General features: G+C 71.2%; 102 protein-coding genes, 3 tRNA genes and 5 pseudogenes (2 of these 110 only partly in view). 54 read left to right on the top strand and 56 right to left on the bottom strand.

All coding sequences use genetic code 11. The annotated features are described in order from the left end of the window. Together era and OG357_RS26545 are read left to right on the top strand one after the other, a co-directional pair. A protein-coding gene (era, locus tag OG357_RS26540) for a GTPase Era (protein WP_399222362.1) crosses the window boundary here: on the top strand, window positions 1–586 show its 3' portion. 365 nt of this gene lie to the left of the window's left edge; 586 of the gene's 951 nt are visible here — the last part of the coding sequence; its start codon lies beyond the left edge, outside the window; it ends in the stop codon at window positions 584–586. A 39-nt stretch (window positions 587–625) separates the two neighbouring features. Further along, entirely contained in the window at window positions 626–1,972 is a 1,347-nt protein-coding gene (locus OG357_RS26545; RefSeq protein ID WP_329623537.1) for a TerD family protein, read from the top strand. Between the two features lie 3 nt (window positions 1,973–1,975). Here the strand turns inward: OG357_RS26545 and OG357_RS26550 are convergent, their stop codons facing one another. Together OG357_RS26550 and OG357_RS26555 are read right to left on the bottom strand one after the other, a co-directional pair. Continuing rightward, complete coding sequence (locus tag OG357_RS26550; RefSeq protein ID WP_329623538.1) at window positions 1,976–2,227, bottom strand: protealysin inhibitor emfourin; 252 nt, start codon at window positions 2,225–2,227, stop codon at window positions 1,976–1,978. A gap of 20 nt (window positions 2,228–2,247) precedes the next feature. Then, entirely contained in the window at window positions 2,248–3,312 is a 1,065-nt protein-coding gene (locus tag OG357_RS26555) for a M4 family metallopeptidase (RefSeq protein ID WP_329623539.1), read from the bottom strand. Between the two features lie 295 nt (window positions 3,313–3,607). Between OG357_RS26555 and leuA the strand changes: the two genes are divergently transcribed. From leuA to OG357_RS26570, 3 genes are all read left to right on the top strand, one after another. Further along, window positions 3,608–5,380 (top strand): 2-isopropylmalate synthase, encoded by a 1,773-nt coding sequence (gene leuA / locus OG357_RS26560; protein ID WP_329623540.1) that lies wholly within the window; start codon window positions 3,608–3,610, stop codon window positions 5,378–5,380. A gap of 260 nt (window positions 5,381–5,640) precedes the next feature. After that, on the top strand, window positions 5,641–7,050 hold the full coding sequence (locus tag OG357_RS26565; protein WP_329623541.1) for a choice-of-anchor A family protein: 1,410 nt from the start codon (window positions 5,641–5,643) through the stop codon (window positions 7,048–7,050). A gap of 131 nt (window positions 7,051–7,181) precedes the next feature. Continuing rightward, entirely contained in the window at window positions 7,182–7,874 is a 693-nt protein-coding gene (locus tag OG357_RS26570; protein WP_055643543.1) for a TerB family tellurite resistance protein, read from the top strand. An 8-nt stretch (window positions 7,875–7,882) separates the two neighbouring features. Here OG357_RS26570 and OG357_RS26575 read toward each other — a convergent pair whose 3' ends face one another. The 5 genes from OG357_RS26575 to OG357_RS26595 all read right to left on the bottom strand — a co-directional run bounded on the left by OG357_RS26575 (window position 7,883) and on the right by OG357_RS26595 (window position 14,050). Next, window positions 7,883–9,256, bottom strand: a complete 1,374-nt coding sequence (locus OG357_RS26575) for an FAD-binding oxidoreductase (RefSeq protein ID WP_329623542.1) — start codon at window positions 9,254–9,256, stop codon at window positions 7,883–7,885. A 143-nt stretch (window positions 9,257–9,399) separates the two neighbouring features. Further along, a complete protein-coding gene (locus tag OG357_RS26580) occupies window positions 9,400–11,187 on the bottom strand; it encodes a LuxR C-terminal-related transcriptional regulator (protein ID WP_329623543.1) in 1,788 nt (595 codons plus the stop codon). A 60-nt stretch (window positions 11,188–11,247) separates the two neighbouring features. Further along, window positions 11,248–12,618 carry an FAD-dependent oxidoreductase gene (locus tag OG357_RS26585; protein ID WP_329623544.1) on the bottom strand — a complete coding sequence of 457 codons (1,371 nt, stop codon included), beginning with the start codon at window positions 12,616–12,618 and terminating at the stop codon, window positions 11,248–11,250. 146 nt (window positions 12,619–12,764) lie between these two features. Further along, window positions 12,765–13,580, bottom strand: coding sequence for a hypothetical protein (locus OG357_RS26590; protein WP_329623545.1), 816 nt, complete (start codon window positions 13,578–13,580; stop codon window positions 12,765–12,767). Window positions 13,581–13,621: 41 nt separating this feature from the next. Next, entirely contained in the window at window positions 13,622–14,050 is a 429-nt protein-coding gene (locus OG357_RS26595; protein WP_329623546.1) for a tautomerase family protein, read from the bottom strand. A gap of 53 nt (window positions 14,051–14,103) precedes the next feature. Between OG357_RS26595 and OG357_RS26600 the strand changes: the two genes are divergently transcribed. Beyond that, window positions 14,104–14,736, top strand: a complete 633-nt coding sequence (locus OG357_RS26600; protein ID WP_443066737.1) for a TetR/AcrR family transcriptional regulator — start codon at window positions 14,104–14,106, stop codon at window positions 14,734–14,736. A 96-nt stretch (window positions 14,737–14,832) separates the two neighbouring features. On the opposite strand, the gene OG357_RS26605 is transcribed toward OG357_RS26600, so the two are convergent. Further along, window positions 14,833–15,102: a DUF397 domain-containing protein gene (locus OG357_RS26605; protein WP_329623548.1), complete on the bottom strand. Its 270-nt coding sequence runs from the start codon at window positions 15,100–15,102 to the stop codon at window positions 14,833–14,835. After that, window positions 15,084–15,917, bottom strand: coding sequence for a helix-turn-helix domain-containing protein (locus tag OG357_RS26610; protein WP_329623549.1), 834 nt, complete (start codon window positions 15,915–15,917; stop codon window positions 15,084–15,086). Before OG357_RS26610 ends, OG357_RS26605 begins: the two co-directional genes overlap by 19 nt. A gap of 132 nt (window positions 15,918–16,049) precedes the next feature. Between OG357_RS26610 and OG357_RS26615 the strand changes: the two genes are divergently transcribed. Both OG357_RS26615 and OG357_RS26620 read left to right on the top strand, forming a co-directional pair. Further along, window positions 16,050–16,271, top strand: coding sequence for a hypothetical protein (locus OG357_RS26615; protein ID WP_317595023.1), 222 nt, complete (start codon window positions 16,050–16,052; stop codon window positions 16,269–16,271). Continuing rightward, window positions 16,268–16,483, top strand: coding sequence for a hypothetical protein (locus tag OG357_RS26620; protein WP_055643552.1), 216 nt, complete (start codon window positions 16,268–16,270; stop codon window positions 16,481–16,483). Before OG357_RS26615 ends, OG357_RS26620 begins: the two co-directional genes overlap by 4 nt. 50 nt (window positions 16,484–16,533) lie before the next feature. On the opposite strand, the gene OG357_RS26625 is transcribed toward OG357_RS26620, so the two are convergent. Together OG357_RS26625 and OG357_RS26630 are read right to left on the bottom strand one after the other, a co-directional pair. Then, complete coding sequence (locus OG357_RS26625) at window positions 16,534–16,992, bottom strand: MarR family winged helix-turn-helix transcriptional regulator (protein ID WP_329623550.1); 459 nt, start codon at window positions 16,990–16,992, stop codon at window positions 16,534–16,536. Next, a complete protein-coding gene (locus OG357_RS26630; RefSeq protein ID WP_329623551.1) occupies window positions 16,989–17,603 on the bottom strand; it encodes a maleylpyruvate isomerase family mycothiol-dependent enzyme in 615 nt (204 codons plus the stop codon). Before OG357_RS26630 ends, OG357_RS26625 begins: the two co-directional genes overlap by 4 nt. Before the next feature lie 71 nt (window positions 17,604–17,674). Between OG357_RS26630 and OG357_RS26635 the strand changes: the two genes are divergently transcribed. From OG357_RS26635 to OG357_RS26645, 3 genes are read left to right on the top strand one after another with little or no spacing between them, the layout of a single operon-like run. Continuing rightward, a complete protein-coding gene (locus OG357_RS26635; protein WP_329623552.1) occupies window positions 17,675–18,646 on the top strand; it encodes a LysR family transcriptional regulator in 972 nt (323 codons plus the stop codon). Beyond that, window positions 18,643–19,392: a DNA repair protein RecO gene (gene recO / locus OG357_RS26640; RefSeq protein WP_267043532.1), complete on the top strand. Its 750-nt coding sequence runs from the start codon at window positions 18,643–18,645 to the stop codon at window positions 19,390–19,392. Before OG357_RS26635 ends, recO begins: the two co-directional genes overlap by 4 nt. Window positions 19,393–19,409: 17 nt before the next feature. Next, the gene (locus OG357_RS26645; RefSeq protein WP_329623553.1) at window positions 19,410–20,234 is read left to right on the top strand and encodes an isoprenyl transferase; all 825 of its coding nucleotides are present in this window, start codon (window positions 19,410–19,412) and stop codon (window positions 20,232–20,234) included. A gap of 71 nt (window positions 20,235–20,305) precedes the next feature. On the opposite strand, the gene OG357_RS26650 is transcribed toward OG357_RS26645, so the two are convergent. Continuing rightward, complete coding sequence (locus tag OG357_RS26650; protein WP_329623554.1) at window positions 20,306–23,029, bottom strand: M4 family metallopeptidase; 2,724 nt, start codon at window positions 23,027–23,029, stop codon at window positions 20,306–20,308. Between the two features lie 144 nt (window positions 23,030–23,173). Next, window positions 23,174–24,214 carry a helix-turn-helix transcriptional regulator gene (locus OG357_RS26655; protein ID WP_329623555.1) on the bottom strand — a complete coding sequence of 347 codons (1,041 nt, stop codon included), beginning with the start codon at window positions 24,212–24,214 and terminating at the stop codon, window positions 23,174–23,176. A gap of 99 nt (window positions 24,215–24,313) precedes the next feature. Between OG357_RS26655 and OG357_RS26660 the strand changes: the two genes are divergently transcribed. Continuing rightward, on the top strand, window positions 24,314–24,859 hold the full coding sequence (locus OG357_RS26660) for a YcxB family protein (RefSeq protein ID WP_329623556.1): 546 nt from the start codon (window positions 24,314–24,316) through the stop codon (window positions 24,857–24,859). 81 nt (window positions 24,860–24,940) lie between these two features. Here the strand turns inward: OG357_RS26660 and OG357_RS26665 are convergent, their stop codons facing one another. The 4 genes from OG357_RS26665 to OG357_RS26680 form a co-directional block, all read right to left on the bottom strand. Further along, the gene (locus tag OG357_RS26665; protein WP_317595008.1) at window positions 24,941–25,351 is read right to left on the bottom strand and encodes a Fur family transcriptional regulator; all 411 of its coding nucleotides are present in this window, start codon (window positions 25,349–25,351) and stop codon (window positions 24,941–24,943) included. Between the two features lie 72 nt (window positions 25,352–25,423). Then, entirely contained in the window at window positions 25,424–26,317 is an 894-nt protein-coding gene (locus OG357_RS26670; protein WP_329623557.1) for a metal ABC transporter permease, read from the bottom strand. 30 nt (window positions 26,318–26,347) lie between these two features. Next, the gene (locus OG357_RS26675) at window positions 26,348–27,121 is read right to left on the bottom strand and encodes a metal ABC transporter ATP-binding protein (RefSeq protein WP_329623558.1); all 774 of its coding nucleotides are present in this window, start codon (window positions 27,119–27,121) and stop codon (window positions 26,348–26,350) included. 29 nt (window positions 27,122–27,150) lie between these two features. Beyond that, on the bottom strand, window positions 27,151–28,167 hold the full coding sequence (locus OG357_RS26680; RefSeq protein ID WP_329623559.1) for a metal ABC transporter substrate-binding protein: 1,017 nt from the start codon (window positions 28,165–28,167) through the stop codon (window positions 27,151–27,153). Between the two features lie 165 nt (window positions 28,168–28,332). Here OG357_RS26680 and OG357_RS26685 point away from each other — a divergent pair, with 165 nt between their 5' ends. Continuing rightward, the gene (locus OG357_RS26685; protein ID WP_317595001.1) at window positions 28,333–29,712 is read left to right on the top strand and encodes a glycine--tRNA ligase; all 1,380 of its coding nucleotides are present in this window, start codon (window positions 28,333–28,335) and stop codon (window positions 29,710–29,712) included. A gap of 83 nt (window positions 29,713–29,795) precedes the next feature. Here OG357_RS26685 and OG357_RS26690 read toward each other — a convergent pair whose 3' ends face one another. Beyond that, the gene (locus OG357_RS26690; protein ID WP_329623560.1) at window positions 29,796–30,389 is read right to left on the bottom strand and encodes a TetR family transcriptional regulator; all 594 of its coding nucleotides are present in this window, start codon (window positions 30,387–30,389) and stop codon (window positions 29,796–29,798) included. A 16-nt stretch (window positions 30,390–30,405) separates the two neighbouring features. Next, on the bottom strand, window positions 30,406–31,443 hold the full coding sequence (locus OG357_RS26695) for an aldo/keto reductase (protein ID WP_329623561.1): 1,038 nt from the start codon (window positions 31,441–31,443) through the stop codon (window positions 30,406–30,408). A 230-nt stretch (window positions 31,444–31,673) separates the two neighbouring features. On the opposite strand from OG357_RS26695, the gene OG357_RS26700 reads away from it, so the two are divergent. Further along, window positions 31,674–31,886: a DUF6243 family protein gene (locus tag OG357_RS26700; protein ID WP_317594999.1), complete on the top strand. Its 213-nt coding sequence runs from the start codon at window positions 31,674–31,676 to the stop codon at window positions 31,884–31,886. Window positions 31,887–31,935: 49 nt separating this feature from the next. Here OG357_RS26700 and OG357_RS26705 read toward each other — a convergent pair whose 3' ends face one another. Further along, window positions 31,936–33,381 carry an MFS transporter gene (locus tag OG357_RS26705; RefSeq protein WP_443066738.1) on the bottom strand — a complete coding sequence of 482 codons (1,446 nt, stop codon included), beginning with the start codon at window positions 33,379–33,381 and terminating at the stop codon, window positions 31,936–31,938. Between the two features lie 110 nt (window positions 33,382–33,491). Between OG357_RS26705 and OG357_RS26710 the strand changes: the two genes are divergently transcribed. Next, window positions 33,492–34,442, top strand: a complete 951-nt coding sequence (locus tag OG357_RS26710; RefSeq protein WP_329625705.1) for an MmyB family transcriptional regulator — start codon at window positions 33,492–33,494, stop codon at window positions 34,440–34,442. Here the strand turns inward: OG357_RS26710 and OG357_RS26715 are convergent. Then, window positions 34,412–35,854, bottom strand: coding sequence for an MFS transporter (locus OG357_RS26715; RefSeq protein WP_329623562.1), 1,443 nt, complete (start codon window positions 35,852–35,854; stop codon window positions 34,412–34,414). The genes OG357_RS26710 and OG357_RS26715 overlap by 31 nt on opposite strands. A gap of 52 nt (window positions 35,855–35,906) precedes the next feature. Between OG357_RS26715 and dusB the strand changes: the two genes are divergently transcribed. The 3 genes from dusB to OG357_RS26730 all read left to right on the top strand — a co-directional run bounded on the left by dusB (window position 35,907) and on the right by OG357_RS26730 (window position 41,851). Then, window positions 35,907–37,043, top strand: a complete 1,137-nt coding sequence (dusB, locus tag OG357_RS26720) for a tRNA dihydrouridine synthase DusB (protein ID WP_329623563.1) — start codon at window positions 35,907–35,909, stop codon at window positions 37,041–37,043. A 366-nt stretch (window positions 37,044–37,409) separates the two neighbouring features. Further along, a complete protein-coding gene (gene ppdK / locus OG357_RS26725; RefSeq protein WP_329623564.1) occupies window positions 37,410–40,121 on the top strand; it encodes a pyruvate, phosphate dikinase in 2,712 nt (903 codons plus the stop codon). A 677-nt stretch (window positions 40,122–40,798) separates the two neighbouring features. Next, window positions 40,799–41,851, top strand: a complete 1,053-nt coding sequence (locus OG357_RS26730; RefSeq protein WP_329623565.1) for an ArsR/SmtB family transcription factor — start codon at window positions 40,799–40,801, stop codon at window positions 41,849–41,851. Here the strand turns inward: OG357_RS26730 and OG357_RS26735 are convergent. Continuing rightward, window positions 41,821–42,975, bottom strand: coding sequence for an alkaline phosphatase PhoX (locus OG357_RS26735; RefSeq protein ID WP_329623566.1), 1,155 nt, complete (start codon window positions 42,973–42,975; stop codon window positions 41,821–41,823). The two genes, OG357_RS26730 and OG357_RS26735, sit on opposite strands and share 31 nt — an antisense overlap. A 296-nt stretch (window positions 42,976–43,271) precedes the next feature. Here OG357_RS26735 and OG357_RS26740 point away from each other — a divergent pair, with 296 nt between their 5' ends. Both OG357_RS26740 and OG357_RS26745 read left to right on the top strand, forming a co-directional pair. Further along, window positions 43,272–43,721 carry a group III truncated hemoglobin gene (locus tag OG357_RS26740; protein WP_329623567.1) on the top strand — a complete coding sequence of 150 codons (450 nt, stop codon included), beginning with the start codon at window positions 43,272–43,274 and terminating at the stop codon, window positions 43,719–43,721. 112 nt (window positions 43,722–43,833) lie between these two features. Beyond that, the gene (locus tag OG357_RS26745) at window positions 43,834–44,247 is read left to right on the top strand and encodes a VOC family protein (RefSeq protein ID WP_329623568.1); all 414 of its coding nucleotides are present in this window, start codon (window positions 43,834–43,836) and stop codon (window positions 44,245–44,247) included. A 50-nt stretch (window positions 44,248–44,297) separates the two neighbouring features. On the opposite strand, the gene OG357_RS26750 is transcribed toward OG357_RS26745, so the two are convergent. The 7 genes from OG357_RS26750 to OG357_RS26780 all read right to left on the bottom strand — a co-directional run bounded on the left by OG357_RS26750 (window position 44,298) and on the right by OG357_RS26780 (window position 52,400). Beyond that, window positions 44,298–45,068: an SDR family NAD(P)-dependent oxidoreductase gene (locus tag OG357_RS26750; protein ID WP_329623569.1), complete on the bottom strand. Its 771-nt coding sequence runs from the start codon at window positions 45,066–45,068 to the stop codon at window positions 44,298–44,300. 35 nt (window positions 45,069–45,103) lie between these two features. Beyond that, window positions 45,104–46,474, bottom strand: coding sequence for an MFS transporter (locus OG357_RS26755; RefSeq protein ID WP_329623570.1), 1,371 nt, complete (start codon window positions 46,472–46,474; stop codon window positions 45,104–45,106). Window positions 46,475–46,577: 103 nt separating this feature from the next. Continuing rightward, window positions 46,578–47,162: a TetR/AcrR family transcriptional regulator gene (locus OG357_RS26760; protein ID WP_317594980.1), complete on the bottom strand. Its 585-nt coding sequence runs from the start codon at window positions 47,160–47,162 to the stop codon at window positions 46,578–46,580. Window positions 47,163–47,199: 37 nt separating this feature from the next. Continuing rightward, window positions 47,200–47,589 (bottom strand): nitrite reductase small subunit NirD, encoded by a 390-nt coding sequence (gene nirD / locus OG357_RS26765; protein WP_329623571.1) that lies wholly within the window; start codon window positions 47,587–47,589, stop codon window positions 47,200–47,202. Continuing rightward, window positions 47,586–50,156, bottom strand: a complete 2,571-nt coding sequence (gene nirB, locus OG357_RS26770; protein ID WP_329623572.1) for a nitrite reductase large subunit NirB — start codon at window positions 50,154–50,156, stop codon at window positions 47,586–47,588. Before nirB ends, nirD begins: the two co-directional genes overlap by 4 nt. A 1-nt stretch (window position 50,157) precedes the next feature. Then, on the bottom strand, window positions 50,158–51,348 hold the full coding sequence (locus OG357_RS26775; RefSeq protein ID WP_329623573.1) for an NAD(P)/FAD-dependent oxidoreductase: 1,191 nt from the start codon (window positions 51,346–51,348) through the stop codon (window positions 50,158–50,160). A gap of 164 nt (window positions 51,349–51,512) precedes the next feature. Then, entirely contained in the window at window positions 51,513–52,400 is an 888-nt protein-coding gene (locus OG357_RS26780) for a LysR family transcriptional regulator (RefSeq protein WP_329623574.1), read from the bottom strand. A 338-nt stretch (window positions 52,401–52,738) separates the two neighbouring features. Between OG357_RS26780 and OG357_RS26785 the strand changes: the two genes are divergently transcribed. The 6 genes from OG357_RS26785 to OG357_RS26810 all read left to right on the top strand — a co-directional run bounded on the left by OG357_RS26785 (window position 52,739) and on the right by OG357_RS26810 (window position 57,587). Then, window positions 52,739–53,440 (top strand): DUF4386 domain-containing protein, encoded by a 702-nt coding sequence (locus tag OG357_RS26785; RefSeq protein WP_329623575.1) that lies wholly within the window; start codon window positions 52,739–52,741, stop codon window positions 53,438–53,440. Next, window positions 53,437–54,429 carry a hypothetical protein gene (locus tag OG357_RS26790; protein ID WP_329623576.1) on the top strand — a complete coding sequence of 331 codons (993 nt, stop codon included), beginning with the start codon at window positions 53,437–53,439 and terminating at the stop codon, window positions 54,427–54,429. Before OG357_RS26785 ends, OG357_RS26790 begins: the two co-directional genes overlap by 4 nt. Continuing rightward, the gene (locus tag OG357_RS26795) at window positions 54,426–55,010 is read left to right on the top strand and encodes a hypothetical protein (protein WP_329623577.1); all 585 of its coding nucleotides are present in this window, start codon (window positions 54,426–54,428) and stop codon (window positions 55,008–55,010) included. Before OG357_RS26790 ends, OG357_RS26795 begins: the two co-directional genes overlap by 4 nt. Window positions 55,011–55,245: 235 nt before the next feature. Next, window positions 55,246–56,532 (top strand): ferredoxin reductase family protein, encoded by a 1,287-nt coding sequence (locus OG357_RS26800; RefSeq protein ID WP_443066823.1) that lies wholly within the window; start codon window positions 55,246–55,248, stop codon window positions 56,530–56,532. Then, the gene (locus OG357_RS26805; protein ID WP_329623579.1) at window positions 56,525–56,764 is read left to right on the top strand and encodes a hypothetical protein; all 240 of its coding nucleotides are present in this window, start codon (window positions 56,525–56,527) and stop codon (window positions 56,762–56,764) included. Before OG357_RS26800 ends, OG357_RS26805 begins: the two co-directional genes overlap by 8 nt. A 37-nt stretch (window positions 56,765–56,801) precedes the next feature. Then, window positions 56,802–57,587: a TSUP family transporter gene (locus OG357_RS26810; protein WP_329623580.1), complete on the top strand. Its 786-nt coding sequence runs from the start codon at window positions 56,802–56,804 to the stop codon at window positions 57,585–57,587. Between the two features lie 13 nt (window positions 57,588–57,600). Here the strand turns inward: OG357_RS26810 and OG357_RS26815 are convergent, their stop codons facing one another. The 5 genes from OG357_RS26815 to OG357_RS26835 all read right to left on the bottom strand — a co-directional run bounded on the left by OG357_RS26815 (window position 57,601) and on the right by OG357_RS26835 (window position 62,080). Beyond that, a complete protein-coding gene (locus OG357_RS26815; protein WP_329623581.1) occupies window positions 57,601–58,218 on the bottom strand; it encodes a class F sortase in 618 nt (205 codons plus the stop codon). 109 nt (window positions 58,219–58,327) lie between these two features. Next, entirely contained in the window at window positions 58,328–58,849 is a 522-nt protein-coding gene (locus OG357_RS26820) for a hypothetical protein (RefSeq protein WP_329623582.1), read from the bottom strand. A 283-nt stretch (window positions 58,850–59,132) separates the two neighbouring features. Next, window positions 59,133–59,573, bottom strand: coding sequence for a hypothetical protein (locus tag OG357_RS26825; protein WP_329623583.1), 441 nt, complete (start codon window positions 59,571–59,573; stop codon window positions 59,133–59,135). Next, on the bottom strand, window positions 59,570–61,282 hold the full coding sequence (locus tag OG357_RS26830; RefSeq protein ID WP_329623584.1) for a right-handed parallel beta-helix repeat-containing protein: 1,713 nt from the start codon (window positions 61,280–61,282) through the stop codon (window positions 59,570–59,572). The genes OG357_RS26825 and OG357_RS26830 overlap by 4 nt, the downstream gene beginning before the upstream one ends. A gap of 15 nt (window positions 61,283–61,297) precedes the next feature. Then, window positions 61,298–62,080 carry an aminotransferase class IV gene (locus tag OG357_RS26835; RefSeq protein ID WP_329623585.1) on the bottom strand — a complete coding sequence of 261 codons (783 nt, stop codon included), beginning with the start codon at window positions 62,078–62,080 and terminating at the stop codon, window positions 61,298–61,300. A 92-nt stretch (window positions 62,081–62,172) separates the two neighbouring features. On the opposite strand from OG357_RS26835, the gene OG357_RS26840 reads away from it, so the two are divergent. From OG357_RS26840 to OG357_RS26860, 5 genes are read left to right on the top strand one after another with little or no spacing between them, the layout of a single operon-like run. Next, window positions 62,173–62,793 carry an NADPH-dependent FMN reductase gene (locus tag OG357_RS26840; protein WP_329623586.1) on the top strand — a complete coding sequence of 207 codons (621 nt, stop codon included), beginning with the start codon at window positions 62,173–62,175 and terminating at the stop codon, window positions 62,791–62,793. Between the two features lie 12 nt (window positions 62,794–62,805). After that, window positions 62,806–64,599 carry an ABC transporter ATP-binding protein gene (locus tag OG357_RS26845; RefSeq protein WP_329623587.1) on the top strand — a complete coding sequence of 598 codons (1,794 nt, stop codon included), beginning with the start codon at window positions 62,806–62,808 and terminating at the stop codon, window positions 64,597–64,599. Next, entirely contained in the window at window positions 64,596–66,467 is a 1,872-nt protein-coding gene (locus OG357_RS26850) for an ABC transporter ATP-binding protein (protein ID WP_329623588.1), read from the top strand. Before OG357_RS26845 ends, OG357_RS26850 begins: the two co-directional genes overlap by 4 nt. Window positions 66,468–66,487: 20 nt before the next feature. Continuing rightward, window positions 66,488–66,814: a divalent-cation tolerance protein CutA gene (gene cutA / locus OG357_RS26855; protein ID WP_329623589.1), complete on the top strand. Its 327-nt coding sequence runs from the start codon at window positions 66,488–66,490 to the stop codon at window positions 66,812–66,814. Beyond that, entirely contained in the window at window positions 66,811–67,215 is a 405-nt protein-coding gene (locus tag OG357_RS26860) for a gamma-glutamylcyclotransferase family protein (protein ID WP_329623590.1), read from the top strand. Before cutA ends, OG357_RS26860 begins: the two co-directional genes overlap by 4 nt. Here OG357_RS26860 and OG357_RS26865 read toward each other — a convergent pair. From OG357_RS26865 to OG357_RS26875, 3 genes are all read right to left on the bottom strand, one after another. Further along, window positions 67,181–69,262 carry a molybdopterin oxidoreductase family protein gene (locus OG357_RS26865; protein ID WP_329623591.1) on the bottom strand — a complete coding sequence of 694 codons (2,082 nt, stop codon included), beginning with the start codon at window positions 69,260–69,262 and terminating at the stop codon, window positions 67,181–67,183. The two genes, OG357_RS26860 and OG357_RS26865, sit on opposite strands and share 35 nt — an antisense overlap. A gap of 72 nt (window positions 69,263–69,334) precedes the next feature. Beyond that, on the bottom strand, window positions 69,335–70,021 hold the full coding sequence (locus tag OG357_RS26870; RefSeq protein WP_329623592.1) for a SanA/YdcF family protein: 687 nt from the start codon (window positions 70,019–70,021) through the stop codon (window positions 69,335–69,337). A 31-nt stretch (window positions 70,022–70,052) separates the two neighbouring features. Beyond that, window positions 70,053–70,775: an MIP/aquaporin family protein gene (locus OG357_RS26875; protein WP_329623593.1), complete on the bottom strand. Its 723-nt coding sequence runs from the start codon at window positions 70,773–70,775 to the stop codon at window positions 70,053–70,055. A 76-nt stretch (window positions 70,776–70,851) separates the two neighbouring features. Between OG357_RS26875 and OG357_RS26880 the strand changes: the two genes are divergently transcribed. The 6 genes from OG357_RS26880 (at window position 70,852) to OG357_RS26905 (ending at window position 78,281) form a co-directional block, all read left to right on the top strand. Then, window positions 70,852–71,328, top strand: coding sequence for a GNAT family N-acetyltransferase (locus OG357_RS26880; RefSeq protein WP_329623594.1), 477 nt, complete (start codon window positions 70,852–70,854; stop codon window positions 71,326–71,328). Window positions 71,329–71,431: 103 nt separating this feature from the next. Next, complete coding sequence (locus OG357_RS26885) at window positions 71,432–72,322, top strand: sirohydrochlorin chelatase (RefSeq protein WP_329623595.1); 891 nt, start codon at window positions 71,432–71,434, stop codon at window positions 72,320–72,322. A gap of 35 nt (window positions 72,323–72,357) precedes the next feature. Then, window positions 72,358–73,734: a deoxyguanosinetriphosphate triphosphohydrolase gene (locus OG357_RS26890; RefSeq protein ID WP_329623596.1), complete on the top strand. Its 1,377-nt coding sequence runs from the start codon at window positions 72,358–72,360 to the stop codon at window positions 73,732–73,734. 129 nt (window positions 73,735–73,863) lie between these two features. Continuing rightward, window positions 73,864–75,126: an NAD(P)/FAD-dependent oxidoreductase gene (locus OG357_RS26895; protein WP_329623597.1), complete on the top strand. Its 1,263-nt coding sequence runs from the start codon at window positions 73,864–73,866 to the stop codon at window positions 75,124–75,126. A gap of 64 nt (window positions 75,127–75,190) precedes the next feature. Next, a complete protein-coding gene (gene dnaG, locus OG357_RS26900) occupies window positions 75,191–77,080 on the top strand; it encodes a DNA primase (protein WP_329623598.1) in 1,890 nt (629 codons plus the stop codon). Between the two features lie 160 nt (window positions 77,081–77,240). Continuing rightward, on the top strand, window positions 77,241–78,281 hold the full coding sequence (locus OG357_RS26905; protein ID WP_443066739.1) for an RNA polymerase sigma factor: 1,041 nt from the start codon (window positions 77,241–77,243) through the stop codon (window positions 78,279–78,281). Here OG357_RS26905 and OG357_RS26910 read toward each other — a convergent pair. From OG357_RS26910 to OG357_RS26930, 5 genes are all read right to left on the bottom strand, one after another. Next, a complete protein-coding gene (locus tag OG357_RS26910) occupies window positions 78,278–79,048 on the bottom strand; it encodes a hypothetical protein (RefSeq protein WP_329623599.1) in 771 nt (256 codons plus the stop codon). The genes OG357_RS26905 and OG357_RS26910 overlap by 4 nt on opposite strands. 48 nt (window positions 79,049–79,096) lie before the next feature. Then, on the bottom strand, window positions 79,097–81,040 hold the full coding sequence (locus tag OG357_RS26915; RefSeq protein WP_329623600.1) for an ABC transporter ATP-binding protein: 1,944 nt from the start codon (window positions 81,038–81,040) through the stop codon (window positions 79,097–79,099). Then, complete coding sequence (locus tag OG357_RS26920) at window positions 81,040–82,773, bottom strand: ABC transporter ATP-binding protein (RefSeq protein WP_329623601.1); 1,734 nt, start codon at window positions 82,771–82,773, stop codon at window positions 81,040–81,042. Before OG357_RS26920 ends, OG357_RS26915 begins: the two co-directional genes overlap by 1 nt. 101 nt (window positions 82,774–82,874) lie before the next feature. Then, the gene (locus tag OG357_RS26925; RefSeq protein WP_329623602.1) at window positions 82,875–84,314 is read right to left on the bottom strand and encodes an FGGY family carbohydrate kinase; all 1,440 of its coding nucleotides are present in this window, start codon (window positions 84,312–84,314) and stop codon (window positions 82,875–82,877) included. 39 nt (window positions 84,315–84,353) lie between these two features. Continuing rightward, on the bottom strand, window positions 84,354–84,665 hold the full coding sequence (locus tag OG357_RS26930) for a YtxH domain-containing protein (RefSeq protein ID WP_329623603.1): 312 nt from the start codon (window positions 84,663–84,665) through the stop codon (window positions 84,354–84,356). Between the two features lie 136 nt (window positions 84,666–84,801). On the opposite strand from OG357_RS26930, the gene OG357_RS26935 reads away from it, so the two are divergent. From OG357_RS26935 to OG357_RS26945, 3 genes are all read left to right on the top strand, one after another. Continuing rightward, window positions 84,802–84,874 (top strand) — tRNA-Asn (locus OG357_RS26935). A gap of 5 nt (window positions 84,875–84,879) precedes the next feature. Further along, a tRNA-Asn gene (locus OG357_RS26940) sits at window positions 84,880–84,952 on the top strand. A gap of 165 nt (window positions 84,953–85,117) precedes the next feature. Next, window positions 85,118–85,194 (top strand) — tRNA-Ile (locus OG357_RS26945). A gap of 663 nt (window positions 85,195–85,857) precedes the next feature. On the opposite strand, the gene OG357_RS26950 is transcribed toward OG357_RS26945, so the two are convergent. The 3 genes and pseudogenes from OG357_RS26950 to OG357_RS26960 all read right to left on the bottom strand — a co-directional run bounded on the left by OG357_RS26950 (window position 85,858) and on the right by OG357_RS26960 (window position 87,986). Further along, window positions 85,858–86,361: a hypothetical protein gene (locus OG357_RS26950; protein WP_329623604.1), complete on the bottom strand. Its 504-nt coding sequence runs from the start codon at window positions 86,359–86,361 to the stop codon at window positions 85,858–85,860. A 477-nt stretch (window positions 86,362–86,838) separates the two neighbouring features. After that, a pseudogene (locus OG357_RS26955) lies at window positions 86,839–87,009 on the bottom strand (LysR family transcriptional regulator); the annotation flags it as partial. Window positions 87,010–87,095: 86 nt separating this feature from the next. Further along, window positions 87,096–87,986 carry a LysR family transcriptional regulator gene (locus tag OG357_RS26960; RefSeq protein WP_329623605.1) on the bottom strand — a complete coding sequence of 297 codons (891 nt, stop codon included), beginning with the start codon at window positions 87,984–87,986 and terminating at the stop codon, window positions 87,096–87,098. A 98-nt stretch (window positions 87,987–88,084) separates the two neighbouring features. Here OG357_RS26960 and OG357_RS26965 point away from each other — a divergent pair, with 98 nt between their 5' ends. From OG357_RS26965 to OG357_RS26995, 7 genes are all read left to right on the top strand, one after another. After that, complete coding sequence (locus tag OG357_RS26965; protein WP_329623606.1) at window positions 88,085–88,486, top strand: VOC family protein; 402 nt, start codon at window positions 88,085–88,087, stop codon at window positions 88,484–88,486. 19 nt (window positions 88,487–88,505) lie between these two features. Beyond that, entirely contained in the window at window positions 88,506–90,062 is a 1,557-nt protein-coding gene (locus OG357_RS26970; protein ID WP_329623607.1) for an MFS transporter, read from the top strand. 274 nt (window positions 90,063–90,336) lie between these two features. Then, on the top strand, window positions 90,337–91,008 hold the full coding sequence (locus OG357_RS26975; protein ID WP_329623608.1) for a DUF4097 family beta strand repeat-containing protein: 672 nt from the start codon (window positions 90,337–90,339) through the stop codon (window positions 91,006–91,008). 286 nt (window positions 91,009–91,294) lie between these two features. Continuing rightward, window positions 91,295–93,571, top strand: coding sequence for a S9 family peptidase (locus tag OG357_RS26980; RefSeq protein ID WP_329623609.1), 2,277 nt, complete (start codon window positions 91,295–91,297; stop codon window positions 93,569–93,571). A gap of 524 nt (window positions 93,572–94,095) precedes the next feature. Next, the gene (locus OG357_RS26985) at window positions 94,096–94,305 is read left to right on the top strand and encodes a DUF4287 domain-containing protein (protein ID WP_329623610.1); all 210 of its coding nucleotides are present in this window, start codon (window positions 94,096–94,098) and stop codon (window positions 94,303–94,305) included. 288 nt (window positions 94,306–94,593) lie between these two features. After that, complete coding sequence (locus tag OG357_RS26990) at window positions 94,594–95,190, top strand: dihydrofolate reductase family protein (protein WP_329623611.1); 597 nt, start codon at window positions 94,594–94,596, stop codon at window positions 95,188–95,190. Window positions 95,191–95,209: 19 nt separating this feature from the next. Next, window positions 95,210–95,359: a hypothetical protein gene (locus OG357_RS26995; protein WP_329623612.1), complete on the top strand. Its 150-nt coding sequence runs from the start codon at window positions 95,210–95,212 to the stop codon at window positions 95,357–95,359. A gap of 310 nt (window positions 95,360–95,669) precedes the next feature. Here the strand turns inward: OG357_RS26995 and OG357_RS27000 are convergent. From OG357_RS27000 to OG357_RS27010, 3 pseudogenes are all read right to left on the bottom strand, one after another. Then, a pseudogene (locus OG357_RS27000) lies at window positions 95,670–95,870 on the bottom strand (haloalkane dehalogenase); the annotation flags it as partial. A gap of 40 nt (window positions 95,871–95,910) precedes the next feature. Continuing rightward, a pseudogene (locus OG357_RS27005) lies at window positions 95,911–96,297 on the bottom strand (NmrA family transcriptional regulator); the annotation flags it as partial. Continuing rightward, window positions 96,295–96,697: pseudogene (locus OG357_RS27010) on the bottom strand (MFS transporter); the annotation flags it as partial. The pseudogenes OG357_RS27005 and OG357_RS27010, both read right to left, overlap by 3 nt. An 89-nt stretch (window positions 96,698–96,786) precedes the next feature. Between OG357_RS27010 and OG357_RS27015 the strand changes: the two are divergent. Beyond that, entirely contained in the window at window positions 96,787–97,764 is a 978-nt protein-coding gene (locus OG357_RS27015) for a winged helix-turn-helix domain-containing protein (RefSeq protein ID WP_329623613.1), read from the top strand. An 830-nt stretch (window positions 97,765–98,594) separates the two neighbouring features. Here the strand turns inward: OG357_RS27015 and OG357_RS27020 are convergent. The 3 genes from OG357_RS27020 to OG357_RS27030 form a co-directional block, all read right to left on the bottom strand. After that, window positions 98,595–99,119 (bottom strand): hypothetical protein, encoded by a 525-nt coding sequence (locus OG357_RS27020; RefSeq protein WP_329623614.1) that lies wholly within the window; start codon window positions 99,117–99,119, stop codon window positions 98,595–98,597. Further along, window positions 99,116–100,255 (bottom strand): hypothetical protein, encoded by a 1,140-nt coding sequence (locus OG357_RS27025; protein ID WP_329623615.1) that lies wholly within the window; start codon window positions 100,253–100,255, stop codon window positions 99,116–99,118. The genes OG357_RS27020 and OG357_RS27025 overlap by 4 nt, the downstream gene beginning before the upstream one ends. Window positions 100,256–100,609: 354 nt before the next feature. Continuing rightward, window positions 100,610–101,050, bottom strand: coding sequence for a hypothetical protein (locus OG357_RS27030; protein WP_329623616.1), 441 nt, complete (start codon window positions 101,048–101,050; stop codon window positions 100,610–100,612). Between the two features lie 758 nt (window positions 101,051–101,808). Between OG357_RS27030 and OG357_RS27035 the strand changes: the two genes are divergently transcribed. Continuing rightward, window positions 101,809–102,360, top strand: a complete 552-nt coding sequence (locus OG357_RS27035; RefSeq protein ID WP_329623617.1) for a Uma2 family endonuclease — start codon at window positions 101,809–101,811, stop codon at window positions 102,358–102,360. Between the two features lie 119 nt (window positions 102,361–102,479). On the opposite strand, the gene OG357_RS27040 is transcribed toward OG357_RS27035, so the two are convergent. From OG357_RS27040 to OG357_RS27050, 3 genes are all read right to left on the bottom strand, one after another. Further along, window positions 102,480–102,776 (bottom strand): putative quinol monooxygenase, encoded by a 297-nt coding sequence (locus tag OG357_RS27040; RefSeq protein ID WP_329623618.1) that lies wholly within the window; start codon window positions 102,774–102,776, stop codon window positions 102,480–102,482. Window positions 102,777–102,885: 109 nt separating this feature from the next. Then, window positions 102,886–105,441, bottom strand: coding sequence for a GH32 C-terminal domain-containing protein (locus OG357_RS27045; RefSeq protein WP_329623619.1), 2,556 nt, complete (start codon window positions 105,439–105,441; stop codon window positions 102,886–102,888). A 213-nt stretch (window positions 105,442–105,654) separates the two neighbouring features. Continuing rightward, window positions 105,655–106,626, bottom strand: coding sequence for a carbohydrate kinase family protein (locus OG357_RS27050; protein WP_329623620.1), 972 nt, complete (start codon window positions 106,624–106,626; stop codon window positions 105,655–105,657). A 300-nt stretch (window positions 106,627–106,926) separates the two neighbouring features. Between OG357_RS27050 and OG357_RS27055 the strand changes: the two genes are divergently transcribed. From OG357_RS27055 to OG357_RS27075, 5 genes and pseudogenes are all read left to right on the top strand, one after another. After that, entirely contained in the window at window positions 106,927–107,940 is a 1,014-nt protein-coding gene (locus tag OG357_RS27055; protein ID WP_329623621.1) for a sugar ABC transporter substrate-binding protein, read from the top strand. Window positions 107,941–108,169: 229 nt separating this feature from the next. After that, window positions 108,170–109,165, top strand: a complete 996-nt coding sequence (locus OG357_RS27060) for an ABC transporter permease (protein WP_329623622.1) — start codon at window positions 108,170–108,172, stop codon at window positions 109,163–109,165. Next, window positions 109,162–109,995, top strand: a complete 834-nt coding sequence (locus OG357_RS27065) for an ATP-binding cassette domain-containing protein (RefSeq protein ID WP_329623623.1) — start codon at window positions 109,162–109,164, stop codon at window positions 109,993–109,995. The genes OG357_RS27060 and OG357_RS27065 overlap by 4 nt, the downstream gene beginning before the upstream one ends. A 109-nt stretch (window positions 109,996–110,104) precedes the next feature. Continuing rightward, on the top strand, window positions 110,105–111,148 hold the full coding sequence (locus OG357_RS27070; RefSeq protein ID WP_329623624.1) for a LacI family DNA-binding transcriptional regulator: 1,044 nt from the start codon (window positions 110,105–110,107) through the stop codon (window positions 111,146–111,148). A gap of 193 nt (window positions 111,149–111,341) precedes the next feature. Then, window positions 111,342–111,686: pseudogene (locus tag OG357_RS27075) on the top strand (Uma2 family endonuclease); the annotation flags it as partial. A 499-nt stretch (window positions 111,687–112,185) separates the two neighbouring features. Here OG357_RS27075 and OG357_RS27080 read toward each other — a convergent pair. Both OG357_RS27080 and OG357_RS27085 read right to left on the bottom strand, forming a co-directional pair. Continuing rightward, window positions 112,186–112,698 carry a hypothetical protein gene (locus OG357_RS27080; RefSeq protein ID WP_329623625.1) on the bottom strand — a complete coding sequence of 171 codons (513 nt, stop codon included), beginning with the start codon at window positions 112,696–112,698 and terminating at the stop codon, window positions 112,186–112,188. Continuing rightward, window positions 112,695–113,757: the 3' portion of a hypothetical protein gene (locus tag OG357_RS27085; protein ID WP_329623626.1), read on the bottom strand. Its footprint extends 380 nt past the window's final position; 1,063 of the gene's 1,443 nt are visible here — the last part of the coding sequence; its start codon lies off the right edge, out of view; the stop codon is at window positions 112,695–112,697. Before OG357_RS27085 ends, OG357_RS27080 begins: the two co-directional genes overlap by 4 nt.

Here is a 113,757-nt window from a genome sequence, read left to right on the forward strand (position 1 = left end):
CGCGATCAAGAAGACCCCGAAGGTCGCGATCATCACCAAGACCGACCTGGTCGACTCCAAGACGCTCGCCGAGCAGCTCATCGCGATCGACCAGCTCGGCAAGGAGCTGGGCTTCGAGTGGCAGCAGATCGTCCCGGTCTCGGCCGTCGGCGACAAGCAGGTCCAGCTCGTCGCCGACCTGCTCGTCCCGATGCTTCCGGAGTCCCCGCCGCTCTACCCGGAGGGCGACCTCACGGACGAGCCGGAGCAGGTCATGGTCGCGGAGCTGATCCGCGAGGCCGCGCTCGAAGGCGTACGCGACGAGCTGCCGCACTCGATCGCGGTGGTCGTCGAGGAGATGATCCCGCGCGAGAACCGCCCGGCGGACCGGCCGCTGCTCGACATCCACGCGAACGTGTACATCGAGCGCCCCAGCCAGAAGGGCATCATCATCGGCCCGAAGGGCAGCCGCCTCAAGGAGGTCGGCATGAAGTCCCGCAAGCACATCGAGGCGCTCCTCGGCACCCCGGTCTTCCTCGACCTCCACGTGAAGGTCGCGAAGGACTGGCAGCGGGATCCCAAGCAGCTGCGGAAGCTGGGTTTCTAGCCCGTCGACATCCCCAGGGCCGCGTGCCAGCATGGCGCCGTGACAGAGATCGTCAAGGGGGGAAACCTGCCGGTCCCCGGGCAGGCATGGCGGATCGCGGTCGTCCGGCGGGACGCCGGTGACGGAGTACCGGAGGTCGACGCCTCGGCACTGCTGCTCGACGCCTCGGGCAGGGTCAGGGGCGACGGCGACCTGGTCTTCTACAACCAGCCGGTGCACGCGTCCGGCGCGGTGCGCCTGGCCGGGCAGGCGCGGGACGAGGAGCGGCGGGTCGCCGACTGGCTGGAGATCGACACCGAGCGCGTCGAGCCCGCCGTCCAGCGCATCGTGATCACCGCGTCCAGCGAGCACGGGACGTTCGGTCAGGTGCCGGGCCTCCACATCCGGACGGTCAGCGCCACCACCGGCGAGCAGCTCGCGCTGTACGAGGTCGACGACGCGAGCACCGAGACGGCCTTCCTCCTCGGCGAGTTCTACCGGCGCGACGGGGCGTGGAAGTTCCGCGCGGTCGGCCAGGGGTACGCCTCCGGGCTCGTCGGCCTCGCCGAGGACTTCGGCATCGTGGGCAGGGACCCGGAGCCCGCCCCGGATGACGAGCCCGTGCACGACGACGAGCCCGTCCCGGCCGACGAGCCCGTCTCCGGCGACGCCGCCCCGGAGGCCATCCCCGAGGAGCTCCTCGCCAAGGTCCGGCAGGCCGAGGCGGAGGCCGAGGCCGCCCCCGTACGGACACCGCCGCAGGTCCCCGTACAGCGCCCCCCGCAGGCCGGCCCGGGGTCGGACGCCGAGCTCTTCGGAGAGGACTTCCCGGAGTTCGTCCGCAGCGGCGAGGGCAAGGCCGACATCACCGTCGACGTGCCGATCCCGGCCGGTTACGTCGTCGTCGAGTCGACCCGGAAGGGCGACGGCTATTTCGCCGTGCACAGCATCGACGAGAAGGGCGACAGCGACGCCCTGCTCGCGAACACGCTGATGGAGGACCAGGGGGCCCGTCGGGTCCTGCGGTACGACGGCAAGGCCCCGCTGCGCCTGCGCGTGAGTTGCCACGAGCCGTGGACGGTCGCCGTCCGTCCGGTGAGCACCTTGGAGGTCCTCGACGGCGCCGCCGAGGGACGGGGCTCCGACGCGCTGCTGTACACGGGCCCCGCCGGCCTGCTCACCTCCCGGCTCCACACGAGGTTGAGCTTCGAGTGGTTCAACATTCACGGCTACGAGCCGGACGGCCGCGATCACCTGCTCGCCAACGAGGCGAGCAGGCTCCCCCGGGAGACGCGTCCCCTGCCCGCGGGGCCCCTGCTCGTGCAGCTCGTCAGCGCCGACGGGGACTGGACCCTGAAGGTCCGGCCCCCGAAGGAGAACAGATTCTGGCGCCGCACCTCCCGCTAGGACCTACGCGCCCTCCTTGAGGACCCTCGAGACGAGGGTTCTCTGCGCGTCCGTGAGGCTCGGGTCGCAGCAGCGGACAGTGCGCCCGTCGACCGTGATCTCGTACGAGAAGCCGTCCGGGACGCCCCGGACGTCACCGTCGCCCTCCGCGAGGACGGTATTGGCCAGGGACTCCCACTCGGGGTCCGAGACCTCCACCTCCGCCGACCGCTCGATGCCCGCGAAACCGCCCGTGCGCCGCACTCGAATCCGCATGGGACCTGTGTACCAGCGGGTCAGTCGGTGGGCACCCCCACCGCCGCCCAGGCCTTCAGGACGGCCTGGATCTCCTCCCCGTCGCCGTACCGCGCCTTCGCCGCCGCGACCGTGGCCGCGGCGAACTCGGAGAAACGGGTCTCCGGGGTGAGCGTCCCGCCGGTCATCACGTCGTACCAGATCTGCCCGGGCCGCTCCCAGGCGTTCCCGCCGAGCTCGGTCGCCGCCAGGTAGAAGGCGTGGTTGGGGATGCCCGAGTTGATGTGCACCCCGCCGTTGTCCCGGCTCGTGCGGACGTAGTCGTCCATGTGGCCGGGCTGCGGGTCCTTGCCGAGGACGTCGTCGTCGTACGCGGTGCCCGGGGCCTTCATCGAGCGCAGGGCCGTGCCTTCCACGTTCGGGTGGAAGAGCCCCTCGCCGATGAGCCAGTCGGCCTGCTCGGCGCTCTGCCCGAGGGCGTACTGCTTCACGAGGGAGCCGAAGACGTCCGAGACGGACTCGTTGAGGGCGCCGGACTGGCTGAAGTACTCCAGGTTCGCCGTGTGCTGGGTGAAGCCGTGGGCCAGCTCGTGCCCGATGACGTCCACGGGCAGCGTGAAGTCGAGGAAGATCTCGTCGTCGCCGTCGCCGAACACCATCTGCTCGCCGTTCCAGAAGGCGTTGCCGTAGTTCTCGTCGTAGTGGACGGAGGCGAGCAGCGGCAGCCCGGCGCCGTCGATCGAGTCCCGCCCGAACGCGTTCAGGAAGAGGTCGAAGGTGGCGCCGAGGCCCGCGTACGCGCGGTTGACGGTGGCGTCGCCCGTCGCCTCCTCACCCTCGGCGCGGACCCGGACGCCCGGCAGCTCGGTCCCGCGCTCGCAGTCGTACACGGTGCGGTGCGGGCGGCCGACGTCGGCGGGGGCGAGCGTGGGCGCGCTGCCGGGCAGCGGCAGCACCCGGCTCGTACGGGCCGAGGCGTCCGCGATGAGGGTGCGGCGGGCGGCGGCGGCGACGGCCGGGTTCGAGGAGCGCGCCAGGTGCTCCAGGAGGTGCGGGGGGACGATCGAGCAGAAGACCGGGGCGGAGTGATGCGTGTGGGGAGTCATCCTCGCAATGTGGCACCGCGTGACCCCACTGTCACGAGATGCGACGAGGATTGGCGAAATGGAGTGATGCGTCACTGATCGGCCTTGACGCGCGGGCCGTCCCGCATACTGAAACAGGACGTCCGTCTCCGACGTCCCTGAGCTAGGCTGCGGCACATCATGCGTTTCGGGCTGCTTCTCCTTAGCTGCCGCGGCGAGGGCCTGTAGTCGTAGGCCGACCCCCTCCCCGCGGGACCTGGTGTTGCGTTCGACAGTCGGCCGTCCTTCTTGAGCTGGACCCGAGGAGCCCAACGCAATGTCTCAGTCCCCCTTCGTCAGCCGCCCCACGCCCGTCACCAACGCGACGCAGCTGCAGAAGCCGTCCGGGATGCCGATCCACAAGTACGGCCAGTACGAGGCCGTGCAGATCCCCGACCGCACCTGGCCCGAGCAGCGCATCACCAAGGCGCCCCGCTGGCTGTCGACCGACCTGCGCGACGGCAACCAGGCCCTGATCGACCCGATGTCCCCGGCCCGCAAGCGCGAGATGTTCGACCTGCTGGTGCGCATGGGCTACAAGGAGATCGAGGTCGGCTTCCCGTCCTCCGGCGAGACCGACTTCGCGTTCGTGCGCTCCATCATCGAAGAGGGCGCGATCCCGGACGACGTCACCATCTCCGTACTGACCCAGGCCCGCGAGGACCTGATCGAGCGGACCGTGGAGTCCCTGGTCGGCGCGAAGCGCGCCACCGTCCACCTGTACAACGCCACCGCGCCCACCTTCCGCCGGGTCGTCTTCCGCGGCTCGAAGGAGCAGATCAAGCAGATCGCCGTGGACGGCACCCGCCTGGTGATGGAGTACGCGGAGAAGCTGCTCGACGAGCGCACCACCTTCGGCTACCAGTACAGCCCCGAGATCTTCACCGACACCGAGCTGGACTTCGCCCTGGAGGTCTGCGAGGCGGTCTGTGACGTCTGGCAGCCGGGCCCGGGCCGCGAGATCATCCTGAACCTGCCCGCCACCGTGGAGCGTTCGACGCCGTCCACGCACGCGGACCGGTTCGAGTGGATGTCCCGGAACCTGACCCGCCGCGAGCACATCTGCGTGTCCGTCCACCCGCACAACGACCGCGGTACGGCCGTGGCCGCCGCCGAGCTGGCCATCATGGCGGGTGCGGACCGCATCGAGGGCTGCCTGTTCGGGCAGGGCGAGCGCACCGGCAACGTCGACCTGGTCACCCTGGGCATGAACCTGTTCAGCCAGGGCGTCGACCCGCAGATCGACTTCTCGCAGATCGACGAGATCCGGCGCACCAGCGAGTACTGCAACCAGATGGAGGTCCACCCGCGCCACCCCTACGCGGGCGACCTGGTCTACACCGCCTTCTCCGGCTCCCACCAGGACGCCATCAAGAAGGGGTTCGACGCGATGGAGGCCGACGCGGCCGCCAAGGGCGTCACCGTCGACGACATCGAGTGGGCCGTCCCGTACCTGCCGATCGACCCGAAGGACGTCGGCCGCTCCTACGAGGCCGTCATCCGGGTCAACTCGCAGTCCGGCAAGGGCGGCATCGCGTACGTCCTGAAGAACGACCACAAGCTGGACCTGCCCCGCCGGATGCAGATCGAGTTCTCGAAGATCATCCAGCAGAAGACCGACACCGAGGGCGGCGAGGTCACGCCGGCCGCGATCTGGGCCGTCTTCCAGGACGAGTACCTGCCCAACCCGGACAATACTGCGGCTCGTTGGGGTCGTATCCAGCTGCGCTCCGGCCAGACCACCTCCGACACCGACGGCACGGACACGCTGACCGTCGAGGCGGTCGTGGACGGCACCGAGACCGTGCTGTCCGGCTCCGGCAACGGCCCGATCTCGGCCTTCTTCGCCGCGCTGCAGTCGATCGGCGTGGACGCCCGTCTGCTGGACTACCAGGAGCACACGATGAGCGAGGGCGCGTCCGCGCAGGCCGCCTCGTACATCGAGTGCGCCATCGACGGTCAGGTCCTGTGGGGCATCGGCATCGACGCCAACACGACCCGCGCCTCGCTGAAGGCGGTCATCTCGGCGGTCAACCGCTCGGCGCGCTGACCCTCCGATGCGCTGACGCGCTTCACTACTGCTGCCCCGCACCCTTCCTCCCGGAGGGTGCGGGGCAGCTTTGTCTTCGAGCTCCCGTGTGACCTGCGTCACGGTTTCAGGTTCGCTTAAGGAAGATCATGCCGCCATGCCAGATTCGGCGTCATATCAGGTGAGTTGACGGCACATCGGGGAATGGCGGAAGGTCGGCTCGTCCCCTCGGACACTCCCCCCACGCGCCCCCTTCGCACCTCCCTGACCTGGAGTTTCGTATGCGCACGACCGCTGCTGTGGCCGCTGTCCTCGCGGTGACCGGCACCGCCCTCGCCTGGGCCCCCGCCGTCTCCGCCGCCCCTGCCACGTCGTGCGCGACGCATCCGCTCGGCACGGCCGGCCTCTACGCCGAGTTCGTCGAGAAGGACTCCGTCCGCCACTCCGACTCCGAGGGCGCGGTCGCGGTCGGCGGCGACGCCACCTTCGGCGACCCGAAGCAGCCCTCCGGGTTCTCGATCGGCCACAAGCTCACCGGCGCCGACCTCGCGAAACTGCCCGGCGGCCACAGCCTCGTCGTCGGCGGCACGCTGTACGCGAACCAGGTCGTCCTGGACAACGGCACCGGCATCGCCGGCAAGGTCGTCGACCGCTCCACCCCCGGTCAGGGCTTCGGCGTCGACGGCGACAAGGTCAAGGAGGGCGCCTCCCCGACCTCCCCCGTCGACTTCGCGAAGGAGTTCGCGGACCTGCGCGCCCTCTCCACCGGCTGGGCGGGCACCGCGCCCAACGGCACGGTGGCCGGCGACAAGGACGCCCAGGGCCTGTTCCTCACCGGTACGAGCACCGAGCTCAACGTCTTCGCGGTGGACGCCGCCGACCTGGAGAAGGCCCGGGCGATCACGCTCAAGGTCCCGGCCGGCTCCTCCACCCTCGTGAACGTCCTCGGCGCCTCGTACGACATGAGCAAGTCCGCCACCTACGGCGTCTACTACCAGGGCGCGGACGGCACGGCCCCGGTCATCGACGACTACAACCTGGCGAGCGACGAGTTCCGCCAGATCCGCTCCAAGCTGCTGTGGAACTTCCCGCAGGCCGAGAGCGTGAAGAAGAACTACACCTCCTGGCCGGGCACGATCCTCGCGCCGAACGCCGCCGTCGAGATGGGCGGGCAGAACATCGGCCCCGGCCACGTCAACGGCTCCGTCATCGCCGAGTCCCTGAAGACCGTCCCCGGCGCCGAGACCCACCAGATGAACTTCACGGGCTGCCTCCCGAAGGAGACCACCCCCGGCGAGGTCGTCACCCCGGAGCCGCCGACGCCGACCGAGACGGCCGTCCCCACCCCGCCCGCGACCCCCGAGCCGACCCCGAGCGAGGGCGGCGGGACGCCCACGACCCCCGCGACCCCGGAGACCCCGGGCGCCTCCGAGACGCCTGGGACCTCCGCGTCCCCGTCGACGCCCGCCGGCACCCCCGAGACGTCGGAGACCCCGGGCGGCCCCGGAACCCCCGACGAGGCCACCACCGCCCCGGCCACGCCCTCGACGGCGCCGTCCGCCACCCCGGAGGGTGATCTCGCGACGACCGGTTCGGCCATCGGACCCGGCACGATCGGTGCCGCGGCGGCCGCCGTCCTCGTCGGCGGAGGCTTCCTGGCCTTCGCAAAGCGCCGCCGCCGCGCCTCCTGAGGCTTCGCGGACGGTGTCGTGTCTCGGCCATCTCCACGGCGATCTGCTGACGGGGTGCTGACGCCACATCAAGGATGTGGCTAACATCACGCCAACGCCGGCAGTGCAGCCGGGCCGTTGAGGAGGTGCGTGTGCGCTCTGCCCGGAATTCACGTGGTGGGAAAGTGGGCGTCTGCGGAATCCGCACCTCCTGGAACACGGTCGGCGACGGCGAGTTCTTCTGCGAGGAGTGCGGCGGCGACCGGAACTACCGGCGGCGCACCGGCCGCCGCAGGTTCGCCGTCCTGGGCGTCCCCGTCCTGCCCCGGGGCTGTACGGGCCCCGTCGTCGAGTGCGCCGCCTGTCACACGCACTTCGGTACGGAGGTCCTCGACCGTCCGACGACGAGCCGCTTCTCGGCGATGCTGCGGGACGGCGTGCACACCGTCGCCCTGGCCGTGCTCGCGGCCGGCGGCACCGACTCCCGCGCGGTCCTCGACCGGGCCGTGAGCGCGGTCCGGTCCGCCGGCTTCGCCGAGTGCACGGCCGTCCAGCTCGTCGACCTCGTCGAGGCCCTGGAGGCCGACACCGGGCGCTTCATGCCCGAGGTGAACCCCGAGGGCAGCCTCCTCGCGATCGAACTCCACGAGGCCCTGGAGCCGCTCACCCCGCACCTGGCGCCCGCCGGGCGGGAGTCGATCCTGCTCCAGGCCGCCCGGATCGCCCTCGCCGACGGGGTCTACAGCCCGACCGAGATGGAGGTCCTCGGGACCGTCGGGAACGCGCTCGCGCTGGCCCCCGACGACACCGTCCGCCTCCTCGCCTCGGCACGGACGGTGTCGTAGGGCTCCCTTCACGGCTGGATGTTCTGGTTCAGCCGGAACACGTTCTCCGGGTCGTACCGGCGCTTGACCGTACGCAGCCGGTCGAAGTTCTGCCGGTAGTTGACCCGCACCCGGTCCTGGTCGTCGGTGTCCATGAAGTTCACGTACCCGCCCTCCTCGGTGTGCGGGCGCAGCGCCTTGTCGTAGGCGCGGGTCCAGGCGATGTTCGCCTCCGCGTCCGCCGCGCCGGTCGCCCAGGTCGCGCCGATGGAGTGCGAGAAGACGGCGTCCCGGTAGGCGAACGCGGTCTCCTCCGGACCCACCTCGTGGCAGGCCCCGTCGATCGGGAAGATCGCGGTGTCCGACTCCATCGACGGCATCGTCTCGCCGTACGTCATGTGGGCGTCGATCGCGCCGTCCGTGAGCCCGCGGCTGAAGTTGCCCTTCCAGTAGTGGAAGAGCCCCGGCGGCAGCTGCTCGTCGAAGACGGTGTTGATCACCGGGTACGGCATCCGCTCCATGAACCGGCCGACGACCGGGCCGAGCCCGTCCAGACGGGCGAGGACCTTGTCGTCGTCCGCCGCCGGGCCGCTGAAGCAGGTGAACGCGGCGCAGATCGGGCGGCCGTGCCAGCGCTCCGGCAGGAACGGTTCCTCGGGGCCGAGCGCGATCACGAGGATCGAGTTGAGCTCGACCGGCGCGTCCTCGTTCATCCGCTGCCAGGCGCGGGCCACGTCCGGGCCGAGCGGGTAGCAGGTCAGGCCGCCGAAGACGTCCGACACCGGGTGCAGCCGGTACGCGAGCGAGACGGCGATCCCGAAGTTCCCGCCGCCGCCGCGCAACGCCCAGAACAGGTCCGGATGCCGCTCGGCGTCGCAGGAGACGAGCGTGCCCTCGGCGGTCACGACGTCCGCCGCGATCAGGTTGTCGCAGCTCAGCCCGCAGCGGCGGGCCAGGTGGCCCATGCCGCCGCCGAGCGTCAGACCGCCGATGCCGGTCGTGGAGATCACCCCGCCGGTGGTGGCGAGCCCGAAGGCGTGGGTGGCGTGGTTGAAGTCGCCCCAGGTGGCGCCGCCCTCCGCCCGGGCCGTACGGGCCTCCGGGGCGACCCGCACGCCCCGCATCCGGGACAGGTCGACGACGAGGCCGTCGTCCACGGTGCCGAACCCGGCGACCGAGTGGGAACCGCCGCGCACGGCGAGCGGGAGGGAGTGCTCCCGGGCGTACAGCACCGCCGCCATGACATCGCCGGCGTCCACGGCGTGGACGACGACTTCCGGCCGGCGGTCGTGCAGGGCGTTGTAGACCCGGCGGTCGACGTCGTACGTCGGGTCGCCGCGGGTCACGACGGTGCCGCGCACGGCACCGCGGAGCGTGTCCAGGGGGTTGGTCGTGGTGGTCATGGTTCCGGTGTAGCCCGGGGGAACCGGGCGGGGCATCGCCCGAACCGCCCATCCGCCCACCCGACGGGGGATGGGCCGTTCGTACCAGGGCGTCATCTCGTCCGGGGCGTCATCTCGTACCAGGGCGTCATCCTCAGGGCGCGTCAGAGCAGGTCGTGGGCGTACGCGTAGGCCGTCGCCGCCGAGCGGGAGCTCACGTCCAGCTTGGCGAAGATGTTGTTCAGGTGCCGGGAGACCGTGTGCTCGCTGATCACGAGGGCGTGGGCGATGTCCTTGTTCGTCCCGCCCCCGGCGACCAGCCGCAGGACCTCCGCCTCGCGGGCCGTGAGCCCGCCCGGCAGCCGGTGCCGCTTCCCGCCGGTGAGCAGCGCCGCCGCGCGCCGGGCGTCCGGTACGGCTCCGAGCCGCTCGAACACCGCCCGCGCCGCCCCCAGCTCAAGCCGGGCAGCCTCCTCGTCGCCCACCGTCCGGTCGGCCGCCGCGAGCAGCATCCGCACCTGCGCGGCCTCGTACGGGACGCGGAGCTCCAGCCAGCCGGCGAGCGCCGCCCGCAGCAGCCGCAGCGCGGGGCCCGTGCGGGCCTCGGCCAGGGCGACCGCGCCCTGGGCCGTGTCGGCCGTCGCCCGCAGCAGCGGTACGTCCCCGGCCAATGCGCCCAGCTCCGCCGCGGCCCGGGCAGCGCCCGGCACGTCCCGGACGGCCAGGGCCACCTCCGTACGGGCGGCGAGCAGCCGGGCCCTGCCCAGGAGGTCGTGGTGCGGGTCGCTCTGGCAGGCCAGGGCGAGGTCGACGCCCGCGACGGCCGCGTCCGCCCTGCCCTGCGCGAGGCGCAGCAGCGCGAGCCCGGGCTGCGGGATCCGGCCCAGCTCGTGGGCGTGCGCGTACGACGCGGCGGCCTCGTCGAGGCGGCCCTGCCGCCGCTGGACGTCCCCGGCGGCGTAGAACGCGGCGGCGGCCGACTCCAGACAGTCCACCGGCACCTCACGGCAGGCCTGCCGGGCCTCCTCCTCGGCGAGCGCCCAGGTGCCGAGGAGGTCGAGGACCTCGACGCGGTGGGCCCGGCAGACGCCCCGGAAGGGGTTCTCGCCGGAGGCCGGAGCCAGGGCCGGGACGGGGGTCATGGCCGGGGCGGCCGCGGTCGTCGTCTCCGTACCCGCTTCCGGCCCCGGCTCCGCCGGGCGGCCGGTCCACGGGGGCGCGCACCACTCCATCGCCGCGTGCGTCCACTCCACGGCCCGCCCGAAGTCCGCCGCCTCCATGCACTGGGTGAGGGCCAGGCAGTACAGCCAGCCCGTGAACATGCTGCTCAGCTCGCCCGCGGTGACCGAGCACATCGCGTCGTCGAGGAGGGCGAGGGCCTCGGTCCTGCGGCCGTTCGCGAGGAGGACCGCGGACTCGGCCTGGCGGCTGAGGGCGACGAGGTCGGGGCTCGCGGAGCGGAGGGCGAGGCGGGTCATGCGGCGGGCCGCGGCGAGGGCGGCGGCCCGGTCGCCGTGCTGCTCGGCCTCCTCGGCGTCCGTCCAGGCGAGGAAGCACTGCTCGGGGCAGGGCGGCAGGTCCTCCAGGTGGTGCCGGGCCCGGTGGAGCCAGCCGGACGCCGCGGCGGGCCGCCCGAGGCTCTGGTACTCGTAGTGCAGCCACCAGGCGGCGAGCCCGGCGCCCCGGTGGTCCCCGGCCGCGAGGAAGGCGGCGTGGGCGCGGAGGCGGGCGGTGACGGACTCGTCGATGTGCCCCGACCACCAGGCGGCGTCGGCGAGCACGGACAGGTCGTCGGCGGTAAGACCGCGGGAGGGGTGCAGGTCGTGGGCGTGGAGCAGCGCGTACGCCTCGGCCCAGGATTCCCGCCCGGCCGCGTCCCGGGCGCGCTCGACGGCGTCGGCCGTGTCGGCGGTGTCGGACGTCTGCGGCGTGTGGAGCGTGGGTGCGGACATGGCTTCGCCTCTTCCCGGTCCTCTCAGAGTAGGACCGGGAAGAGGCGGAGGCGCGGGTGACTACTGGATGGCGCCGCTCGCGCGCAGCATGTCCTCGCGCTCGACGATCTTCACGCGCTCGCGGCCCTGCGGCTCGCCGAGCGCCTTCTCGGCGGCGTCCAGGGCGTACCAGCCCTCCCACGTCGTGTACGTGATGCCCTTGCCCTCCAGGAAGGACACGACCGCGTCCGTCTCCGGGGTCTCGGGCGTCAGCAGACGGCCGTTCGCGAAGTCGTCCAGGAGGTTCGCCACGGTCTCGTTGGCGTCGCCCTTGGTGTGGCCGATGAGGCCGACGGGGCCACGGCGGATCCAGCCGGTGCAGTACGTGGAGGCCATGTGCTCGCCGGTCTCCTCGATGACCCGGCCGCCCTCGTCCGGCACGGTGCCGCTGGCGACGTCCCAGGGGAGCTTGGGCAGCTCGTCCGAGAGGTAGCCGACGGCGCGGTAGACGGCCGAGACGTCCCAGTCGGTGGTGGCGCCGGTGCCCTTGACGTTGCCGGTGCCGTCGAGCTCGGTGCGCTCGGTGCGGAGACCGACGACCTTGCCGTCCTCGCCGAGGATCTCGACGGGCGACTCGAAGAAGTGCAGGAAGAGCTTGTGCGGGCGGTCGCCGACGTCGCGGATCGCCCAGTTCTCCAGGGTCTTGGCGACCATGTCGGTCTGCTTGTTCTTGCGCCGGTCGGCGATCGAGCCGTCGTCGTAGTCGATGTCCTCGGGGTTGACGATGACCTCGATGGTGGGGGAGTGGTCCAGCTCGCGCAGCTCCATGGGGCTGAACTTGGCCTGGGCCGGGCCGCGACGGCCGAAGACGTGGATCTCGACGGCCTTGTTCACCTTGAGGCCGTCGTAGACGTTCGCCGGGATCTCGGTCGGCAGCAGCTCGTCGCCGGTCTTGGCGAGGATGCGGGCGATGTCGAGGGCCACGTTGCCGACGCCGAGGACGGCGACCTTCTCGGCCTCCAGGGGCCAGGTGCGCGGGACGTCCGGGTGGCCGTCGTACCAGGAGGCGAAGTCGGCGGCGCCGTACGAACCGTCGAGCTCGACGCCGGGGATGCGGAGCTCGCGGTCGGCCATGGCGCCGGTCGAGAAGACCACGGCGTCGTAGAACGAGCGCAGGTCGTCGAGGTGGACGTCCGTGCCGTAGTCGACGTTGCCGAAGAGGCGGACCTGCGGCTTGTCGAGGACCTGGTGAAGGGCGTTGACGATGCCCTTGATCCGCGGGTGGTCGGGGGCGACGCCGTAGCGGATGAGGCCGAAGGGGGCCGGCATCCGCTCGAAGAGATCGATGGACACGCCCGGTTCGGCGGCGGCCTCGGACTTCAGCAGCGCATCGGCGGCGTAGATTCCGGCGGGGCCGGCGCCGACGATCGCGACCCGGAGGGGGCGGGGCATGACGGGTTTCCCTTCGCAAGCGGGTGGCGGCGAAGCCGCCGACACTTAGGTCACCCTAAATAACAACACACGCGAAGTGGTACCCGGGCCCGGTCTATGGACTCATAAGGCGAACTTATGACTTCCATAAGTGAAGATGTCGGGGGTCACAAACCCTCGACGCCGAGGAAGCCGGCGGCGACGAGTGCGATCACTCCGACGGTGAAGAGTAGACCGATGCCGATGCAGCACGCCGCCAGGATGCCGTCGAACTGCAACCAGGGCCGCTTCCTGAGGGTGGTCACCCGTCCGGGGTCCTGTGGATCGTAGGCGACGTCGATGGTCCACGCGGCGGCGGTCGACCTGACATGGCGCCTCAGTCCGGTGGGATCCATGTAGCCGAACCAGCCCGGCTCGCCCGGGATCCGCTCGGCGGCGACCGTGACGCCGTGCTTGCGGATGTGCCACTCCCGGTAGGGGGTGTACGCCACCACCGAGCCGCCCGCCAGGAACCCCAGTCCCATGAATCCGAAGGGGATGATCAGGATGATGAGGCCCGCGTGCCCCGTGACGACCACGAGCACGCACAGGGCGACGATCGCGAGGGTGGCGTAGAGCGACCCTCGCTTGAGCGTGCGCAGGGCGTTCGTGGCGTGCGGGTCGCCGCCCAGACGGTCGCCCTCGATGTGCGTGGAGCCGTCGGCCACCTTGCCCTCGGGGGGCAGGGTCGCGTTCACGGCGTCGGCGAACGCGACGGCGGCGGCCTCGTCCACGTCCTCGAAGCGCTGGACGCACGGCGTGGTCCCGGCCGGGGCGGTCAACTCGACGGCGACGGCCCGCCCCTCGGCGCGGACGCGCTCGATGGCCTTCAGCGGGATGTGCATCTCCTCGCGGGCGCGGCGCAGGATCAGGGTCTGGCCCTCGGCCCGCAGGAAGGTGCCCCCGGGTCCCTGGAGGGCGGGTATCGGTGAAGTGATCGACATGGCGTGATCGTAGAGCCGGGGTGATGGTCGGCGAGGGGGCTTTACGGAGTGGCCTGGGCGCTCGCCAGGGCGGTCAGGTCCGCGTGGCGGACGACGGAGCCCGCCGCGCCCCAGGAGCCCTCGGGCTGCTCGTGCACGAGCACCCAGACCCGCCCGGCGTCACGCCGGGACAGCCCGGCGGCGTTCAGGACGACCTCCGTCACGTCCGCGACGAGCCCGGCCTTGTCGCGGGTCGGCGCCGGCCCCTGCGGCACGGTCACCTCCACGAGGAAACGGGGCTCGTCGTCCTCGGCGGTGCCCTGGGCCCCCTCGGGCAGCTCGATCAGGTAACTCCACGACAGGCCGCGGAAGAAGGCCGTGTCGGGGAACTCCTCCCAGCGGAGCACGGCGGCGGCGAGCTCGCGCCGGACGCTCGCCCGGCCCTCCTCGGTCAGGGAGCCGGTCGGGGCGGTCAGCCGGATCAGGGGCACGGCGGTCCCTCTCGGGTTATGACGACTGTTATAAACCGGTGCCACGCTAGGCTATGACGGTCGATATAGCCAGGGGTGCCGGGACCGAGGGGGACTGCGTCGTGACCGAGTCCAGCCCGCAGGCGCGCGAGCGGATCGTGGCCGGCGCGGCCGACATGATCCGGCGGCGCGGCCTGAACGCGACGAGCATCCGCGAGACGGCCAAGCACGCGAAGGCGCCGCTCGGCTCGACGTACCACTACTTCCCCGGCGGCAAGCAGCAGCTCTCCACCGAGGCCGTCCGGTACGCCGGTGACGTCATCGCCCGCAGCCTGCGCAAGGAGCTGGAGGCGGGCCCGGTCGCCGGACTGCGCGCCCTGCTCGACCTCTGGCGCAAGACGGTCGGGGGCACGGACTTCCACGCGGGCTGCACGGTCCTCGCCGTCGCCATCGAGGAACCCCCGGTCGCCGAGGTCCCGCCCGTCCTCGCGGCCGCCGCCGAGGTCTTCGACCAGTGGGAGGAGCTGCTCGCCGCCTCGCTGCGGGCGCACGGCGCGGAGCCCGAGCGGGCGGCCGAGGTCGCCACGCTCGTCGTCGCGTCCGTGGAGGGCACGGTGGCGATGTGCCGCGCCAAGCGCTCCACGGAGCCGCTGGACCGGGTGGCGCGGCAGCTGGAGGCCGTGGTCGCCGGGGCGATCAGCCCTTGAGTGCCGTGACGACGAGCCAGCCGATGCCGTAGAGCCCGCCGACGGCCCGCCCCACCGCCCCTCCCGCGAAGCGCAGGACGAGGGAGGGAGGTGTCGTCACCTGGCGATGTCGGTGACGAACGCGGACCAGGCGGCGGCGGGCACGATCAGGACGGGTCCGTCCTGGACCTTGCTGTCCCGGACGGGGACGATGCCGGGGACGTCGTCGAGGACCTCGACGCAGCTGCCGCCTTCGCCGTTGCTGTAGCTGCTCTTGCGCCAGGCGGCGCCGGCGAAGTCGTACGAGACTTCGATGCAGTCGCCGCCCTCCCCGTTGCTGTAGGAGCTCTTGAACCAACTGGCGTTGCTCAGGTCGTACTCGCGCATCGTCTGAAGTCCTCCGCCGCCGACTCGATCAGGGCCAGGGACGCCGCCGGCGACAAGGCGGTGACCCTGAGCAGATCGTAGGCGCGCTGTGCGCGCTTCACCACAGCCGGATCGTCGAGCAGCGTCCCCGAAAACGACGTCTCCGTATAGGCCGTTGGTGGCTGGTCCTCGAACTCCATGATCTGGAGCATGCCGTTCATGGAGGCGTGTGCTCCGGCCGAGCGAGGGATCACCGTCACCAGGACCCATCGGTCCCGGATCAGCCTTGCGATGTGGTCGAGCTGCGCCGCCATGACAGCCGGTCCGCCCACTGGGGTGACCACCGCGTTCTCGTGCAGGATCACCCAATACTCGGGCCTTGTAGCGTCCGTGAGGATCCTCGCCCGGTCTATCCGCGAGGTCACCTTCTCCTCGACGTACTCCTCCGTCGCGAAGGGGTTCGCCGCCAGCGTCACCGCCCGTGCGTACTCCGCCGTCTGGAGCAGGCCGGGCACCACCAGCGGCGCGAACTCGCAGATCCTCGTCGCCACCGCCTCCAGCTCCGCCACCTCGTGGAAATAGGAGGCGTACGGCGACTTGTTGATGAGTTTGCGTACCGTCCGTTCGAAAATACCGCCGGTTTGTAGTACCTCGTCGATTCTCTGCGCCACATCCAGCTGGGGCTTTCGAATTCCCTGCTCGAACAGCCCGATGTATCCACCGGACACGAACACGCGTCCGCCCAGTTCGCCCTGTGAGAGCCCCGCCGCCTCGCGGCGCTCCTTGAGGAGCTCCCCGAAGAACTCCCACGTCTCGTCCTGCTTGCCCTTGGCCATGGATTAACTCCCCAACCCTACGCCGCAGTTGTACGGCCTGCGCGTCTGCCGATTCTACGGATCCCGCCCCACCCTGGAGAGGCGAAGCAGGAAATGGATTCAGAAAGGCATACGTTGGTGAAGGAAGACATCATGAAGACGACCGCGGGGGCCATCGAAGCCGCACAAGAGGCAGTGACGGAATTGCGCGAGGCGCTCGCGAGGGCGGGAATCACCCTCCCCTCGCTAGGGCTCGACGTCGTCACCCTCGCCGCCGACCCTCCGAGGCCGCTCGTCGAATTGGGATGCTGCACGGCGGAAACGGCACGGCTCATCGCGGCCGCCCTACTGCCGGGGGAGGAGAGCGGGACATGACACTGCCGATCGGGTCGTACGTCGTGGAGATCCGTACCGGACGGGTCGGGAGAGTGATGGGCCACGAGGGGCCCTACGTCCAGATCCGGCCGCTCGGTGGCGGGCGCGAGTGGGACGTGGAGCCCGAGGGTGTACGCGAGGCGACCTCGTCCGAGCGACTGAGCGCGGCCACGGCTCACGTCAACGCCCGGAGCCGGGGCGAGGTGCCCTGAAGCGGTCCGCGCCCGCGCCCGTGGACGGGGGGCGGGCGCCGCCGCGTCCGTCAGACCGGTGGCACGTCTCCGCCGACGTTGCGGATCATGCGCTGCAGGACATTCAGGGCGATCACGTATTCCTCGTCCGGGATGCCGGCGTGCACGTGTGCCCGGGTGGCCCGCTGCGTCCCGGCGGCGCGCCCGTGCACCGCCCTGCCGTCGTCGGTGATCCGGAGCCGGCCGTCCGCGTCCAGGGTGAGCAGGGCCCGCTCCACCAGGAGGTCGATGTCGGGCGCCAGGCCGGCGCCGACGTCCAGGTTGGCGTGCTGGGCGGTGATCACCTCGTCCCGGGTGGCACCGTCCTCGCCGTGCTGCACCTGGTGCAGGACCCACCACTGGGGCTGGGTGATCCCGATCGCCGCGAGCCGCCCCCTGACGTAAGCCGACACGGTCTTGTTCGCGGCCCACGTCCAGTAGCCGATCGGCTGGTTCGCCAGCTTCTCTTCGTCGTCGTTCCAGTACGTCATGACGCTTCCTTCTCTGTCGGTCGGTGGAGTGTGCGTCCGTAGGCGAGCAGCAGGAGCTCCTGGGCGGGGCGGTTCACCACCCGAGCTCCTGTGCCGTACGACCAGTCCAGGTCCGTGGCCCGCAGCGTGACGCCTTCGAGGTCCGCCTTGAAGAAACGGATCGTCTTCGGGGTGACGGTCTCCAGCAGGATCCGCAGGCGCTTCTCCGGGACCCTGCGTCCGAGGCCGAGCGGGACGGTGATGTCCAGGCCGTGGATCACGTCGTGACCGAGGGCCGTCTCCAGGCCGCCGACCGGCGGCTTCCACGGGTGATGGGCGTTGTCCCGCAGCGCCGCCGCGAGTTCGCGCGGGGTGAGGGCGGCGGCGTCCCGGCGGGCGAGGCGGTCGGTCATCCGGTGCAGGTTGCCGCCGGCGCGGACGAGTTCCAGCGCCGTCCTGCCGAACGAGTACCGGAAGCCCATGCTCATGTGGCCGGCGACCTCCCGCACGCGCCAGCCGCCGCACAGCGACCGCGCGTCCCACTGCTCGTCGGTCAGTCCGTCCAGGACGTCCGCCAGTTCGCGCCGCTCGGCCGCGATCTCCGCCCGCATCTCCGTCGCCGTGGTCTCCATGATCACCAGCGTGCCGACGGGGTCGCCAGAAGTCCAAGAGCGGGTTCTTCTCGTCGCTAGCATTCCTGCTTATGGAGCTTCGCCAGTTGCAGTACTTCCTCGCCGTCGTCGAGGAGGCCAACTTCACCCGGGCCGCCGCCCGGCTCCACCTCGCGCAGCCGGGGGTGAGCGCCCAGATCCGGCAGCTGGAGCGGGAGCTGGGGCAGCCGCTCCTCGACCGCTCCGGCCGGACCGTGACGACGACCGCCGTCGGCGAGGCGGTCCTCCCCTTCGCGCGGGCGGCGCTCGCGGCCGTCGAGGGGATGCGGCTGACCGTGGACGAGTTCGCCGGGCTCGTCCGGGGACAGGTCACCGTCGGACTCGTGTCGGGCGCCGCCGCCGCGGACGAGTTCGACGTCGCCGCCGCCCTGGCCGACTTCCACGACGACCACCCGCACGTGGAGATCTCCCTCACCGACGACACGTCGGAGCGGATGCTCGCCGCTCTGCGCCGCGGCGAACTCGACCTCGCGGTGATCGGCCTCGCCGAGGAGGAGCCCCCGCAGGGCGTCGGCCTCCAGGTCCTCGTCGACGTGCCCCTGGTCGCCGCCATGGCCCCGGACGACCCGCTTCTCACCGCCCTCGAAGGCCGTACGGCCCTCCCGCTCGCCGCGCTCGCCGGCCGTCCCCTCATCAGTCTTCCGCGCGGCACCGGCCTGCGCGGCGTCCTTGAGCGCGCCTGTACGCAGGCGGGCTTCCGGCCGCATGTCGCCTTCGAGGCCGCCGTTCCCCACGTCCTGGCGCGGCTCGCCGCCCGCGGCCTCGGTGTCGCGGTCCTCCCGGATCCCCCGCCCGGGGCGGCGGACGCGCTGGGGCTCCGTACCCTTCCCCTCACCGAACCGGCCCTCCGCGGCCGGGTCGCCCTCGCCTGGCCGGCGGACGGGCCCGCCGCCCCGGCGGCCGCCGCCCTCCTCGCCCGTATGCGGAAAGCGTTCCCGGACGTCCGGCCGGACCTCAGGCCCGTGGTCGGCCCGCCCCCGCCGTACGGGAGAATGGGCCCATGAGTCTGTTCCGCGACGACGGCATCGTGCTGCGCACCCAGAAGCTGGGTGAAGCGGACCGCATCATCACGCTCCTCACGCGCGGTCACGGTCGCGTACGCGCCGTCGCGCGCGGCGTGCGGCGGACGAAGTCGAAGTTCGGGGCGCGGCTCGAACCGTTCTCGCACGTGGACGTGCAGTTCTTCGCCCGGGGGAGTGAGCTGGTCGGACGCGGGCTGCCGCTCTGCACACAGAGCGAGACGATCTCCGCGTACGGCGGCGGGATCGTCACCGACTACGCCCGGTACACCGCCGGCACGGCCATGCTGGAGACGGCGGAACGGTTCACCGACCACGAGGGCGAACCCGCCGTGCAGCAGTACCTGCTGCTGGTGGGCGGTCTGCGGACGCTCGCGCGCGGTGAGCACGCACCCCACCTCATCCTCGACGCCTTCCTCCTCCGCTCGCTAGCCGTGAACGGCTACGCGCCCAGCTTCGACGACTGCGCGAAATGCGGACTCCACGGTCCGAACCGGTTCTTTTCGGTCGGAGCGGGCGGGGTCATATGCGGCGACTGCCGGGTGCCCGGAAGCGTCGTACCCTCTGCGGAGGCCATCGGCCTGCTCAGCGCGCTGCTCACCGGCGACTGGGCGACGGCGGACGCGTGCGAGCCGCGTCACGTCAGGGAGGGCAGCGGACTCGTGTCCGCCTATCTGCACTGGCACCTGGAGCGCGGCCTGCGCTCCCTGCGGTACGTAGAGAAAAGCTAGGTAGGAGAGACCACGTCATGGCCATCGCACGACTGCTCGGTCGCCAGCGCCGGGAGTACAGCACCCCCGAGCCGCACCCCTCCGGCGCCCGCCCGCCGAAGCTCCAGTCCGAGCTCGTCCCGGAGCACGTCGCGATCGTCATGGACGGCAACGGCCGCTGGGCCAAGGAGCGCGGCCTGCCCCGCACCGAGGGGCACAAGGTCGGCGCCGAGCAGGTGCTCGACGTGCTCCAGGGCGCGATCGAGATGGGCGTGGGGTCGATCTCGCTGTACGCCTTCTCCACCGAGAACTGGAAGCGCTCGCCCGAGGAGGTGCGCTTCCTGATGAACTTCAACCGCGACTTCATCCGCAAGACCCGCGACCAGCTCGACGAGCTCGGCATCCGGGTGCGCTGGGTCGGCCGGATGCCCAAGCTGTGGAAGTCGGTGGCCAAGGAGCTCCAGGTCGCGCAGGAGCAGACCAAGGACAACACCAAGCTGACGCTGTACTTCTGCATGAACTACGGCGGTCGCGCGGAGCTCACGGACGCGGCACAGGCGATGGGCGAGGACGTGAAGGCGGGTCGGCTGGACCCGTCGAAGATCACCGAGAAGACCATCCAGAAGTACCTCTACTACCCGGACATGCCGGACGTGGACCTCTTCCTGCGGCCCAGCGGCGAGCAGCGCACCTCCAACTACCTGATCTGGCAGAGCGCGTACGCCGAGATGGTCTTCCAGGACGTGCTGTGGCCGGACTTCGACCGCCGCGACCTGTGGCGCGCCTGCGTCGAGTACGCCTCCCGTGACCGGCGCTTCGGCGGCGTCGACCCGGCCGACCTGGCGGTCCTCGACAAGGCCTGAGCCCGGCACCGTACCGAAGGCGCCCGCCGTCCCCCTTCCGGGGACGGCGGGCGCCTCTCGTGTGCCCGTGATCAGCAGGTGCCGGCGAAGGCCGCCCGGGTCACCACGTCCGTCGAGGCGGCCGTCGTGTCCAGCCAGGCCGTCCGCTGCCCGTCGCCGAGCGACGGGGCCAGCTGGAAGCCGGAGGAGCAGGAGACCCTGCTGTACACCGGAGTGCCGGCCAGTACGTCCGCGACCGGGGCCGTGTACACCTTGCCGATCGTGCCGTTCCAGCCGCCGAGGGCGCTCGACGCGTCGTACGTCGAGTAGGCGAAGTACTCGTCGCTGACGGAGAACTGGCCGGAGTACGTCTGGGACGGCTTGCCGATCTTCTTCTTCTGGGTGAGATCGGCCAGTGGTGCCGACCAGAACGCGTCGCTGCGGAAGAGGAACGACGTCGTCTCGCGCCAGAAGACCCGGTCCTCGGTGATCTGGATGTCCGTGATCTCGCCGAAGATGTACGACTGGATCCGCACGCGCTGCGCGGTGCCGGCGGCGATGTCGTACACGTTGAGGTGATCGCCGTCGTTGTCCCGCCAGGCCACCTTGCCGTGCTTCATGGTCAGGCGGTCGGCGTTGGTGCCCGTGGCCGGGGTCAGATTGACCGTGGTGCCGTCGCGGTCCAGGAGCATGACGTCGGACTCGCCGTCCCGCCTGTCGATGTAGACGAGCCGGCCGTCCTCGGTCACGGGCTGGAGCTCGTCGCCCGGGCCGTCCACCAGCTTGCGGATCGGGCCCTGGCCCTTCTCCTGCGTGGAGTACACGCCGATGGAGTCCGCGGTGACGCGGGTGAAGACGATGCGGTCGTCGTCGAGGGACGGGTCGAGGAGGTAGGCGTCCTTCTGGGCCAGCTCACGCTGCGGGTGCTTGCCGAAGCGGCCGACCGTGATGCCGAAGCCCGCGCTGCCCGCGCCCCACGCGACGGCGTCGCCGTGGCCGATCGCGTACACGTCGCCGTTGATCTGCGCGGCCTGCTCGTCGATCGCGCCGGCGTACACCTCGTACGCGGGCAGGACGTCGCCGGCGAGCGTGGTCCCGTCATGGGTGCCGGACGCGCGCTCCCAGCCCTCCTGGATGCCGTGGGCGTCGAAGGCCCTGGCGATCGCCTCGCGGTCGGCGCGGGAGACCTTGAGCGACTTCGCGGCGAGGGTGACCGCGTTCCGCATGTCCGAGAAGCCGGAGAGCGGGGTCAGGTAGTTCTGTGCCGCCCGGTAGACGATCCTGTCCGCGAGCGCCGGGTCCAGGGCCTTGCGCATGTCCCACATCGCGCCGGACACCACGGTCGAGTTGAGGTGCACCCCGCCGTTGTCGATGTCGAGCGAGACCGGGAGGTAGTCCTCGCCCGCGACCCGGCCGTCGTTCATGTCGCGCAGGGCGCACTCGTCCAGCGGCTTGGTGCCGTTGCAGAGGTACTCGCCGATCAGGCCCGATGTCGGGTCGCTCATGGCGACACCCTTGTCGGCGGTCTCCATGGCGTTGCCGAAGTAGTCGGAGATCGCCTCGTTGAGGGCGCCGGACTGGTTGAGGTAGACGAGACCCGCGCTGTGCTCGGTGACGCCGTGGGTCATCTCGTGACCGACGACGTCGAGGCCGACGGAGAGCGGGACGCCGCCCATGTGGCCGTAGACCATCTTGGTGCCGTCCCAGAAGGCGTTGGCGTAGTCCTTGCCGTTGCTGGCGACGTTCACGACGGAGTGGATCGTGCCGCCCTTGCCGTCGACGCCGTCACGGCCGAGCCGGTCCTTGAGGTAGTCGTAGACCTTGCTCGCGTTGACGTGGGCGTCGACCGCGCCGGAGGCGGTCGCCGTACCCGCGAAGCGGTCCGTGGGGGAGGAGACGATCGTCGTGCCCTCGCGGACCGGGCCGTACGCGACGTCCAGATAGCTCTGCCGGTTCGCGTCGTACGTGACGACCTGGCCGCCGGTCACCGGGAACATCGCCCGCGCCGAGTCGACCAGCGTGTACGAGCCGTCCACCTCCTTGTTGACGTCGAGCGGGGTCTCCGTACCGTCGACGCGGACGCCCGTGCCCTTCCCCGGAGCGGCGGAGGCGCCTTCGGCGGCCGTCGCCGCGTCGATGTTGTTGTACGAGAGGGCGATTCCGCCGACGTGGGCGTCGACGAAGACCTCCTGGCGCAGCGGCTCGCCGGCCGCCGTCGCACCCGTCACCGTGAAGTGCCAGGCGAGCCGGCCGCCGTCCGCACCCGGCAGGACCGTCAGGCCGTGACGCTCGGTCGCCGTGCCCTCGGCGGCCGAGAGGCGCGTGTCCAGGGTGAACATCCGCCGCTCGGCGGTGGCCTCGGCGACCTTCGGGGTGGTGGAGACGGTCAGCTCCGGGTAGAGCGTGCCCGTCGCGGAGGTCACGTGCTGACCGCCGTCGGCCGCCTCCGTCTGCACCGCGTACTCGGCGCCGAAGACCGGCACGCCGTTCCGCTTCTGCTGGAAACGGACCGAGGACTGGCCGGCGTCGGCGCTCGTCCTGACCGTCGCGAGCTCGGACTCCGGTACGCGGTACGTGTCCTGGTGGGCCTTCAGGTGTGCGCGGGCCGCCTCGGCCGGGGTGCCCGGGCGGGCGGCGGCACCGTCGAGGCCCTGGGTCATGCGCGGCGCGACCGTCGCCTCCCGCGTGGCGGCCGGGGTGGGCTCGTTCACCTCCTCGGCCTGCGCCGGAGCGGTCAGCAGCACCGAACCGGTGGCCGCCATGACCACACCGGTCGCGAGCATCCGGCGTATCCGTCGGATTCTCTGAGTCCTCACGAAGCCCTCCCCATCACGCACGTTCGCGAGGGTCGGACGGACCCTCGCGACTGATGGGGTCGATGGTTCGGTAGGCGGGGTTCCGCTTACAAGGGGTGAGGTGCGGCGCAAAACCGCCCAGGCGTAAAGCCGCCTCGTTCCGGCCTACGGCGCGGGCAGCCAGCCCGACTCCGAAGCGTGCCAGCCGAGTTGGAACCGGGTCGCCGCCCCCACCGACTCCATCAGCTCGTGCAGCCGTCGCTGCACCGTCCGGTGCCCGATCCCCAACTGGCGGGCGATCGCCGCATCCGTGAGCCCCACGTGCAGCAGCGCCACGATCTGCCGGTCCACCGGATCGAGCGGCCCCGGCCCGTCGCACTCCGACCCCCGGACGGCCGGGTGCAACTCCCTGCCGAGCGCGAAGTACTGCTCGAACAGCGAGATCAGGGCTGTGAGCAGACCACTTCGGTGCACCACGAGGGCCACCGGCTCCGTCTCCTCCCGCTCGGGATCCAGCGGCAGCAGCGCCACGTCCTCGTCGACCACCACCAGCTTGATCGGCAGCGACTCCGTCACCACGATCCGCTGCCCCTCCGACGCCAGGTCGGTGAGCCACCGGGCCGCCCGGGGCTCCTCCAGCCACGCCCGCGCCACCACCGACCGCACGACCACACCCCGGCGCATCGACTCGCGTTCGACCTCGTCGACGTTGTCCTCGAAGGTGATCGCGACCGCCCGGTCCATCGTCGGCACCAGCGACCGCACCTCGCGCCGCGCCTTCCGCTGCATCTCCACAAGGCGCCGCCGGATCGCCGCCGCCCCCGACAGCACCTCCACCGGCGCCCCGCCCGTCCGGGACTGCGCCGCCCGGTGCCGCTCGGCCAGCTCGGAGACGAAGTGCTCGACCCGGTGCAGCGCGGACCGGCGCGACTCCAGGAGCGGGCCCAGCGCGAGGACGGGCGACGCGGCCCGGTACCGTACGCCGTCCTCGTCCCGATCGGCGCTCGCCAGCCCCCGGTCGACCAGGTCCTGCAGCGCGCGGACGACGGCCCCGGGGTCCGCGCCGGGCTCCGTGACCGACGCCGGGACGCTGCCGGGACGGTCGACGAGCAGCCGGTAGACGGCGTCCTGCTCGGCGTCGAGACCGAGGAGCGAGAGCAGCGAGGAGTCGGGGGCCGCAGACGGGTCTTCCGTCGTGCTCTCCATGTGCTTCCCCCTCCGGCGGCCGACGACGGGGCCAGGGTAAGCGGGATGATCGAAAACCGGTACGGGGGGCCTGTTGCCCGTACGGCTACGATCACCGCCGTGAACGAAGCGACGGAGAACAGCACTCGGGACGGGTTCGAACTCGTCTACCCCGCGGTGTTCGCGGACGTGCGCGAGGCCGTACGGATACGGATGCGGGCCCTCTTGTGGTGGCGGCTGCTGCGATGGGCGGCGTGGGGAGCGTTCGTCCTCACCCTCCTCGCCTCCGGCGTCGTGGTCCTGCTGCCGCCCACGCCGGATCCGGGCACGGCGGTCAAGCTGGTGGCGCTCGGCCTGGTGGCCGTGGTCGCCGCCGAGCTGGCGCCCTGGCTGACGGCCCGCAGCTTCTTCCTGGCGGTCAGGGCCCAGGGCGAGGCCACGGCCGTCGTCGACGACGACGGGGCGCGCTGGACCTCCCGGGACACCGACACGACGATCCGGTGGGCGCTGATGCCCCGGTACGTGGAGACGCCCCGGCTCTTCGTCCTGCTCACCGCCAAGAAGTCCGGCAGCGGCTTCGCGTACCTGCCGAAGCGGGGCCTTGCGGGGCCCGGCGAGGTGGACCGGCTGCGGGCGGTCCTGGACCGGAACATCAGCAAGGTCTGAGACGACGAGGACGGCGAAGACGACGAGCGGGCCCGTACCGAAGGGATTCGGTACGGGCCCGCTCGCGTATCCGTACAGGGGCTACTTCATCGCGCACTCCGCGCACGTGCCGAAGATCTCGACCGTGTGCGCCACGTTCACGAAACCGTGCTCCGAGGCGATCGTCTCGGCCCACTGCTCCACCATCGGGCCCTCCACCTCCACGGCCTTGCCGCAGACGCGGCAGACCAGATGGTGGTGGTGGTCGCCGGTCGAGCAGCGGCGGTAGACGGTCTCGCCGTCGCTGGTGCGCAGCGCGTCGACCTCGCCCGCGTCCGCGAGGGACTGGAGCGTGCGGTAGACGGTGGTGAGGCCGACCGAGTCGCCGCGGTGCTTGAGCATGTCGTGCAGCTCCTGGGCGCTGCGGAACTCGTCCACCTCGTTCAGCGCCGCCGACACGGCGGCCCGCTGCTTGGTCGAGCGGCCTCGTACGGGGGGTCCTGCCGTCACCACGAGGGCCTCCTTGAGTGCTTGTCTGCCCCCGCCATTCTGCCAGTCCCCCGTGCCGCCGGATTCAGCCGAGGATCAGACCTTCACGTCATCCGTCGGACGCCGGCCCGCCGGCAGCGCGGCGTCGCAGTTCTCCGCGCCCGCCTCGGCCGCCCGGGCCCGCCGCTTGGCGAGCGGAGTGGCGAGGAGGGTCAGGAGGACGAAGACGCCGATCGCGTACAGGACGATCGTCGCGCCGGGCGGGACGTCCTGGTAGTACGAGGTGGCCGTGCCCGCCAGGGTGACCGTGATGCCGGTCGCCACCGCGAGGACGAAGGTCGCACGGAACGACTTCGTCAGCTGCTGGGCCGCCGCCACCGGCACCACCATGAGCGCGCTGACCAGGAGCAGGCCCACGACCCGCATGGCGACCGTGACCGTCACCGCGGCCGTGACCGCGATCAGCAGGTTCAGGGCGCGCACCGGCAGGCCGGTGACCCGGGCGAACTCCTCGTCCTGGCTGACGGCGAAGAGCTGGCGGCGCAGGCCGACCGTGACGAGGACCACGAAGGCGGCGAGGATCGCGATCGCGGTGATGTCCTCGGACGAGACCGTGGAGAGCGAGCCGAAGAGGTACGAGCTGAGGTTGGCGTTCGAGCCGGTCGGCGAGAGGTTGATCAGCAGGACGCCGCCGGCCATGCCGCCGTAGAAGAGCAGGGCGAGCGCGAGGTCGCCGCGGGTCTTGCCGTACGCACGGATCAGCTCCATGGCGACCGAGCCCACGACGGCGACGAAGGTCGCCATCCAGACCGGGCTGGAGTTCAGCAGGAAGCCGAGACCGACACCGGTCATGGCGACGTGGCCGATGCCGTCGCCCATCAGCGCCTGGCGGCGCTGGACGAGGTAGATGCCGACGGCGGGCGCGGTGATGCCGACGAGCACGGCCGCGAGGAGCGCGCGCTGCATGAAGGCGAGATCGAGCATTTCCATGATCAAGTCAGCTTCCTGGGGTCGGCTGTCTCAGGTCAGCAGACCCGTACGGAGCGGCTCACCGGCCGCGTGGGGATGGACGTGGTCGTGGCCGGGGAGTGCGTGCTGGCCGACGGCCTCGGGCGGCGGGCCGTCGTGGACGACGCAGCCGTCGCGCAGGACCACGGCCCGGTCGATCAGCGGCTCCAGCGGGCCCAGCTCGTGCAGGACGAGGAGGACGGACGTACCGCCCGCGACCTGCTCGCGCAGCGTCGCGGCCAGGATCTCCTGGCTCGCGAGGTCCACGCCGGCCATCGGCTCGTCCATGATCAGCAGCTCGGGCTCGGCGGCGAGCGCGCGGGCGATCAGCACGCGCTGGTGCTGGCCGCCGGAGAGCGCGGAGACGGAGTCCTTCGCGCGGTCGGTGAGACCGACGAGCTCGATGGCCGCCTCGACGGCGGCCTTGTCGGCCTTCGTCAGCCAGCCGAAACGACGGCGGGAGAGCCGGCCGGAGGCGACGACCTCGCGGATCGTGGCGGGGACACCGCTCGCCGCGGTGGTGCGCTGCGGTACGTAGCCGACGCGCGCCCAGTCGCGGAACCGCTTCTGCTCCGTGCCGAACAGCTCGATCCGGCCGCCGGTCAGCGGCACCTGGCCGATGACGGAGCGGACGGCGGTGGACTTGCCCGAGCCGTTGGCGCCGAGCAGGGCGACGACCTCGCCGCGGTGGACCGTGAGGTCGACGCCCCGGAGGACGGGCCGGCCGCCGAGGGCAGCCGTGGCTCCGCGGACGGAAATGACGGGATCCGGTTCCAGCGCTGCCATGGCTCCTGCCTCCTGCTGTGCTGCTGCGGTCACTTGGCGCCGAGGGCCTTCTTCAGCGCGGCGAGGTTGGACTGCATGACCTCGATGTAGTCATCGCCCTTGGACTTGTCCGTGATTCCCTCCAGCGGGTCGAGCACGTCGGTCTTCAGACCGGTGTCGCCCGCGAGGGTCTTGGCCGTCTTGTCGCTCGCGAGGGTCTCGAAGAAGACGGTGGAGACCTTGTCCTTCTTCGCGATGTCCTGGAGTTCCTTGATGCGGGCGGGGCTCGGCTCGGACTCGGGGTCGATGCCGGTGATGCCCTCCTGCTCCAGGCCGTGCCGCTCGGCGAGGTAGCCGAAGGCGGAGTGGGTGGTGATGAAGGTCTTCGTGGTGGTGTTCTTCAGGCCCGTCTCGAACTCGGTGTCCAGGGCGCCGAGCTTCTTCACCAGGGCGTCGGTGTTCTTCTTGTAGTCCGCGGCGTTGGCCGGGTCGGCCTTCTCCAGGGCGGTGCCGACACCCTTGGCGACCTCGGCGTACTTCACGGGGTCGAGCCAGATGTGCGGGTCGGTGCCGGTCTCGGTGGAGTGATCGTGGCCCTCTTCCTCTGCCGCGTGCTCCTCGGCGGAGTGCTCCTCGCCGGCGTGCTCCTCGCCCTCGTGCCCGTGCTCGTGGCCGACCTCGGCGCCGTGCGCTTCGAGCTTCGTGAGGGTGGCGGCGTCGACGGTGTTCTTGACGCCGGCCTGGGCGATGGCGTCGTCGACGGCGGGCTGGATGCCCTTGAGGTAGAGGATGACGTCGGCCTCGCCGAGCTCGCCGATCTGCCGCGGCTTGAGCTCCAGGTCGTGCGGTTCGACGCCGGGCTTGGTGAGCGTGTTGACGGCGACGTGGCCGGCGCCTATCTGCTCGGCCAGGTACTGCATGGGGTAGAACGACGCGACGACGTCCAGCTTGCCGCTGCTCCCCTTGTCGGCGGCGTCGGAGGTCCCGGCGCAGGCGGACAGGGAGACGATGCCGAGCGCGACGGCTCCGGCGAGGGCGGTGGTGGGTATCAGGCGTCGTACGTTCATGACACTCATTTTCAACAAAATTGGAAACGATTGTCAATTGTCGTATGTGTGGCCCCGCCCACGCGAGACCTAGCGGTCCCCGGCACCGAACCGATTTGATGCAGGGGGTACGGGCGCCGGTAACCTGTGGCATTCGCACTTCGTCGTCGTAATGAAGAGAGCACCGTGGCCGCCGACAAGATCGACACCATCGTCAGCCTGAGCAAGCGCCGTGGCTTCGTCTACCCGTGCAGCGAGATCTACGGTGGCCAGCGCGCCGCCTGGGACTACGGACCGCTGGGTGTCGAACTCAAGGAGAACCTGAAGCGTCAGTGGTGGCGGTACATGGTCACCGCGCGCGAGGACGTCGTCGGTATCGACTCGTCGGTGATCCTGGCCACCGAGGTCTGGGAGGCGTCCGGTCACGTCGCCACCTTCACCGACCCGCTGACCGAGTGCACCTCCTGCCACAAGCGCTTCCGCGCCGACCACCTGGAGGAGGCGTTCGAGGCGAAGCACGGCCGTCTCCCCGAGGGCCTCACCGAGCTCAACTGCCCCAACTGTGGCAACAAGGGCACCTTCACGGAGCCCAAGCAGTTCTCCGGCCTGCTCTCCACGCACCTCGGCCCGACCCAGGACTCCGGCTCCGTCGCCTACCTGCGTCCCGAGACCGCGCAGGGCATCTTCACCAACTTCGGCCAGGTGCTGCAGACCTCGCGCAAGAAGCCGCCGTTCGGCATCGCGCAGATGGGCAAGTCCTTCCGGAACGAGATCACTCCGGGCAACTTCATCTTCCGCACGCGCGAGTTCGAGCAGATGGAGATGGAGTTCTTCGTCAAGCCGGGCGAGGACGAGCAGTGGCAGGAATACTGGATGGAGCAGCGCTGGAACTGGTACACCGGCCTGGGCCTCCGCGAGGAGAACATGCGCTGGTTCGAGCACCCGGCGGAGAAGCTCTCCCACTACTCGAAGCGCACCGCGGACATCGAGTACCGCTTCTCGTTCGGTGGCAGCGAGTGGGGTGAGCTGGAGGGCGTCGCCAACCGCACGGACTACGACCTGAACGCGCACTCCAAGGCCTCCGGCACCGACCTGCAGTTCTTCGACCAGGAGGCCGGCGAGCGCTGGACCCCCTACGTCATCGAGCCCGCCGCCGGTGTCGGCCGCGCGATGCTGGCCTTCCTGCTCGACGCGTACAACGAGGACGAGGCCCCCAACGCCAAGGGCGTCATGGAGAAGCGCACCGTCCTGCGCCTCGACCCGCGCCTGTCCCCGATCAAGGTCGCGGTCCTGCCGCTGTCGCGCAACGCGCAGCTCTCGCCGAAGGCCAAGGGCCTCGCGGCCGACCTGCGCCAGAACTGGAACATCGAGTTCGACGACGCCGGCGCCATCGGCCGCCGCTACCGTCGCCAGGACGAGATCGGCACCCCGTTCTGCGTGACCGTCGACTTCGACACCCTCGACGACAACGCGGTGACCGTGCGCGAGCGCGACACCATGAAGCAGGAGCGCGTCTCCCTCGACCAGATCCAGGGCTACCTGGGCAGCCGTCTGCTCGGCTGCTGAGTCTGCTCGTCTTCACAGGGAAGCCCCCGACTCCGGAAGGAGTCGGGGGCTTCCCTGTGTGTGGGTGCGTGGTGGGGGGCCTCTCAGCCCTCGGCCTTCAGGCCGCGCAGCAGCAGAGCGAGCACCGCGTCGAACTCCGCCTCGATCGTCGGGCGCCGCCACTCCGGGGCGTACACCGGGTCGTGGAAGCGGCCGGTCGCGTGGAACACCGCACGGGCCGTCGCCGCGGGGTCGGGGGCGGTGAACTCCCCGCTCCGCACGCCCTCCTCGACGATCTCCCGGACCTGACCGATCAGTACCTCGATGTGCTCCTCGACCACGCCGCTGGCCTCGTCGATCAGCACGCCGTACGTCGCGAACAGCTCGGGGTCGTCGCCCGCCTTGTGGCGCTTGGCCTCGAAGAGGGCCGCGAACCAGGACCTGAGCTTCTCGGCGGCCGGCCGGTCCGTGCTCGCGATCAGCCCGGCGAGCATGACCTCGGCGCGGCTCAGCCACCGCTCGGTGACGGCCTCGCGCAGGGCCGCCTTCGTGCGGAAGTGGCGGTAGACGCTGCCGTGGCTGACGCCGAGCACCCGGGCGACGTCCACGACGGTCGCCTTCGCGGGGCCGTAGCGCCGGAGCACCTCCTCCGTGGCTTCGAGGATGCGCTCGGCGGTCAGGGTCTCGGTGGCGGCCATGGAATGACACTACCTGTCAGTGCTCGCTGTCCAGGTGGGCCATCTGCGCTGCCGGGTACCGCTCGCCGGCTGCGGCGCCCGCCGGGACGGCCTCCTCGATGGCTGCCAGGTCGGCGGTGTCGAGCGGGACGTCCAGGGCGCCGAGCGCCTCCACGAGGCGGTCCCGGCGTCGGGCGCCGACCAGCGGGACGATGTCCGCGCCCTGTCGTTCGCCCTGTGCGAGGACCCAGGCGATCGCGGTCTGCGCGACCGTCACGCCCTTCGCCTCGGCGACCGTCCGCAGTCGGTCCACCAGGTCGAGGTTCCGGTGGAGGTTGTCGCCCTGGAAGCGGGGGGACATCCCGCGGAAGTCACCCGCGCCGAGCTCCCGGTCCCGGGTGAAGTGGCCGCTGATCAGGCCGCGCGACAGCACCCCGTACGCCGTGATCCCGATGCCCAGCTCGCGCGCGGCCGGGAGGATCTTTTCCTCGATCGAGCGGGAGATCAGCGAGTACTCGATCTGGAGGTCCGAGATCGGGGCCACCGCCGCCGCTCTGCGCAGGGTGTCCGCGCCGACCTCGGAGAGGCCGATGTGCCGTACGTGCCCCGCCTCGACCAGCTCGGCGATGGCGCCGACGGTCTCCTCGATCGGCACGTCCGGGTCGACACGGGCGATCCGGTAGATGTCGATGTGGTCGGTGCCGAGGCGCTGGAGCGAGTACGCCGCGAAGTTCTTCACCGCCGCCGGACGCCCGTCGTATCCGGTGAAGCCGCCCTCGACCGTGCGCAGCGCGCCGAACTTCACGCTGGTCAGCGCCTGCTCGCGGGCGGCGGCGGGGGCGCTCCGCAGGGCTTCGGCGATCAGCAGTTCGTTGTGCCCCATCCCGTAGAAGTCGCCCGTGTCCAGCAGGGTCACCCCGGCTTCCAGGGCGGCGTGGATGGTCGCGATCGACTCGGCGCGGTCGCTCTCCCCGTACAGCGCGGACATGCCCATGCAGCCGAGACCGAGGGCGGAGACGGCGGGGCCGGTGGCGCCGAGCGGGCGGGTGGGGACGGGGTGTCGGGTGGTGGTCATGGCGGTCTCCTGGAGAGTCGACGGGAGGGTGCGACAGAACAACCATGACATGACCGATGACAGATTTCAATATCTGTCATTCGTTTGGGTGGGGTGGCGAAAAACGGGTGCCGCCGTACCGGTGCCGGGGTAGCGTCTTCGGCATGTCTTTGTTCTTCCAGATCTACGAGTGAGCGCGCCGCGCAGGCCGACCACCGACCACCTCACTGAACTGATTCGGGAGAACCCCCATGGGCAAGAGCCGTAACGACCTCCTCGGAGTCGGCGGACAGCGCAAGAAGCTGTCCCGCGCCGACCAGCACGGCACCGGCCGGAGCCGCGGCGCCGTCCACCGCACGGCCGACGAGCAGAAGCAGGAGCTCCTGAAGAAGATGCGCGAGCGCGCGCAGGGAGCCGAAGCCGCTGACACCGAAGCCGCTGACACCGAGGCCGGTCAGGAGTAGCCGGCGCCGGGTGAAACGGGCCCGGGGTCGTGAACACCCCGGGCCCGTTTCACCCCACCTGCTTCGGCAGCCGCAGCGCGAGCACCGCCGTCAGGAGCGCCATCGCGAGCTGGAGCAGGAGCGTCACCGTCAGGGCCGTGCCTGTCGAGTCCGAGGCGGACAGGCTCAGGAACAGCGTGCCGAGGGTGGCCACGCCCAGGGTCAGCGCCGTCTGCTGGGTCGTCACCATGACGCCGCTGCCCACGCCCGCCCGCTCCGGCGGCACCTCGGAGAGCACCACCCGGAAGAGCACCGGAAGCTGGAGGCCCTGCCCCAGCCCCGCGAGCGCCATGCCGGGAAGCAGGCTCCCCACCGACAGGTCCGGCCAGGAGCGCCAGGCCGTCAGGGCGAGCAGCCCGAGACCGAGGGCCTGGAGCAGCGCCCCCACCGGAACCACCCGCGTGCCCCAGCGCCGTACGAGCCGGGGACCCGCGAGCGACGCCCCGAAGAAGGCCACCGCCATGGGGACGAGCGCCAGGCCCGAGGCCACCGCCCCCAGGCCCAGGCCCTGCTGGAGCGCCACCGCGATCACGAACATGAAGCCGCCGAAGCCGCCCGACAGAGGCAGGACGAGGAGCAGCCCGCGCCGCAGCGAGACCAGGTCGAGGAGGCTCGGCGGGACCAGCGGGGTGTCGCCCCGGCGCTCCGCCCGCCGCTCCACCCGCCAGAAGGCGCCCGCCGCGAACGGGAACACCGCGAGCGAGACCCAGGTCCACAGCGGCCAGCCGGCCGTCCGGCCCTCCGTCAGCGGGGCGAGCAGGGTGAGCATCGCGACCGCGAGGAGCAGCGTGCCCGGCACGTCCACCCGGGTCGGCCGGTCCGAGCGGGTCTCCGGCACGGTCCGCAGAGCGAGCAGCAGGCCCGCGACCGCCACCGGCACGTTCACCAGGAAGACCGCCCGCCAGCCCGACCCCGCGAGGTCGGCGGCGACGAGGACGCCGCCCAGGATCTGACCGGTCACCATCGACAGACCGGCGGTCGCCCCGTACAGGCTCAGCGCCTTCGCCCGGCGCGCTCCCGCCGTCGAGGCGTGGATGGTCGCCAGCACCTGCGGCAGCATCAGCGCCGCCGCGGCGCCCTGGGCCACCCGGGCCGCCACGAGGGTCCAGGCGTCCGGGGCGAGCCCGCAGGCCAGCGAGGTCAGGCCGAAGGCGGTCATGCCGGCGAGGAAGAGGCGACGGCGCCCGAAGAGATCGCCGAGGCGTCCGCCGAGGACGAGGAGGACGGCGTACGACAGGCCGTACCCGGCCACGATCAGTTCGAGGAGGGATTCGCCGGCCGCCAGCTCCCGGCCGATCGACGGCAGGGCGACGTTGACGATGAAGAAGTCGATGAGCGGCAGCGATGCGCCGAGGAGGACGGTGAACAGGCCCAGGGAGCCGAGCGCCGCGGGGCCGTGGCCGTGGCCGACGGACGGTGCGCCGGACCGGAGAGATGTGGTGGGAGTCGAGGTCACGCGTTCGACGATCCGCCCACGCTCAGCCTGGTACCAGAGTCTTCTTATCCTGGTACAACCACTACCTGGCAACCGGCCTGCCGCCCCGGCACCCTGGAGCAGTGACGACCATGACGACGACGGCGGTGGCGGGGTCGCCCGGGACCCGGCGGCACGAGCTCGCCGCCTTTCTGCGCAGCCGGCGCGAGCGCATCACCCCCGAACAGGTCGGCCTCCCGCGCGGCCGGCGCCGCCGTACGCCCGGTCTGCGCCGCGAGGAGGTCGCGCACCTCTCCGCCGTCGGCGTCACCTGGTACACCTGGCTGGAGCAGGCCCGTGACATCCAGGTCTCCCCGCAGGTCCTCGACGCCCTCGCCGACGCGCTGCTCCTCGACCCGACCGAGCGGAGCCACCTCTTCGCCCTCGCCGGGCAGTCCGACCCGCACCCCGGGGCGCCCTCGCCGGCCGTCACGCCCGCGCTGCGCCGGATGCTCGACCAGCTGGAACCGCTGCCCGCCGCCGTCCAGAACAGCCGGTTCGACTTCCTCGCCCACAACCGGACCTTCGGGCGGCTCTTCTGCGACCTGGACGCCCTGCCCCGCGAGGACCGCAACTCCCTCTGGCTCGCCTTCACCAACGACGACTTCCGGGCCGCCGCCACCGACCTGCCGGACCTCCTCCCCATCCTCGCCGGGAAGCTCCGCGCCGCCATGGCCGAGCACCTGGCGGAGCCCGCCTGGAAGGCGCTCGTCCAGCGGCTCGAAGGGGCCTCGTGCGAGTTCCGGGAGATCTGGGCCCGGCACGACGTGGTCGCGCCGGGCGGCCGCACCAAGGTCATCCACAATGCCCGCGTCGGCGTGCTCCGCTTCGAGCACACCAACCTGTGGCTCGGCCCGACCTCCGGACCGTGCCTCGTCACGTACGTCCCCGTGGACGAGAAGTCCCGGGCGGGCGTCGAGCGGCTCCTCGCCCTCGTGATCGAGGAGGAGGAGACGCGGGCCGCGGCCGCGGCCGAAGGCGCTCGGGGCGAGGCCGCCCGGGACCGGCCCGCTCAGGTCGACGCCGCTTCCGCCGTCCTCTGAGGTTCCTCCTCCTCCGCCAGGCCGCGCGCCGTGCGCTCCGCCGTGCGTCGCGCCCAGGCCCCGCTCGTCAGCGCCCCCACCACGAGGACGGCGGCACCGCAGCCCGTCACGATCCAGTAGCCCGGGCGGGCCGCCGTCACGAACGCCTCCGGAGCCCCCGCCCTCATCCCCGCCGCCAGGACCGCGCCGATCACCGCCACCCCGAGGGTCTGCCCGACCTGGCGGCTCGTCGAGGCCAGCGCCGCCGCCACCCCGGCCTGCGCCCGGGGCATCCCGGAGACGGCGGTGTTCGTGATCGGCGCGTTCACCAGCCCGAAGCCGATGCCGAAGAGCACGTACCCCGTGAAGAGCAGCGGATCGCTCGTCTCGGCCTCGAAGGCGGCGAAAAGGAGCGGCCCGGCCGTCGTCGCCGCACCCGCGAGCAGCAGCGAGGGGCGCGGCCCGCGCGCCGCCGTCAGCCGCCCCGACAGCGGTGCGAAGACGAAGGTCATGGCGGCCAGCGGCAGCATGCAGAGCCCCGCCTCCAGCGGGGAGAGGCCGCGTACGTCCTGGAGGTACAGGGTGTTCAGGAAGAGGAAGCCGCCGAGCGCCGCGAAGGCGCAGACCGCGATGACGGTCGCCCCGCTGAACGGCGCGCTGCGGAAGAACCGCAGGTCGATCAGGGGCTCGCGGCGCCTCGGCTCGTACAGGAGCACCCCGGTGAGCGCGGCGGCCGCGATCCCGGCGAAGAGCGGGTCGGTCTCGATGATCGCGTACGTGAGTGATCCGAGGAGCACCGCCACCAGGAGCTGTCCGACGGGGTCGGCGCGGCGGGGCCGGGGGGCGCGGGACTCGGGGACGTACCGCAGGGTGAGGAGCAGGGCGAGGGCGGCGACCGGCAGGTTCACCCAGAAGATCGCCCGCCAGCCCACCGACTCGACGAGCAGCCCGCCCACGAGCGGGCCTGCGGCCATGGAGACGCCGATGACCGCGCCCCAGACGCCGATGGCACGCGCGCGTGCGGCGGGTTCCGTGAAGGTGTTGGTGATGATCGACATGGCGACGGGGTTCAGCATCGAGCCGCCCACCGCCTGGACCGCCCGGAAGGCGATCAGCGTCTCCAGGCTGGGCGCGAGGGAGCAGAGCAGCGAGCCGAGCGCGAAGACGGCCAGTCCGGTGACGAAGACCTTGCGGCGGCCGATCCGGTCGGCGGTGGAGCCCGCGAGCATCAGGAGGCAGGCGAGGACGAGGGTGTAGGCGTCGATCGTCCACTGGAGGCCGGAGACGGAGGCGTCCAGGTCGCGCCGGATGGAGGGCAGGGCGACGTTGAGCGCGGTGTTGTCCAGGCTGACGATGAGCAGGCTCATGCAGCAGATCGCCAGGACGACGAGTTCCCGGCCACGGGGGAGCCGCGCGCGTGTGAGCTCCGGCATGTGCGGATAGTACGGCTGACTCATGACCGCCGCAGTGCGCGACAATGGCTCAATGACCGCGTTCTCTCCCCTCGCCATCGGGCCGCACATCGTGCAGCCGCCGGTGGTGCTCGCCCCGATGGCCGGCATCACCAACGCCCCCTTCCGTACCCTCTGCCGCGAGTTCAGCGGCGGCAAGGGGCTGTTCGTGAGCGAGATGATCACGACGCGCGCCCTGGTCGAGCGCAACGAGAAGACGATGCAGCTCATCCGGTTCGACGAGACCGAGAAGCCGCGCTCGATCCAGCTGTACGGGGTGGACCCGGTGACGGTCGGCAAGGCCGTCCGGATGATCGTCGACGAGGACCTCGCCGACCACATCGACCTGAACTTCGGCTGCCCCGTCCCCAAGGTCACCCGGAAGGGCGGTGGCTCGGCCCTGCCCTACAAGCGGCCGCTGCTGCGCGCGATCCTGAACGAGGCCGTGGGCAACGCGGGCGACCTGCCGGTCACGATGAAGATGCGCAAGGGCATCGACGACGACCACATCACCTACCTCGACGCGGGCCGGATCGCGGTCGAGGAGGGCGTCACGGCGATCGCCCTGCACGGGCGGACGGCGGCGCAGCACTACGGCGGTACGGCGGACTGGGACGCGATCGCGCGCCTCAAGGAGCACGTGCCCGAGATTCCGGTGCTCGGCAACGGCGACATCTGGTCGGCCGACGACGCCCTGCGGATGATGCGGGAGACGGGCTGCGACGGTGTGGTCGTCGGGCGCGGCTGCCTCGGCCGGCCGTGGCTCTTCGGCGATCTCGTGGCGGGCTTCGAGGGGACGGGGGAGTACGCCCAGCCGGGTCTGCGGGTCGTCGCGGACGCGATGGTGCGGCACGCGCGGCTGCTCGGCGAGTGGCTCGGCGACGAGGCACGCGGTGTCATCGACTTCCGCAAGCACGTGGCCTGGTACCTGAAGGGCTTCTCGGTGGGCTCCGAGATGCGCAAGAAGCTCGCCATCACCTCTTCCCTCGACGAACTGAGCGCTCAGTTGAGCGAGCTGGACCTGGACCAGCCGTGGCCGGTGGGTGCGGACGGCCCTCGGGGCCGTACGTCCGGAAACAACCGAGTTGTCCTGCCGGACGGCTGGTTGAAGGACCCGTACGACTGCGCAGGGGTGAGCGAGGACGCCGAGCTGGACACGTCCGGCGGGTGAGATCCGCGCGAGAATCAGCCTTTCCTGGGGAGTGATCCTCGCCACCCCTGAGGGGGGTAGTGCTCACATGAGCAGGTTACGGACTGCTGCATCGCCTGAAGGGTGGCACCGGGTGCCACCCTTTTTGCATTCAAGAAGTGAACGCAAGTGCTCGGATGGGCGCTCATGTGAGCGCTAAACCTCTCCATTTGGTCATCTGAGCTTCGGGGCCTGAAAGCGGAAGCTACCTCTCAGTTACTTTCGATGTGCTGGCGGACGGGTGGTTAAGACCATGTGACCGGCAGGCGTACCTCCACAGACGCCTTCGATCTGGGTATGTTCCTCGCCGTCAGGGCAGCCAACCGAGTCATCGAGGAGTCGGGACCCGTGTCGGAAAACAATGATCAGAAGTTCGTCTACGACTTCACCGAGGGCAACAGGGACCTGAAGGACCTGCTCGGTGGCAAGGGCGCGAACCTCGCCGAGATGACCAACCTCGGCCTGCCGGTTCCCCCCGGCTTCACGATCACCACCGAGGCGTGCAAGGTCTACCTCGAGAGCGGTTCGGAGCCTGTCGAGCTCCGCGACGAGGTCAGCGCGCACCTCGACGCTCTCGAGCAGCAGATGGGCAAGAAGCTCGGCCAGGCCGACGACCCGCTGCTCGTCTCCGTCCGCTCCGGAGCGAAGTTCTCCATGCCGGGCATGATGGACACGGTCCTCAACATCGGCCTCTCCGACGAGTCCGTCGTCGGACTGGCCCGTCAGGCCGACAACGAGCGCTTCGCGTGGGACTCGTACCGCCGGCTCATCCAGATGTTCGGCAAGACCGTCCTCGGCGTCGAGGGCGAGCTCTTCGAGGACGCGCTGGACGAGGCCAAGGCCGCGAAGAAGGTCGCCAGCGACACCGACCTGGACGCCGCCGACCTCAAGAAGGTCGTCAAGCACTTCAAGAAGATCGTGAAGGCCGAGACCGGCCGCGACTTCCCCCAGGACCCGCGTGAGCAGATGGACCTCGCCATCGAGGCCGTCTTCAACTCCTGGAACACCGACCGCGCGAAGCTGTACCGCCGCCAGGAGCGCATCCCGGGCGACCTCGGCACCGCCGTCAACGTCTGCTCGATGGTCTTCGGCAACCTCGGCCCGGACTCCGGCACCGGCGTCGCCTTCACCCGCGACCCCGCCTCCGGCCACGCCGGCGTCTACGGCGACTACCTGCAGAACGCGCAGGGCGAGGACGTCGTCGCCGGTATCCGCAACACCGTGCCGCTGGCCGACCTCGAGTCGATCGACAAGAAGTCGTACGACCAGCTCATGCACATCATGAACACGCTGGAGACCCACTACAAGGATCTCTGCGACATCGAGTTCACGATCGAGCGCGGCCAGCTCTGGATGCTCCAGACCCGCGTCGGCAAGCGCACCGCCGGTGCCGCCTTCCGCATCGCCACGCAGCTCGTGGACCAGGGCCTGATCGACGAGGCCGAGGCGCTCCAGCGCGTCACCGGCGCCCAGCTCGCGCAGCTCATGTTCCCGAAGTTCGACGAGGACGCGAAGGTCGACCAGATCGGGCGCGGCATCGCCGCCTCCCCGGGCGCCGCCGTCGGCAAGGCCGTCTTCGACTCGTACACCGCGGTCAAGTGGTCCCGTTCCGGCGAGAAGGTCATCCTGATCCGCCGCGAGACCAACCCGGACGACCTGGACGGCATGATCGCCGCCGAGGGCATCCTCACCTCGCGCGGCGGCAAGACCTCGCACGCCGCCGTCGTCGCCCGCGGCATGGGCAAGACCTGTGTCTGCGGCGCCGAGGAGCTCGAGGTCGACACCAAGCGCCGCCGGATGACCACCTCCGACGGCCAGGTCGTCGAGGAGGGCGACGTCGTCTCCATCGACGGCTCCACCGGCAAGGTGTACCTCGGTGAGGTACCCGTCGTACCGTCCCCGGTCGTCGAGTACTTCGAGGGCCGCATGCACGCCGGCGCCGACGACGCCGACGAGCTCGTCGCCGCCGTCCACCGGATCATGGCCTACGCCGACCGCGTCCGCCGGCTGCGCGTCCGCGCCAACGCCGACAACGCCGAGGACGCGCTGCGCGCCCGCCGCTTCGGCGCCCAGGGCATCGGCCTCTGCCGCACCGAGCACATGTTCCTCGGCGAGCGCCGCCAGTACGTCGAGCGGCTGATCCTGGCCGACACGGACGTCGAGCGCGAGCAGGCCCTCGAGGCCCTGCTGCCGCTGCAGAAGCAGGACTTCATCGAGCTGTTCGAGGCCATGGACGGGCTGCCCGTCACGGTCCGGCTGCTCGACCCGCCGCTGCACGAGTTCCTGCCCGACATCACCGAGCTGTCGGTGCGCGTCGCCCTCGCCGAGTCCCGCAAGGAGCCGCACGAGAACGACCTGCGCCTCCTCCAGGCGGTGCACCGGCTGCACGAGCAGAACCCGATGCTGGGTCTGCGCGGCGTCCGCCTCGGCCTGGTCATCCCCGGCCTGTTCACCATGCAGGTCCGGGCGATCGCCGAGGCCGCGGCCCAGCGCATCGACGCCAAGGGCGACCCGCGTGCCGAGATCATGATCCCGCTCGTCGGCACCGTCCAGGAGCTGGAGATCGTCCGCGAGGAGGCCGAGCAGGTCATCGCGGAGGTCCGGGCGCAGACGGGCGTGGACCTGAAGCTCGCGCTCGGCACCATGATCGAGCTGCCGCGCGCCGCCGTGACCGCCGGTCAGATCGCCGAGGCCGCGGAGTTCTTCTCCTTCGGCACGAACGACCTGACGCAGACGGTCTGGGGCTTCTCCCGCGACGACGTGGAGGCCTCGTTCTTCACCGCGTACCTGGAGAAGGGCATCTTCGGCGTCAGCCCCTTCGAGACCATCGACAAGGACGGTGTCGGCGCGCTCGTGCGCAGCGCCGTCCAGGCCGGCCGCGCCACCCGCCCCGACATCAAGCTCGGTGTCTGCGGCGAGCACGGCGGCGACCCGGAGTCGGTGCACTTCTTCCACGAGGTCGGTCTCGACTACGTCTCCTGCTCGCCCTTCCGGATCCCGGTGGCGCGCCTGGAGGCCGGCCGCGCGGCGGCCGAGTCCAAGGGCAGCGACAGCCGCTGAGTCCTGCTGAACCGGGGGTCAGGAGCGGCGGTCGGGCCCTCCTGAACCCCGGTTCAGCAGCAGTCCCGGTCGCTGCTGAACCTCCGTTCAGCAGCGGACGCGGACCGCTCCTGAACCCCCGTTCAGCAGCGGAAATCACCGGAACCACCAGAACCACCGGGGCCGCCGTCGGTCACTTTCGACCCTCACCGACGGGCGGCGGCCCCGGGTACCAAAGAGAGACGGGGCGGACACCTTTGTGCGGAGGTGTCCGCCCCGTCGTATTTCATCCCGAACGCGGCCGCTCATTTTGCTTGATCGTCGATCAGATGTGAGTTCCTGTTCAATTTCGGCCGATTCAATTATTGGCCGTTGAACTTTTCTGTTTCCTCGCCGCAACTCTCCGCAAAGAACGGAGCGGGCGCGACCCCCGGATCCCCACCCGGAGGCCGCGCCCTTTACCGATGTCGGGCAGGTGAGCCGCAACCTCGCCGACCGCCGCCGGACGTGCAAAGCCCCCCACGGTCTTCGCCACGTCACCTCGGTCCTGAAGGTTTCCTGCCCGACCCGCACAGCTTTTCGTTTCTCCCCGATTGCCGCGATGCTTTTCAACTGTGGCTGAAACACCCTGGTAACGTGCTGTGATGCTGTGCATACTCGTCGTCGGGGGTGGTTGCGAGTGCACAGGTGGGGACGTCATGCTGCGGATTCATTTCACCGGAAACGACTTGGCGGGGGTGCGGACGGCCGCCAGGCCGGATGTTCTGTGGGAAACCATTCTCAGCTTTCACCGCTTAAGGGACCGGCGCGGATCCGTCGTCTACCGGGAATGGCGCTCGGACGCCCGGATGCGGCTCGGCGGTGAGACCCGTCTCCTCGCCGCCCTCGTTCCCAGCCGCGGCTATTTTCCCGACTTCCTGACGCCCGCCGAAGGCGTCACCGGCCTCGACGAGGGCCTCCGGGCGATCCGCGCGACCGACTCCGGCCGGCTCCGCGACGAGCTCTCCCTGCTCGCCGCCGACCGCTCCGGCGGCCGGACCGTGCCCCACTCGCTGCGCGCCCTCGCCGACGGCGGCGCGGAGCCCTTCGACCGGCTCGTGGGGGCCCTGCGCAGCTACCACCGGGCCGCGATCGAGCCGTACTGGCCGCACATCCGGGCCCGCGTCGAGGCCGACCGGGCCCGCCGCGGCCGGGCCCTGCTCGACGGCGGCGCGGACGAACTGCTCGCCTCGCTGCCGCCGATGCTGCGCTGGCGCGCGCCCGTCCTGGAGGCCGACTACCCGGTCGACCGGGACGTCCACCTCGACGGGCGGGGGCTGCTGCTCCAGCCCTCGTACTTCTGCCGGGGGACCCCAGTGGTGCTGCGCGACCCCGCGCTGCCGCCGGTCCTCGTCTACCCCGTCACCCACGGCGAGGCGCCGACCGTCCGCTCGCCGGGCGGCTCCTCGCTCGCCAAGCTGGTCGGCCAGACCCGCTCGGCGGTCTTGCACGCCATCGGGGACGGCGGTACGACGAGCGAGCTCGCGCGCCGGGCCGGGGTCTCGCTCGCCTCCGCGAGCCAGCACGCGGGCGTGCTCCGGGAGGCCGGGCTCATCGCGACCCTGCGCCACGGCAACGCGGTCCTGCACACGCTGACGCCGTTGGGCGCCGCCCTGCTCGGCGGCGCCCAACGGACGGTGGATCTGCGGAAGGCCGACCTGCGGACGGCCGACCTGCGCCGTTACGCGCGGAACGGGCCGGTCACCTCGTAGGTGATACCGCCCGAGGAGCTGCCCGTCGTACCGCGCTGGCTGGAGAAGTACAGCCGCTTGCCGTCGGGGGAGAAGGCCGGTCCGGTGATCTCGGAGCTGGACTGGCCCGTGATGCGGAGGAACGGGGCGACGACGTCGTCCGGGGTGATGACGCAGATCTCCATGTTGCCGCCGTCCTCGGAGACGAACAGGTCGCCGGAGGTGGTCCCGGTGACGTTGTCGACGCCGGTCAGCGGGGCGGTGCCGGAGACGAGCGAGTCGTCGTAGGCCAGCTCGTACGTGCCGGTGGCGAGGTTGACCTGCCAGACGCGGTTGTCGCCCTTGGTGGTGAACCAGACGGTGTCGTCCGCGTAGTAGCAGCCCTCGCCGCCGTTGAACTTCTTCGAACCGGACACCTGGGAGCGGGTCGCGGTCGGCGAGCCGTCCGGGTCCGGGACGTTCTGCCAGGTGAAGGAGCCGGAGCTGGCGGTTCCGGCGACCAGGACCTGGAGGGTGCCGGCGGAGAGGTTGCCCCAGGTGGTGGGGATGAAGCGGTAGAAGCAGCCGTTCGACTCGTCCTCGGTCAGGTAGATCACCTTGCGGACCGGGTCGGCGGCGGCGGCCTCGTGCTTGAACCGGCCCATCGCGTCACGGCGGTAGGCCGTGCCGCCCCAGGGGTTCGACTCGTAGACGTAGCCGAGGGACACCTCCTCGCAGGAGAGCCAGGTGTTCCACGGGGTGGCGCCGCCCGCACAGTTCTGGCGGGTGCCGGAGAGGATCCGGTACGCGCCGGTGATCGTGCCCGCGGAGTCGAACCGCACGGCGCTCGCGCCGCCGCTCGGGTTGATCTCCGAGTTCGACACGTAGATCCAGCCCGTGCCGTCGACGAAACAGGCGCCGCCGTCGGGGGCGTTGTGCCAGGTGTACGAGGTGCCTGTCACGGTCTGGCCGGACCGGGCGATGATCCGGCTGGTGAAACCGGCCGGCAGCTGGATGCCGTGGGAGTTCGCCGCGCCGAGCGCCCCGTACGGGCCCGCGCCGGGCTGGGCGGGCGCGGCGAAGGCCGCCCCGTGCCAGAGGCTGCCGCCGAAGGCGGCGGCGGAGGTGCCGATGACCGCTCCACGCAGGAAACTGCGTCGCTCCACGTCTCACTCCTGAAGAGGGTGATGAACCGCCCCGCCAAGCCGGTCGGCGGCGGGGTCGCGCGCTTCCGGAACCTAGGAGTACGGAGTTGACGGTGCATCAACAAGCGGTGAAGGGGAAGAGGCGGGCGCGGGGCGAAGCGCGGCGCCCCAGGTGGGAGCAGGGTGGCGCCGCAGGCGGGGAGGCGCAGGGCTTCGTCCGTGGACGCCTCGGCGGCCCGGGCTGCCGGGGCGCTCACCGACCGCACCCGGGACGTTCGGCACTGGGGGAGCGGGGCGCGGGCGGGGACACTGGGGGCATGCGCGCCACCCGGGACATCAGCGACCGTGACGACCTCGACGTGCTGCTGCGGCGCTTCTACGGCGCCGCCTTCGCCGATCCGCTCATCGGGCCCTTCTTCACCGAGATCGCCGGCACGGACCTGGAGGTCCATCTGCCGCGGATCACCGACTTCTGGGAGCGCGCCCTCTTCCGTACCGCCGACTACGGGCGGGACGCCTTCGCGCCGCACGCCGCCCTCCACTCCGCGCGGCCGCTCACCGCCGCCCACTTCGGCCGCTGGGTCCAGCTCTGGCACGCCTCCGTCGACGGCCTCCACCGGGGGCCGCGGGCCGAGCGGGCCAAGGCGCAGGGCGAGCGGATCGCCGTCGCGATGCTGCGCAGGCTCGCCGGACCGGACGCCGGGACCGGCGGCGGAGGCGGCGGATTCGTACCGTTGGCGGCGCTGGAGCTGCGCTCCGCGGCCTGAGCGAAAAAGATCCTCGGGAGAGCGATGAGTTACGGGCAGGACGCCCGTCTTACCTCGTGAAAGCGCCGGAACGCACCGAGCACCCCGGCCGCCCGACGGAAGAGAGAACGCCATGGCCCCGCAGATGATCTTCGTGAACCTGCCCGTGAAGGACCTCGACGCCAGCAAGGCCTTCTTCGTGAAGCTCGGCTTCTCGATCAACGAGCACTTCACCGACGAGACCGCCTCGTGCGTCGTCATCAGCGACACGATCTTCGCGATGCTGCTCACCGAGGAGAAGTTCAAGAGCTTCACCGCCCCGGGCAAGGAGATCTCCGACGCCACGAAGACCACCGAGGTGCTCGTCACGCTGAGCGCCGAGAGCCGGGAGAAGGCCGACGAGCTGGCCGACGCGGCCCTCGCCGCCGGTGGCGGCCCGGCGAAGGAGCCGATGGACATGGGCTTCATGTATGGCCGCTCCTTCACCGACCTGGACGGCCACCACTGGGAGGTCTTCTGGATGGACCCGGCGGCCGCCCAGGGCTGAGCCCCCCACGAGGGCCCCGGAGCCTCGGACTCCCGGACCCTCGGCGTACGTCAGGCGGAGACCCCGCCGTCGATCACCAGGTCGGTGCCGACGGCGGAGCCCGCAGCGTCCGAGGCGAGGTACAGGACCGCCGCCGCCACCTCCGCGGCGGACGAGATCCGGCCCAGCGGCGACTGCTCCTTCATCCGGACCGCCCGCTCGGCCTCGGTCTCGCCGGGCTGCAGCGACATCGAGGACTCCGCGGCACCCGGGCTGACCGCGTTGATCCGGACCCCGTCGGCGATGTGGTCCAGGGCCGCGGCCCTGGTGAGGGCCGAGACGGCCGCCTTCGAGACCTGGTAGCCGAAGACCCCGGGGATCCGGACGTGCGGACCCAGGTTGGACGAGATGTTCACGATCGCCCCGCCGCCGTGCGCCCGCATGTGCGCCACCTCGGCCTGGAGGGCGTGCAGCACCCCCGTCACGTTGATGTCGAGCAGCGTCTGCCAGTCCTCCAGGGGGAAGTCGGCCGCGCTGTGGCCGCCGCGGAAGACCCCGGCGTTGTTCACGGCGACGTCGAGACCCCCGAAGAGCTCGACCGTGCGCCGGACCAGCTCCCGCGTGGACGCGGCGCCGGACACGTCGGCCGTGACCGCGGCCGCGGTGCCCCCGGCGGCCTCGATCAGGGAGACCGTCGCGTCGAGGGGCTCGGCGCTACGGCCGGCGACGACGACCTTCGCGCCCTCGGCGGCGAAGGCGAGCGCGATGGCCCGGCCGAGGCCGGAGCCGGCGCCGGTGACGAGGACGGTGCGGTCGGTGAAGCGGGCGGATGATGCGGACATGTGAGTCGTCTCCCCTGTGAATGCTGTGAGTTGTGCTACTTGGTGCGGATCGTGGTGGCCGCCAGGACGGTGAACGCGACGGCCGCGGCCGCCAGCGACACCGCGTCGCCGCCGAGAGTGAGCAGGGCGGCGAAGACCACGGTCGGCCCGAGCTCCATCGCCGTGTTCAGGACGCCGCCCGCGAGCCCCGCGCGGTGCGCCGGGACGCGCTCGGTGGCGAGGACGGCGGCGCCCGCGAAGGACAGGGCGCCACCGGCCGCGAGCAGCACGAGGCCGGGCAGCAGCCCGTACGCGTACGGGACGGAGCGGTCGAGGGCGGTCGCGGCCAGCAGCCCGAGCCCGGCGCCGGCCGTGCCGAGCCCGGCTCCGGTCACCCGGCCGGGGCCGTACCGCCCGATGAGCGGGCCCGCGAGCCGGCCCGAGCCCAGCAGGGCGACCGCGAAGGGCACGAAGGAGCCGGAGGTGAGCAGCGCGGACCAGCCGCGCCCCTCCTGGAGGGCCAGGGACAGCAGGACGAAGACCGTGGCCGTCCCGGCCGCGGTGAGCCCGATCGCCGCGAGGCCCAGGACGCGGCGGCCGTCGCGCAGGAAGTCCGGCGGCAGGAGCGGATCGGCCGTCCGCCGTTCCACGGCCGCGAAGGCGGCGAGGAAGGCCAGTCCGGTGAGCAGCGGGACGAGGACCGGGGCGGAGCCCCAGGGGTGGGCGTCGGTGAGGACGAGCCCGAAGCTGGCGAGCGTGATCCCGGCCGTGGCGAGCAGCGCGCCGGGCAGGTCCAGGGCCCGGCCCGTACCGGGCAGGGTCGCGGGCAGCAGCCGGGGTGCGAGGAGCAGCGCCGCGAGGGTCACGGCGACCGGTACGGCGAAGGTGCCGCGCCAGGAGACGGCGGCCGCGATCACCCCGGAGAGCAGGTTCCCGGCGGTCGCGCCGAGCACGGAGAGCCCGCCCCAGGTGGCCATCGCCCTGCCGTACGCGGCCGGTGCCGGGAACAGCGCCCGGAGCACGGCCATCGCAGCAGGGGCGACGAGCGCAGCGCCGACGCCCTGCGCGAAGCGGGCGGCGAGCAGCGCCTCGTACCCCGGGGCGAGCGGTGCCAGGGCGGAGGCGGTGCCGAAGACCAGGAGCCCGGCCGTGAGGGTCCTGCGGCCGCCGAACCGGTCGGCGAGCCGCCCGCCGAGCAGGAGCAGCCCGGCGAAGGTCAGGCCGTAGGCGGCGCTCAGCAGGATCAGGTCGGCGCGGTCGAGTCCGAACTCGGCGCCGATGCGGGGGAGGGGGACGGCGAGGCCGGCGAGCGTGAAGATGAGCGTCATCTGCACGCCGCCGAGCAGGACGAACCCGCCGCGGGTGCGGGGCCGGTCGTGGCCGGCCGCTGCTCTGTCGTGCTCCCGTGTCCGCGTCGTCGCTTGCATGATCCGTCCCCCCTGAGTGGCTTTTGTACTTGACCGTACATTCCAATATGGGCCCCGGAGAAAGGGCGCCCCTGTGGGCGCCCGCTCCTCGGTCCGGCAGTCTTCAGTCCAACAGTTCCAGTGCCTGCTCCGCCGCGTCCAGGACCCTGCCCGGGTCCGTCGAGGCCTTGCCGACCACCCTGATCCCCTGGAGCAGGACGAGCAGCATCCGGGCCAGGGCGCGCGGGTCCCGGTCCGCCGGGAGCTCGCCCCCGGCCCGGGCCCGGGTGAGCGCCCCGTACAGGAGCGTCTCGACCTGCTCCCAGCTGAGCTCGACCCGGCGCGCGACGGCCACGTCGTGCGGGGCCAGCTCCGCCGCCGAGTTGGTGACGAAGCAGCCGTTCAGGCGCTCGCCCTCGGTCGCCGCCTGCGCGGCGAAGCGGCGGACGAGCCCGCGTACGGCCGGCAGGGCCGGGCCCGGCGTGGACAGCTCCTCGACGAGCTCCGGGTCGCGGGTCTCCAGGTAGCGGTCCATCGCCTTCATGTACAGGTCGTGCTTGTTCCCGAAGGTCGCGTAGATACTGGCGCGGCCCACACCGAGGTGCTCCACGAGGTCCGACATCGTCGTCGCCTCGTAGCCGCGCGCCCAGAACAGGTCGAGAGCGGCCTGGAGCGCGGCGTCGGGATCGAATTCCTTGGTCCTGGCCACGAAGAGACCGTACGTCTTTCTGGAACGACCGGTCAAGCTAGACGCTTCGGACGGGATACACCGCCACCGTGACCCCGTCGTCGTCAAGGCAGCGGCCCGTCTCCAGGTCGAAGCGCTGCTTCAGGAGCGGCGACGCCACGAACGGCCGCCCGTCCGCCGAGCCGATCAGCCCCCGGGACAGCACCTGCGCCCCGGTGAACGGGTCGCGGTTGTCGATCGCGTACGTCCGGCCCGACCGGTCCCGGAAGACCGCCGCCTGCCGGCCGTCCGGCAGCAGCGCCGCCACGCCCCGGCCCGGGGTCAGCCGGGACTCCTCGCAGACCGTCATCCAGGAGTCGGGGGAGGGGGAGAGTTCGAGCGTCGCGGAGGTGAGCGTCGTCGAGGTGAGTGCCGTCGAGGTGAGTGTCGTCGAGCCGGGCGTCGTCATCGGGAAGCCCCTTCCAGGGTGCTGTTCGTCGGGCCGAGCGTCAGGACCGTGAGGTCCGGCTTGATCTGGTCGCGCTCCGGCATGAACCGGACCGACGGGTCCGGCGCCTCCGGCGCGTTCACGAAGGAGACGAAGCGCCGCAGCCGGTCCGGGTCGTCCAGCGTCTGCGCCCACTCGTCCTGGTAGTCCGCGACGTGCGCCGACATCAGCGCCTCCAGCTCGTCGCACAGCCCGAGCGAGTCGTGCACCACCACGTCCTTGAGATGGTCGAGCCCGCCCTCCAGGCGCTCCAGCCAGGTCGACGTCCGCTCCAGGCGGTCCCCCGTCCGGATATAGAACATCAGGAACCGGTCGATCAGACGGACGAGTTCGGCGTCCGAGAGGTCCTGGGCGAGCAGGTCCGCGTGGCGCGGGGTCGCGCCGCCGTTCCCGCCGACGTACAGGTTCCAGCCGTTCGCCGTCGCGATGATCCCGAAGTCCTTCGACTGGGCCTCCGCGCACTCGCGGGCGCAGCCCGAGACGGCCGACTTCAGCTTGTGCGGGGCGCGCAGACCCCGGTAGCGCAGCTCCAGCTGGATCGCCATCTTCACCGAGTCCTGGACGCCGTATCGGCACCAGGTCTGCCCGACGCAGGACTTCACCGTGCGCAGCGACTTGCCGTAGGCGTGCCCCGACTCGAAGCCCGCGTCGACCAATCGGGTCCAGATCGAGGGGAGTTGGTCCACCCGCGCGCCGAAGAGGTCGATCCGCTGGCCGCCCGTGATCTTCGTGTAGAGGCCGAAGTCCCGTGCCACCTCGCCGATCACGATCAGCCTGTCCGGGGTGATCTCGCCGCCGGGGATGCGCGGCACGACCGAGTACGAGCCGTTGCGCTGCATGTTGGCGAGGAAGTGGTCGTTGGTGTCCTGCAGGGAGGCCTGCTCGCCGTCGAGGATGTAGCCGCCCATGCCGAGTGTCGGGGCGAGACTGGCCAGGATCGAGCCGACCGTCGGCTTGCAGACCTCGCAGCCCTCTCCGCCCTTCGCCCCGTCCCGCCCGTGCGAGTCGAGCAGCGCGGCGAAGGAGGTGATCCGGAGCGTGCGGGCGATCTCGTACAGCTCGCTGCGGTTGTACGAGAAGCAGCCGCAGAGCCCCTTGTCGGTGGCGGCCGGCAGCAGCTTCTCGATCACCTTCACGCAACTGCCGCAGCCCGTACCGGCCTTGGTGCACTTCTTCACCTCGGCCAGCGACTCGCACTGGCCGATCGCGTGCTTCGTGACGTTGTGGCAGGAGCAGATCACCGCGTCGTCCGGCAGGGCCGACGGGCCGAGCGCCACCGGTGCGCCCGCGCCCGCCGGGAGCACCAACTGCTCGGCGGAGACGGGCGGTACGGAACCGGTGAGCGGCCGGAGCAGCCCGTACTGCTCGGCGTCGCCGACCAGGACGCCGCCCAGCAGCACCCCGTCGCCGGAGATCACCAGCTTCTTGTAGACGCCCGAGCGGGAGTCGGAGTAGACGACGTCGAGGCAGCCCTCGGCCGTGCCGTGCGCGTCGCCGAAGGAGGCCACGTCCACGCCGAGGAGCTTGAGCTTGGTCGACATGTCGGCGCCCGTGAAGCCGTCGCCGGCCCCCGCCCCGTCGGCGATCGTCGCCGCCACCGTCTGCGCCATCTCGTAGCCCGGAGCCACCAGGCCGTACACCCGGCCGTCCACGGCGAGCGCGCACTCGCCGATCGCGAACACCGCCGGGTCCGACGTACGGCACCGCTCGTCGACCGCGATGCCGCCGCGCTCGCCGACGTCCAGGCCGCAGTCGCGGGCCAGTTGGTCCCGGGGGCGCACGCCCGCCGAGAACACGACCATGTCCGCGGCCAGTTCGGAACCGTCCGAGAGCTTCATCCCGGTCACGGCGCCGTCCGCCGTCAGGACCTCCTGCGTGCCCGTCCCCGTGTGGACGCTCAGGCCCATCCGCTCGATGGTGCGCAGGAGGGCCGCGCCGCCGCCCTCGTCGACCTGCACCGGCATCAGGCGCGGTGCGAACTCCACGACGTGCGTGTCGAGTCCGAGCCCCTTGAGCGCGCCCGCCGCCTCCAGGCCGAGCAGCCCGCCGCCGACGACCGCGCCCGTCGTCGCCGTCTTCGCGTACTCCTCGATGGCGAGCAGGTCCTCGATGGTGCGGTAGACGAAGCAGCCGCGGGCGTCCTTGCCGGGGACCGGCGGGACGAAGGGGTACGAGCCGGTGGCGAGGACCAGCGTGTCGTACGCGAAGACCTGCCCGGAACGGGCGGTGACCGTACGGGCCTCCCGGTCCACCGACTCCGCCGGGTCGCCGAGGTACAGCTCGATGCCGTGCTTCTCCAGGAACCCGGCCTCGACCATCGACAGGTCCTCGGCGCTCTTCCCCGAGAAGTACGAGGTCAGCTGCACGCGGTCGTAGGCCGGGCGCGGCTCCTCGCAGAGGACCACGATCCGGGCCCGCTCGGTGACGCCACGGTCGGCGAGCGCCTCCAGGAACCGCTGGCCGACCATTCCGTGGCCGACCAGGACGATCGTGGGGGTGGGCGCGGGCGTCGTCATGTCAGCGCTCATGTCAGGAGCCTCCGTCGTGGGTGAGCAGGTGCAGCAGAGGGGCCTCCGGGAGGGCTTCGTCGCCCTCCCAGGCCCGGGCGAGCGCGCCGACCGCGGCCAGGTCGCCGAGGAGGACGCCCCCGACGAGCCGGTCACCGCGGACGACGACCTTGCGGTAGGCGCCTTGGGTGGCGTCGGTGAGCTGGACGACGTCGTCGCCCGGCTGGGCGGTCGCGTCGCCGAAGGCGGCGAGGTCCAGGGGGTGGGGGCCGCCGAGGGTGAGGCGGGTGAGGGCGCGGGTGCCGGTGTACCGGGGGGCGGGGTCCGTTGTCGCCAGCAGCTCCGCCAGGACGTCCGCCTGTTCCAGGGCCGGGCCCGCCAGGCCGTAGACGCGGCCCTCGTGTTCCGCGCAGTCGCCGATGGCGTGGATGTACGGGTCGGAGGTGCGGAGTTCGTCGTCGACCAGGACGCCCCTGCCGACGTCGAGGCCCGCCTCCCGGGCCAGGGCCGTGCGGGGCCTGACCCCGCAGGCCAGGACCACGACCTGGGCGTCGAGGACGAAGCCGTCGGCGAGTTCGACCGCCGTCACCGCCCCTTCCCGCTGCCGCAGGCCGCTCACCCGGCACTCCGTGTGCACCTCGACGCCGAGGGACTCCACGTGGTCGCGCAGCAAAGCGGATGCCTGGACGTCGAGTTGGCGTTCCATCAGGCGCTCGCCCTGCTGGGTCAGGACGACCTCCGCACCCAGCGCGGCGAGCGCGCGCGCCGCCGAGACCCCGAGGAGCCCGCCGCCGATGACCACCGCCCGCACCCCGGGCCGGACGAGCGCGCGCAGCGTCAGGCAGTCGTCGAGCGTACGGAAGGGGTGGACGCCCTCCGGCAGCGCCGCCCCGCGCAGGCCGCGCAGCGGCGGCAGCACCGGGTTGGAGCCCGTGGCCAGGACCAGCCGGTCGTAGCCGACGAGGGAGCCGTCCGCGCACTCCACCGTCCGCGCCGCCCGGTCGATCCGTACCGCCCGCACCCCGAGCCGTACCGGCTCCCGGGTCCCGGGCAGGGCGATCACCTCGGGGGCGTACCGCCCGGCGAGGACGTCCGCGAGCAGCACCCTGTTGTACGGGGCGTGCGGCTCCTCGCCGAGGAGGGTGACGGGCAGGCGCTGGGCGAGCCGGGCGCCCGCCGTTCCGCCCCCGACCACCACGATCCGTGTACTCATACCGGGAAGCGTGCGCGGCCGGTGTTACCCGGCGGCATCCCGACTGTTTCCCGTACGGAACGCTGATCTCCGTCCCCGGTCCCGGGCGCTGTGAGGGCCGGCGGTCAGAGGGGTGGGCCGGCGGTCGCAGGGGGAGGCCGGCGGTCACAGGGGAAGGCCGGCGGTCAGAGGGGGACGGGTCCGACGTCGGCCGCGGTCTCGGCCAGTGCGCGGATGGTGGGGCTGTCGGCGGTGGAGCGCCAGATCAGGGCCAGGGGGAGGTCGGGGGCGTCGTGGACGGGCACGAACACGATGCCGGGGTGAGTGTTGTAGCGGGCGGCGAGCACGCCCAGCGGGTGGACGCACAGTCCGGCGGCCACCAGCGAAAGGATCTCGTGGAAGGTGTGCGCGACGGGCCCGCGGGGGATGCGGCGGCCGAGCGGTGTGCGCGTGGGGACCATGGAGGCGATCCAGTACTCGGGTGCGTCGGGGCCGAGGTCGGCGACGTGGTTGTCGGCGAGGTCCTCCAGGGACACCGTGTCGCGCCCGGCCAGCGGATGCTCCGCCGGCACGGCCAGGACGCGGCCTCCGGTGGCCACGGTGGGGCCGACGGTGAGGTCCGGTTCGGCGACGGGCAGCCACAGCACGTTCACGTCCGTCTCCCCGGTGCGCAGGGAGGTGAACGGGTCGCTGCCCACGACTTCGGTGAACTGCACGTCGCTGCCGGGGTAGCGGCTGCGGAACGCGTCGAGGAGCGGGCGGAGTTCGTATCCGAGCGTGCCGATGACGCCGAGCCGTATACGGCCCGCGCCAAGACCGGCCGCCTCGGCGCGGGCGAGTCCCGCTCGGAGGAGGTCGTGGGCCTGCTGGAGATCCTCGCGGAGGCGCCGGCCGACCGGGGTCAGGGCCACGCGCCGGCTGGTGCGGTCGAACAGTGCCGCGCCGATGCGCCGTTCCTGCTTGGCGATGGCCTGGCTGACGCGGGCCTGGGACACGTGCAGCCGCTCGGCGGTGCGGCCGAAGTGCAGCTCCTCGGCCAACGTCAGGAAGATCTCGATGTCTCGTAACTCCACGCATAACTCCCGAGTTATCGATCGCCCCACGAAGCGTACGTTGTTCCGCCGACGGCCTCCCTCGAACGCGGTCTACCACGATCGCTACCAACGCACCCCGGACGGCTGGAAGTTCGCCGACCGCGTCTACGAGGTGCGCTACCTCGACTCCACGCCCCTGGCGGGCTCGCCGCCCCGGAGTGGGCTACTCCCCACGGAGTAGTCGCACCGCCTCCCGCCGCGGGACGACCAGGGAGCCCGCGCGGCGGCATTCTGACTGTCACGCACCGGGGTGCCACGCCCGCACCGCCCGCCCGGGTCCCGCGCCGATTCCCTTCACCGACCATCCAGGAGCTGTCATGCCCACATCAGTACGTGAGTCCCAAGCCGTCCCGCGCCAGCGCGCCGCCGTCCCGCTGCTCGCCCTCTCGCTCTCCTACGCCGCACTCACCGCCGCGTACGTCGTCACCAACCGCGCCACCCCGCAGCCCGACACCCCCGGCGGCGACATCCTGCGCGACTACGTCCGCGACAACGGCACGGCGATCAACCTGGGCGCCTTCCTGCTGCTCGTCGCCGCCGTGCTCCTGGTGCCCGTCGCGACCACCCTGGCCGCGCTGATGCGACGGGGGCAGGGGCAGGACCACGGCGCCGCGGCGGCGACCGTTCTCGCCGGCGGAGTGCTTGCCGGCGGCGCGCTGGCCTCCAGCGCCGCGCTCACCTGGACCCTCGGCCGGCTTCCGGACGACGCGCCCGCGGCCCTGGCCCGCGCCCTGGCCGACCTGTCCTTCCTCGCCGGCGGTCTCGGATACGCCGTGTCCTTCGCCTTCCTGGCGGCCGGCACCTGCCTGGCGGCCCGGAGGAGCGGGCTCCTGCCGCGCGCCTGCACCACCACCGGGCTGGTCATCGCCGCCGCCGGACTGGCCGCCACCCTCACACTCCTCGCCCTCGACTTCGGCTACCTGCTGCCCGTCGTCCGCTTCGGCGGCACGGCCTGGCTGGTCTGGGCCGCGGTCGCGCTGGTCCGCTCGCGCCCGACCACACCGGCCGTGAACGCATGACCGCCGCCGTGACTGCCGCCATGACCGCCGCCGTGACCGCCGCCTCGCCCGTACGCGGGCGCCCGGCCTGGCGGATCCCCGTCGGCGCGGGCCTCCTGCTGCTCGCCTCCGCCGCCTTCCACACCGTCGTCCTCGTGCTGGACGGCGGCCCGTGGGACGGCCCCGTCTCCTGGCGGAAACCGATCACCTTCGGGCTGTCCTTCGGGATCAGCGTGCTGACCGTCACCTGGATCTGCGGGCTCCTCCCGCTCGCCGCGCGCACCCGCACGCTCCTCCTGGGCGCGTTCACCGGGGCGTCCCTGCTGGAGACCGGTCTGATCACCCTCCAGGCATGGCGCGGTGTCCCCTCGCACTTCAACACCGAGACCACCTTCGACACCGTCGTCACCCGCGCCCTCGCGGCCGGCGGCGTCACCCTCGTCGCGGTCGTCGTCGCCCTCACCGTCGCCGCACTGCGCGCCACCCCGACAGCCGCCCGCACCCGGACCGCCGCCCCCACCCCGACCGTGGCCCCCACCCCGACGCTCGCCCCCAGCATGCGGCTCGCGCTCCGCGCCGGACTGGTGGCGCTCACCGGCTCCATGGCGGCCGGAGCGGTGATGATCGCCTACGGGCTGACGCTGGAGGGCGCGGGCCGCGCGGCCGAGGCCTACCGTTCGGCGGGCTTCCTGCGTCCCGCACATGCCGTCACCATGCACGCCGTCCTGCTGCTGCCCTCCCTGGCCTGGCTGCTGAGCCGGACCCGACGGCCGGAGGCGGAACGGCTGCGCCTGATCCGCATCACCGTCGCCGCGTACGGTGCCGTCGTCGTACTGGTCACCGCAGCGGCCGCGGCCGGCCTCGCCTTCGCCTCCCCGGCCACCACGGCCGCGGTGAGCGCGGGCGTCACGATGATCCCCGCAGGTGTGTTCCTGGCGCTCGGCGTATCGCCGGGAGTCCGGGACGACCGCCTTTCCACCATGCCCGGCGACCGGAGGCAGGAGTCATGAGCCGACCCCGAACAACGCCCGCCGCCGGAAGGTTCCCGCGTCTGTCCCCGCGATGGCGCAAGGCGGTCCTCACCCTCCATGTGACGGTGGCGGTCGGCTGGGTGGGAGTCGAGATCGCCCAGCTCCTCCTCGGCCTGGTCGGCCTCACCACCGACGATCCGGAAGTCGTCCGCGCGACCCGCGTCGTCATGGAGATCCTCGGGCTCGAACTGACCGTCGGCATCGCCTGGATGACCCTGCTGACCGGCCTGCTCCTCGCGATGGCGACGCAGTGGGGCCTGCTGAAGCACTACTGGATCGCGACCAAACTCGTCCTCACCGTCGTCCTGATGCTGGACGGCCACTTCCTCCTCCAGCACTGGCTGCGCGAACAGGCGGACGTGGGCACGGCCTCCGAATCCGTCGGCCTGCAGCTGGTGATCAGCATGAGCATCGCGCTGGTGCTGCTGGTCGCGGCGACGGCACTGTCCGTCCACAAGCCATGGGGCAGGACCCGCCATGGCCGCCGCCGCCCCGCGAGAAACGGCCCCGCCCGGTCAACTGACGGACCGTCACCGAAGGTCGAGGTTAACCAGCCGTGAGGCTCGGCTCAAGCCCGCCTTAAGGATCCCGGCGACGGGCCCGAGCCGCGGATTCCCGTATGCGGGCGGACCTAGGGTGCCGGATGTGACCACCGAGGCCAGCCACCACCCCCTTTACGTACCTCTCCGAGCCGAGTCGCTCCCCGCCGCGGTTTCCGCCCCCGCTCCCGCGCCCGCTCCCGCGCCCGCCCCCGCTCCCGCCCCCGTTCCCGCCCTCCGTCTCGCCCCCGAGCGGCTGCGGACCGCGATCGTCGCCGGTGCCGGAGCGGTCGCCCTCCTCTGGGGCGTCCAGGCCCGCCCCTCCGCCCGCCTCGACGCCTTCTTCGCGACCGGCGCCCACCTCACCGGGCTCCTCGCCGGGTACGGAGTCCTCGTCCTCCTCCTGCTCATGGCCCGCGTCCCGGCCGTCGAGCACGGCGTCGGCGCCGACCGGCTCGCCCGGTGGCACGCCCTCGGCGGCCGGTACGTCCTCGGCCTCATCGGCGCCCACACCCTCCTCGCCCTCTGCGGGTACGCGGTGCACACCCACACCGACCTCGTCACCGCCACCGGAGACCTCCTCTCCTACGGGGCGATCGCCGCCGCCACCGCCGGCACCGCCCTCCTCGTCGCCGTCGGCGTCACCTCCGCCCGTGCCGTCCGGCGCCGCGTCCGGCACGAGACCTGGCGGGCCGTCCACCTGAGCGGACTCCTCGCCGCCGCGCTCGGCTTCGTCCACCAGCTCGCCGGCCCCGACGTCGCCGGGAACCTCCTCACCGTCTGGCTCTGGTCGATGGCCCACGCCACCGTCGGCGTCCTCCTCGTCTGGTACCGGATCGTCGTCCCCGTCCGCGCCGCCCTCCGGCACGACCTGCGGGTCGCCGAGGTCCGTGACGAGGGACCCGGCGTCGTCTCCGTCCTCGTCCAGGGCAGGGGAGTGGCCCGGCTGCGCGCCGAACCCGGCCAGTTCTTCCGCTGGCGCTTCCTCCGGCGCGGGCTCTGGGCGACCGCCCTGCCCTTCTCCCTCTCCGCACCCGTCCGCGACGACACCCTGCGGATCACCGTCAAGGCGCTCGGCGACCACACCCGCCGCATCCGGCGCCTCCGCCCCGGGACGCGGGTCCTGGCCTCCGGCCCGTTCGGCGCGCTCACCGCCCACCGCCGCACCCGCCGCAAGGTCCTGCTGCTCGCGGGCGGCGTCGGCATCACCCCGCTGCGCGCCCTCTTCGAGACCCTGCCCGGCGGCCCCGGCGACGTCACCCTCCTCTACCGGGCCTCCGACGCGGGCGGTCTCGTCCTGCGCGAGGAGCTGGAGGCCATCGCCCGCGAGCGCCGGGCCGCCCTGCACTTCCTGCTCGGCCCCTCGGACGGCGCCTTCGACCCCCTGGCCCCCCGTGCGCTGCGCGCTCTCGTGCCCGGCCTCGCCGCCCACGACGTGTACCTGTGCGGTCCGCCCGCGATGGCCCGCGCCGCGACCGAGTCCCTGATCCGGGCCGGGGTGCCCGCCTCCCGTATCCACAGCGAGGACTTCGATCATGCCTAGACACGGCGCACCGCGCGTCCCGACCGTCCAGCAGGCCCGGCGGCGTCTCGCCGCCGCGCTCCTCGGCGCCGGGGCGCTCGCCGCGACCCTGCTCACGGCCGCCGTCGCCCCGGCGGCCCCGCCCGCGCCCGACCGTGAGCCGGGCGTCGCGACCTCAGCCGCGACTTCCGCCGGTACGTCCGCCGATACGTCCGCAGCAACCTCAGAGGTAGCTCAACGATCACGAGATTGATGGACGGGGCAACGATCGTCTCCCTAGGCTCTCGCCCATGCCCGAGATCACGCTGACCACCCTCGTCCTCCTCTGCCTCGCCGCGCTCGTGGCCGGCTGGATCGACGCCGTGGTGGGCGGCGGAGGGCTCCTCCTGCTTCCCGCTCTCCTGCTCGGACTGCCCCACGTCCCGGCCGCGCACATCCTCGGCACCAACAAGGCCGTGGCGATCGTGGGCACCACCGGGGCCGCCGTCACCTACGTCCGCAAGGCGCCCGTCCAGGTCTGGACGGCCGTACGGATCGGGCTCGCGGCCCTCGCGGGCTCCATGGCCGGCGCGTTCTTCGCCGCCGGGATCAGCAGTGACGTCCTGCGCCCGGTGATCATGGTGGTGCTGGTCGCCGTGGGGGCCTTCGTGATGCTGCGGCCGTCGTTCGGCGCGAAGTCCGGGGGAGCGGACCGGGCGCCGCTGACCCGGGCGCGGATCGCGACCGCGATCGTGGTCGTCGGCGGCGGCATCGGTTTCTACGACGGCCTGTTCGGGCCGGGCACCGGCACCTTCCTGGTCCTCGCGCTGACCGCCGTGCTCCACCTGGACCTGGTGACCGCCTCCGCCACCGCGAAGATCGTCAACGTCTGCACCAACGCGGGCGCGCTCGCCATGTTCGCCTACCAGGGCAGCGTGTTCTGGCAGCTGGCGGCCGTCATGGCCGTCTTCAACCTCGCGGGCGGCATGGTCGGGGCGCGGATGGCGCTGAGCAAGGGCGCCGAGTTCGTCCGCGGGGTGCTGCTGGTCGTGGTCTTCTCGCTGGTCGCGAAGCTCGCGTTCGACCAGTGGGCGTGAAGCACTCCGGCCGCTACCGCACGCCGATGAGGTGGCCGAAGGCGACCACGTTCCCCTGGTAGCCGTTCTTCTTCGAGAATCCGCCGCCGCAGGTGATGACCCGGATCTCGGCGCGGTCCGTCTCCCCGTACACCTTCTTGTCGGGGAAGTCCTTGTTCGCGTACACCTCGACCGCGTCGACCGTGAAGACGGCGGTACGGCCGTCCTCCCGGTCCACCTCGATGCGATGGCCCTTCTGCAGCGCGCCCAGCGTGTAGAAGACGGCCGGACCCGCGGCGTTGTCGACGTGGCCCGCGACGATCGCGGTGCCCTTGGCCCCGGGCGGGGTGCCGTCCCCGTACCAGCCGGCCAGGTTCCGGTCCTCGGCCGGCGGCACGTCGAGCGAGCCGTTCGCCGCCAGGCCGAGCCGCGTCATCGGGGTGTCCACGTCGGTCTCGGGGATGCGGAGCCGTACGGGTGCCGAGGGCGGCAGCGGGTCGGCGGCGGCGTCGGTGTGCACGCTCGGCCCGGCCGCGAAGGCCTGGGCGGCGGACGGTACGGGCGGGGTGACGTCCTGCGAGCCGTTCTGGACGAGCCAGAGCCCGACGCAGGCGGCCACGGCTATGCCCCAGCCCTTGCTCCTGTTGCTCACCTGGATTCCCCTGGGTTCCTTCGCGTGCTTCCGGTGCCGGTGGTGATGTAGCCCTGCCCCCGCCGGGCCGTGTGCGGGCGCGCGGCGGGGGCAGGACGGGCGGTGGTCCTCAGTGCCCCTGCGCGCCGCTCGCCCGGCGGCGCAGGAGCCAGACACCGCCGACGGCAGCCGCGGCCAGCACCGCCGCGCCCGCCGTGACCTGGGTGGAGTCGGGGCCGACACTGCCGCCGACGCCGGTCTGGACGTGGCCGCTCGGATTCCGGTGCTTGACGGTCAGGTCTCCCCGGGCCGTCTTCCCGTTGTCGCAGGCGACACTGATGCCGTACGTACCGGCCTTGACGTGCTCCGGCACCCGGAACTGGCCGACCACGACCTCCTTGTGCGTGCTCGGCTCCAGCTTGAAGTCGCCGGCACCCAGCGAGTTCGCGTCGCCGACGCCGCGGCCGTGCTTGCCGCAGGCCAGGGTGTTGACGGTGACGGTCGTGCCCGGGGAGGCGGAGGACGGGTAGACCTCCAGCTTCCCCCAGTCGTTGTCGTTCTCGTTGTCGGCGTACGCCGCGGGGGCGGCGAACGCCCCGATCGCGGCGACCGCCAGCGCGGTACCGGTGAACAGGCGGGCAGTGGTGCGCATGGGGTCCTCCGGGGCGCGCGAGCGGTCATGCCGGTCATGCCGGGGGGTCCTCCCGGGAGGGACTTCCCGGAACGGACCTTCTGTGACCGAGATAAGAGCCGCCCCGCGCCCCCCGCCTGCTGATGGGGCATCAGGATTGCGCCGTCCGGTGCGGTGTGTCGGCTGGATTTTCGACGTTTACGCAGGTCAGAGCTGGTTACGTCGCGTCAGCTGACGCCCCGTGCCGAACGGGTGACGCGGCGTGTCGCACCCGTCGCCCCATCCGGGCCCCGCCCGCTACGGGTCAGAGCGCGCCGGTCAGGCCGGTGATCGCCGCCAGGGCCCACTCCTGCGCCCCCACCGTCGTCCCGGCCACGACACCCGTCGCCACCGGGGCCAGCGCCCCCCGGAGCCCGGCGAGCGCGCGGCGCAGCCGGCCCTCCTCCGGGGCGGCGTCCGTCCGGGTGATCTCCGTGAGGACCTCCTGCGCCGCCGCCTCCGCGTCCTCGCGGTCCCGGTCGGCGAGGCCCGCCTGCGGCAGCTGCCCGAGCAGACCGGTCACCAGCTCGGCGAGCGCCTCGTAGCCGGGGGCGACCGTGCCGCCGTTGCTCTGCTGGTTCTGGGTGACCGTCTCGTTGTTCCAGGCGAACTGGTTGTGGGAGGCGGTGCCGTGGATGACCGGCCCGTCGTGGTGGTGCACGGTCTGAGGGTTCTGGGTGTCGTGAGGGTTCTGCGGGTCGTTCATGGCTGCGAATCGTCCCCTTCGGTCTGCTGCTGGACCACGTTGTCGTTGTTCCACGAGAACTGGCTGTGAGTGACGGGGCCGGTGATGACCGGACCGGTGTAGTGGTTGACGACCGTCGGTGTCTGCTCGACCGTGCGGACGGTCTTGCGGACGACCGCCAGCGACGTGCGCAGGGAGACGAGCTCGGCTCGGCCGTTGTCCAGTACGGCGGGCGTCCCTTCCGGGCCGTTCACGGCGCAGTCCACCAGGCGGCCGGCGCTCTGGTCGGCGAAGACGGCGCCGGCGGACGCGCAGTCGGTGAACTCGCTGTCGGCTACGTCCAGGTAGCCGGATTCGCTCCCCGTCAATCCGGTTCCCTCGGACCCGTTCACGGTGAGGTTCCTCGCGAAGAACCTCCCCTTGCCGAATGCCACGGCCCCGCCGACGCTCACCGCCGTGACCGTGCTGTCGTGCACGGCGACCCGCGCCTCTTCGCCGACGCCGAAGCCCACGGCTCCGCGCTCCGCCGTCACGTCCCTGAGCGTCACCCGGGACTGGCCGAGCGCGGTCACCGCGGTCTCGAAGTCACGGAACCTCACGTCGGAGAGGTCGGCCGTCGTGCCGCCGTCACCCTTGGTGTCCAGGCCCAGCGTGCAGCGCTCCACCAGGGCTTCCCGGAACACGCCCTCGGACCCGTTCCAGACCCGCAGCGCCGTGCCCGTCAGGTCCTCGACCACGACCCGGGTGAAGCGGCCCCTGCCGTCGTCCGTGACGGCGATGCCGACGTTCCCGCCGGAGACGCGGCAGTCCCGCACCTCGGGCGCGCCGCCCTTGGTCGAGAACACCGCGACGTTCCGCGCGCCGAGCACCTGGCAGTGCTCGAACGTCCCCAGGCCCGCGTCGTGGACGTTGATGCCGGTGTCGCGGCAGTCGGCGAACACGGAGCCACGCACCACAGGCCCGGCGCCGCTCTTCGTGACGATCCCGTGCAGCGCGTCGGTGACGCGCGTGCGGTCCACGGAGCCCCGGGACTGCTCGATGAACATGATCCCCTCCGCGTGGGTGGCGCTGATCGCGCAGTCCACCACGGCGAGCTCTCCCCGGGTGTCCGCCACGACCGCCGCCTGCCCGGTGCCGGTCACCTCGCAGCCGGCGATCTCGGCGTGTGCGTCGCAGACGCGCAGGCCGTGGAGCCGACTGCCCTCGATCCGGCTGCCCCGGACCGTCACGCGGGCGCCCTCGATCGCGGCGACGGCGTTGTCGGCGGCGTCGGTGAACCGGCACCGCTCGATCAGTCCGACCGACCCGGTGAACACGGTGCGGCCGTACAGGACCACGCTGTCCCGCAGGGTGACCGAGGTGTACGGCCGGGCGTGCACGGCGGCGCCGTCGTGCGCCCGCACCTCCGTGCGGTCGAGTGTCAGGCTCCCCGTGTGGCAGCCGACGATGTCCACGCCGGCGTCCCGGCCGGCCAGTGTCAGGCCGTGGACGGAGACCGTGCCGAAGGCGTCGAGGACGGCGCCGCGCGGCCTGCTCACCAGGACGGAGCCCGGGCCCTCCGCCGCGGCCAGCCGGACCTCGCCCCGGACGGTCAGCGCCTCCTCGTAGTGGCCGGGCGCGATCTCGATCAGCGCCGCCCGGCCCCGTGCCTCCGCGGCGCGGAGCGCGGACGTGATGTCGCGGTAGGCACGGCGGCCGCCCCGTGGCGAGACCACGTATCGCGCGACCATCGTTCTCCTCGCCTCCTACAGCGCGTCCCACTCCACCGACTCGTACGCCGAGTAGACCCTCTTCATCAGGTCCTCGTCCACCGCGAAGTCGACCATGTCGATGCCCGAAACCGGTGCGATCCCACGGGAGTTCGTCACGAAGGCCGCACGGTACCCGCCCAGGTCCGCGAGTGACACCGGCCGCCGCGCCGAGCCGAGCAGCGGTTCGAGGAGGCTCATGGTGATCCCCGTCAGGTGGGGCGCCGACGGCCAGACCACCGAAGTGCCGTCCCAGAAAGCGATGTTGGTGACGGCACCCTCGGCGATGTCGCCGTTCGGGGAGGTCAGCAGGGCCTCGTCGTAACCCGCGCGCTCGGCCGCCTCGCGGTGGTAGCTCTGGCCGAAGCCGCCCAGGTGCTTGATGTGCGCGGCGGGGCGCAGGTAGTCGACGCTCCGCAGGCGCTGCGGCGCCCCGAGCCCGTCCGGGGCGGGCTCCCGGACGACGACCAGGAGGCGGACGCCGTCGTACACGTACACCCGGGCCGAGCAGTCCCGCCGCCCGGAGGCCGCCACGGCCCCGGCGAGCAGCTCGCGGACCCGGTCGCCGGGCAGTTCCTCCTCGAAGAGCTCGCGGGTGGAGCGGTCGAGCCGTTCGAGGTGGAGGCCGAGTCCCTTCACGCGCCCGTCCCGCACCTGCATCGCCGTGAAGTGGCCGAAGCCGCTCATCAGGGTCGTGAGGAGCTCCGGGTCGGCCGCCGGGGCGCCGTCGATCTCGACGTACGCGGGCGGGGAGGGGGGTGCGGCGTGCGGAGTCGTCATGCCCTCACCGTACGGGCCGGGAAAGGCCCTTGGAAAAGTCGTCCCGATCACGGCTTGACCTCAACCAAACTTGAGGTACCACGATCATCGACATGGACACCGACATCACGAACTCCGCGGCCGTCACGAACGCCGCCGCCCCTCTCACCCTCGCCCTGATCGTCGCGAGCGACCGCGAAGGCCGCTTCGCCCCCGTCATCGCCGACTGGATCCGCTCCCGGCTCGACGAGCGCGAGGACTTCGCCGTGACGGTCGTCGACCTCGCCGAGGTCGACCTCCCCACCGCCCTCTCCCACCACCCCTCCCCGGCCGTCCGCGCCGAACTCGCCAAGGTCTCCCCGGCCCTTGCCGCCGCCGACGCCTTCGTCGTCCTCACCCCCGAGTACAACCACTCCTTCCCCGCCGCCCTCAAGAACCTCATCGACTGGCACTTCACCGAGTGGCAGGCCAAGCCCGTCGGCTTCGTCTCCTACGGCGGCATCTCCGGCGGCCTGCGAGCCGTCGAGCAGCTCCGCCAGATCTTCGCCGAGGTCCACGCCGTCACCGTCCGCGACTCCGTCTCCTTCCACTCCGCCTGGTCGCTCTTCGACGAGGACGGACGCCACAAGGACCCCGCCGGCGCCGAGGGCGCGGCCAAGGTCCTCCTCGACCAGCTCGCCTGGTGGGCGCTCGCGCTCAAGGAAGCCAAGTCCGCCCGTCCGTACGCCGCGTGAGGGACCGACACCGTGCTGCTGAGACTCTTCGCTCCCCGCCTCAGGCCCTACCGGGCCCTCCTCGCCCTCCTCGTCCTCCTTCAGCTCGTCCAGTCCCTCGCCTCGCTCGCCCTGCCCGCCCTCAACGCCGGAGTCATCGACGAGGGCGTCCTCCGCGGGGACACCGACCGGGTCCTCCGCGGGGGCGCCGAGATGCTCGGCATCACCCTCCTCCAGGCCGCGGCGGCGGCCGCCGCCACCTACACCGGCGCCAGGATCGCCATGGGCGTCGCCCGCGACCTGCGCTCCGAGGTCTTCCGCCGCGTCCAGGACTTCTCCGCCCAGGAGCGGGGCCGGTTCGGCGCCGCCTCCCTCATCACCCGGACCACCAACGACGTCCAGCAGGTCCAGACGTTCACCGTCCTCGTCCTGACGATGCTGGTCGCCGCGCCCCTGCTCTGCTTCGGCGGTCTCGCCATGGCCCTGCGCCAGGACGTGCCGATGACCCTGGTCCTGTTCCTCTTCCTGCCCGTGATGACCGGCGCCGTCGGCGCCATCGTCCTGCGGATGCGACCCCTCTTCCGCGGCATGCAGGAGCGCGTCGACCGGGTCAACCGGGTGCTGCGCGAGCAGATCACCGGCGTCCGCGTGGTCCGCGCCTTCGTCCGCGACCGGCACGAGCGGGAACGGTTCGCCGCCGCCAACGACGAACTCCTCACCGTCGGCCTCCGGGCCGGCCGGCTCCAGGCCCTCATGTTCCCCACGGTCCTCATCGTCTGGGAGCTGACGACCGTCGCCCTCATCTACGTCGGCGCCCACCGCATCGACGGCGGCGACCTCCAGCCCGGCGGGCTCGTCGCCTTCCTCGGCTACCTGCTCCAGACCTCCATGTCCGTGATGATGGTCCTCTTCCTCCTGATGCACATGCCGCGCGCCGAGGTCGGCGCCGAGCGCATCCGCGAAGTCCTCGACACCCCGCTCTCCGTCACCCCGCCGGCCGACCCCGTCCGCGTCCTCAAGGGCACCGGACACCTCGACCTCACGGGCGTCGGATTCCGGTACCCGGGCGCCGAGGAGTCCGTCCTCCAGGACGTCGACCTCGTCGCCCGGCCCGGCGAGACCACCGCGATCATCGGCTCCACCGGCAGCGGCAAGTCGACGCTCCTCGGGCTCGTGCCCCGGCTCTTCGACGCGACCGGCGGCGAGGTCCTCGTCGACGGCGTCGACGTCCGCGCACTCGACCCCGCCCTGATGGCCAGGACCGTCGGCCTCGTCTCCCAGAAGCCCTACCTCTTCTCCGGGACGGTCGCGACGAACCTGCGGTACGGGAATCCCGACGCGACCGACGAGGAGCTCTGGCACGCCCTGGAGACCGCCCAGGCCGCCGACTTCGTCCGGGCCCTCGGTGACGGCCCCGGTGACGGCCCCGACGGCGGCCCCCACGACGGCCCCCACGACAGCCTCGACGGCGGCCTGGCCGCCCCGGTCTCCCAGGGCGGCACCAACCTCTCCGGCGGCCAGCGCCAGCGGCTCGCCATCGCCCGGGTCCTCGTCGCCCGCCCCCGCCTCTACCTCTTCGACGACTCCTTCTCCGCCCTCGACGCCGCCACCGACGCCCGGCTCCGCGAAGCGCTCCGGCGGGAGACCGCCGACGCGACCGTGGTGATCGTCGCCCAGCGGGTCTCCACCATCCGGCACGCCGACCGGATCGTCGTCCTCGACCGGGGCCGGACCGTCGGCACCGGCACCCACGAGTCCCTCATGCGGGACAGCGCCACCTACCGGGAGATCGTCCTCTCCCAGCTCACCGAGGAGGAAGCCGCATGAGTACGGCGACACCCACCCGCACCGCGCCCGACACCCGCACCGCCCCCGCCCGCAGCGGCCCCCCGTCCAAGGACCGCGGCCCCGGCCTTCCCACCACCGGCCTCGAACGCTCCCTGGCGTTCCGCGCCTCCGGCCTCCGCCTCCTGCGCACCCTCGCCCCCGACCGGGCCTTACTGCTCGCCGTCCTCGCCGTGGGCGCCACGGCCGTCGCCCTCGCCGTCCTCAGCCCCCTCCTCCTCGGCCGCGCCACCGACCTCGTCGTCACCGGCGCCACCGGCCCGGCCGGGGTCGACTTCACGGCCGTCGGCCGGCTCCTCGCCGTCTCCGTCGCGGTCGTCGCCGGCTCGTCCCTCTTCACCTGGATCCAGCTGCGGATCGCCACCACCGTCGTCCAGCGGGCCGGCCGGCGCCTCCGCGAACAGGCCCAGCACAAGCTGGCGCGGCTCCCGCTCACGTACTTCGACCGCCAGCCGCGCGGCGAGGTCCTCTCCCGCACCACGAACGACATCGACAACATCACCCAGACCCTCCAGCAGACCTTCAGCCAGATGACCCGCGCCCTGCTGACCCTCATCGGCGTCCTCGCGATGATGTTCTGGATCTCCCCGCTCCTCGCCCTCGTCGCCCTCGCCACGGTGCCCGTCTCGGTCGCCGTCGCCGCCTTCGTCGGGCGGCGCGCCCAGCCGCAGTTCGTGAAGCAGTGGGCGGTCACCGGCCGGCTCGGCAGCCACGCCGAGGAGATGATCACCGGCCACACCGAGGTCGTCGCCTTCGGCCGCCGCGCCGAGGCCGTGCAGCGCTTCGACGAGCTCGGCGAGGAGCTGTACCGGGCGAGCTTCCGCGCCCAGTTCGTCTCCGGCTTCATCCAGCCCGCGCTGACCTTCGTCGGCAACCTCAACTACGTCGTCCTCGCGGTGGTCGGCGGCCTGCGGGTGGCGAGCGGCACCCTGACCGTCGGCGACGTCCAGGCCTTCATCCAGTACTCGTACGAGTTCAACGGCCCGATCAACCAGGTCGCCGCCATGGCCAACCTCCTCCAGTCCGGGGTCGCCTCCGCCGAGCGGGTCTTCGACCTCCTCGACGCCGACGAGGAGTCCGCCGACCCGGCGGAGCCGCAGCGCCCCGCGCAGGTCAGGGGCCGGGTCTCCTTCGAGAAGGTCGCGTTCCGCTACGAGCCCGACAAGCCGCTCGTCGAGGACCTGTCGCTCACGGTGGAGCCGGGCCGGACGGTCGCGATCGTCGGCCCGACGGGCGCCGGCAAGACGACCCTCGTCAACCTCCTCATGCGGTTCTACGAGGTGACGGGCGGCCGGATCACCCTGGACGGGACGGACATCGCGACGATGACCCGCGAGGAGCTGCGGGCCGGGATCGGCATGGTCCTCCAGGACACCTGGCTCTTCGGCGGCACCATCGCGGACAACATCGCCTACGGGCTGCCCGGCGAGGTCTCCCGGGAGCGGATCGTCGAGGCCGCGCGGGCCGCGCACGCCGACCGCTTCATCCGGACCCTCCCCGACGGGTACGACACCGTCCTCGACGAGGACGGGGGAGGCCTCAGCGCCGGCGAGAAGCAGCTGGTCACGCTCGCGAGGGCGTTCCTCTCCGAGCCGGTGATCCTCGTCCTCGACGAGGCCACCAGCTCCGTCGACACCCGCACCGAGCTCCTCGTCCAGCAGGCCATGTCGTCCCTCCGCGCGGGCCGCACCAGCTTCGTCGTCGCCCACCGGCTCTCCACGATCCGGGACGCCGACACCATCCTGGTGATGGAGAGCGGATCCATCGCCGAGCAGGGCACCCACGAGGAACTGCTCGCGGCGGGCGGCGCGTACGCCCGGCTGTACGAAGCCCAGTTCGCGGCGGCGTGAACCCTCAGTACGGTGAGGGCGTGACCACTCTCGCCCTCACCGTCCTCACGACCACCGACAGCCACGAGAAGGCCGAGGCCCTCGCACGCGACGCCGTCGAGGCCCGCCTCGCCGCCTGCGCCCAGGTCTCCGGGCCCGTCACCTCCGTCTACCACTGGCAGCGGGCGATCGAGACCGCCGAGGAGTGGCAGGTCGTGTTCAAGACCACCGAGGCCCGCTACGAGGCCCTGGAAGCCCACCTCCTCGCCGCCCACGACTACGACACCCCCGAGATCATCGCCACCCCCGTCGTCCGGGCCTCCTCCGCCTACCTGGCCTGGCTCGGCAGGGAGGTGGCGCACCCATGAGGACACCCCTCCCGTTCTTCGTCTACGGGACGCTGCGCCCCGGCGCGTACAACCACGACCGGCTCCTCCTCGGCCGGACGGCCGCGGAGGAGGAGGCCCGGCTCCCGGGCGCCCGCCTGCACGACGGCCCCGGCTACCCGTACGCGGTGCCGGGCGAGGGCACGGTCGCGGGCACCCTCGTGACGGCGGCGCCCGACGCGTACGGCGAACTGCTCGGCGTACTGGACCGGATGGAGGGCGACGCCGGGTACGAGCGGACCGCCGTCGAGACGGTCCGGCTCCGCGACGGCGCGAGAGTCCGGGCCTGGACCTACGTCGCGAGCCCGGAAACGGCGCTCGGCCCCCTCATCGTCGGCGGCGACTGGTTCAGACACGTTCCAGACGGACCGCGCACACCTTGAACTCGGGCATCCGGGAGACCGGGTCGAGCGCCGGGTTGACGAGCGTGTTAGCCCGGCCCTCGCCCGCCCAGTGGAACGGCATGAAGACCGTGTCCGGCCGGATCGCCGTCGTGATCCGGGCCGGTGCGACGGCCCGTCCGCGCCGCGAGACCACCGCGAGCCGCTCGCCCTCGGCCACCCCGAGCCGCTCGGCGAGCCGCGGGTGGAGTTCCACGAACGGCCCGGGCGCCGCCGCGTTCAGCTCGGCGACCCGCCGGGTCTGCGCGCCCGACTGGTACTGGGACACGACCCGGCCCGTGGTCAGGACGACCGGGTACTCGGCGTCCGTCTCCTCCGCGGCAGGCCGGTGCACCACCGCCACGAACCGGGCCCGCCCGTCGGGGGTCGCGAACCGCTCCAGGAAGAGCCGGGGCGTCCCCGGGTGTTCCGCTCCGGGACACGGCCAGAAGACGCCCTGCTCGTCCTCGATCCGCCGGTAGCTGATGCCGGAGTAGTCGGCGGGGCCGCCTTCCGAGGCGCGCCGCAGCTCCTCGAAGACCTCTTCCGGCTCGGCGGAGAAACCCTTCTCCCAGCCGAGGAGTCCGGCGAGTGCGTGCAGCACCTCCAGGTCGCTGCGTACCCCGGCGGGCGGGGTGAGGGCGCGGCGCCGCAGCAGCACCCGCCCCTCCAGGTTCGTCATCGTCCCGGTCTCCTCGGCCCACTGGGTGACGGGCAGGACGACGTCGGCGAGCGCGGCGGTCTCGGAGAGTACGACGTCGGCGACGGCGAGGAAGCCGAGCGAGCGCAGCCGCCCCTCGACGTGTGCGGCGCGCGGCGCGGAGACGACCGGGTTGGAGCCCATGAGGAGCAGGGCCTTCACGTCTCCGCCGAGCGCGTCGAGGAGCTCGTACGCGCTCCGCCCGGGCCCCGGCAGCGACTCCGGGTCCACGCCCCACACCCCGGCGACGTGCGCGCTGGCCGCCGGGTCGTCGAGCTTGCGGTAGCCGGGCAGCTGGTCGGCCTTCTGGCCGTGCTCGCGGCCGCCCTGGCCGTTGCCCTGACCGGTGAGGCAGCCGTAGCCGCTCAGCGGCCGGCCCGCCTTTCCGGTGGCGAGGCAGAGATTGATCCAGGCGCCGACGGTGTCCGTCCCCTTGGACTGCTGCTCGGGGCCGCGCGCGGTCAGCACCATGCCGGTGCCGGCGTCGGAGAACATCGCGACCGCCTCGCGGAGCTGCGGCACGGAGACGCCGGTGATCCGCTCGACCTGCTCGGGCCAGTGGGACATGGCCCCGGCGCGCGCGGCCTCCCAGCCGGAGGTGCGAGTTGCCACGAACTCTTCGTCGACGCGCCCTTCGGCCACCACGAGATGGAGCATGCCGAGGGCGAGCGCGAGGTCGGTGCCCGGGCGCGGCGCGAGGTGGAGGTCGGCCTGCTCGGCGGTGCGGGTGCGGCGCGGATCGACGACGATCAGCTTGCCGCCGTTCTCCTTCAGTTCGGTGAGGTAGCGCAGGGCGGGGGGCATGGTCTCGGCGAGGTTGGAGCCGACGAGGATCACGCAGCCCGTCCTGGGGATGTCCTCCAGGGGGAAGGGGAGTCCCCGGTCGAGGCCGAAGGCCCTGCCGTGCGCGGCGGCGGCGGACGACATGCAGAAGCGCCCGTTGTAGTCGATCTGCGAGGTGCCGAGCACGAGCCGGGCGAACTTCCCCAGGGTGTACGCCTTCTCGTTGGTGAGCCCGCCGCCGCCGAAGACCCCCACGGCATCGGCGCCGTGGTCGGCGCGGGTCCTGCTCAGTCCGTCGGCGACGGCGGCGAGCGCCTCCTCCCAGGTCGCGGGCCGCAGATCCCCCGTGTCAGGGCATCGGACCAGGGGTTCGGTGAGCCGGACCCGGGAGGAGAGTACGGAGGGGGCGGTGCGGCCCTTGCCGCACAGGGCGCCCCGGTTGACGGGGAAATCGGTCCGGTCGACCACCTCGGCGGGCAGCTCCGGGGAGCCGGTGGGGCGGAGCGACATGCCGCACTGCAGGGCGCAGTAGGGGCAGTGGGTCGGGACGGCGGTGACGTCGGACATGCGGCCAGCGTGGGTCAGCCGTGTTACGCGGGGCGGCGCCGCGTATTACGGGCGCGGGGCTCTCCGCTCAGCTCACCGCTCGCCGGAAGGTGAGGCGAGGGCCTCCGTGACGCCCGGTTCCTTCGGGCCGAGGAAGTGGGGGTCGGGGCGCAGGCCCGCGTCGAGGGCGGCCTTGGCCGCCGCGAACAGTTCCCGGGTGGTGCCGTAGTACCAGGTGCGGTCGTGGGGTTCGGCGACCCCGACCCCGTACGCGTCGACGCCCGCCGCCCCGCACAGCGCGACGGCCCGCTTGATGTGGAAGTCCTGGGTCACGAGGACGGCCCGGTCGACGCCGAAGACCTTCTTGGCCCGGACGCAGGAGTCCCAGGTGTCGAAGCCCGCGTAGTCGCTGACGACCCTGTCCTCGGGCACCCCGCGCTCGGTGAGGTAGGTGCGCATGGCGCTGGGCTCGTCGTACGCGGTCCTGCTGTTGTCGCCGGTGACGAGCAGGACCCGGACCTTGCCCGTGCGGTACAGCTCGGCGGCCGTGTCGAGCCGGTGCGCGAGGTACGGGGTGGGGCGCCCCTTCCACAGCCCGGCGCCGAAGACGACGGCGACGTCCCGGGCGGGCACGTCGGCGGTGGTACGGAGCCGGGGCTCGGCGACCGTGTGCATCCAGGTGGCCGGGGCGAGCGCGAGAACCGCGCCGACCATGACGGCCTGGACGGTGCGGCGACGGCCCCGCGTCGTGCGGGGCCACCGGATCGGCCGAGCCGGCATGCGGGAACCTCCAGGGCTGGGAGTGGTGCTGTCACCCCGTCCGACGCGGATCGGCGGACTTCGGTTCGCCGACCTCTCGAACTGTTCCGTACAGCACACCGGCGAGCCCGAGGCCGATGAACATGCCGAGGATCTGCGCGGCGGCGTAGGACGGCACGGAGCCGGGGGCGATCCCGGTGAAGGAGTCGGAGAACGCGCGGCCGAAGGTGGCCGCCGGATTGGCGAAGGATCCGGAGGAGGTGAACCAGATCGCCGCGCCGATGTACCCCGCGACCGCGACCGGGGCGAGCCCGGGGCGGCCGATGTGGCGCAGGCCCTGCACGACGAGGACGAGCCCGGCGGTGGCGACGGCCTCGCCGAGGAGGAGGTGGAGCGCCGAGCGGGGCTCGGTGGCCCAGGCGCCGGGTGCCCGCCCGAACATGGCCTCGGCGAGCAGGGCGCCGCTGACGGCTCCGGCGACCTGGGCGGCGATATAGGCGAGGGCCTCGCGCCCGCCGCGCTCGTGCCGCCGCGACCACCACTCGGAGAGGGTCACGACGGGATTGAAGTGGGCCCCGGAGAGCGGGCCGATGAGGGCGATGAGCAGGCCGAGGCCGACGGCGGAGGCGGCGGCGTTGGCGAGCAGCCGGACACCGATGTCCTGGCTGAGGGAGTCGGCGCGGATACCGGAACCGACGATGACGGCGACGAGGGCGGCGGTACCGATGAATTCGGCGGCGGTGCGCCGGGGGAGAGAGGGCGGGGACATTCTCATAGTGGAAAAGATATTCCGTGATTCGGAAGGAAAAAAGAGGGAGGGGAAGGCACGCGGGGCCCGTACGATCCGAGCCGTGAAGATCGAAAACTTTGACATTCGCCGTGCGGTCGATTCCGATGCCGCCGCGGTGGCCGACGTCTGGCTGCGCTCGTACACGGCGGCGCTCCCGAGCGTGCGCCGCGCGCACACGGACGACGAGGTCCGGTACTGGCTCCGGGAGATCGTCGTGCCGAACCACGAGACCTGGGTGGCGACGGTCGAAGGCTCGGTCGTCGCCATGATGGTCCTGGACGACGAAGACCTGGATCAGCTCTACATCGACACGCAGTGGCGCGGCCGAGGCATCGGCGACCGACTCGTGGAGGTGGCCAAGCAGAGCCGTCCGACCGGGCTGACGCTGTGGACGTTCCAGGTCAACGCCCCGGCGTGCCGCTTCTACGAACGGCACGGCTTCGTCGAGGCCGAGCGCACCGACGGCCGGCGCAACGAGGAACGCGAGCCGGACGTCCGGTACGTGTGGAGCCCGGGCCCGGAGAAGTCCGAGCTCTGAGCACGGCGGCCTGACAGCGCGGCGATCCCGCCCGTGAGGTCACGGCAAACAGTCGTGACCCCCGCGCAACGGGCAGGCAATCTCACGCCCTCAGGATCGGTGCATGACGGAGCCGGACAGCACGTTCGACAGCGCCGCCGAGCTGCTCGGCAGGATCACCGAGCAGCTCGGGACCCAGCTCGGCCACGTGCATCCGTACGGCCGTCGGCCGCGGAAGCACGACGAGGAGGCACGCCCACCGATGAACGTCCCCACCCTCGTCGCCGTCGGACACGGCAGCCGCGACCCCCGCGCCCGGGCCGCCCTGAGCCGCCTCCTGGACCGGGTCCGCGAGCTGCGCCCCGGGCTCGACGTGCGCCTCGCCCACATCGAGCTGAACGCACCCCTCCTCGACGACACCCTCGCCGGACTCGCCGCCGAGGGCCGGGACGCCGTCCTCGTACCCCTCCTCTTCGCCCCCGGCCACCACGTCACCCACGACCTCCCCGCCGCCCTCGCCGCCGCACCCGCCCTCCGGGCCCGGGTCGCCGAGCCGCTCGGCGCGCACCCCCTCCTCGTCGAGGCCCTCGCCGACCGGCTCGCCGAGGCCGGCTGGAGCCCCGGCGACGGGACCTCCCGCGCCACCGGCGTCGTCCTCGCCTCCGCCGGATCCCGCGACCCCCGGTCCGGCGCCGAGATCCGCCTGATCGCCGCCCTCCTCGGCGAGCGCCTCGGCGGCGTGCCCGTCCTCCCCGCGTACGCCTCCGCCGCCGCGCCCACCGTCCCCGAGGCCGTCCGCGCCCTCGCCGCCCGGGGCCGCCACCGGGTCGCCGTCGCCTCCTGCTTCACCGCCCCCGGCCTCTTCGCGACCCGCGCCGCCGCCCATGCCCCCTGGATCGCCGCCGCCCCGCTCGGCGCCCACCCGGCCCTCGCCCGCCTCGTCCTCCACCGCTACGACCGCGCCCTCACGGGCGTCACCACCACCACCCGCGCGCGGGAACTCGCCGTCATCTGAGCTCTTCTGTCGGTCCCTCCGGTTACCGTCGGGGCATGGACGGCAACGAAGGCACGGCAGGCACGGCAGGCAACGGCGGCATCAGCGACAGCACCGGCGGCATCACCGGCGACACCGGCACCACCGTCGGCACCGACACCCCCGGCTACGACTCCGCCGCGACCGACCGCTGGGCCGCCGAACCCGACAAGCGCCCCGGGCGCACCGCCTTCCAGCGCGACCGCGCCCGCGTGCTGCACTCCGCCGCGCTGCGCAGGCTCGCCGGAAAGACCCAGGTCGTCACCCCTGGCACCCGCAGCCACGCCTGGGACGCCAGCCCCCGCACCCGGCTCACCCACTCCCTGGAGTGCGCCCAGGTCGGCCGCGAGCTCGGTGCCGCCCTCGGCTGCGACCCCGACCTCGTCGAGGCCGCCTGCCTCTCCCACGACATGGGCCACCCGCCCTTCGGGCACAACGGCGAACAGGCGCTCAATGACGTCGCCAAGGACTGCGGCGGCTTCGAGGGCAACGCCCAGTCGCTCCGCCTCCTCACCCGCATCGAGCCCAAGCGCTTCGTCAAGGACACGGACGGCGAGCTCGTCAGCGTCGGCCTCAACCTCACCCGCGCCGCCCTCGACGCCGCCACCAAGTACCCCTGGCCGCGCGGCGGCCACCCCGACGACCCCGGCTCGCCCAAGTTCGGCGTGTACGAGGACGACCTCCCCGTCTTCGCCTGGATCCGGGAGGGCGCGCCCGCCCACCGCAAGTGCTTCGAGGCCCAGGTCATGGACTGGGCCGACGACGTCGCCTACTCCGTCCACGACTTCGAGGACGGCCTGCACGCCGGCCACATCGACCCCAACATGCTCCTCGCCGACCCCGAGCGCGCCGACATCTGGTCCGTAGCCATCGGCCGCTACGTCCCCGAGGACACCGACCCGCAGGAGCTCGCCGAGGCCCTCGACCGGCTCGTCGACCAGGAGTGGTGGCCGCACGGCTACGACGGATCGGCCGTCGCCCAGGCCCGCCTCAAGGACGCCACCAGCCAGCTCATCGGCCGCCTCTGCCTCGCCGCCGAGGGCGCCACCCGCCAGGCGTTCGGTTCGGGCCGGCTCACCCGGTACGGCGCCGAACTCGTCATCCCCCGCGAGGCGCGCAACGAATGCGCCGTCCTCAAGGCCGTCGCCGACCGGTACGTGATGCAGCGCGCCGAGCAGGAGGTGCTCCGCGCCGACCAGCGCGTCGTCGTCGCCGAACTCGCCGAGGCCCTCGTCGTCCGCGCCCCCGACGGTCTCGAACCGCAGTTCCGGGCCGCGTTCGACACGGCCCGCGACGACCGGGCCCGCAAGCGCGTCATCGTCGACCAGATCGCCTCCCTCACCGACGCCTCCGCCCGCGCCCTCCACGCCCGCCTCCGCCCCCACCACGCGTAGGGGGCGCCGCAGGGCCTCTTCCGTCCCCCGGCTCCGTGCGGGACGCTCGCATGCACGCCCCGAGGCGGTACGGCCGGACGAACGCCCGGGGGCGTAGGTTGGAACCGGTCGCAACGAGGAGGAAACGACGTGGTCGACGCAGATCAGACCTTTGTCATCGTCGGCGGAGGACTGGCAGGGGCCAAAGCGGCGGAGACACTGCGCTCCGAGGGGTTCAACGGCCGGGTGATCCTCATCGGCGACGAACGCGACCACCCCTACGAGCGCCCACCCCTCTCCAAGGGCTACCTCACCGGCGCCAAGGAGCGGGACACGGTCTTCGTCCACGAGGCCGCCTGGTACGCGGCGCACGACATCGAGCTCCACCTCGGCCAGGCCGTCACCGCCGTCGACCGCGAGGCCCGCACCGTGCGCCTCGGCGACGGCACCGTCATCCGCTACGACAAGCTGCTCCTCGCCACCGGCGCCGAGCCGCGACGCCTCGACGTCCCCGGCACCGAGCTCGCCGGCGTCCACCACCTGCGCCGGCTCGCCCACGCCGACCGGCTCCGCCAGGTCCTCGCGGCCCTCGGCCGGGACAACGGCCACCTGGTGATCGCCGGCGCCGGCTGGATCGGCCTGGAGGTCGCCGCCGCCGCCCGCGGCTACGGCGCCGAGGTCACTGTCGTCGAGTACGAGCCCACCCCGCTCCACCGCGTCCTCGGCCCCGAGCTCGGCCAGCTCTTCGCCGACCTCCACAGCGACCACGGCGTCCGCTTCCACTTCGGCGTCAAGCTCACCGAGATCGTCGGCCAGGACGGCATGGTCCTCGCCGTCCGCACCGACGACGGCGAGGAGCACCCCGCGCACGCCGTGCTCGCCGCGATCGGCGCCGCGCCCCGTACCGCCCTCGCCGAGAACTCCGGGCTCGCCCTTGTCGACCGGGCGGACGGCGGCGGCATCGCCGTCGACGAGTCGCTGCGCACCTCCGACCCCGACATCTACGCCGCCGGGGACGTGGCCGCCGCCCACCATCCGCTGCTCCATACCCGGCTCCGCGTCGAGCACTGGGCCAACGCCCTCAACGGCGGCCCGGTCGCCGCCCGCGCCATGCTCGGCCAGACCGTCTCCTACGACCGGGTGCCCTACTTCTTCTCCGACCAGTACGACCTGGGCATGGAGTACTCCGGCTGGGCGCCCCCGGGCGCGTACGACCAGGTCGTCGTCCGCGGCGACACCGGCAAGCGCGAGTTCATCGCCTTCTGGCTGAAGGAGGGCCGCGTCCTCGCGGGCATGAACGTGAATGTGTGGGACGTCACAGAGCCGATCCAGAAGCTCATCCGTTCCCGTGCGGCCGTGGACCCGGAGGCCCTCGCCGACTCCTCCGTACCCCTGGAGAGCCTGGTCTCGTAACCCGTCCGTCCCCGGCCCCGACATTTCCCGGGGGGCGACCCCCGGACCCCCGTACACTTCATGCGTGGCAGGCAGGATCAACGATGACGACGTGAAGGCGGTCCGGGACGCGGTCCCGATCGACGCCGTCGTGTCCGAGTACCTCCAGCTGCGCAACGCGGGCGGCGGAAACCTCAAGGGCCTCTGCCCCTTCCACGACGAGAAGTCGCCCTCCTTCCAGGTCAGCCCCAGCAAGGGACTCTTCCACTGCTTCGGCTGCCAGGAGGGCGGCGACACCCTCGCCTTCGTGATGAAGATCGACCACCTCTCCTTCTCGGAGACGGTCGAGCGCCTCGCCGCGAAGGCGGGCATCACCCTGCGGTACGAGGAAGGCGGCTACAACCCCGGCCACCAGCGCGGGGAGCGCATCCGCCTGGTCGAGGCGCACAAGGTCGCCACCCAGTTCTACATCGACCAACTCGACTCGCCCGAAGCCGAGATCGGCCGGAAGTTCCTCGCCGAGCGCGGCTTCGACCAGGCCGCCGCCGCCCACTTCGGCGTCGGCTACTCCCCGGCCGGCTGGGACCACCTCACCCGCTTCCTGCGCGGCAAGGGCTTCTCCGACAAGGAACTGATCCTCTCCGGCCTCTCCCAGGACGGTCGCCGCGGCCCCATCGACCGCTTCCGCGGCCGCCTCATGTGGCCCATCAGGGACGTCGGCGGCGATGTCGTCGGCTTCGGCGCGCGCAAGCTCCGCGACGACGACAACGGCCCCAAGTACCTCAACACGCCCGAGACGCCGATCTACAAGAAGTCCCAGGTGCTCTACGGCGTCGACCTGGCCAAGAAGGACATCGCCAAGGTCAGCCGGGCCGTCGTCGTCGAGGGCTACACCGACGTCATGGCCTGCCACCTCGCCGGCGTCACCACCGCCATCGCGACCTGCGGCACCGCCTTCGGCGGCGACCACATCAAGATCCTCCGCCGCCTCCTGATGGACAACGGCTCGGCCCGCGTCATCTTCACCTTCGACGGCGACGCCGCCGGCCAGAAGGCTGCCCTGCGCGCCTTCGAGGACGACCAGAAGTTCGCCGCCGAGACGTACATCGCCATCGCCCCCGACGGCATGGACCCCTGCGAACTCCGGCTCGCCAAGGGCGACGCGGCCGTCGCCGAACTCGTCCAGCCGCGCACCCCGCTCTTCGAGTTCGCGCTCCGCCAGATCGTGAAGCGCTACGACCTGGAGACCCCGGCCGGCCGCGCCGCCGCCCTCGACGAGGCCGCCCCCGTCGTCGCCCGCATCAAGAACATCGGCGCGCAGCACGAGGTCGCCGTCCAGCTCGCCGGCATGCTCGGCATCCTCGACACCCAGTTCGTCGTCAAGCGGGTCGCCCAGCTCGCCCGCTGGGCCCGCGACCGCGGCGGCAAGGGCCCCGCGCAGCCGGCCCCGCAGCGCGGCTACGACACCCCGGCCCCGTCGGCCGCCGCCTCCGGCCCCGCGCTCAACCTGCGCAGCCCCGCCCACCGCACCGAGCGCGAACTCCTCAAGCTCGCCCTCCAGCGCCCCGAACTGGTCTCCCCGGCCTTCGACGCGTACGGCATCGACGAGTTCACCGCCCCGCCCTACGCGGCCGTCCGCCAGTGCGTCCAGGACGCGGGCGGCGCCACCGGCGCCCCCTCCGACTATCTCGACGCCGTCCGCGAGGCGGCCCCCAACGACAGCGTCCGCGCCCTCGTCACCGAACTCGCCGTCGAGACGATCTTCGCCAAGAACGTCGACGAGGCCTACGCGGGCGACCAGCTCGTCACCGTCCGGCTGCGCGCCGTCGACCGCCGCATCCGAGACGTCCAGGGCACCCTGGCCCGGCTCGGCGCGAACGGCGACCCGGAACAGCTCTCGGCCGTCCAGAACGAACTGTGGGTGCTCACGCAGTACGGCCAGTCCCTGCGGAACAACGGCGCCGGGGCCCTCTGACCCTCGGGGTCCACGCTGGGTCACCCGGCGGATTCAAAAAGTCACCGCACGCCCCTCGTGGCGGCGATGTGTCGTACCCCACACTGGTTGACGGTGCCGTCCTGCTGCCGTATGCCCCCTCCGAACCGGCAGCGATCACCCGCCCTGGAGGTCGCCCCCCGTGCAGACCCAGACCGAGACCGTGTCCGCGTCCCAGGAACAGCCACCACGCCCGGCGGAACCAGAACCCGACCTCGACGAGGAGCCCGAGATCCCGGTCCAGCGGCGCCGCACCGACCTCGGTGGCAACGGGCCCTCCTCCGACCTCTTCCGCCAGTACCTCCGCGAGATCGGCCGCATCCCGCTCCTCAGCGCCGAGGAGGAGGTCGACCTGGCCCGGCGCGTCGAGGCCGGACTCTTCGCCGAGGAGAAACTCACCAACACCCCCGACCTGGACAGCCGGTTGGCGATCGACCTGGACCGGCTCGTCGTCCTCGGCCGGATCGCCAAACGCAAGCTCATCGAGGCCAACCTCCGCCTCGTCGTCTCCGTCGCCAAGCGGTACGTCGGCCGCGGCCTGACCATGCTGGACCTCGTCCAGGAGGGGAACCTGGGTCTCATCAGAGCGGTCGAGAAGTTCGATTACGCGCGCGGCTACAAGTTCTCCACGTACGCGACCTGGTGGATCCGCCAGGCCATGTCCCGGGCCCTCGCCGACCAGGCCCGGACCATCCGCGTCCCCGTCCACGTCGTCGAACTCATCAACCGGGTCATCCGCGTCCAGCGCCGCATGCTCCAGGAGCGCGGCTACGAACCCACCGCCGAGGAGGTCGCCGCCCAGCTCGACCTGGCCCCCGAGCGGGTCGGCGAGGTCCTCCGCCTCGCCCAGGAACCGGTCTCCCTGCACGCCCCCGTCGGCGAGGAGGACGACGTCGCCCTCGGCGACCTCATCGAGGACGGCGACGCCGCCTCACCCGTCGAGTCCGCTGCCTTCCTGCTGCTCCGGCGCCACCTGGAGGACGTGCTCTCCACCCTCGGCGAGCGCGAACGGAAGGTCGTCCAGCTCCGCTACGGCCTCGACGACGGCAGGCCCCGCACCCTGGAGGAGATAGGCCGCATCTTCGGCGTGACCCGCGAACGCATCCGCCAGATCGAGTCCAAGACCCTCAGCAAACTCCGGGACCACGCCTACGCCGACCAACTGCGGGGCTATCTGGACTAGGGGGTGCCGACGGTCAGGGTCCAGTCGCCCTCCGCCTTCCACCTCAGCAACAGCGGTCCCGCGGGGAGCCGGACGGTGGACCTCACCTTCCTGCCGGTGTCGTTGACGAGCAGGCGGCGCCGCTCCTTGGTGAGCCGTGTCTCGCCGGCCACCTCGTGGCACCACAGGGCGCAATGACCGGAGCGCCCCGTGTCCCGGCCCCGGAACAGGACGCGCAGCTCGACGGCCGGACCCGTGTACAGCAGGGCCTCGTGGCCGTACCCCGTCATCGTCCCCGTCAGCCGGCGGGCGGAGGCCACGGGCTTGATCCGCAGGATCCAGGGGTTGCGCGCCGAGAGCTTCAGCTGCGGATGACGGCGCTCGGGGACCGTGCTCCCGCGGAAGTCCTGGAGCCCGTTGCTGAAGTAGAGGTCGGGGATGGTCGCGCCCCGCTCGGTCTGGGGTATCAGGGAGAACATCCCCTCGCCCCGGTGCGCGGCCTCCAGCAGGAACGGCCCGTCGGGGAAGCGGTCGTCCCAGGGGATCACATGCTCCCCGGCCTCTCCCTCGATGGAGAACGGCTCGAAGAGCGGCCCGAAGTCCCAGCCCTCCAGGAGGGCGTACGGCCGGTCCTGCGGCGGGAAGGCCGCCGCGTGGAGGTGCCCGGCCGACCAGCCCGGCGGCGCCTGCCCCGGCACCTTCACGACACCGGTCAGCGGCACCGGACCGGGGGCGACCGGTCCGGGGACGACCGGACCGGGCTCGGGATCTTTCGCGAGGTGGCCCATGCCGCACATCATGCGGCACGGGCCACCGCGAAGTCGATCATCCGGCGGTCAGTCGACCTCGGCGACCGCCTGGGCGAACTGCGCCCTGTACAGCCGGGCGTAGGCGCCGGCCGACTTCAACAGCTCCTCGTGCGTGCCCTGTTCGACGATCGAGCCGTTCTCCATCACCAGGATCACGTCCGCGTCCCGGATCGTGGAGAGCCGGTGCGCGATGACGAACGACGTACGCCCGTGGGCCAGTCGGGCCATCGCCTTCTGGATCAGCACCTCGGTGCGGGTGTCGACCGAGCTGGTGGCCTCGTCGAGGACGAGGATCACCGGGTCGGACAGGAACGCCCGGGCGATGGTGATCAGCTGCTTCTCGCCCGCGCTGACCCCGGCCCCGTCGTCGTCGATGACCGTGTCGTACCCCTCGGGCAGGGTACGGACGAACCGGTCGGCGTGCGCGGCCCGCGCCGCCTCCTCGATCTCCGCCCGGGTCACCTCGCGCGTCGTGCCGTACGCGATGTTGTCCGCGATGGTGCCGCCGAAGAGCCACGTGTCCTGGAGGACCATGCCGATGCCCTTCCGCAGGTCCTCGCGGGTCATCGTCGCGATGTCCGTCCCGTCCAGGGTGATCCGGCCGCCCGTCACCTCGTAGAACCGCATGAGGAGGTTGACGAGGGTCGTCTTGCCGGCGCCCGTCGGGCCGACGATCGCGACCGTCTGGCCCGGCTCCACCGTGAGCGACAGGTCCTCGATGAGCGGCTTGTCCTCCTGGTACCGGAAGGAGACCTCCTCCAGGGCGACCTTGCCCTTGAAGTCCGCCGGGGGCAGGTCGGTCGCGTGCTCGCTCGTCGGGGCGTCCGGCTCCTGCTCCGGCGCGTCGAGGAGCTCGAAGACCCGCTCCGCCGAGGCCACGCCCGACTGCACCAGGTTCGCCATCGACGCGACCTGCGTCAGCGGCATCGAGAACTGGCGCGAGTACTGGATGAAGGCCTGCACGTCACCGATGGAGAGCGTGCCGCTCGCCACCCGCAGACCGCCGACCACGGCCACCAGGACGTAGTTGATGTTCGAGACGAAGAACATCACCGGCTGCATCACACCGCTGTTGAACTGCGCCTTGAACCCGGCCTCGTACAGCGCCTCGTTCTGCTCGCGGAAGTCCTTCGCGGACTCCTCCTGCCGGCCGAAGACCTTCACCAGGTTGTGCCCGGTGTACATCTCCTCCACGTGCGCGTTGAGCGTGCCCGTGGACTTCCACTGCTGCACGAAGTGCGGCTGCGAGCGCTTGCCGATCTTCGCCGCGACGAAGACCGAGACCGGCACCGTCACCAGCGCCACCAGCGCGAGCAGCGGCGAGATCCAGAACATCATCGCGAGCACGCCGACGATCGTGAGCAGCGAGTTGATCAGCTGGCCCATCGACTGCTGGAGCGTCTGCGAGATGTTGTCGATGTCGTTGGTCGCCCGGGACAGCACCTCGCCGCGCTTCGCCTTGTCGAAGTACGACAGCGGCAGCCGCGCCAGCTTCGTCTGGACGTCCTCGCGCATGCGGAAGACCGTCCGGTTGATCACCTTGATCGACAGACGGGTGGAGACCAGCATGAGCAGGCCCGCCGCCACGTAGATCACGAGGACCCAGAGCAGGACCTCGCCGACCTCGCCGAAGTCGATGCCCTGCCCGGGGACGAAGTCGACCCCGGACAGCATGTCCGCCATGCCGGAGTCGCCCGCCGCGCGGAGCCCCGCGATCGCGTCCGCCTTCGAGGAAGCGTCGGCCGTCTGCCGCCCGACGACACCCGCGAAGACGAGGTCGGTCGCCTTGCCGAGGATCTTCGGCCCGACCACGGAGGCCGCCACCGACAGCACCATCGCGAGCAGCATCACCCAGAGCGTGGCGCGCTCGGGCACCAGCTGCTTGACCAGCCGCTTGCCCGAGCCCTTGAAGTCCATCGACCGCTGGTCGGGGCCGCCACCGGCCATCATGCGTCCGCCAGGACCGGCCATCAGGCTGCCTCCGCCTCGGTCAGCTGGGAGAGCACGATCTCCCGGTACGTCTCGTTCTCCGCCATCAGCTCCTGGTGCCGGCCCGTGCCGACGACCCGGCCCTCGTCGAGGACGACGATCCGGTCGGCGTCCCGGATGGTCGCCACCCGCTGGGCGACGATCACCACCGTCGAGTCCGCCGTCTCCTGCCGGAGCGCCTCGCGCAGCAGCGCGTCGGTCTCGTAGTCCAGCGCGGAGAAGGAGTCGTCGAAGAGGTAGATCTCCGGCTTCTGCACCAGCGTCCGCGCGATCGCGAGCCGCTGCCGCTGACCGCCGGAGACGTTCGTGCCGCCCTGCGCGATCGGGGCGTTGAGACCGTTCTCGAGCTTGCGGACGAAGTCGGCGGCCTGGGCGACCTCCAGCGCGTGCCAGAGCTCCTCGTCGGTCGCGTCGGGCTTCCCGTACCGCAGGTTCGTCGCCACCGTCCCGGAGAACAGGTACGGCTTCTGCGGCACCAGGCTCACGGTCCGCGCCATCAGCGCGGGGTCGAGCTTCCGCACGTCGACGCCGTCGACGAGGACCTCGCCGCCGGTCGCGTCGAAGAGCCGCGGGACGAGCCCGAGGAGCGTCGACTTGCCGCTGCCGGTGGAACCGATGATCGCGGTGGTCTCCCCGGGCCGGGCGACGAGCCCGATGTCCTTCAGGACCGATTCCTCGGCGCCCGGGTACCGGAAGTCCGCGCTCCTGACCTCCAGGTGCCCGCGCCGGTCGAGGGTCGTCACCGGCTCGGCCGGCGGTACGACGCTGGACTCGGTCGCGAGGACCTCCTCGATGCGCTCGGCGCACACCTCGGCACGCGGCACCATCATGAACATGAAGGTGGCCATCATGACGGCCATCACGATCTGCATCAGATAGGCGAGGAAGGCGGTCAGCGCGCCGATCTCCATCCCGCCGCTGTCGATGCGGTGCGCGCCGAACCAGACGACGGCCACGCTGGAGACGTTCACGACGGTCATCACGACCGGGAACATCAGCGCCATCAGCCGGCCGGTCGACATCGACACGTCGGTCAGATCGGCGTTGGCCCGGCGGAACCGCTCCTCCTCGTACCCGTCCTTCACGAAGGCCCGGATGACGCGGTTGCCGGTGATCTGCTCGCGCAGCACCCGGTTCACGGTGTCGAGGCGCTCCTGCATGGTCCGGAAGAGCGGCCGCATCCTCCGCACGATGAGGGTGACGGAGACACCGAGGACCGGCACGACCGCGAGCAGAACGGCCGACAGCGGCACGTCCTGGCCGAGCGCCATCACGATGCCGCCGACACACATGATCGGCGCGGAGACCATCAGGGTGAACGCCATCAGGACCAGCATCTGGACCTGCTGCACGTCATTGGTCGTACGGGTGATCAGCGAGGGCGCGCCGAAGTGCCCGAGCTCCCGCGCGGAGAACGACTGCACGCGGTCGAAGATCGCGCCGCGCACGTCCCGGCCGAGCGCGGACGCCGTCCGAGCGCCGTAGTACACGGCCCCGATGTTGCAGACGACCTGCACGACGGAGACGCCGACCATCAGCGCGCCGAAACGCAGGATGTAGCCGGTGTCCCCGTTGACGACACCGTTGTCGATGATGTCGGCGTTCAGGGTCGGCAGGTAGAGGCTCGCGCAGGTCTGCAGGAACTGGAGCAGGACGAGGAGCGCGATGGGTTTTCGGTAGGGCCGCAGGTGGGTTCGGAGAAGTCTTATGAGCACGGGACCTACTATCGCCCGCACTCCTGTGGGAGACGACTCGGTTTTCGGGGCGCGGGCGAGCCCTGGCAAAGACTTTACGAACCGGGGGTTTGGGGACCGCTCTACTGACCGAACGCACCCGGGTGGATCTGCTCCCGAGTCGCCACGTACTGCTGCCGCACGGCCTGCCCCGCGGCCGGCTCGTCGCCCGCCTCCAGGACCTGGGCGGCTGCTCCCTGCCAGGCCGGGGGAGCGGACGGCGACAGCGTGCCCCGCGCGACCCCGAGGGCCCAGGCGGCCTGCCGGGCGGCGCCGAGCGCCGCGTAGTCGGCCGGCTGGGGGACGACGACCTGCGCGCCGAAGAGGGCCGGTGCGAGAGCCTGTACGGCCGGGAGGCCGGCCGCGGCGCCGAGGAGGAAGATCCGCCGCACCTCGACCCCGCGCCCGCGCAGGACGTCCAGGGCGTCGGCGAGCGCGCAGAGCATGCCCTCGAACGCGGCCCGCGCCAGGTGCTCGGGCTTCATCGACTCGCGCCGCAGCCCGCTGAGCGTGCCCGCGGCGTGCGGCAGGCTCGGGGTCCGCTCGCCCTCCAGATAAGGCAGCAGGACGAGCCCGGAGGCGCCCGGCGTCGACTTCAGGGCGAGCGCGGAAAGCTCGTCGAGCGACTCGACGCCCAGCATCTCGGCGGTGCCGCGCAGCGTCCGTACGGCGTTGGAGGTGGCGACGACGGGCAGGTGCATGCCGGTGGCGTCGGCGAAGGAGGTGATCATGCCGCTGGGGTCGGCGAGGGCCTCGTGGTGCACGGCCATCACCGAGCCGGACGCGCCGAGCGAGACGACCGCGTCGCCGGGGCCGAGCCCGAGCCCGAGGGCGGCGGCCATCGTCTCGCCCGTACCGGCGGAGATGAGCAGCCCTTCGGGGGTGGTGCCGGCGGTCTCGGCCGGGCCGAGGACCTCGGGCAGCACGGCCTGATGGCCGAGCGCGAGTTCCACGAGGTCGGGGCGGTACGTGCCGGTGCCGGCCGACCAGTAGCCGGTGCCGGAGGCGGCGCCGCGGTCGGTGGTGCGCCGCGCGGGCCGCCCGAGGAGCTGCCAGACGAGCCAGTCGTGCGGCTGGAGGACCATCGCGATCCGCTGCGCGTTCTCGGGTTCCGTACGGGCCAGCCAGCGCAGCTTGGCGACCGGCTGTCCGGCGACCGGCACGCAGCCGACGGCCTCGGCCCACGCCTGGCGCCCGCCGAGCGACTCGACGAGATCGGCGGCGGCGACCTGCGCCCGCTTGTCGTTGCCGACGAGCGCGGGCCGCACGAGGGCGCCCTGTGCGTCGAGCGGTACGAGCCCGTGCTGCTGGGCGGAGACGCCGATGGCCTGCACGCCCTCCAGGAGCCCGCCGGTGGCGGCCTCCCCGAGCGACAGCAGCCAGGTCTGCGGATCGACCTCGGCCGCCTTCGGTTCGCCCTGGTGGGGGGCGTATCCCTGGCGCAGCACGGCGCCCGTGTCCGCGTCACAGACGACGATGCGTGTGAACCCAGCAGAGCTGTCCAGTCCGGCGACTATCCCCATGACAAGTGATTCTGCCGCACGCGGGGGCCGGACGGGGGATCAGGTGTTGCTGGTGCCCCAGTCGTCGTCCTCGACGCGCCCGTTGCTCCGGCGGCGGTCGCGCAGCGCATGGACGCGGTCCGTCACCGACGACGGCAGCCTGTCGCCCACCGTGTCGCTCACGGCGTGCATGGCCTTGCCCGCGACCTGGCGCCCGGTCTGGGCCGCCGACTCGGCGGCGTTGCGTACGGCGGGGTTCTGCGCGAAGTCCCTCGCGGACTTCTTCATCTGCTCGTAGCGCTCGCGCCCGGCCCGCGTGCCGACCACGTAACCGAGGGCAAGTCCCACGACGAACGTCAGCTTGTACCGCACGGCTGCGATCCTTCCCTGGAGGCCCTGGGGATACCGATTGGCGGAGCACCCCCCTGCTTGCGCTAATGTATGTCTCGCAGCGAGCAAGCGCCCTCCCGGTTCGGCCGGACTGGGTACGTTCGGTGCAACGCAGCAATCCCCTGTAGCTCAATTGGCAGAGCAGCCGACTGTTAATCGGCAGGTTACTGGTTCGAGTCCAGTCGGGGGAGCGCGATCCCCTGTAGCTCAATTGGCAGAGCAGCCGACTGTTAATCGGCAGGTTACTGGTTCGAGTCCAGTCGGGGGAGCAGAACGGAAAAGGACCCTTCGGGGTCCTTTTTCGCGTGTCGGGGAACCATGCGCGGCGGGGCGCGGTCTTCATGGTCAGCAGAGCCGATCTTCCGGAGCAGGAGATCGTATGAGCGGCTATGCTGCGGCAGACGGCGCGCACACGTGTACGCGCCTCACCGTTCGGGGCGGTAGCTCAGCCGGTTAGAGCAGCGGACTCATAATCCGTCGGCCGTGGGTTCGAGTCCCACCCGCCCCACCAAGAAAAACGTTCTGACCTGCGAAAACGCCCCTGAAGGGGTGTTCTCGCGTGCGGCGTTCGCCTCTCGTCGGTGCGGCGAATCGGGTGCCCGTGGCCTGTGTCGCTGGACTCTAACCTTCTTGACCTGGGGTTTTACGTGGGGCCTGGGTGTGGAGCCGCGATGATGATCCCACGGCGATCCCACGGCCTCTGCGTGTGACACGCCGCACACTGGACCGAGTTTTCTGCGCCCTCTGCGACGATCGGATTCAGGAAGAGCGGATACCGAATAGCTGGCCTCCGGTTGCTGGCGAGGATCAAAGACCGGTTTTGGTGTTGGCCAATCAGCTCGTAGAGGCCGGCGGCTGGGTTGCCGACTCGGATGGGACTCGTGGACAGTCGGCTCCTGCGTGTGGGGAACGAACCGGCGCATGCGAGAGCGCTCCGGGACACACGGCCTGGTGGCAAGCGATCCGTGCCTGCGTCCGGACGCGGCCAGCAACGCCGTGGCTCGCTATGCAAACCGCTACGGCCTCACCCCGACTCCGAGCGGGTGGTCATCGAGATCGCGATCGACCGGACCATGGGCCAGGCGAAGCGGCTGTCTGCGCCGCCTGGCGCCCGTGCGGCGGGCTAGCCACTCAAGGCGGACGGCCGCTGCGCCTGTGGTGTGGCGCCTTGCAGCTACATGTGCGGAGCGCTGTGGTGCTTCTTGGGCTTGCTCACCAGGACTACGCGCTGGTTGGGGGCTTCGGTGCGCGACTCGATGCCCGCCGTGGCGGTCTCCTCACGGCTGCTCAGCGCGAGGCCGCAGAAGGGGCAGGAGAAGGATTCGACGGTCCCGGTATCGACGACCGCGCCGGGGTGCTGGCACTCCTCCTCCCACTCCTCACATAGGCATGGTGTGGCGTCGAGGTCCCCGTACACGTTGCCGGCGTAGCCGCAGGCGGGGCAGTCCCGCCACCACACGTGTTCGTCTTGTGCCTGGCTGTTCCTGAGTCGTCCGGTTGCGTCGAGCTCGATGAGGCTGGGGACGATGGGGAGATCGGGGTCGAGGTACTGCACGTCGACGAGTCCCGCCATGACGCCCGACGCGATCATGACCTTGACGGTGACGGCGGTGTGGGCTCGCTGCGCGGTGTCGGGGGCGGTGGGTGAGACGTCCGGCCGGACGGGGAGCGGGACCACCTCGTACTCTCCGAGGAGCTGGGTGGCGGTCTGGCGGGCCCCGGCTCCCGCGGTCCGTAGGAGATCTTCTTGAAGTCCTCGCCCTCACGCCGTTGACCTGCGGAAATCGACTGGAGAGGCGCCCTGGCCTGCGGCGATCCGTCTTTCAGGCCCGTTCACCGTGCTGCCTGTTGATGCGGCCGATCCTCCCCAGCCGCTCCCCAGCGGAGGCCGCCTCTGAAGGAGGATCGCCGCTGGTCGGGACCGCGATCCGCGTGCCATGTCAGGCTATGCGTCGTAGTGGCAGCGGGGCAGGTGGTCGCTGTTCGCTTGGCGGTAGATCGCGATTGGGTGCGGCTGCTCGTTCACAGGGAAAGCAACCGACGACCCCGACCGCCGCGTTCCCCGCGACTGGATCTGGCGAATGGGTTCCCTGTGCAGGATGTGAGGTCACGGCGGTGTCCGATGCGTAGGGGCGGATCACGACCCCGGGGCACCTGTGAGCCGTACCTGGCGGCCGGTCCGCTCGAAGAGTTGCGCCCGACCGACCGCTCCTGCTTCTTGATCGCCTGACTGACCCGCGCCGCGGACACGTGCGGTCGCTCGGCCGTCCTGCCGAAGTGCAGCTCCTCCGGCAAGGTCAAAATTCTCGATGTCGCGCAGCTCCATGCGCCCCCACGCCCACGCATGTTCATTAACCCCTGGCCTCAACCGACGTTGCACGACCTGCCGTTGATCATCAAGTTACCTGTCACTCACAGCGACATCGTCCCGAGTTCGCGGGCGATGCGGACGAACGACCGGACCGTCGGGCTGTCGTTGTCCGACCGCCAGACCAGCCCCCACCGTAGGAAGGGCGTGTCACGAACGGGGACGTACGTGACGTCGGGGCGGGCGTAGAAACGGGTGACCTGATTGCCCAGGAGGTGGATGACCTCCCCGTCGGCGACCAGCGTGTACAGCTGGTCCAGTGTCGTGACCAGGAATTTCCGTTCGATGGCACGACTGCTGGGCGCGGAGAAGGGAACGAAGGCGTCTTCGAAGTAATCGGGCTGGGGCCCGTCCGGCCCCACGACACCGTGGTCCGCGAACGCTTCCAAGGTCACCGACGAGCGGCCGGCCAGCCGGTGGTTGGTGGCCACCACTGCGACCTTGGGCTCCTCGAAGAGCACCGGTCCCACGGTCAGGTCGGGCTCTTCCACCGGGAGCCATGACAGCAGCAGGTCGATCTCGCCGTTGCGCAGCGGGGCGAACGGGTCCATGTAGCCGCTGTGGCTCAGCCGCAGCCCCCACTGCGGGTGCTGCGAGCGAAAGGCGTCCCAGAAGGGCCGCAGTTCGTGACCGTTGGTGACCATCAGGCCGATCCGTAGGATGTCCGTCTTGCTCTGGGCTGTGAGCCGCGCCCGGTCAACGCTTGTCTTCAGCCCCTGGAAGACGGGGAGCAGGTCGTCGCGCAGCTGCTGGCCCACCGTTGTGAGCCGTACCTGGCGGCTGGTCCGCTCGAAGAGTTGCGCCCCGATCGACCGCTCCTGCTTCTTGATCGCCTGACTGACCCGCGCCGCGGACACGTGCAGTCGCTCGGCCGTCCTGCCGAAGTGCAGCTCCTCCGACAAGGTCAGGAAGATCTCGATGTCGCGTAGCTCCACGCGCCCCCACGCCCCCGCATGTTCGTTAACCCCTGGCTTAAGCAACGTTGCATGATCGACTATTGATGATCAACGTGTCCACATCGGATGCTCAGTGCATGAACGTCGTCACTACCAAGGTGTCGTTGACCGTTGAGGACGTAGGTGCTTCCAGCCGGTTCTTCACCACCCATCTGGGCTTTCGTGAAGTCGAGTCGGCGGAGGGATACGTCTGCCTCCGCCGGGACGACACCTCTGCCGAGATCGCCCTGTCCGAGCGCGACCCCGAGCTGCCGCCGCAGGCCTGGCGGGGCCAGGGGCTGGCCGATCTGGCCGTGGTCCTGACCGTCACCGATGTCGTGGCCGAGTACGAACGGCTGCGTCGCGAGGGGGCCGTTGTCGACGGCCGGATCCGCCAAGAGCCGTGGGGCGAGCAGCTGTTCCGGCTCACCGACCCCAATGGCGTCGTGGTCCAGCTCGCCGAATGGGTGCCGCCGACCGGCGCCCCCACACACAAGTAGTCGAAGGGTTTCGGTTTTCGTGGACGAGATAAGAGAGCCACAGCGGGCCGATCCGCGCCGCTGGCTCATCCTGGTCGTGCTGTGCCTGAGCACGCTGGTCCTGGTCATCGACAACATGGTGCTCACGGTGGCCATCCCGCCTCTCGCCGAAGATCTGGGGGCGAGTGCGCAGGACATTCAGTGGATCATCGACTCCTACATCCTGGTCTTCGCCGGACTGCTCCTCACCTCGGGCAGCCTGTCCGACCGGTTCGGCAGGCGCCGTGTGATGGTCATCGGGCTCGCGCTGTTCGGCGCGGCCTCGGTGCTCGGTACCCTCGCCGAGAGTCCGGGTCAACTGATCCTGGCCCGTGTGCTGATGGGCGTCGGCGGCGCGCTGATCATGCCGAGCACGCTGTCCATCCTCATCACCGTCTTCGACGAGGGCGAGCGTCCCAAGGCGATCGCCGCCTGGGGGTCGGTGTCCATGCTCGGCGTGGTGGGCGGCCCGCTGCTCGGTGGCTGGCTGATCGCCGCGTACTGGTGGGGGGCGGTCTTCCTGATCAACATCCCGATCGCGGCCCTGGCCATCATCGCGGCGCTGACCCTGATGCCGGAGTCGAAGGGGCCCTGGCGCAAGGCCGACCCGCTGGGCATGGTGCTGTCCGTGGCAGGGATGACCGCGCTGGTGTGGACGATCACCGGGCTGCCCAAGGAGGGCCTGGAGCGTACGAGTACCCAGGTCACGCTCGCCGTGGCGGTGCTGAGCCTGGTCGGATTCGCCGTCTGGGAGACTCGTACGGCACACCCGATGGTCCCGGTGTCGCTGTTCCGCAACCGGGTGTTCACCGGCTCCAGTCTGTCGCTGGTGCTGCTGACCTTCGCCAACGGCGGCCTCCTGCTGGTGCTGACTCAGTACCTGCAGTTCGTCCTCGGCTACACGCCCACCGAGACCGGCCTGGCCTTCACCCCGCTCGCTGTCGCCGCCCTCGCCTTCAACGGCATAGGCGCCGCGCTGTTGGCGAAGACCGGCACCCGGATCATGGTGGTTCTCGGCCTGCTGATGATCGCGGCCGGCTCCGGTGTCCTGACCGGCCTGTCCTCGGGCGACGGATGGGGACCGCTGACCACCGCGATGGTCCTGATCGGGGCGGGTGCCGGACTGGTGATGCCCGCGGCCACCAGCGCCCTGATGGGGGCGGTCCCGGCCGAGCGCGCCGGTGTCGGGTCCGCGCTCAACGACACCATCCAGCAGGCCGGTGCCGCCCTCGGTGTGGCAGTGCTGGGCGCCGTCCTGTCGAGCACGTACACCTCCGAGATGCCGGCCGGTACGCCTGAGGCGGCCCGTCATGCCGTTTCCGAGGCGCTCGTCGTGGCCGCTCGTACCGGGGACGAGGGGCTGGCAGCCGCCGCCCGTGAGGCCTTCACCTCCGCGATGTCCGTCACCTTCCTGGTCGGTGTCTGCGGGGTACTGGGTGCAGCGGTGCTGGCGCTCTTCCTCATGCGGAGCCGCAAGGCCGAAGCGGCCGCGAAGGAGGCCGCCGCGGAGGAGGCCATTCGGACGCAGGACCAGTTCGCCACGGTCGCCGGACCCTGACGTACGACCGCTTCGTGCCCCGGCCGCCACCGGCCCTGACTGCCAAGGCGGGGGGGGGGCGGCCGAGACGCCCGGGTGGGTGCTCTTTAGCGTTCACCCTCAATTCATTGCAACGGTCAAGTAGCTGTCGTTGCGTTAACCTCGAAGATCATTGCGATGATATTCCGCCTGTGATCTGCGATGATGCCGATTTCTCATGGCGAACATGTTGAGGAACTGGTGAATGCAACGTAGCTTTTCCTCTATCAGCAACAGCGAGCTCCAGGAGCGCACCATGCAGAAGTTCGACACCCCCGACCCGATCGCCGCCGTCTTGGACGTCCCCGCGGGATGCATCCGGTTCATCGCCGCCGACCGGGCCGACACCGCCGTCGAGGTCCTGCCCGCGGATGCCTCGAAGGGCCGCGACGTGCAGGCGGCGGAGCAGATCACGGTCGAATACGGCGACGGTGTCCTGCGGATCGCGGCCCCGGCGCCGAAGAACCCGATCGTCGGCGACTCCGGATCCGTCGAGGTGACCGTCCAGCTGCCCGCCGGCTCCCGCATCGAGGCGAAGACGGCCAGCGCGGAGTTCCAGGGCGTCGGGCGGCTCGGCGACGTCGCCTTCGAGGGCGCGCAGGGCACGGTCAAGCTCGACGAGACCACGCGTGCCCGCCTCACCCTTCTCGCCGGCGACGTCTCGGTCGGCCGCCTGGGCGGCCCCGCCCACATCAGCACTCAGAAGGGCGACATCCACATCACGGAGGCCATGACCGGCACGGTCACCCTGAGCACCGAGCACGGCGAGATCTCCGTCGGTGCCGCCCGCGGAGTCTCCGCCTCCCTGGACGCGGGCACCTCCTACGGCCGGATCCACAACTCACTCAACAACACCGAAGGCGACGCCGCGGACCTGAACATCCACGCGACCACCTCCTACGGCGACATCACCGCCCGCAGCCTCTGACCCACGCAACCCCGAAGAGCCCCCACGTAGCCGGCGGTCCTTGGCGACGCCGCGCCGACTGCTGACGCCTCGTTCGTGGAACTGCGGGATGAATCGTTGCCCCGCCTCGCAGGGCCGCGCTCTGGACGCCGACTCCAGACGCCGATGCGGCACTCACTGTGCCGCCTCGGCCTGGCTCGCGAGACGGCCGGCGCCCTCGCTCCAGACCCAGGCCACAACACCTGCCGTGATGACGCCGCGGTGGCATCACCAGGCCCAGAACCGATACCGAAGAAGGGCAAGAAGAATGAGCACCACTCAGAACTACCAGGCCGCCGAGCAGCTCCTGCGCCGGCCCGCCCGCCCCGGCGAGCTCGTCATCGGCGACAAGGTCAGGCCGCAGTGGATCGACGGCGGCGCCCGCTTCTGGTACGCGGTGAGCAACGGCGTCGGCAAGCGGTTCGTGCTGGTCGACCCGGCGGCCGGAACCCGTGAGCCGGCCTTCGACCACGCCCGGCTCGCCGCCGCCCTGGCCGCCGCCACCGGGCATCAGGTCGACCCCGAGTTCTTGCCGACCACGGCGATCGAACTGGCCGGGAACACCGTCGAGTTCGATGCGCTCGGCGAGTGGTGGCGCTGCCGCCTGGACGACTACGTCTGCGAGCGGGCCGAGTTCACGCCGCCCGGCAGCCCCCTCGACGTACCGTCACCCGACGGGAAGACCGTGGTGTCCCGGCGGGGGCACGACCTGTGGGCGCGCTCGCTGTCCGACGGCCGCGAGTGGGCGCTGACCGGCGACGGCGCGCCCGGCCACCAGTACGGCACCGTCCCGGAGTGCACGGCGAACAGCACCCTGCTGCGCAAGATCGGCCTGCCGTACCTGCCGCCCTCGGTGGCCTGGTCGCCGGACTCGACGAAGGTACTGACGCACCGGACCGACGAGCGCCAGGTTCGGGAGACCCACCTGCTGGAGGCCAGGCCCGTCGACGGCGGCGCCCCGGTGCTGCACACCCAGCGGTTCGCCTACCCCGGGGACGAGCACGTACCGCTGGCCGAACTGGTCGTACTGGACATCGCCGAGGGCACGGTGATCCGCGCGCAGTCCGAGCCGCTGCTCGTGCCGACACTGTCGCCGATCACGATCAAGTGGGCCTGGTGGGCCCCGGACAGCTCGGCGGTGTACTACCTCGGCCGGCCCCGCGACTTGCGCACGCTCACCCTGTACCGGCTGGACGCGGCCACCGGCGAGGTCACCACGGTGCTCGGCGAGACCGGGGCGACCCGTGTCGAGCCCAACCAGTTCGGGTACGAGCCGCCGATCGTGCGGGTGCTGGCCGACGAGGTGCTCTGGTACTCGCAGCGGGACGGCTGGGGCCACCTCTACCGGTACGACCTGCGCACCGGCGAACTGCTGGGGCAGGTCACCTCCGGGCCGTGGGCGGTGCGGCAGATCCTGCGCGTCGACGAGGCCGAGCGGGTGGTGTACTTCACCGCTTCCGGGCTGGTCGACGAGGACCCGTACCGGCGCACGGTGTGCCGGGTCGGCCTGGACGGCTCCGGCTTCGCGAGGCTCACGGACGACGACCAGGACCACACCGTCACCACCCCCGACCACCCGGACTACTTCATAGACTCCGCGTCCACCATCGACACCCCGCCGGTGACGACGGTCCGCGACTGGTCCGGGCGGGTCCTGGTCGAGCTGGAGCGCGCCGACATCGGCAAGCTCGCCGCCACCGGCTGGACGGCGCCGGAACGGTTCCGCGTCAAGGCGGCCGACGGGGTGACGGACATCTACGGCGTGCTGTACCGGCCGCGGGAGTTCGACCCCGCCCGCTCCTACCCGGTGGTCGACAACGTCTACCCCGGCCCGCAGGTCAGCCGCGTCACCCCGTGCTTCGACCCCGGCGGCATGGGCCTCGACGCGGAACCCCTCGCCGCACTGGGCTTCGTAGTGGTGGCACTGGACGGACGCGGCACCCCGGGCCGGGACAAGTCCTTCCACGACGCCTCCTACGGCCACCTGGCCGACGCGGGCAACCTGGCCGACCACGTCGCGGCCGTGCGCCAACTGGCGGAGACCCGGCCGTGGATGGACCTGGACCGGGTGGGTGTGTTTGGCCACTCCGGCGGCGGCTTCGCCGCGGCCCGCGCGATGCTGGACTTCCCCGAGACGTACAAGGTCGGAGCGGCCCTCTCCGGCTCGCACGACGCCCGTCATTTCAACGCCGGCTTTGTGGAGGCCTACGACGGCGCGGACAACCCCGAGGCCTGGGGCCGCACTTCCAACATCGACCTCGCCGACCGCCTGGAGGGGAAGCTGCTCCTGATCCACGGCGAAATGGACGACCAGGTCCACCCCGACCAGACCCTCCGCCTGGCCGACCGCCTCATCGCCGCCGGCAAGGACTTCGAGCTGCTCATCGTGCCTGGCGCCGAGCACACGTTCATCGACCACTTGGCCTATGTCCGTACACGCTGCTGGGACTTCCTGGTCCGCGAGCTGCTGGGCACCCAGCCTCCTGCCTACCGCCCCGCTCCCATCGCGATCGGCCCCGAGCTGCTCGCCGAGCTCTTCGCCTGAGCGCGAAACGCGGACGAGGAACCAGCATGCTCATGTGACCCGGATCGCTTCGGCTGGGCCGATGACTTCGGTCAACTCTCAGGGTCATACAGGCAACGAGATTCCAGAGCTGCGATCCTGACCCCCCGGGTGGCGCGGCAAACGGGGAAGGCATGCCATGACCCACACGGCCAGCGCCTCCGCCTCTGCCGTACCCACTGCGGTTGCAAATCCGGGGCCCGACCGGGCGGGGCGGGTGCCGCTGGCCTGCGCCGCCGTGTGTGGCCCGCTGTTCCTGGGCGTGGGGCTCATCCAGGGCCTCACGCGTGAGGGATTCGATTTCACCCGCAACTCCATCAGCCGGCTCAGCCTCGGCGACCTGGGCCGGCCGTACTGCCTTTCCCCACCTTCGGGCTCGCCGCACTCGCCGCGGTGACCGTCCGGCCGGCGCGCCGCCGGCCGGACCGGCCGACCCGTCCGCCGGGCGACCAACACGTAAGCACACCAAAGCTCTTCCCGAGCAACCGACGAAAGGCGTCGACGACATGGCGGAATCGCTGCAGGGTGCCGCGTACTTCCCCTCGATCGAGAAGAAGTACGGCCGTCCGATCGCGGAATGGAAGGACCTCATCCGGTCCTCTCCCCTGACCAAGCACATGGAACTCGTCTCGTGGCTCAAGTCCGAGCACAGCCTGGGCCACGGTCACGCCAACGCCCTGGTCGCCCACACCCTCGCGGAGGACAGGGTGATGTAGTCCGCACGGGCCGTTTCTGAGCGTTCACGCTCAGATCATTGCAATGAAGTGGCGGGCCGTGTTGCGTTTAGTGGCAATCTCATTGCAGTGAAATCCGTCGACTGACCTGCATTAATAGAGAGGTTGGGTAATCAAGCGGTTGCTGAACATGTGAACGCAACATAGCCTTTCGTCTGTCGCGAACGGCAGGGATTCCAGCGGTAAGGCGCCTGGCGTGAGCCCCAGGCCGTCGCCACTGCCGCAGCCCATCCCATCTGAACCCAACGGATCAGGAAGTGAGACATCTCCATGCGCATTGCGATTGGTGAGTTCATCAGCTTGGACGGCGTAGTTCAGGCCCCGGGACACCCGGACGAGGACACCGACGGCGGTTTCGCCCACGGTGGCTGGAGTCACCCGTTCTTCGACCCGGAGGTGATGGGCGGCTCCCTGGCCGAGTGGCAGACGAGCACCGAGGCCCTGCTGTTCGGACGCCGTACCTGGCAGACCATGGCCGCGGCGTGGCCCGGCCGGGCCGGCGACCCGTTCGCCGACCACATGAACAGCGTCACCAAGTACGTCGTGTCCAGCACCCTCGCCGAGGACGAGCTGACGTGGAACAACACCACGCGCATCCCCGGCGACCAGGCGCTCGACCAGATCAAGAAGCTGCGCGAGACCGAAGGCCGCGACCTGGTCGTCATGGGCAGCGCGTCCCTCACCCGAACCCTGCTGGCCGAGGGACTGGTCGACGAGCTCCGGCTCATGATCCTGCCGGTGCTCCTCGGCGGCGGTAAGACGATCTACCCGGCCGACGGCCACCTCCGCACGTTCGAACTGGTCTCCACAGTCGTCAGCGGGACCGGAGTGCACGTGTGCACCTACCGGCCGAAGGCCGGGGCATAGTCAGCAGTCGCACGAGCCGATGCCGACCAGGCGGGAGGTCGGCCTCGCGTGGGCGCGCACCATCCAGCTCGCGGCCCACGAGTTCGGCTACAGCAATACCGCCGCGTACATCGCCTGGCTCCAGCTCACCCTCGCCAAGGCGGAGGTCGCAGCGTGTGGCCGATGGTGAGCGTGGCGATGTCCCCCACAGTGGACGGCTGGCTCGTGATGTGGACCGGCTGAGCGAGGCTGCGGCGGGGTTCTGCCCTGGCGCCTGCGAGGGCCGAACGCCCCGATCCAGCCTTGCACTGATCTCACTGTCCGTGATGGGCGTCGGCGCTGGCTGTCTCTCGACTGCACTCGTGCTGTGGTTCGTCCGCCTCAGCGGAGCTCGTGCCGGTCGGCCCAGGCGGCGATGGCGGCGCCGATCGTCCGGGGCTGGTCCTCCGGGGTGTGGTGGCCGGCGACCGCGTCGTGGTGCTCGATCTCCAGGCCGGCGATGTGTAGGCGATGTCGGGCTTGCCCGACTCGCCCATGCCGATCAGGTCCGGGGCCGGCAGGCGGCCCGGTTCGCCGACGGCGGGGAGGACGTCCCGCCACAGGTGGGAGGAGGTGGGGTTGCCGTGCAGGAAGACCATCGGCGCTCCGGCGCCGAGCTCCCGGTGGAACATGGTGGAGTCGAGTACGGGCTGAACGGGCAAGGTGGCGGAGCCTTTCAAGTGCGTGTGTTCCAGCGGTAGTTCACTGGAACGCAGGGGCGGTGCGTGCGGCCCAGTCGGCGAAGGCGCGCGGCGCCCGGCCGAGGATGCGCTCGACGGCGGGGCTCGTCTCCTGTTCGGCGGGCAGCGGCTCGCCGAGGATGGCGAGGGTGCCCTCCACCACCGGTTCGGGCATGAAGGACAGCATCTGCGCGCGGGCCTCGGCGCGGGTCTGCTCGATGAACCGCACGGGAGTGCCCAGGGCCTCGCCGATCGCCTCGGCCCGTTCGCGCGGGGTGACCGGAGCGGGGCCGGTGAGGTCGTACGTGCTGCCCGCGTGGCCGCCCTCGCGCAGGACCACGGCCGCGACCTCGGCCACGTCCGCCGGGTCGACGGTGGGCAGCCCGACATCGCCGAACGGCGCGGCGGCCGACGCTCCGCTGAACACCGGCGTGGCCAGGGCGACCAGCGCCACGACGCCGAGGCTCGCCGCGATCGGCATCCGCACCAGGGCGAGCAGCAGAGCGGCGGCGCACGCCAGGGCGTAGCCTCCGGCGATGAGCGCGCGAGGCGGCAGCCGGTCGGCCATCGAACCCAGCAGCAGTGAGCCGAACAGCTGCGGGAGGAAGCCGATGCCGAAGGCCAGCGCGCTCAGCAACGCGGACCTGGTGGCTGCGTAAAACCAGAACAGAGAACGTGGTGATCCGCAGAGCGTCCGCGGTGATCGCGACGGTGCGGGTCACGAAGAGCAGCCGGAATCGCGGCTCGGCCAGCACCTCTCGGTAGGTGGCACGGCGGTTGCCCTGTGCGGGTCCGGCGATCGGAGTCATGGCGCCCAGCCTCGGCGTGCACCCACGCCACTCACCAATGATTCGTCGCTGGACGAATCGAAACAGGCGTCGGGCGGTAGCATGGCCGAGTGCTGCGCTTCGAAGTCTCCGTCGAGGACCTGCTGCGCAGCCGCTTCGCACTGTCGCCCGCGATGGACCTCTGCTGGCTGCTGCGCTCGCTCGCCGGCCTCAACCCGCCGCTGCCGCGAGCCTGGGCCGCCCGGCTCATGCCGGCCTTTGAACGGCTTCGCCGCGAGACCGAACTGGACGCCGCCCTCGCGCTGCAGGCCCCGCAAGGCGGACCGAACTTCGTCGCCCCGCCCCCGCGCGGCCTCAACCAGACCTGGGCTGACGACCTGGCCATGATCCGGCCCACACCGCGGGAAGCGGCCCGCCAAGAGATCGTCGCCACCGCGACCGGCCCATCCGCCCGTGATCCCCGCGTACGCGCAGTCCTGGACTCGCCGGACGCCGTCTCCAGGATCGCCGAGGCGATGGACCAGGCGTGGCACGAGCTGCTCGCCGCGGACTGGCCGCAACTGCGCGCGATCTGTGAGCGCGATGTCGTGCACCGGGTGGGTGTGATCGGCGAACACGGATGGGCCAGGACCATCGAGAGCCTGCACCCGGGAATCGCCTGGCGCGCCGGCGGCATCGAGATCGGCTTCCTCCGAGGCGGAACGGTCCCCCTCGCCGGCGACGGACTCCTGCTGATCCCCTCGGTCCTCGTCGGGCACATCGCCGCCCACATGGAAGACGCCTGGCCCAAGACCTTGATCTACCGTGCCCGCGGCACCGCCGCCCTGTGGGGCGAACAGGAGACCGTCCCCCAACCGGACGCGCTGACCGCTCTGGTCGGCCGGGCCCGAGCCCGGCTGCTGTTGGCGCTGGACGCCCCGGCCAGTACCAGCCACCTCGCCCGAAGCCTCGCCATGGCACCCGGCGCGGTAGGAGACCACCTCGCCATCCTTCGAGGCGCGGGGCTGCTCGTCCGCGCCCGTTCCGGACGGTCGGTGCTCTACCGACGCACCCCACTCGGCGAGGCACTGGTCGCAGGTTCGGGCTGAGGGCTCAAACCAGCGCTGCTTCTTGGAGACCGCCATGATCTGACGGGACTGCGCCTGCGACCGCCGGATGACTACGTAACGTAATCAGCTTGCCGAGAGGTCGTCGGCCGGCGCCTGGACGGCTCTCACTGCCGGTCTGCTGTCCTGCGACTGGGAGACCACAGATGGGCAGAGTTCGACTGGCCTTCAGGAGTGCGAAGGAGCGTGGAAGCGGCGGTGCAGCGAACGCTGCACCGCCCGACGGGTGAGCAGGGTCGAGCGGGACGCAGCCAGATGGAGACGGATGGATTTGTCCGGTCTTTCGGCGTCGTCGCAGGTGAGACGCGCCACTGAAATGGGTTCGAGTTCCACCCGCCCCACCGTAGAAAAACGTTCTGACCTGCGGAAACGTCCCGGGAGGGGTGTTTCCGCGTGCAGCGATCGCCTCGCATCGGTGCGGCGAAACATGCGCCCCTGGGCTGCCTCGCCGGGCCCTGACCTTCTTGACCTGGAGTTTCGGGTGGAACCTGGGTGTGGAGCCACGACGATGATCCGATAGCGATCCCGCGGCTCCCGCGTGTGACGCGCCGCACATTGAGTCGAATTTCTACACCCTCGCCGACGCCTCTCGGCTAGGCGGTCGAACGCTTGTCGGTGAGAGCTTCGGGGCTCGCGTTTCCACGTCGAGGCCGACGGACAGGTCGGCGATACCAGGTCGGCTGCCAGGACACCTAGTCTTCTGCTGAACGAACTCACTCCTTGGAGCAAGCCCCAGCATCCAGACCACACTGGAGTGGCGGTGCGCCGCCGAGCTGCGGACTCGGGCCAAGGGGCAGACGGCGTCGGGCCGGTCAGTACGCAGTCAGGTAGACCCGGACACGGTCCCCCTGGGCCTCGCTGATGTGAATCTCGATGCCCTGGATGTGGCGCCGCCTGGAGTCGTCCACGCAGGGCGGACACGCGCTCGTCGTCCGTACGCTCTTGAGCTCCTGCGGCGGTGTGAGGCCCAGGTGCCTGAACCCGTCCCCGCTCAGCGACGAGGAGGGCGGGCCTTCCACGGCCAAGGGGTGGTCGGGGTGCAGGTCCTCGGTGATCGTCTTCGCGGTCCGCTCACTTGTGACGAAGGACAGCAGGTAGACCTTCTCCTGCGGCTGGACCCGTACGGCCCCATTCACCTCTGTCGCCCCCTCAGGGATCTGGATTTTCATGAACGCCGCCGCTTCGGGGGCGCCGGCGCCCGTCTCCCAGCTGGAGGAGGGAGCCGTACGCGTGGTGCGATCCGAGGGCGCGGACGTGCAGCCGCCGAGTGCCAGCCCTACGGCGAGAGTGGCGGCCGGGACCAGAGGGAGGACTCGCGCGGTGAGGCGGAGCTTCATCGGTTCTTCTCCTCTCCTCGGGACACGTCGCCCCGGGTGCCTTCGCGTCCGTGGTCCTCTGGGGTGGTGGTCGGGGGTGTGGGGCTGCCGAGATCGTGCTGGTGGGTGGAGCTGCTGCCCTTCATATCGAATTCCTGGGCGAACCCCACCTTGTGCAGCCGGCCCATGTCGTCGTCCGAGATGCTGATGAGGCCGTCGGCGAAGGGGGTGGACTTGCCGGGGTCCCAGTTGTAGCGGTCCCAGACGTTGACCTGGTAGTCGAGTGAGACCTGGGGCGCGCCGCCGTGAGCGTCCGGCGTGACGGTGACGAATCCGGAGACGTTCTGCGCGTGGGCTCCCACCGCGCGGAACCACTCGTCGCTCTCCAGGTTTGTGTGCCTGGTCCTGCTCTCGACCGGGACGACCACGGTCCTGTCGCCTCCGGCCTCGTGGAATTCGGCCAGAGCCTGCCGCCGCCAGGCGTCCTGGTTCACGGCGACATGATTGTTCTCGATCTTTGACCGGAAGCCGGAGTCGTCGGCCAGGATCCGGTCCACGTCGAGGTCGAGTGTTTCGCCTGTGCCCCGTAGGTAATGCAGCATGTTGCGGGAGGCTCCGGTCTGGCCGATGACGTCGCCGGTCGTCGCGATGCCCAGGGCTTGGGCGTGGAGCCACAGATCCCGCGGTGTGGGGTCCTCCACGTCGAAGGGGCCCGAGCCGGAGTCCGGGGACTTCCATCGGTACAGCGGGTCCAGGATGCCGGCCGCGCGGAGTTCGTCACCGCGCTCACGGATCACGACGCCGCGGGTGACAGGATCCAGGTCACGCCACCACTGAGCGACGGCGCTGCGGTCCTTGGGCATGTTGGCGGCCTTACCGGCCTCTTCCAGGGACGGGTAGGGGTTTTCCTGGGGGTTCCGGTTGAAACCGTTGAAGGTGCCGTCCATGGGGTCGGAGTCGAGGACGGCGGCATCGAGGGCGAGGCGGATGCCGTCGTCGGCGTCGGTGAGCGCCTTGACCGCCTGGACGAGCTTTTCGGCCCACTCGTTCGCCCGGGTGCGGGCGCTCTGCTGGAAGTCGGTCGTGGACGTAGGCCGTGCGCTCGTCCTGGGCGAGCCGCCCCGTGTCGAAGGCGACCGCGCCCTGGTCGGAGACACGCATGCCCGCCTTGACGGCGTCGTCACGGATCGCCTTGAGCCGGTGACGCAGGTCGGTGAGCTGCGTGTGCGCGTCACGCAGGACACGTGCGACCGCCTTCGCCTCCTTCTGCGCTCCCTGGAGCTCCTTGAGTGTGATGGTGAACCTGGCGTTGGCGGCGTTCGCGCTCAGCCCGATCCATGACTCGCCGAGCGAGACGCCGTGGACGTCCTTCTCATACCGGCCCTCGAGCGTGTTGAACTTGGCGGCCATCTCCTCCCACTTGCCCGCAGCGGCGGTCAACGTGGACAGGTCGGTGCTCATGGCTTCGTGATAGGTCGGCATGACTCCCCTGAGGCCGGTCTACCGGCCCGTCAGATGCCTTGGATCCGCGACTGGCGGGCCAGTCGCGCGGCGATGTCGAGTTCGTTGTTCTGCATGCTGATGCCGGTCGCGCTGAGGGCCTGCTTCTCCGAGGACAGTCGCCCGAGCAGCATCTTGACCTGCTTCTCCCACGTCTCGTGGGCTCTCTTCAGCGCACCGGAGGTGTCCCAGCCGTGGCCGTCCTTCGCTCCGAACTCCTTGACCGCGGCATTCGTGGTCTCGGCCGCGTGCTTGCCGTCCCTCGTGACCCCCGGTTCCAGGTCGTCGTCGATCGCTTTCGCCGCCGCCTTCTTGGCCGCTGGGCTGGAGGCCAGGTCCGGCTTGCCGGCACCGCCGCCTCCCGCATTCGGCGCGACCTGGTTCAGCCGCATCGACGTAGACTGCCGGGCTGCCGCGTCCGCCTTGGTCTGCTCCCATTCGCCCCAAGCCATGCATCTCCCCCTGCCGGTTGTCTTTCACGCAACTTACGGAACGGGGCCGTGTACAAAAAGTCAGATCTGGTCGGCGAACGATGGAGTGGCCGAATTGCGCTTCGGCCGGTGGTTCGCATGGGGAGCGTGCGACCAGGTGCGGCCTGCGCTCATACGCATCAGCTACACGAGGGTCCTTCAGTTCCTCGACGGAGCGCCCACCCCGGGGTGTGCGCACGCTGAGCGGCCAGACGAGATGGCAGGAGGTCACGGAGAACCTGTGCCTTCCCAGCACCTCCGCCGCACGTCGCATCGCGACCTCGTAGGGAACAACGTCAGTCATGGAGCCAGGATGTGCTCACAGCCGCGTGGTACTCGGTTACACGAGGGAACTTGCCCATCAGAGCGTTCGGAGCGGCTACTCTGCGCAGCTTGTCCGGCTTGACAACGGTGAATCGGAGCTTGGACGCCGCCGATGACGACGCGGAATCACGACCCACTCGCCTTTGACGGAGGCTCGTGCACGCTGGAGCCGGCGGGGACGACGACGGGTCTGGCCTTCTCCGTGGCCGCCCCCGATTTCCTCGTACGGGTCGGCTTGGAGGACGACTCCGGGACCTCTGCGCGCCGCGGCTACTCGTCACCGAAGGCCGCGGCAACCACTGCGGAGCCCCCTCAGATCGCACGGCTCGAACCCCCGGGTGGATTCGAGTTGCCCGTGAGGCCCGCTGCTGAGGCGTGCCGACCGTATTCCGGGAGGCGACGGGAAGGAGCCGCTGATGAGCGTCGAGGCGATCATGCACACCGAGTTCCCCGAGGGATACGCGGTCTTCATCGGTGCCGACGGGAAGATGATCATGACCCCGCGGAGCCTGGAGCACTCCAGCACGATCCGCTCCATGCAGATCGACACGCTCGCACTGGGACGTCACGCCAAGGTGACTTCCGACGTGTACATCGACTTCCCCGCCGACGAGAACTCCGCACCCGATCTCGCGATCCTGCGCGAGGACTCCCAGAGGGTGGGCAAGCGCTACAGCTTCGAGGACGTCCTGCTGATCGCGGAGGTGGTGTCGGTCTCCTCGGCGCGCAAGGACTACGACGACTGCACCGCCAAGTACGGCCGCTACGGCATCCCCGTCTACCTGGTGGTGGACCCGTACGCCGGGGAGGTCGTCGTCCACACCCAGTCCACCGGAACCGGCTACATCGCGGCGCACACGCACAAGTACGGCACCGGCAAGCTCCCCATCGAGCTGGCCGACGGGCGCACCTTCACCCTCGACCTGGACGAGCTTCCCCGGCCCGAACCGGAGACCGGCGCGCGCTGACGAGCTGGCTGCTGGTGGCCGGGAACACCAGATCTGCGCTGTTGCCGAGGCTCTCGGGCACGGTACCCCTGGTGACGCGCGAGCGACGCGGAGCGGCAGGCGCGAGGTACGCCGCCCGTTCAGCGGCCGAGCGGGCGCAGGAAGGTGAGCACGGACTCCTTCTCCTCGATCAACGGTTGGAGCGCCGCGTTGAAGGGCGGGCCGTAGGGTGCCGCCAAGTGGGTCTGGAAGGCGGCTTCGTGCGCGTACACCTCGAAGATCCAGTACGCCCGGGGGCTGGATTCCTTGGTGAATACCTCGAAGGCCAGGTTCCCGGGTTCTTCACGGACGCGAGCGGCGTACTCCTTGACCAGTTCGGCGACGTGTTCCTCACTTCCGGGGCGCACGGTGAACTCGGCCAACAGCGTTTTCTTCATGTCCTGTCTCCTGTCTCTCGCCGGTAATACCGGTACGGGGAACGGCGCGGAGGCGGGCTTCCGGGGGCCGGTACCCCGCCTCCGCGCCGTCAGCGGACCTGCACGGCGGTCAGTCGCGGTACGACCGCACCTGCCAGACCTTGGCCCTGTCCAGGCGTACGGAGCCGCCTTCGGCGAAGATCCGGACGCCGTCGCTGTCCGGGCTGGGGAAGATCTGGTCCGTGATCACGGCCTCGCCTTCGCCGCCGAACACCTCGACCGAGGACCAGTCGACCAGGATGCGGAGCTCGATCTTGCCGTTCCGGGGAGTCAGCGGTGCGCGCTGGACGCCGGGGAAGTCGCCGTGGAAGTCGACCGCACCCGAACGCGTCCGGTCGACGTACAGCTCCCGCGTCTTGTTGTCGTAGCCGATGACGGTCTCCTGGCCTTCGCCCGTGCGGACCTTGAACCCGAAACGCTCGGCGTCACCAAGGGTGAATGTCGCCCGGATGTCGAGCGCCTTGCCGTCGGCCCGGCCCGCTGCCAACGGCACGGATCCTTCCGCGATCCTGATGTCGCGCGCGCTGAACGAGGAGCCGTGGAGCGACTCCACGGTGGACACCGGCTGCTGCGTCAGTCGGAGCCGGCCGTCCACGGTGCGCAGAGCCATCTCGCGCGGGACGCTCTGCGCGCTGCGCCAGGGGGAGGTCGGGATGTCGTTGCCGTACTGCCAGTTGTTCATCCAGCCGATCATGCGGCGCTTGCCGTCCGGGGCGTTCTCCCAGGAAACGGCGGCGTAGTAGTCCTTGCCGTAGTCGACCCAGTCGGCCCGCTGGAGACTTGAGACGGCCGGTTGGTCGGCGGCGACGAAGTGGTCGGCCAGGACGTGGCCCCAGCCGGCCGTGTTCATGTCGACGATCTGGAGGGTGGCCTGCTTGCCCTGGTGGGCGCGGAGGTCGAAGGAGGTCCAGTCCAGGCTGCCGCTGTCAGCGCCGGTCCTGCTCTGGACGACCTTTCCGTCGATGAGGAGATTGACCGTGGTCTCTGTCGAGCGGGGCCGTGCGGGGGTGTCGGACAGCATGACCTGGTCGAGCAGGATGTGCCCCCAGCCACCGGTGTTCTCGTCGACGACCTCGATGTGCGCGGTCCGGCCGGCGAGGTCGCCGAGGTCCCAGGAGACCCAGTTGAGCGACTCCGAGTCGGTGCCGGTGGCGCTGCGTACCGTCCTGCCGTCGACGACGAGCCGGACGGCGGTGGGCGCGGCGGATCCGGAGGGGTGATTGCCCCCGCCGATGAGGAGGTTGAGATGCTTCGCGGTGACGGTGAACTCGGGCGAGGTGAGGGTGCCCGTGGTCGCGTCGCCGCCCAGGAACGTGTTCACCAGGCCGCCGCCCTCGTGTCCGGACACCTCGTGCTGCCCGGGCAGGGTGCCGGGTGCGGGGCCGTCGCCGAAGGCGGTGCCTGTGGCCGTCCAGGAGCCGTACGTGTCCTGCTCGAAGTCGGCGAGGGTCTCTCCCGCGGGGGCGGGGGAGCCGCCCATCACGGAGCCGGGGACGTGCGGGTGACGGCCGCCGGCCACCTTGAAGTTGAGGTATGGGCTGTCGACAGTGAAGGGCGGTGAGGTGAGGATGCCGGTCTCGGCGTCGCCGTTGTGGAAGCTGTCGACGAGTCCCATGCCCTCGAAGCCGCTCGTGCCCGACGTCCCGGGCGCGGGCGCGGGGACCGGTCCCTCGCCGAAGGCGGTGCCGGTCGTCTGCCAGGTGCCGTAGTCGGCGCCTTCGAAGTCCTGCACCACTACTCCGGGCGGAGGCGTGTAGGAGCCGTCGTCGTCGGGCGTGAACCGCGTGCCGTCGAAGTCGCCGACGAAGTACTGGGCGGCCGAACCACCGGCGATGCCACCGGGGTTGATGTTGACGACGAGTACCCCCTTGACGCGCTTGGGGTCGCCGTCGACGGGCAGCGGGAACAGGTCCGGGCACTCCCAGACGCCGCCCACCGTGTTCTGCGGGCCGAAGTCGCTGAGATGCGTCCAGCTCTTGAGGTCCTTGGAGGAGTAGAATTGGACCCTGTGCTCGGTGGACAACGACACCGTCATCAGCCAGCTCTTGGTGGGTGCGTACCACTGGACCTTGGGGTCGCGGAACTCCTTCGATCCGATGTCGAGCACCGGGTTCCCGGCGTACTTGGTCCAGGTGCGGCCGCGGTCGGTGCTGTACGCCAGGGACTGGGCCTGCTTGCCGCTGTCCTTGTAGTGGCTGGTGTAGACGGCCACTATGGCGGGGTTCTCCGTGGTCCCGAACCCCGTGGTGTTGTCGTGGTCGACGACGGCGCTGCCCGAGAAGACCATCTCCTGGTCGTCGTGCGGGATGGCGAGGGTGAGTTCCCGCCAGTGCACCAGGTCCGTGCTGACGGCGTGGCCCCAGGACATGTTGCCCCAGGTGTTTCCGCTCGGGTTGTACTGGTAGAAGAGGTGGTACTCGCCCTGGAACCAGACCAGTCCGTTGGGGTCGTTCATCCAGTTCTTCGCGGGGCTGAAGTGGAACTGCGGGCGGTACGACTCCGTGTACGGCCGGCTGTCCTCCGCCGCCGCCTGCGGGGCGACGGCGGTGACGGTGAGCGCGCAGGTCGCGGCCGCGGCGGCGACGAGGCGCAGCGGGACACGACGGCGAGCGGGGACTCGGCTCATTGTTTCTCCTGCACTGGGGGCGGCGGCGTCGAGTCCGCGTCCGCTGCGGGCGTACGACGTCGGGGGATTCGCAGTGCCGGGCGGTGGGGGCGACCCGGGAAGCGGGATGTCATCGATGACATGTGACAGCGATGACATCCGCTGGGGAGTGATGATGTGCGGGCTCCGGGCGGCGCGTCAATGGCCTGGGCCGAGTTCGTTCGGACCGCTGGTTCAGCCGGCGGCGTGTCCGATCGCGGGTGCCGGCAGGCGCAGTTGGCCGGCCCAGGGCGGGTTCGGCCCGGCGACGCCGCAGGTCAGCGCGGCCACCTGGGAGGCGAAGACGCAGGCGTCGAAGACGTCGTCGACCCGAAGGTCCGTCTGGCGCCCACCGAGGAGCCCCTTGGTGCCGAGGTGGTGCAGGAGCCCTGCGGTGAAGGAGTCGCCGGCTCCGACGGTGTCGATCACGGCGGTCGGGGGCGCCGGTACGGAGGTCCGCTCGCCGTTCAGCGAGGCGACCGCGCCGCGCTCCCCGCGGGTGATCACGACGAGCGGGACGCCCGCCGTGTGCCAGGCGTCGCAGGCTCGCTCGATCGTGTACCCGGGCAGCAGCAGTTCCAGGTCGTCCTCGCTCAGCCGGAGGATGTCCGCGAGCGCGCACCAGCGCGGCAGGCGTTCGCGGTAGACCTCCGGTGCCACGAGCAGCGGCCGGACGTTCGGATCGATGGAGATCGTGGCCGTGGCGGAGGCGCGGGCGAGGAACTCCTCGACGATCATGGCGCCGGGCTCGCGCACCAGGGCCAGGGAGCCCGAGTGCAGGCAGGCTGTGGAGGCGAGGTCCGTCGTGGCGAGTTCGTCCGCCGTCCACTGCCAGTCCGCGGTGCCCTGGGCGTGGAACGAGTACGCGGCCCGGCCCTGGGCGTCGAGCTCGGCGACGGCCAGCGTGCTGGGCTCGGCCGCGCGTACGGCGGCCGTGAGGTCGACCCCCGAAGCTTCCAGGTGATCGCGGAACAGGCGGCCGAAGACGTCGTCGGACAGCCGCGCCAGGAAGCGGGCGGGCGTGCCCAACCGGGCGAGCGCCACAGCCGTGTTCGCGGGACCGCCGCCCGGCAGGACCTGCAGGGCAAGCTCGCCCGGCGTGGGTGCGGGGACGGCGAAGGCGTCCGCGACGCATTCTCCGAGGACGGTGACCAGAGGCAGGCGCATGGCTCATTCTCTCCAGGCTGGCAGCGCGAAAGGCTGCGTTGGCAAAGGGTCTTGAGGAAGCTCACGGAGAGCGGCGCTCTCGATGTGAGGCGGTGCGGCCGGGCGACGTTGCCGAGTTGTGACGGGGTGAAGGCATTGACGTTTCCGGGTGATGGAGTTCATCATCCTCCGCAAGCGGTGTCAACGATGACATAGGTCAACGCTGACACCGCCTCCAGTGCATTCGACAGCAGCAGTCCTCATGCGCCGCAGCCCTCGATCCGCGCGGCCGTTCCGCCCTCGTCCAGCAGGAGATCAGTCATGCTTCGCAGAAACCGCACCGCCCGCGCCTCCCTCGGATTCACCGCTCTCGCCGCCGTCTCGGCGCTGACTCTGACGGCCTGCGGCTCCGGTGCGCAGGGAGGGTCCGGCGGTGGCGGAACCAAGGTCGGGCTGATCACCAAGACCGACACGAACCCGTTCTTCGTGAAGATGAAGGAGGGCGCCGAGCAGGCGGCGAAGGACAACGGCGTCGAACTCGTCAGCGCGGCCGGGAAGTTCGACGGCGACAACGCGGGCCAGGTCACCGCCATCGAGAACATGCTCAACTCCGGCGTGAAGGGCATCCTCATCACGCCCAACGACTCCAAGGCGATCGTCCCCGCCCTCGAGAAGGCACGTGCCAAGGGCGTCCTGGTCATCGCGCTCGACAGCCCGACCGAGCCGCAGGACGCCACCGACGCCCTCTTCGCCACCGACAACGTCAAGGCGGGCGAGCTCATCGGCCGGTACGCCAAGGCCGCCATGGCCGGCAAGGACGCGAAGATCGCCACTCTGGACCTCGCGCCCGGCGTCGCGGTGGGCGTGCAGCGCCACCAGGGCTTCCTCAAGGGCTTCGGCGTCGCGGAGGGCGACCCGTCCATCGTGTGCATGCAGGACACCGGCGGCGACCAGGCCAAGGGCCAGACGGCCATGGAGAACTGCCTCCAGAAGTCGCCCGACATCAGCGTCGTCTACACGATCAACGAACCGGCCGCGCTGGGCGCCTACACCGCGCTCAAGGCGAAGGGCCTGGAGAGGAAGGTGCTGGTCGTGTCCGTCGACGGCGGCTGCACCGGCACGAAGGCCGTCAAGGAAGGCAAGATCGCGGCGACCTCGCAGCAGTACCCGCTCCAGATGGCGTCCCAGGGCGTCAAGGCGGTCGCCGACTTCGCCAAGAGCGGCAAGAAGGCCTCCGGCTACACCGACACCGGCGTCACCCTCATCACCGACGCGGCCAAGCCGGGAGTCGACGCCGAGGACACCGCGTACGGCCTGGAGAAGTGCTGGGGCTGAGCCCCGGGCATCAGGGCGCGCCGCGGAAGTCCTCTCCTGACCGGTCGCTCCCGCGGCCCAACGATCGGGACCCGACCTCCCGGCACCTGAGGTCGGGCCCGCCCCGCGCGCCGAGAGGATCACCCGCGCGCCACTCTCCGGCGACCGCCTCCCGCGGCGAACAGCCCTCCGGCATGTACTCCCTGACGAACCTCGCTCCGCCGACCACCGACCACCGGCAAGGACCACCATGACTGCCACACCCCTGCCTTACGACCAGCTGAAAGGACCGACCACGGTCCGCCGGCTGCTCGCCACACCGACCACGGGCCCACTCGCCGCCCTGTTGCTGGCCTGTGTCTTCTTCTCCCTGACGACCGAGCAGTTCCTCTCCGGCGGCAACTTCTCGCTGATCGTCCAGCAGGTCATGGTCGTGGGCACGCTGGCCATCGGTCAGACCTTGATCATCCTCACCGCCGGCATCGACCTCTCCTGTGGCGCCGTCATGGCGTTCGGCAGCATCGTCATCGCCAAGACGGCTGCCGAGGGCGGCCTCCCACCGCTCGCCGCGATCACTCTCGGCCTGCTCGTCAGTGCGGCCTTCGGCCTGGTCAACGGCCTGCTGGTGCAGCTGATCCCGCTCCCGCCGTTCATCGTCACCCTCGGCATGCTGAACGTGGCGTTCGCGCTGACCCACATCTACTCGGCCGAGCAGACGATCACCGACCTCCCCGCGCCACTGACCGCCCTCGGCGAGACCTTCCCCCTGGGCAACACCGACATCACCTACGGCTCGCTCGTGACGATCGCCCTGTTCCTGCTCTTCGCCTACGCGCTGAGCGGCACGTCCTGGGGCCGCCATGTGTACGCGCTCGGCAACAGCCCCGAGGCCGCCCGCCTCAACGGCATCCGCACCTCCCGGCTGACGATCGGCCTCTACACCCTGGCCGGAGCCGTCTACGGAATCGCCGCACTGCTCCTGATCTCCCGCACCGGCGTCGGCGACCCGCAGGCCGGCCAGACCGACAACCTGGACAGCATCACCGCCGTTGTCCTCGGCGGCACCAGTCTCTTCGGCGGGCGCGGCTCCGTCCTCGGCACCTTCATCGGCGTCCTCATCGTCGGTGTGTTCCGCAACGGCCTCCAGCTGATGGGCGTCGCCTCCATCTACCAGACCCTGATCACCGGCGTCCTGGTGATCCTGGCCGTGACCGTCGACCAGATCTCCCGGAGGAAGGCACGATGAGCACCGCCGACGTCACACCCGTGCTCCAGGCCCGCGGCCTGGTCAAGCGGTACGGCCATGTCACCGCCATCGACGGCGCCGACTTCGACCTGCTGCCCGGCGAGGTCCTCGCCGTCATCGGCGACAACGGCGCCGGCAAGACCAGCCTGATCAAGGCTCTCACCGGTGCGATCACCCCGGACGAGGGCGAGATCCGGCTGAACGGCGAGCCCATCAGGTTCACAGGGCCGCAGAGCGCCCGGCAGCACGGCATCGAGACCGTCTACCAGGACCTGGCCGTCGCCGCCTCGATGGACATCGCCTCCAACATGTTCCTCGGGCGCGAGCTGCGCCGGCCGGGCTTCCTCGGCAGCGCTCTGCGCATGCTCGACAAGAAGCGCATGCGCCAGGAGGCAGCGGCCCACATGGCCGACCTCAAGATCGGACTGCGGTCGCTGACGCAGCCGGTGGAGACCCTCTCCGGCGGTCAGCGCCAGGCCGTGGCGGTCGCACGGTCCGTCGCCTGGGCGTCGAGCGTCGTCGTGATGGACGAGCCCACCGCCGCGCTGGGCGTCAAGGAGTCGGGTCAGGTCCTCGACCTGATCCGCCGGGTCCGCGACAAGGGCATGCCCGTGGTCCTGATCAGCCACAACATGCCGCACGTCTTCGAGATCGCCGACCGCATCCACATCCACCGGCTCGGCCGACGCGAGGCGCTGATCAAGCCGTCCGACCATTCCATGGCGGAGGTCGTCGCCATCATGACGGGGGCGCTCAGGGTGAGCGACGATGGAGGTACGGTCGTTGCCGACGCGGATGCCGCTCAGGCGGCAGGCGTGTCCGCCCACTGATTCGCCGCAGGGGCGACGCCACGCGGACCACAGGGTCGCCGCACACCCAGGACAGCGGGCCCGGCCCGGGCAGGGGCCGGGCCCGACGAACGCACAGGAACGGTGGTACATGGCTGCGAACCGCCGCCCCACACTGGCCGATGTCGCCAGGGAAGTGGGCGTCAGCGCCAAGACGGTGTCCCGGGTGCTCAACGAGGACGGGCCGAGTTCCCCCCAGACCCGCGAGCGCGTGCTCGCCGCAGTCGAAAAGCTCGGCTTCCAGCCGAACCTGATGGCCCGCAACATCCGGGTCGGTGGCCCCGACACCACCGTCGGCCTGGTCGTGCCCGACCTCGGCAACCCCTTCTTCGGCACCGTCGCCGGCGGCATCGAGGACCTCGTGCGTGGCCGGGGGCTCACCCTGCTCATGGGCTCGTCGGCCGAAGACCCGGACCGGGAAAGGGTGTTGATCCAGACCTTCCTCGCCCGACGCGTCAGCATGTTGATGGTCGTCCCCGCGTTCGGAGCCGACCACAGCCACCTCAGGGCACCGCGCGCGGCGGGTCTGCCGGTGGTGTTCCTCGACCGGCCGGGAGTCGGACTGTCCGCCGACTGCGTCGTCAGCTCCAACCGGGCCGGCGTCCACGAGGGCGTCTCCCACCTCATCGCCCGCGGCCACCGCCGGATCGGCTTCATCGGAGACCTTCCCGCCCAGCTCTACACCCGGCGCGAGCGTCTCGCCGGCTACCGCTCGGCGCTCGCCGAGGCCGGCCTGCCCTACGACGGGACCCTGGTGACCGGCGCGCACAGTCAGGACGAGGCCGCCGCTGAGACCACCGCCCTCCTCGACCTGCCGCATCCCCCCACCGCCCTGTTCGCGGCGAACAACATCATGGCTCTCGGGGTCATCGCCCAGCTCACCCGTGCGGGGCGCAAGGACATCGCGCTGGTCACCTTCGACGACCTTCCGCTCGCCGAGGTCCTCGAACCGGCCCTGACCGTCGTGGCCCAGGACCCGGCGGCCATCGGCGAGGCGGCGGCCAGGACCGCCCTCGCCCGCCTGGACGGCGACCGCACCCGCGCCCGGACCATCATGGTCCCCACCCGTCTGATGGTCCGCGGCTCCAGCGAACAGCTTCCGCACCCCGCTGAGCCGGCACCGGCCACGAGCTGAGCGCCACGACCCTGGCGTCCCTACCGGCCACTCTCCACCGGAAAAGAGGCACAGGCGCCCGTCTCGGATGCGGAGCGGGATCCGGGCTCCGGGTTCCTGCTCGGGGCGGCGTGCCAACTCGCACAGCACTGCTCATGCCTCGTCCGCCGGAATGCCGGTACGACGGGGACGGTAGCCGTCGTGGAACTCCGCCCCCGATCTCGCGATCCTGCGGGAAGACGCGCAAAAGCAGGGCAAGCGCTACACCTTCGACGACGTCCTGCTGATCGCGGAGGTGGTGTCGGTCTCCTCGGCGGGCAAGGACTGCGACGACTGCACCGCCAAGTACGGCCGCTACGGCATCCCCGTCTACCTGGTGGTGGATCCGTACGCGGCGGAGGTCGTCGTCCATACTCAGCCCACCGGAACCGGCTACATCGCGGCACACACGCACCAGTACGGCGCCGGCAAGCTCCCCATCGACCTGGCCGACGGACGCACCTTCGCCCTCTACCTGGACGGACTGCCCCGACCCGAACCGGAGACCGGCGCGCGCTGACGGGCACGCCGCTGGTGGCCGGGAATGAGTCGGCGTCCCAGCGCCAGACGTATTACGTAGCGTGACCACCCGCCCGAGTGCACCTGGCGGGGTGTGTAGGGCCTACAGCAGGCCCACAGAGTGATGGCGAGCCGCAGGGGGGGGGCGGAGTCGACCCGAGATTCGCGGGCGCGGGGGAGCGTGGCGACAGCGGTGCAGCGAACGCTGCACAGTCCTCGATCGAGCGGGATCGAAGGGGGACGCAGCCGGATGGAATCCGATGGATATGTCCGGTCCTTCGGCATCGCCGCAGGTGAGACGCGTCACTGAAATGGGTTCGAGTCCCACCCGCCCCACCACTCGCCCGTGGTCGCAGGAAGGTTTTTCCCTGTGGCCATGGGCTCTTTCGCGCCAGGGGTTCGTTCTCCCGCCTGACGGTGCACCGCCTGTGACGCGCATCACGGCAACGACACGCCGGGGTCACCCGGACGGCTCGCGCGGGTCGGGGAGTCATGGTCCGTCAGTACGCGCGCAGGTACACCCTGGTTCGGACGGCCTCGACGTCTCCCAGGTGGATCTCGATCCAGGAGACCTCGCGGCGTCGGTGGTCCTCCACGCAGGGCGGGCAGACGCCTGCATGAAGGGCGTCCGGCACGGTTTCCGGCTCGGGGAGACCGAAGTGTCGGAAGTGCTCGGACGAGGGTGTGGGGCGCACCTTCCACCGCTCCAGCGGCTCCTCGGGGGCGAGGTCCTCCGCCAGCCGTATGGCGGTCGTCCGGTCCGTGCGGAAGGTGAGGAGGTAGATGTCCTCCTGAGGGTTGACCTGTACGGCCCCCTTCACGTCGGCCGCACCCTTGGGGACTTCCACCTTCATGAACGCTGCCGCCTCGGTGGCTCCGGCGCCCTTCTTCCAGTGCGGGTATATGTCCTCCCGCGCGGCACGCGCCGGGTCCGCCGCGGAACAGGAAGCCACCAGCAGTGCGGAGGCCAGGGTGGCGCTCAGGGTTCCGTACGCCCTGTGCCGCCTGCTCACCGGTTCTCCTCCTCGCCCCGCGAGACGTCTCCGCGGCCACCGTCCCGGCCGGGATCGTCCGGTTTCACGGTGGTGCCCGCATCGCCGGTCAGGTCGTGCGTGTAGGTCGAGCTGCTGCCGCGCATGTCGAACTCCTGGGCGATACCGACGGTGTGGAGGTGCCCCATGTCCTTGTCCTTGACGACGATCCCCCCGGGGAAGGGGGTCTGCTTGCTGGGGTCCCAGTTGTAGCGGTCCCACACGTTGACCTGGTACTCGAGTGACACCTCGGGCCGGCCGCCTTCACCCGGCCTGACCGTCACCATCCCGGAGAGGTTCTGCTGGTACGAACCCACTGCGCGGTACCAGTCGGTGTCCATCCCGAACGTCCCGCCGAACTGCTTGCTCTCCACGGGAACGGTGACCGGCTTGTCACCTCCTGCCTTCTCGAACGCGGCGAGCGCCTCGCCCCGCCACTTCTCCTGGTTCTGCGCGATGTGGATGTTCGCCACGCCCGACCTGAACGACGGATCGTCATGCAGCATGCGATTCACATCGAGGTCGAGGACGTCTCCTGTGCCGCGCAGGTAGTGCAGCATGTTGCGGGACGCGCCTGTCTGGCCCGTGATGTCGCCGACCGTGGCCAGCCCGAGGGCCCAGGCGTGGAACCTCACATCTCGCGGTGTGGGTTCCTCCACGTCGAAGGGGCCGGAACCCGGGTCGGGGGACCTCCACTCGTACCGCGGGTCCATGATCCCTGCCGCTCGTAGCTCGTCGCCCTTCTCCTGGAGCAGGATGCTGCGCGTCACCGGGTCAAGGGTGCGCCACCAGGAGGGGACATCCTTGCGGTCCTCCGGCATGTTCGCGGCTTTGCCGGCTTCCTCCAGGGACGGATAGCGGTTCGGACCGGGGTTGCGGTTGAAGCCGTTGAAGGTCCCGTCCATGGGATCGGAGTCGAGGACGGCGGCGTCGAGCGCGAGCCGGATGCCGTCGTCGGCATCGCTGACCGCTCCGACTGCCTGGACGAGCTTCCCGGCCCACTCGTCCGCCCGGACCCGGGCCGTCTGCTGGAAGTCGGGG

Source organism: Streptomyces sp. NBC_01255 (genome assembly GCF_036226445.1).
Taxonomy (GTDB): domain Bacteria; phylum Actinomycetota; class Actinomycetes; order Streptomycetales; family Streptomycetaceae; genus Streptomyces.

Coding starts and splice junctions, on each gene's coding strand:
- OG357_RS26550 (WP_329623538.1), bottom strand. CDS start 2,227: ATGCGGATTCGAGTGCGGCGCACGGGCGGTTTCGCGGGCATCGAGCGG.
- OG357_RS26555 (WP_329623539.1), bottom strand. CDS start 3,312: ATGACTCCCCACACGCATCACTCCGCCCCGGTCTTCTGCTCGATCGTC.
- leuA (WP_329623540.1), top strand. CDS start 3,608: ATGTCTCAGTCCCCCTTCGTCAGCCGCCCCACGCCCGTCACCAACGCG.
- OG357_RS26565 (WP_329623541.1), top strand. CDS start 5,641: ATGCGCACGACCGCTGCTGTGGCCGCTGTCCTCGCGGTGACCGGCACC.
- OG357_RS26575 (WP_329623542.1), bottom strand. CDS start 9,256: ATGACCACCACGACCAACCCCCTGGACACGCTCCGCGGTGCCGTGCGC.
- OG357_RS26580 (WP_329623543.1), bottom strand. CDS start 11,187: ATGTCCGCACCCACGCTCCACACGCCGCAGACGTCCGACACCGCCGAC.
- OG357_RS26585 (WP_329623544.1), bottom strand. CDS start 12,618: ATGCCCCGCCCCCTCCGGGTCGCGATCGTCGGCGCCGGCCCCGCCGGA.
- OG357_RS26590 (WP_329623545.1), bottom strand. CDS start 13,580: ATGTCGATCACTTCACCGATACCCGCCCTCCAGGGACCCGGGGGCACC.
- OG357_RS26600 (WP_443066737.1), top strand. CDS start 14,104: ATGACGGTCGATATAGCCAGGGGTGCCGGGACCGAGGGGGACTGCGTC.
- OG357_RS26605 (WP_329623548.1), bottom strand. CDS start 15,102: ATGCGCGAGTACGACCTGAGCAACGCCAGTTGGTTCAAGAGCTCCTAC.
- OG357_RS26610 (WP_329623549.1), bottom strand. CDS start 15,917: ATGGCCAAGGGCAAGCAGGACGAGACGTGGGAGTTCTTCGGGGAGCTC.
- OG357_RS26615 (WP_317595023.1), top strand. CDS start 16,050: ATGAAGACGACCGCGGGGGCCATCGAAGCCGCACAAGAGGCAGTGACG.
- OG357_RS26620 (WP_055643552.1), top strand. CDS start 16,268: ATGACACTGCCGATCGGGTCGTACGTCGTGGAGATCCGTACCGGACGG.
- OG357_RS26625 (WP_329623550.1), bottom strand. CDS start 16,992: ATGACGTACTGGAACGACGACGAAGAGAAGCTGGCGAACCAGCCGATC.
- OG357_RS26630 (WP_329623551.1), bottom strand. CDS start 17,603: ATGGAGACCACGGCGACGGAGATGCGGGCGGAGATCGCGGCCGAGCGG.
- OG357_RS26635 (WP_329623552.1), top strand. CDS start 17,675: ATGGAGCTTCGCCAGTTGCAGTACTTCCTCGCCGTCGTCGAGGAGGCC.
- recO (WP_267043532.1), top strand. CDS start 18,643: ATGAGTCTGTTCCGCGACGACGGCATCGTGCTGCGCACCCAGAAGCTG.
- OG357_RS26645 (WP_329623553.1), top strand. CDS start 19,410: ATGGCCATCGCACGACTGCTCGGTCGCCAGCGCCGGGAGTACAGCACC.
- OG357_RS26655 (WP_329623555.1), bottom strand. CDS start 24,214: ATGGAGAGCACGACGGAAGACCCGTCTGCGGCCCCCGACTCCTCGCTG.
- OG357_RS26670 (WP_329623557.1), bottom strand. CDS start 26,317: ATGGAAATGCTCGATCTCGCCTTCATGCAGCGCGCGCTCCTCGCGGCC.
- OG357_RS26675 (WP_329623558.1), bottom strand. CDS start 27,121: ATGGCAGCGCTGGAACCGGATCCCGTCATTTCCGTCCGCGGAGCCACG.
- OG357_RS26680 (WP_329623559.1), bottom strand. CDS start 28,167: ATGAACGTACGACGCCTGATACCCACCACCGCCCTCGCCGGAGCCGTC.
- OG357_RS26690 (WP_329623560.1), bottom strand. CDS start 30,389: ATGGCCGCCACCGAGACCCTGACCGCCGAGCGCATCCTCGAAGCCACG.
- OG357_RS26695 (WP_329623561.1), bottom strand. CDS start 31,443: ATGACCACCACCCGACACCCCGTCCCCACCCGCCCGCTCGGCGCCACC.
- OG357_RS26700 (WP_317594999.1), top strand. CDS start 31,674: ATGGGCAAGAGCCGTAACGACCTCCTCGGAGTCGGCGGACAGCGCAAG.
- OG357_RS26710 (WP_329625705.1), top strand. CDS start 33,492: ATGACGACGACGGCGGTGGCGGGGTCGCCCGGGACCCGGCGGCACGAG.
- OG357_RS26715 (WP_329623562.1), bottom strand. CDS start 35,854: ATGCCGGAGCTCACACGCGCGCGGCTCCCCCGTGGCCGGGAACTCGTC.
- dusB (WP_329623563.1), top strand. CDS start 35,907: ATGACCGCGTTCTCTCCCCTCGCCATCGGGCCGCACATCGTGCAGCCG.
- OG357_RS26730 (WP_329623565.1), top strand. CDS start 40,799: ATGCTGCGGATTCATTTCACCGGAAACGACTTGGCGGGGGTGCGGACG.
- OG357_RS26740 (WP_329623567.1), top strand. CDS start 43,272: ATGCGCGCCACCCGGGACATCAGCGACCGTGACGACCTCGACGTGCTG.
- OG357_RS26745 (WP_329623568.1), top strand. CDS start 43,834: ATGGCCCCGCAGATGATCTTCGTGAACCTGCCCGTGAAGGACCTCGAC.
- OG357_RS26750 (WP_329623569.1), bottom strand. CDS start 45,068: ATGTCCGCATCATCCGCCCGCTTCACCGACCGCACCGTCCTCGTCACC.
- OG357_RS26755 (WP_329623570.1), bottom strand. CDS start 46,474: ATGCAAGCGACGACGCGGACACGGGAGCACGACAGAGCAGCGGCCGGC.
- nirD (WP_329623571.1), bottom strand. CDS start 47,589: ATGACGACGCCCGGCTCGACGACACTCACCTCGACGGCACTCACCTCG.
- nirB (WP_329623572.1), bottom strand. CDS start 50,156: ATGAGCGCTGACATGACGACGCCCGCGCCCACCCCCACGATCGTCCTG.
- OG357_RS26775 (WP_329623573.1), bottom strand. CDS start 51,348: ATGAGTACACGGATCGTGGTGGTCGGGGGCGGAACGGCGGGCGCCCGG.
- OG357_RS26785 (WP_329623575.1), top strand. CDS start 52,739: ATGCCCACATCAGTACGTGAGTCCCAAGCCGTCCCGCGCCAGCGCGCC.
- OG357_RS26790 (WP_329623576.1), top strand. CDS start 53,437: ATGACCGCCGCCGTGACTGCCGCCATGACCGCCGCCGTGACCGCCGCC.
- OG357_RS26795 (WP_329623577.1), top strand. CDS start 54,426: ATGAGCCGACCCCGAACAACGCCCGCCGCCGGAAGGTTCCCGCGTCTG.
- OG357_RS26805 (WP_329623579.1), top strand. CDS start 56,525: ATGCCTAGACACGGCGCACCGCGCGTCCCGACCGTCCAGCAGGCCCGG.
- OG357_RS26810 (WP_329623580.1), top strand. CDS start 56,802: ATGCCCGAGATCACGCTGACCACCCTCGTCCTCCTCTGCCTCGCCGCG.
- OG357_RS26820 (WP_329623582.1), bottom strand. CDS start 58,849: ATGCGCACCACTGCCCGCCTGTTCACCGGTACCGCGCTGGCGGTCGCC.
- OG357_RS26825 (WP_329623583.1), bottom strand. CDS start 59,573: ATGAACGACCCGCAGAACCCTCACGACACCCAGAACCCTCAGACCGTG.
- OG357_RS26830 (WP_329623584.1), bottom strand. CDS start 61,282: ATGGTCGCGCGATACGTGGTCTCGCCACGGGGCGGCCGCCGTGCCTAC.
- OG357_RS26835 (WP_329623585.1), bottom strand. CDS start 62,080: ATGACGACTCCGCACGCCGCACCCCCCTCCCCGCCCGCGTACGTCGAG.
- OG357_RS26840 (WP_329623586.1), top strand. CDS start 62,173: ATGGACACCGACATCACGAACTCCGCGGCCGTCACGAACGCCGCCGCC.
- OG357_RS26850 (WP_329623588.1), top strand. CDS start 64,596: ATGAGTACGGCGACACCCACCCGCACCGCGCCCGACACCCGCACCGCC.
- OG357_RS26860 (WP_329623590.1), top strand. CDS start 66,811: ATGAGGACACCCCTCCCGTTCTTCGTCTACGGGACGCTGCGCCCCGGC.
- OG357_RS26865 (WP_329623591.1), bottom strand. CDS start 69,262: ATGTCCGACGTCACCGCCGTCCCGACCCACTGCCCCTACTGCGCCCTG.
- OG357_RS26870 (WP_329623592.1), bottom strand. CDS start 70,021: ATGCCGGCTCGGCCGATCCGGTGGCCCCGCACGACGCGGGGCCGTCGC.
- OG357_RS26875 (WP_329623593.1), bottom strand. CDS start 70,775: ATGAGAATGTCCCCGCCCTCTCTCCCCCGGCGCACCGCCGCCGAATTC.
- OG357_RS26885 (WP_329623595.1), top strand. CDS start 71,432: ATGACGGAGCCGGACAGCACGTTCGACAGCGCCGCCGAGCTGCTCGGC.
- OG357_RS26890 (WP_329623596.1), top strand. CDS start 72,358: ATGGACGGCAACGAAGGCACGGCAGGCACGGCAGGCAACGGCGGCATC.
- OG357_RS26910 (WP_329623599.1), bottom strand. CDS start 79,048: ATGGGCCACCTCGCGAAAGATCCCGAGCCCGGTCCGGTCGTCCCCGGA.
- OG357_RS26915 (WP_329623600.1), bottom strand. CDS start 81,040: ATGGCCGGTCCTGGCGGACGCATGATGGCCGGTGGCGGCCCCGACCAG.
- OG357_RS26925 (WP_329623602.1), bottom strand. CDS start 84,314: ATGGGGATAGTCGCCGGACTGGACAGCTCTGCTGGGTTCACACGCATC.
- OG357_RS26965 (WP_329623606.1), top strand. CDS start 88,085: ATGAACGTCGTCACTACCAAGGTGTCGTTGACCGTTGAGGACGTAGGT.
- OG357_RS26975 (WP_329623608.1), top strand. CDS start 90,337: ATGCAGAAGTTCGACACCCCCGACCCGATCGCCGCCGTCTTGGACGTC.
- OG357_RS26980 (WP_329623609.1), top strand. CDS start 91,295: ATGAGCACCACTCAGAACTACCAGGCCGCCGAGCAGCTCCTGCGCCGG.
- OG357_RS26985 (WP_329623610.1), top strand. CDS start 94,096: ATGGCGGAATCGCTGCAGGGTGCCGCGTACTTCCCCTCGATCGAGAAG.
- OG357_RS26990 (WP_329623611.1), top strand. CDS start 94,594: ATGCGCATTGCGATTGGTGAGTTCATCAGCTTGGACGGCGTAGTTCAG.
- OG357_RS26995 (WP_329623612.1), top strand. CDS start 95,210: ATGCCGACCAGGCGGGAGGTCGGCCTCGCGTGGGCGCGCACCATCCAG.
- OG357_RS27020 (WP_329623614.1), bottom strand. CDS start 99,119: ATGAAGCTCCGCCTCACCGCGCGAGTCCTCCCTCTGGTCCCGGCCGCC.
- OG357_RS27030 (WP_329623616.1), bottom strand. CDS start 101,050: ATGGCTTGGGGCGAATGGGAGCAGACCAAGGCGGACGCGGCAGCCCGG.
- OG357_RS27035 (WP_329623617.1), top strand. CDS start 101,809: ATGAGCGTCGAGGCGATCATGCACACCGAGTTCCCCGAGGGATACGCG.
- OG357_RS27040 (WP_329623618.1), bottom strand. CDS start 102,776: ATGAAGAAAACGCTGTTGGCCGAGTTCACCGTGCGCCCCGGAAGTGAG.
- OG357_RS27045 (WP_329623619.1), bottom strand. CDS start 105,441: ATGAGCCGAGTCCCCGCTCGCCGTCGTGTCCCGCTGCGCCTCGTCGCC.
- OG357_RS27050 (WP_329623620.1), bottom strand. CDS start 106,626: ATGCGCCTGCCTCTGGTCACCGTCCTCGGAGAATGCGTCGCGGACGCC.
- OG357_RS27055 (WP_329623621.1), top strand. CDS start 106,927: ATGCTTCGCAGAAACCGCACCGCCCGCGCCTCCCTCGGATTCACCGCT.
- OG357_RS27060 (WP_329623622.1), top strand. CDS start 108,170: ATGACTGCCACACCCCTGCCTTACGACCAGCTGAAAGGACCGACCACG.
- OG357_RS27065 (WP_329623623.1), top strand. CDS start 109,162: ATGAGCACCGCCGACGTCACACCCGTGCTCCAGGCCCGCGGCCTGGTC.
- OG357_RS27070 (WP_329623624.1), top strand. CDS start 110,105: ATGGCTGCGAACCGCCGCCCCACACTGGCCGATGTCGCCAGGGAAGTG.